Origin of the sequence: Streptomyces sp. NPDC002588 (assembly GCF_040295925.1) — a bacterium.
Lineage (GTDB): Bacteria > Actinomycetota > Actinomycetes > Streptomycetales > Streptomycetaceae > Streptomyces.
This window is the reverse complement of the sequence record NZ_JBEOWF010000011.1, coordinates 1-114495: the sequence shown is the minus strand read 5'-3', so window position 1 is coordinate 114495 and position 114495 is coordinate 1. Positions and strand designations below refer to the sequence as shown.

At 71.1% G+C, this 114495-nt stretch carries 102 protein-coding genes, 1 tRNA gene and 1 pseudogene (1 of these 104 only partly in view); 43 read left to right on the top strand and 61 right to left on the bottom strand.

All coding sequences use genetic code 11. The features are described 5' to 3' along the window. From ABT057_RS14985 to ABT057_RS14975, 3 genes are all read right to left on the bottom strand, one after another. Positions 1-515 carry the 5' end (the start) of a branched-chain amino acid ABC transporter substrate-binding protein gene (locus tag ABT057_RS14985; RefSeq protein WP_352343305.1) on the bottom strand. The gene continues 640 nt to the left of window position 1, outside the view, so 515 of the gene's 1155 nt are visible here — the first part of the coding sequence; its start codon is at positions 513-515; its stop codon lies off the left edge, out of view. Between the two features lie 496 nt (positions 516-1011). After that, positions 1012-1755, bottom strand: a complete 744-nt coding sequence (locus ABT057_RS14980; RefSeq protein ID WP_352343303.1) for an SDR family NAD(P)-dependent oxidoreductase — start codon at positions 1753-1755, stop codon at positions 1012-1014. Further along, positions 1733-2497 carry an SDR family NAD(P)-dependent oxidoreductase gene (locus ABT057_RS14975; RefSeq protein ID WP_352343301.1) on the bottom strand — a complete coding sequence of 255 codons (765 nt, stop codon included), beginning with the start codon at positions 2495-2497 and terminating at the stop codon, positions 1733-1735. Before ABT057_RS14975 ends, ABT057_RS14980 begins: the two co-directional genes overlap by 23 nt. A 324-nt stretch (positions 2498-2821) precedes the next feature. On the opposite strand from ABT057_RS14975, the gene ABT057_RS14970 reads away from it, so the two are divergent. Beyond that, positions 2822-3778, top strand: a complete 957-nt coding sequence (locus tag ABT057_RS14970; RefSeq protein WP_352343300.1) for a LysR family transcriptional regulator — start codon at positions 2822-2824, stop codon at positions 3776-3778. A gap of 245 nt (positions 3779-4023) precedes the next feature. Continuing rightward, on the top strand, positions 4024-5340 hold the full coding sequence (locus ABT057_RS14965) for a flavin-containing monooxygenase (RefSeq protein ID WP_352343299.1): 1317 nt from the start codon (positions 4024-4026) through the stop codon (positions 5338-5340). Between the two features lie 71 nt (positions 5341-5411). Here ABT057_RS14965 and amaB read toward each other — a convergent pair whose 3' ends face one another. From amaB to ABT057_RS14950, 3 genes are all read right to left on the bottom strand, one after another. Next, positions 5412-6941 carry an L-piperidine-6-carboxylate dehydrogenase gene (gene amaB, locus ABT057_RS14960; RefSeq protein WP_352343298.1) on the bottom strand — a complete coding sequence of 510 codons (1530 nt, stop codon included), beginning with the start codon at positions 6939-6941 and terminating at the stop codon, positions 5412-5414. Beyond that, complete coding sequence (hglS, locus tag ABT057_RS14955; protein WP_352343297.1) at positions 6938-8371, bottom strand: 2-oxoadipate dioxygenase/decarboxylase; 1434 nt, start codon at positions 8369-8371, stop codon at positions 6938-6940. The genes amaB and hglS overlap by 4 nt, the downstream gene beginning before the upstream one ends. 75 nt (positions 8372-8446) lie before the next feature. Next, positions 8447-9622 (bottom strand): NAD(P)/FAD-dependent oxidoreductase, encoded by a 1176-nt coding sequence (locus tag ABT057_RS14950; RefSeq protein ID WP_352343296.1) that lies wholly within the window; start codon positions 9620-9622, stop codon positions 8447-8449. A gap of 179 nt (positions 9623-9801) precedes the next feature. Here ABT057_RS14950 and ABT057_RS14945 point away from each other — a divergent pair, with 179 nt between their 5' ends. Beyond that, positions 9802-10725, top strand: coding sequence for a LysR family transcriptional regulator (locus ABT057_RS14945; protein ID WP_352343295.1), 924 nt, complete (start codon positions 9802-9804; stop codon positions 10723-10725). Here the strand turns inward: ABT057_RS14945 and ABT057_RS14940 are convergent. Continuing rightward, positions 10722-11627 carry a LysR family transcriptional regulator gene (locus ABT057_RS14940; RefSeq protein ID WP_352343293.1) on the bottom strand — a complete coding sequence of 302 codons (906 nt, stop codon included), beginning with the start codon at positions 11625-11627 and terminating at the stop codon, positions 10722-10724. The genes ABT057_RS14945 and ABT057_RS14940 overlap by 4 nt on opposite strands. A 159-nt stretch (positions 11628-11786) precedes the next feature. Here ABT057_RS14940 and ABT057_RS14935 point away from each other — a divergent pair, with 159 nt between their 5' ends. Together ABT057_RS14935 and ABT057_RS14930 are read left to right on the top strand one after the other, a co-directional pair. Next, on the top strand, positions 11787-14720 hold the full coding sequence (locus tag ABT057_RS14935; RefSeq protein WP_352343291.1) for an FAD-binding and (Fe-S)-binding domain-containing protein: 2934 nt from the start codon (positions 11787-11789) through the stop codon (positions 14718-14720). Positions 14721-14756: 36 nt separating this feature from the next. Further along, positions 14757-15905, top strand: a complete 1149-nt coding sequence (locus ABT057_RS14930; RefSeq protein ID WP_352343289.1) for a Glu/Leu/Phe/Val family dehydrogenase — start codon at positions 14757-14759, stop codon at positions 15903-15905. A gap of 321 nt (positions 15906-16226) precedes the next feature. Here ABT057_RS14930 and ABT057_RS14925 read toward each other — a convergent pair whose 3' ends face one another. Further along, entirely contained in the window at positions 16227-16817 is a 591-nt protein-coding gene (locus ABT057_RS14925; RefSeq protein WP_502973907.1) for a GNAT family N-acetyltransferase, read from the bottom strand. A 78-nt stretch (positions 16818-16895) separates the two neighbouring features. On the opposite strand from ABT057_RS14925, the gene ABT057_RS14920 reads away from it, so the two are divergent. Beyond that, positions 16896-17858, top strand: coding sequence for an RluA family pseudouridine synthase (locus ABT057_RS14920; protein WP_352343287.1), 963 nt, complete (start codon positions 16896-16898; stop codon positions 17856-17858). Here ABT057_RS14920 and ABT057_RS14915 read toward each other — a convergent pair. From ABT057_RS14915 to ABT057_RS14890, 6 genes are all read right to left on the bottom strand, one after another. Then, a complete protein-coding gene (locus ABT057_RS14915; protein WP_352343286.1) occupies positions 17852-19351 on the bottom strand; it encodes a cytochrome P450 in 1500 nt (499 codons plus the stop codon). The genes ABT057_RS14920 and ABT057_RS14915 overlap by 7 nt on opposite strands. An 89-nt stretch (positions 19352-19440) precedes the next feature. Further along, complete coding sequence (locus ABT057_RS14910) at positions 19441-20061, bottom strand: GTP-binding protein (protein WP_352343285.1); 621 nt, start codon at positions 20059-20061, stop codon at positions 19441-19443. Next, positions 20042-20461, bottom strand: a complete 420-nt coding sequence (locus tag ABT057_RS14905; RefSeq protein ID WP_352343284.1) for a DUF742 domain-containing protein — start codon at positions 20459-20461, stop codon at positions 20042-20044. Before ABT057_RS14905 ends, ABT057_RS14910 begins: the two co-directional genes overlap by 20 nt. Further along, positions 20458-20865: a roadblock/LC7 domain-containing protein gene (locus ABT057_RS14900; RefSeq protein ID WP_352343283.1), complete on the bottom strand. Its 408-nt coding sequence runs from the start codon at positions 20863-20865 to the stop codon at positions 20458-20460. The genes ABT057_RS14905 and ABT057_RS14900 overlap by 4 nt, the downstream gene beginning before the upstream one ends. Beyond that, positions 20862-22490 (bottom strand): ATP-binding protein, encoded by a 1629-nt coding sequence (locus tag ABT057_RS14895; protein ID WP_352343282.1) that lies wholly within the window; start codon positions 22488-22490, stop codon positions 20862-20864. The genes ABT057_RS14900 and ABT057_RS14895 overlap by 4 nt, the downstream gene beginning before the upstream one ends. Positions 22491-22763: 273 nt before the next feature. Next, positions 22764-23399 carry a TetR/AcrR family transcriptional regulator gene (locus tag ABT057_RS14890; RefSeq protein ID WP_352343281.1) on the bottom strand — a complete coding sequence of 212 codons (636 nt, stop codon included), beginning with the start codon at positions 23397-23399 and terminating at the stop codon, positions 22764-22766. Positions 23400-23638: 239 nt separating this feature from the next. On the opposite strand from ABT057_RS14890, the gene ABT057_RS14885 reads away from it, so the two are divergent. From ABT057_RS14885 to atzF, 4 genes are read left to right on the top strand one after another with little or no spacing between them, the layout of a single operon-like run. Continuing rightward, positions 23639-24466 (top strand): urea amidolyase associated protein UAAP1, encoded by an 828-nt coding sequence (locus ABT057_RS14885; RefSeq protein ID WP_352343279.1) that lies wholly within the window; start codon positions 23639-23641, stop codon positions 24464-24466. Continuing rightward, entirely contained in the window at positions 24463-25068 is a 606-nt protein-coding gene (locus tag ABT057_RS14880) for an urea amidolyase associated protein UAAP2 (protein ID WP_352343278.1), read from the top strand. The genes ABT057_RS14885 and ABT057_RS14880 overlap by 4 nt, the downstream gene beginning before the upstream one ends. Continuing rightward, complete coding sequence (locus ABT057_RS14875; protein ID WP_352343277.1) at positions 25065-28571, top strand: 5-oxoprolinase/urea amidolyase family protein; 3507 nt, start codon at positions 25065-25067, stop codon at positions 28569-28571. The genes ABT057_RS14880 and ABT057_RS14875 overlap by 4 nt, the downstream gene beginning before the upstream one ends. 15 nt (positions 28572-28586) lie before the next feature. Then, positions 28587-30239: an allophanate hydrolase gene (gene atzF / locus ABT057_RS14870; protein ID WP_352343276.1), complete on the top strand. Its 1653-nt coding sequence runs from the start codon at positions 28587-28589 to the stop codon at positions 30237-30239. 92 nt (positions 30240-30331) lie between these two features. Here the strand turns inward: atzF and ABT057_RS14865 are convergent, their stop codons facing one another. From ABT057_RS14865 to ABT057_RS14815, 11 genes are all read right to left on the bottom strand, one after another. Beyond that, positions 30332-33184, bottom strand: a complete 2853-nt coding sequence (locus ABT057_RS14865) for a DEAD/DEAH box helicase (RefSeq protein ID WP_352343275.1) — start codon at positions 33182-33184, stop codon at positions 30332-30334. Positions 33185-33316: 132 nt separating this feature from the next. Further along, a complete protein-coding gene (gene tatC / locus ABT057_RS14860) occupies positions 33317-34276 on the bottom strand; it encodes a twin-arginine translocase subunit TatC (RefSeq protein ID WP_352343274.1) in 960 nt (319 codons plus the stop codon). Between the two features lie 47 nt (positions 34277-34323). Then, complete coding sequence (gene tatA, locus ABT057_RS14855; protein ID WP_352343272.1) at positions 34324-34611, bottom strand: Sec-independent protein translocase subunit TatA; 288 nt, start codon at positions 34609-34611, stop codon at positions 34324-34326. A 283-nt stretch (positions 34612-34894) separates the two neighbouring features. Further along, the gene (locus ABT057_RS14850) at positions 34895-35089 is read right to left on the bottom strand and encodes a hypothetical protein (RefSeq protein WP_352343271.1); all 195 of its coding nucleotides are present in this window, start codon (positions 35087-35089) and stop codon (positions 34895-34897) included. A gap of 20 nt (positions 35090-35109) precedes the next feature. Beyond that, entirely contained in the window at positions 35110-35400 is a 291-nt protein-coding gene (locus ABT057_RS14845) for a hypothetical protein (protein ID WP_352343270.1), read from the bottom strand. After that, the gene (locus ABT057_RS14840; protein ID WP_352343269.1) at positions 35397-36524 is read right to left on the bottom strand and encodes a helix-turn-helix transcriptional regulator; all 1128 of its coding nucleotides are present in this window, start codon (positions 36522-36524) and stop codon (positions 35397-35399) included. Before ABT057_RS14840 ends, ABT057_RS14845 begins: the two co-directional genes overlap by 4 nt. 18 nt (positions 36525-36542) lie before the next feature. After that, complete coding sequence (locus ABT057_RS14835) at positions 36543-37520, bottom strand: helix-turn-helix transcriptional regulator (RefSeq protein WP_352343268.1); 978 nt, start codon at positions 37518-37520, stop codon at positions 36543-36545. A gap of 128 nt (positions 37521-37648) precedes the next feature. Then, entirely contained in the window at positions 37649-38020 is a 372-nt protein-coding gene (locus ABT057_RS14830) for an FKBP-type peptidyl-prolyl cis-trans isomerase (protein ID WP_352343266.1), read from the bottom strand. Between the two features lie 60 nt (positions 38021-38080). Continuing rightward, a complete protein-coding gene (locus ABT057_RS14825; protein ID WP_352343265.1) occupies positions 38081-39088 on the bottom strand; it encodes an FKBP-type peptidyl-prolyl cis-trans isomerase in 1008 nt (335 codons plus the stop codon). Positions 39089-39216: 128 nt separating this feature from the next. Beyond that, positions 39217-40578, bottom strand: a complete 1362-nt coding sequence (gene pafA, locus ABT057_RS14820) for a Pup--protein ligase (protein ID WP_007380857.1) — start codon at positions 40576-40578, stop codon at positions 39217-39219. Positions 40579-40587: 9 nt separating this feature from the next. After that, the gene (locus ABT057_RS14815; RefSeq protein ID WP_352343264.1) at positions 40588-41847 is read right to left on the bottom strand and encodes an MFS transporter; all 1260 of its coding nucleotides are present in this window, start codon (positions 41845-41847) and stop codon (positions 40588-40590) included. Between the two features lie 95 nt (positions 41848-41942). On the opposite strand from ABT057_RS14815, the gene ABT057_RS14810 reads away from it, so the two are divergent. After that, positions 41943-42959, top strand: coding sequence for a LacI family DNA-binding transcriptional regulator (locus ABT057_RS14810; protein ID WP_352343263.1), 1017 nt, complete (start codon positions 41943-41945; stop codon positions 42957-42959). A 60-nt stretch (positions 42960-43019) separates the two neighbouring features. On the opposite strand, the gene prcA is transcribed toward ABT057_RS14810, so the two are convergent. The 6 genes from prcA to arc form a co-directional block, all read right to left on the bottom strand. Next, positions 43020-43763 (bottom strand): proteasome subunit alpha, encoded by a 744-nt coding sequence (gene prcA / locus ABT057_RS14805; RefSeq protein WP_352343262.1) that lies wholly within the window; start codon positions 43761-43763, stop codon positions 43020-43022. A gap of 62 nt (positions 43764-43825) precedes the next feature. Then, positions 43826-44671 (bottom strand): proteasome subunit beta, encoded by an 846-nt coding sequence (prcB, locus tag ABT057_RS14800; protein WP_352343261.1) that lies wholly within the window; start codon positions 44669-44671, stop codon positions 43826-43828. Next, positions 44623-45234: an endonuclease VII domain-containing protein gene (locus ABT057_RS14795; RefSeq protein ID WP_352343259.1), complete on the bottom strand. Its 612-nt coding sequence runs from the start codon at positions 45232-45234 to the stop codon at positions 44623-44625. Before ABT057_RS14795 ends, prcB begins: the two co-directional genes overlap by 49 nt. A gap of 43 nt (positions 45235-45277) precedes the next feature. Further along, positions 45278-45496: a ubiquitin-like protein Pup gene (locus tag ABT057_RS14790; protein WP_188287069.1), complete on the bottom strand. Its 219-nt coding sequence runs from the start codon at positions 45494-45496 to the stop codon at positions 45278-45280. 189 nt (positions 45497-45685) lie between these two features. Then, positions 45686-47197 (bottom strand): depupylase/deamidase Dop, encoded by a 1512-nt coding sequence (gene dop / locus ABT057_RS14785; RefSeq protein WP_352343257.1) that lies wholly within the window; start codon positions 47195-47197, stop codon positions 45686-45688. A gap of 234 nt (positions 47198-47431) precedes the next feature. Next, positions 47432-49198, bottom strand: coding sequence for a proteasome ATPase (gene arc / locus ABT057_RS14780; protein WP_352343256.1), 1767 nt, complete (start codon positions 49196-49198; stop codon positions 47432-47434). A 243-nt stretch (positions 49199-49441) separates the two neighbouring features. Here arc and ABT057_RS14775 point away from each other — a divergent pair, with 243 nt between their 5' ends. After that, complete coding sequence (locus ABT057_RS14775; RefSeq protein ID WP_352343254.1) at positions 49442-49747, top strand: ferredoxin; 306 nt, start codon at positions 49442-49444, stop codon at positions 49745-49747. Between the two features lie 58 nt (positions 49748-49805). On the opposite strand, the gene ABT057_RS14770 is transcribed toward ABT057_RS14775, so the two are convergent. The 3 genes from ABT057_RS14770 to ABT057_RS14760 form a co-directional block, all read right to left on the bottom strand. Next, positions 49806-50384 carry a hypothetical protein gene (locus ABT057_RS14770; protein ID WP_352343253.1) on the bottom strand — a complete coding sequence of 193 codons (579 nt, stop codon included), beginning with the start codon at positions 50382-50384 and terminating at the stop codon, positions 49806-49808. A gap of 224 nt (positions 50385-50608) precedes the next feature. After that, complete coding sequence (locus ABT057_RS14765) at positions 50609-51511, bottom strand: tRNA (adenine-N1)-methyltransferase (RefSeq protein WP_352343252.1); 903 nt, start codon at positions 51509-51511, stop codon at positions 50609-50611. A 58-nt stretch (positions 51512-51569) separates the two neighbouring features. Beyond that, positions 51570-53198 (bottom strand): site-2 protease family protein, encoded by a 1629-nt coding sequence (locus ABT057_RS14760; protein WP_352343250.1) that lies wholly within the window; start codon positions 53196-53198, stop codon positions 51570-51572. Positions 53199-53353: 155 nt separating this feature from the next. Here ABT057_RS14760 and ABT057_RS14755 point away from each other — a divergent pair, with 155 nt between their 5' ends. Beyond that, positions 53354-54412, top strand: a complete 1059-nt coding sequence (locus ABT057_RS14755) for a RecB family exonuclease (protein WP_352343249.1) — start codon at positions 53354-53356, stop codon at positions 54410-54412. 14 nt (positions 54413-54426) lie between these two features. After that, entirely contained in the window at positions 54427-55098 is a 672-nt protein-coding gene (locus ABT057_RS14750; RefSeq protein ID WP_093774523.1) for a response regulator, read from the top strand. Positions 55099-55180: 82 nt separating this feature from the next. Here the strand turns inward: ABT057_RS14750 and ABT057_RS14745 are convergent, their stop codons facing one another. The 3 genes from ABT057_RS14745 to metH all read right to left on the bottom strand — a co-directional run bounded on the left by ABT057_RS14745 (position 55181) and on the right by metH (position 61588). Then, positions 55181-56788, bottom strand: a complete 1608-nt coding sequence (locus tag ABT057_RS14745; RefSeq protein ID WP_352343248.1) for an ABC transporter substrate-binding protein — start codon at positions 56786-56788, stop codon at positions 55181-55183. Positions 56789-57267: 479 nt separating this feature from the next. Beyond that, complete coding sequence (locus tag ABT057_RS14740) at positions 57268-57963, bottom strand: HAD family hydrolase (protein ID WP_352343247.1); 696 nt, start codon at positions 57961-57963, stop codon at positions 57268-57270. Between the two features lie 109 nt (positions 57964-58072). Beyond that, on the bottom strand, positions 58073-61588 hold the full coding sequence (gene metH, locus ABT057_RS14735) for a methionine synthase (RefSeq protein ID WP_352343246.1): 3516 nt from the start codon (positions 61586-61588) through the stop codon (positions 58073-58075). Between the two features lie 374 nt (positions 61589-61962). On the opposite strand from metH, the gene ABT057_RS14730 reads away from it, so the two are divergent. The 7 genes from ABT057_RS14730 (at position 61963) to ABT057_RS14700 (ending at position 70026) form a co-directional block, all read left to right on the top strand. Beyond that, positions 61963-62727 (top strand): IclR family transcriptional regulator, encoded by a 765-nt coding sequence (locus tag ABT057_RS14730; protein ID WP_352343244.1) that lies wholly within the window; start codon positions 61963-61965, stop codon positions 62725-62727. Positions 62728-63036: 309 nt separating this feature from the next. Next, positions 63037-63831, top strand: a complete 795-nt coding sequence (locus tag ABT057_RS14725) for an MIP/aquaporin family protein (protein ID WP_352343242.1) — start codon at positions 63037-63039, stop codon at positions 63829-63831. 90 nt (positions 63832-63921) lie between these two features. Then, positions 63922-65481 (top strand): glycerol kinase GlpK, encoded by a 1560-nt coding sequence (gene glpK / locus ABT057_RS14720; protein ID WP_352343241.1) that lies wholly within the window; start codon positions 63922-63924, stop codon positions 65479-65481. A 49-nt stretch (positions 65482-65530) separates the two neighbouring features. Next, the gene (locus ABT057_RS14715; RefSeq protein ID WP_352343240.1) at positions 65531-67147 is read left to right on the top strand and encodes a glycerol-3-phosphate dehydrogenase/oxidase; all 1617 of its coding nucleotides are present in this window, start codon (positions 65531-65533) and stop codon (positions 67145-67147) included. A 214-nt stretch (positions 67148-67361) separates the two neighbouring features. Next, on the top strand, positions 67362-68126 hold the full coding sequence (locus tag ABT057_RS14710) for a phosphorylase family protein (protein WP_352343238.1): 765 nt from the start codon (positions 67362-67364) through the stop codon (positions 68124-68126). 127 nt (positions 68127-68253) lie between these two features. After that, positions 68254-68925 (top strand): FadR/GntR family transcriptional regulator, encoded by a 672-nt coding sequence (locus ABT057_RS14705; protein WP_352343236.1) that lies wholly within the window; start codon positions 68254-68256, stop codon positions 68923-68925. 165 nt (positions 68926-69090) lie between these two features. Continuing rightward, positions 69091-70026: a PAC2 family protein gene (locus ABT057_RS14700; protein WP_352343235.1), complete on the top strand. Its 936-nt coding sequence runs from the start codon at positions 69091-69093 to the stop codon at positions 70024-70026. Positions 70027-70086: 60 nt separating this feature from the next. On the opposite strand, the gene ABT057_RS14695 is transcribed toward ABT057_RS14700, so the two are convergent. The 5 genes from ABT057_RS14695 to ABT057_RS14675 all read right to left on the bottom strand — a co-directional run bounded on the left by ABT057_RS14695 (position 70087) and on the right by ABT057_RS14675 (position 74731). Continuing rightward, entirely contained in the window at positions 70087-71049 is a 963-nt protein-coding gene (locus tag ABT057_RS14695; RefSeq protein ID WP_352343234.1) for an SMP-30/gluconolactonase/LRE family protein, read from the bottom strand. 175 nt (positions 71050-71224) lie between these two features. After that, positions 71225-72454: a cysteine--1-D-myo-inosityl 2-amino-2-deoxy-alpha-D-glucopyranoside ligase gene (gene mshC / locus ABT057_RS14690; protein ID WP_352343232.1), complete on the bottom strand. Its 1230-nt coding sequence runs from the start codon at positions 72452-72454 to the stop codon at positions 71225-71227. A gap of 115 nt (positions 72455-72569) precedes the next feature. Further along, entirely contained in the window at positions 72570-73403 is an 834-nt protein-coding gene (locus tag ABT057_RS14685; RefSeq protein WP_352343231.1) for an SCO1664 family protein, read from the bottom strand. Continuing rightward, positions 73367-73957: a DUF3090 domain-containing protein gene (locus tag ABT057_RS14680; RefSeq protein WP_352343230.1), complete on the bottom strand. Its 591-nt coding sequence runs from the start codon at positions 73955-73957 to the stop codon at positions 73367-73369. The genes ABT057_RS14685 and ABT057_RS14680 overlap by 37 nt, the downstream gene beginning before the upstream one ends. 87 nt (positions 73958-74044) lie before the next feature. After that, a complete protein-coding gene (locus ABT057_RS14675) occupies positions 74045-74731 on the bottom strand; it encodes a histidine phosphatase family protein (protein ID WP_352343228.1) in 687 nt (228 codons plus the stop codon). Between the two features lie 62 nt (positions 74732-74793). Between ABT057_RS14675 and corA the strand changes: the two genes are divergently transcribed. Then, entirely contained in the window at positions 74794-75789 is a 996-nt protein-coding gene (corA, locus tag ABT057_RS14670; RefSeq protein WP_352343441.1) for a magnesium/cobalt transporter CorA, read from the top strand. A gap of 7 nt (positions 75790-75796) precedes the next feature. Here corA and ABT057_RS14665 read toward each other — a convergent pair whose 3' ends face one another. Both ABT057_RS14665 and ABT057_RS14660 read right to left on the bottom strand, forming a co-directional pair. Further along, positions 75797-76585: a ferritin-like domain-containing protein gene (locus ABT057_RS14665; RefSeq protein ID WP_352343226.1), complete on the bottom strand. Its 789-nt coding sequence runs from the start codon at positions 76583-76585 to the stop codon at positions 75797-75799. A 185-nt stretch (positions 76586-76770) separates the two neighbouring features. Next, positions 76771-77826 carry an LLM class F420-dependent oxidoreductase gene (locus ABT057_RS14660; RefSeq protein WP_352343225.1) on the bottom strand — a complete coding sequence of 352 codons (1056 nt, stop codon included), beginning with the start codon at positions 77824-77826 and terminating at the stop codon, positions 76771-76773. Positions 77827-78021: 195 nt separating this feature from the next. Here ABT057_RS14660 and ABT057_RS14655 point away from each other — a divergent pair, with 195 nt between their 5' ends. Both ABT057_RS14655 and ABT057_RS14650 read left to right on the top strand, forming a co-directional pair. After that, the gene (locus ABT057_RS14655) at positions 78022-79008 is read left to right on the top strand and encodes an aldo/keto reductase (protein WP_352343224.1); all 987 of its coding nucleotides are present in this window, start codon (positions 78022-78024) and stop codon (positions 79006-79008) included. Next, entirely contained in the window at positions 79005-81179 is a 2175-nt protein-coding gene (locus ABT057_RS14650) for a helix-hairpin-helix domain-containing protein (RefSeq protein ID WP_352343222.1), read from the top strand. The genes ABT057_RS14655 and ABT057_RS14650 overlap by 4 nt, the downstream gene beginning before the upstream one ends. A 75-nt stretch (positions 81180-81254) precedes the next feature. Here ABT057_RS14650 and ABT057_RS14645 read toward each other — a convergent pair whose 3' ends face one another. Further along, positions 81255-81977 carry a hypothetical protein gene (locus tag ABT057_RS14645; protein ID WP_352343221.1) on the bottom strand — a complete coding sequence of 241 codons (723 nt, stop codon included), beginning with the start codon at positions 81975-81977 and terminating at the stop codon, positions 81255-81257. Between the two features lie 47 nt (positions 81978-82024). Here ABT057_RS14645 and ABT057_RS14640 point away from each other — a divergent pair, with 47 nt between their 5' ends. After that, a complete protein-coding gene (locus ABT057_RS14640) occupies positions 82025-82213 on the top strand; it encodes a DUF5703 family protein (RefSeq protein ID WP_046732800.1) in 189 nt (62 codons plus the stop codon). 80 nt (positions 82214-82293) lie between these two features. On the opposite strand, the gene ABT057_RS14635 is transcribed toward ABT057_RS14640, so the two are convergent. The 3 genes from ABT057_RS14635 to ABT057_RS14625 form a co-directional block, all read right to left on the bottom strand. Next, complete coding sequence (locus ABT057_RS14635) at positions 82294-83238, bottom strand: chaplin (protein ID WP_352343220.1); 945 nt, start codon at positions 83236-83238, stop codon at positions 82294-82296. A 189-nt stretch (positions 83239-83427) separates the two neighbouring features. Then, positions 83428-83661, bottom strand: a complete 234-nt coding sequence (gene chpH / locus ABT057_RS14630; protein ID WP_352343219.1) for a chaplin ChpH — start codon at positions 83659-83661, stop codon at positions 83428-83430. A gap of 179 nt (positions 83662-83840) precedes the next feature. Next, entirely contained in the window at positions 83841-85181 is a 1341-nt protein-coding gene (locus tag ABT057_RS14625) for a M20/M25/M40 family metallo-hydrolase (protein WP_502973901.1), read from the bottom strand. A 192-nt stretch (positions 85182-85373) separates the two neighbouring features. Here ABT057_RS14625 and ABT057_RS14620 point away from each other — a divergent pair. From ABT057_RS14620 to ABT057_RS14605, 4 genes are all read left to right on the top strand, one after another. Beyond that, positions 85374-85458, top strand: a tRNA-Leu gene (locus ABT057_RS14620). Between the two features lie 267 nt (positions 85459-85725). Beyond that, on the top strand, positions 85726-89586 hold the full coding sequence (locus tag ABT057_RS14615) for a Pls/PosA family non-ribosomal peptide synthetase (protein WP_352343217.1): 3861 nt from the start codon (positions 85726-85728) through the stop codon (positions 89584-89586). A gap of 77 nt (positions 89587-89663) precedes the next feature. Beyond that, a complete protein-coding gene (locus ABT057_RS14610) occupies positions 89664-91007 on the top strand; it encodes a M1 family metallopeptidase (protein WP_352343216.1) in 1344 nt (447 codons plus the stop codon). A gap of 65 nt (positions 91008-91072) precedes the next feature. Continuing rightward, positions 91073-91450, top strand: coding sequence for a YchJ family protein (locus tag ABT057_RS14605; RefSeq protein ID WP_352343215.1), 378 nt, complete (start codon positions 91073-91075; stop codon positions 91448-91450). A gap of 1 nt (position 91451) precedes the next feature. Here ABT057_RS14605 and ABT057_RS14600 read toward each other — a convergent pair whose 3' ends face one another. Beyond that, positions 91452-92153, bottom strand: coding sequence for a FadR/GntR family transcriptional regulator (locus tag ABT057_RS14600; protein WP_352343214.1), 702 nt, complete (start codon positions 92151-92153; stop codon positions 91452-91454). 159 nt (positions 92154-92312) lie between these two features. On the opposite strand from ABT057_RS14600, the gene ABT057_RS14595 reads away from it, so the two are divergent. Beyond that, positions 92313-92834, top strand: coding sequence for a gluconokinase (locus ABT057_RS14595; protein ID WP_352343213.1), 522 nt, complete (start codon positions 92313-92315; stop codon positions 92832-92834). Between the two features lie 30 nt (positions 92835-92864). Here ABT057_RS14595 and ABT057_RS14590 read toward each other — a convergent pair whose 3' ends face one another. The 3 genes from ABT057_RS14590 to ABT057_RS14580 form a co-directional block, all read right to left on the bottom strand. Beyond that, on the bottom strand, positions 92865-93491 hold the full coding sequence (locus ABT057_RS14590) for a cytochrome b/b6 domain-containing protein (RefSeq protein WP_352343212.1): 627 nt from the start codon (positions 93489-93491) through the stop codon (positions 92865-92867). Beyond that, on the bottom strand, positions 93475-94227 hold the full coding sequence (locus ABT057_RS14585) for a molybdopterin-dependent oxidoreductase (protein ID WP_352343210.1): 753 nt from the start codon (positions 94225-94227) through the stop codon (positions 93475-93477). The genes ABT057_RS14590 and ABT057_RS14585 overlap by 17 nt, the downstream gene beginning before the upstream one ends. 73 nt (positions 94228-94300) lie before the next feature. Next, positions 94301-95269: a hypothetical protein gene (locus tag ABT057_RS14580; RefSeq protein WP_352343208.1), complete on the bottom strand. Its 969-nt coding sequence runs from the start codon at positions 95267-95269 to the stop codon at positions 94301-94303. A gap of 428 nt (positions 95270-95697) precedes the next feature. Here ABT057_RS14580 and ABT057_RS14575 point away from each other — a divergent pair, with 428 nt between their 5' ends. From ABT057_RS14575 to ABT057_RS14560, 4 genes are read left to right on the top strand one after another with little or no spacing between them, the layout of a single operon-like run. Continuing rightward, positions 95698-96591 (top strand): DMT family transporter, encoded by an 894-nt coding sequence (locus ABT057_RS14575; protein WP_352343206.1) that lies wholly within the window; start codon positions 95698-95700, stop codon positions 96589-96591. Between the two features lie 36 nt (positions 96592-96627). Then, entirely contained in the window at positions 96628-97140 is a 513-nt protein-coding gene (locus ABT057_RS14570) for an NUDIX hydrolase (protein ID WP_352343205.1), read from the top strand. Between the two features lie 43 nt (positions 97141-97183). Continuing rightward, positions 97184-97576, top strand: a complete 393-nt coding sequence (locus ABT057_RS14565; protein WP_352343204.1) for a YidH family protein — start codon at positions 97184-97186, stop codon at positions 97574-97576. Then, a complete protein-coding gene (locus ABT057_RS14560) occupies positions 97573-97890 on the top strand; it encodes a DUF202 domain-containing protein (protein ID WP_352343202.1) in 318 nt (105 codons plus the stop codon). The genes ABT057_RS14565 and ABT057_RS14560 overlap by 4 nt, the downstream gene beginning before the upstream one ends. Here the strand turns inward: ABT057_RS14560 and ABT057_RS14555 are convergent. Continuing rightward, positions 97887-98861 (bottom strand): NADP-dependent oxidoreductase, encoded by a 975-nt coding sequence (locus ABT057_RS14555; RefSeq protein WP_352343201.1) that lies wholly within the window; start codon positions 98859-98861, stop codon positions 97887-97889. The genes ABT057_RS14560 and ABT057_RS14555 overlap by 4 nt on opposite strands. A gap of 200 nt (positions 98862-99061) precedes the next feature. Here ABT057_RS14555 and ABT057_RS14550 point away from each other — a divergent pair, with 200 nt between their 5' ends. Then, entirely contained in the window at positions 99062-100084 is a 1023-nt protein-coding gene (locus ABT057_RS14550; RefSeq protein WP_352343200.1) for a phosphotransferase family protein, read from the top strand. A 5-nt stretch (positions 100085-100089) separates the two neighbouring features. Then, a complete protein-coding gene (locus ABT057_RS14545) occupies positions 100090-101304 on the top strand; it encodes an acyl-CoA dehydrogenase family protein (protein ID WP_352343199.1) in 1215 nt (404 codons plus the stop codon). A gap of 6 nt (positions 101305-101310) precedes the next feature. Here ABT057_RS14545 and ABT057_RS14540 read toward each other — a convergent pair whose 3' ends face one another. The 3 genes from ABT057_RS14540 to ABT057_RS14530 all read right to left on the bottom strand — a co-directional run bounded on the left by ABT057_RS14540 (position 101311) and on the right by ABT057_RS14530 (position 103049). Beyond that, positions 101311-101904, bottom strand: coding sequence for a TetR/AcrR family transcriptional regulator (locus ABT057_RS14540; protein WP_352343197.1), 594 nt, complete (start codon positions 101902-101904; stop codon positions 101311-101313). A 252-nt stretch (positions 101905-102156) separates the two neighbouring features. Beyond that, entirely contained in the window at positions 102157-102288 is a 132-nt protein-coding gene (locus ABT057_RS14535; protein WP_352343195.1) for a hypothetical protein, read from the bottom strand. Further along, entirely contained in the window at positions 102285-103049 is a 765-nt protein-coding gene (locus ABT057_RS14530) for an SDR family oxidoreductase (RefSeq protein ID WP_352343194.1), read from the bottom strand. The genes ABT057_RS14535 and ABT057_RS14530 overlap by 4 nt, the downstream gene beginning before the upstream one ends. 180 nt (positions 103050-103229) lie before the next feature. Between ABT057_RS14530 and ABT057_RS14525 the strand changes: the two genes are divergently transcribed. Continuing rightward, positions 103230-104495 carry an alpha/beta hydrolase family protein gene (locus ABT057_RS14525; protein ID WP_352343193.1) on the top strand — a complete coding sequence of 422 codons (1266 nt, stop codon included), beginning with the start codon at positions 103230-103232 and terminating at the stop codon, positions 104493-104495. 25 nt (positions 104496-104520) lie between these two features. On the opposite strand, the gene ABT057_RS14520 is transcribed toward ABT057_RS14525, so the two are convergent. After that, positions 104521-107310 (bottom strand): penicillin acylase family protein, encoded by a 2790-nt coding sequence (locus ABT057_RS14520; protein ID WP_352343192.1) that lies wholly within the window; start codon positions 107308-107310, stop codon positions 104521-104523. Positions 107311-107522: 212 nt separating this feature from the next. On the opposite strand from ABT057_RS14520, the gene ABT057_RS14515 reads away from it, so the two are divergent. Together ABT057_RS14515 and ABT057_RS14510 are read left to right on the top strand one after the other, a co-directional pair. Beyond that, complete coding sequence (locus ABT057_RS14515; RefSeq protein WP_352343190.1) at positions 107523-108125, top strand: hypothetical protein; 603 nt, start codon at positions 107523-107525, stop codon at positions 108123-108125. A gap of 175 nt (positions 108126-108300) precedes the next feature. After that, a pseudogene (locus ABT057_RS14510) lies at positions 108301-108527 on the top strand (RNA ligase (ATP)); the annotation flags it as partial. A gap of 105 nt (positions 108528-108632) precedes the next feature. Here ABT057_RS14510 and soxR read toward each other — a convergent pair. Beyond that, positions 108633-109100: a redox-sensitive transcriptional activator SoxR gene (soxR, locus tag ABT057_RS14505; protein ID WP_352343188.1), complete on the bottom strand. Its 468-nt coding sequence runs from the start codon at positions 109098-109100 to the stop codon at positions 108633-108635. Between the two features lie 118 nt (positions 109101-109218). Between soxR and ABT057_RS14500 the strand changes: the two genes are divergently transcribed. Continuing rightward, the gene (locus tag ABT057_RS14500) at positions 109219-109680 is read left to right on the top strand and encodes a MaoC family dehydratase (RefSeq protein WP_352343186.1); all 462 of its coding nucleotides are present in this window, start codon (positions 109219-109221) and stop codon (positions 109678-109680) included. Between the two features lie 14 nt (positions 109681-109694). Here ABT057_RS14500 and ABT057_RS14495 read toward each other — a convergent pair whose 3' ends face one another. From ABT057_RS14495 to ABT057_RS14485, 3 genes are all read right to left on the bottom strand, one after another. Further along, positions 109695-110321 carry a TetR/AcrR family transcriptional regulator gene (locus ABT057_RS14495; RefSeq protein ID WP_352343184.1) on the bottom strand — a complete coding sequence of 209 codons (627 nt, stop codon included), beginning with the start codon at positions 110319-110321 and terminating at the stop codon, positions 109695-109697. Positions 110322-110426: 105 nt separating this feature from the next. Continuing rightward, complete coding sequence (locus tag ABT057_RS14490) at positions 110427-110669, bottom strand: YiaA/YiaB family inner membrane protein (RefSeq protein WP_352343182.1); 243 nt, start codon at positions 110667-110669, stop codon at positions 110427-110429. Positions 110670-110742: 73 nt separating this feature from the next. Further along, positions 110743-111894, bottom strand: a complete 1152-nt coding sequence (locus tag ABT057_RS14485) for an acyl-CoA dehydrogenase family protein (RefSeq protein WP_352343440.1) — start codon at positions 111892-111894, stop codon at positions 110743-110745. 105 nt (positions 111895-111999) lie between these two features. Between ABT057_RS14485 and ABT057_RS14480 the strand changes: the two genes are divergently transcribed. The 3 genes from ABT057_RS14480 to ABT057_RS14470 are packed head-to-tail and all read left to right on the top strand — an operon-like array spanning position 112000 to position 114405. Continuing rightward, positions 112000-112632: a TetR/AcrR family transcriptional regulator gene (locus ABT057_RS14480; RefSeq protein ID WP_352343181.1), complete on the top strand. Its 633-nt coding sequence runs from the start codon at positions 112000-112002 to the stop codon at positions 112630-112632. Between the two features lie 50 nt (positions 112633-112682). Then, positions 112683-113450 (top strand): ArsR/SmtB family transcription factor, encoded by a 768-nt coding sequence (locus ABT057_RS14475; protein WP_352343179.1) that lies wholly within the window; start codon positions 112683-112685, stop codon positions 113448-113450. A 13-nt stretch (positions 113451-113463) separates the two neighbouring features. Continuing rightward, complete coding sequence (locus ABT057_RS14470) at positions 113464-114405, top strand: DMT family transporter (protein WP_352343439.1); 942 nt, start codon at positions 113464-113466, stop codon at positions 114403-114405. Positions 114406-114495: the final 90 nt, after the last annotated feature.

Here is a 114495-nt window from a genome sequence, read left to right as displayed (position 1 = left end):
ACACCGATACCGTACGTCTGGTTGTCGTTGAGGATGTAGCAGCTCTTGACGCCGAGATCCTTGGCGGCGAACTGGGCTCCCGCCGCACCCTGGTAATCGTCGGTCGCGATGACACGGGCGTAATTTCGCTTACCGGACGGGTAGTATTTCGCGGGCTCTCCCGGGTCCCAGGACTTCGTCAGACCGGGGTTGGTGTTCGCGTGCGACACCATCAGCATGGGGCCCTTCGGGTCCTGGTTCAGGACCGGGACCTCGATCTTCGCACAGCCGGAGTTGTAGGTGCCCATGACCGCGACCTCGTCGGTGTTCGCCACGTGGTCCTGCGCGTTCTTGGCGCAGGTCGCGTCGTCCCAGGCCCCCTTGGCCGCGGTCGAGTCGTCGTAGACCTTGAGCTTCACCTTGTACTTGCCGGCCTTGCCGCCCACCTGGTCCAGGTAGAGCTTCATCGCGTTGATCGTCGACTCGGACGCGTCCTTGGACGCTCCCTGGAGCGGCAGGTCAATACCGATGACCATCGTGCCGCTGCTCGAGCCACCGTCCGAGCCGCCCGAAGCGCTGCCCCCGCAGGCACTTGCAGCGAGCCCGGCCACCGCGACCGTTGCGAAAATCTTGGCTGCTCTGAACATTCCACTCCTCAACGCCGAAGGTAATGGGAAAATCTGGGGCTTCCAGGTCACTTATAGGTCACGGCGAAGTTTTCATCAGGTTTCGGCATTGAATTGTTATTCATGCCGGGATCCGTCAAGAAGGCATGCGGAAACAGGGGCCGTCACGTGGGCCACCATCTCGCGAGGACTCGCGAGGAATTGACTCGCCGGAAACAAATCCTCTGTATTCAGTTGCCGAACCCGAAGGGTAACTTTCGGCGCCTTGGGCAACCTGCCGTTCCCGGCCGTGAGTCGATGGAGTCGGCCGCCACGCATTGCGCGACGAACGCGCGTATTCCTACGTCCGTCGGCGGCTGGACGGTCATGGCATGTCTCCGTTGCGTGGCGGGAGCTTCCAAAGGGGTCAGCGGACGGCGATGCCGCCGCTGACGACAAGCGTTTCGCCTGTCATGTACGTGCCGTGGCACAGCTTCCAGACCCAGTCGGCGATCTCCTCGGGCTGGGCGGCCCGGCCCAACGGGATGGTGGAGACGGCCTGTTCGATGCGGCCGCCGGCGCGGGTGCCCGGGGTGTCGACCCAGCCGGGGGCGACGGCGTTGACGGTAATGCCGTCGGCGGCCAGTTCCTGGGCGAGGGAGCGGGTCAGACAGACCACGGCCGCCTTCGAGGCGCTGTAGATCAGCTGGCCGGGCGAGACGGCGAAGGCGTCGATGGAGGCGAAGTTGACGACCGATCCGCCGCCCGCGCCGCGCAGTGCGGGGACGGCTTCGGCGGTGACGTTGAGGGTGCCGAGTACGTTCACGTCGAAGATGCGCCGGTAGGTCGGCTCGTCGAAGTCGGCCAGAAGGGTGGGGGGATAGATGCCGGCGGCGTTGACGACGGCGCGCAGCCCCTGCGGGGAGCCGAGCGCCGTGGCAACGGCGGCACGGTCGGTGATGTCCACCGCCACGGGCCGAAAGGCGGGCCCGAGCTCCCCGGCCACTTTGTCGAGGGCCGTGGTGTCGCGGTCCACGCCGAGGACGGACCAGCCCTCGGCGAGGAACCGCTCGGCGACGGCCCGGCCCATGCCGCTGGCCGCGCCTGTCACCAGGGCCGCGGAGCGCGGGGGCCCCGAGTGCGCGGGCTCAGTGGGCGAGGAAGCCGCCATCGATGATCATCTCCGTTCCGGTGGTGAAGCTGGAGTCGTCGGACGCGAGAAAGGCGACGGCGCCGGAGATCTCCCGGACGTGGGCGCGGCGGCCCATCGGGGTCTGCGGGATCACGCCGCCTTCCTTCTCCTGTTCGTTCATGGGGGTGCTGACTCCGCCGGGGCAGAGGGCGTTGACGCGGATGCCGTCGGCGGCCAGTTCCAGGGCGGCGGTCTTGGTGAGCGCGATCAGGGCGCCCTTGCTGGCGCAGTAGGCGACGTAGCCGGCGGCACCGACCACTCCGAAGATCGAGGCGACGTTGATGACCGAGCCACCTCCGTTCTCACGCATCAGGGGTGCGGCTGCCTGGATGCCCAGCAGCGGCCCGGTGACGTTGACGGAGAGGGTGGCGTTCCAGTCCTCGGCCCGTTCTTCGAGGAGCGGGTTGACGTGGATGATCCCGGCGTTGTTGACCAGTACGTCCAGACGTCCGGTGGCCGTACGGGCATGCTGGACGGCCCGGGCCCAGTCGTCGGGTGATGTGACGTCGAGGTGCAGGTACTCCACGTCGAGCCCTGCCTCCTGGAGGCGGGCGGCAGTGGCCTTGCCCGCGTCGTCGAGGACGTCGCAGGCCAGGACCCGCGCGCCTTCGGAGGCGAGCCGTTCGGCGTGCGAGGCTCCCTGACCGCGTGCACCGCCGGTGATCAGGACGGTCCTGCCGGACAGCCGTGCGCCGGGCGGCGTGCTGGGATGGGTACTCAATGCCGTCTCCTGGGTGGGATGTACTGATCGGTGCGGCGGGCCCGGGCGTCGCGGCTGGGTTCCAGGACCGCTTCGCGGACTTGCTCAGGGGAGTTCCGCACCGGGAGACCTCCTTCACCAGACGTGAGCGGGCTGGAGGGGGACGAGAAGGCTGGGGAGCTGTGAACTGGCTCAGTGAGCGGGCCGGAGGGGTGCGGGCCGGTCATGGTCCGGCGAGGTGATGTGCGTCCGCCCGTTGATTACCCCAGCGCTTGCGGAGAGTATGGAGACCTCCACGGAAATTGGTAAACCCTCGAAATTCCGAGGCTCCTCAAGGATCAGCCTTTGGCAAGCGCGATGACTCTGCAGCAGTTGACCTACTTCCTCGCCGCCGTCGAGCACGGCTCCTTCTCCGCGGCGGCGGAGGCGCTGTACATCGCGCAGCCGAGCCTGTCCGAGCAGATCCGGCGCCTGGAGCACTCGCTCGGCGTCCCGCTCTTCGTCCGCACCAACCGGAAGCTGGTGCTGACCGAGGCCGGACATCTGCTGCTGCCGCGCGCCCAGCACGTCCGCGTCGCCACGAAAGAGGCAGAGGAGTCGGTGCGCGGAGTGCGTACGCTCACCGGCGGCACCGTGGCCTTCGGCACCTTCAGCAGCGCGCAGCACCTGCTGCTCAGCGACCTGATCACCGATTTCCGCGCGCGGCACCCGAGGGTGAGAATCCGTGTCGTCGGGCTGAACTCCTGCGAGGTCGCCGACGCCGTCCGCGACGGCACACTGGAGGCGGGGCTTGTCGCCCTCCCGGTGGACGACCGCGGCCTGGACGTGAGCGGCGTCGTATGGACATGCGAGGTCGTCTACCTCAGCGCCGATCCGTCGCGCGTCACCGAGCCGCCCACAGCGCAGCGGCTGGCCGAAGCACCGCTCATCCTCCCCGAGGCGCGCTGGGGCAATATCGATCCCACCCGTCGCCAGCTGCTGGGGCGCGTCCAGAGGGCGGGCGTCTCCCTCAACCCCGTGGCCGAGGTCGAATCCCCCGCCCTGGCCCTCACCCTCGCTGCCGGCGGCGTCGGCGACACCGTCATCTCCCTGCCCCTCGCCCGCTCGCTGGGGTATCTGGAACGCTTGCACTCCGTCTCGCTGGACCCGCCCCTGCACGAGACGTTCGCGTTCATCACCCGGCGCGACGCCCACCTCTCCCCCGCCACGCGCGTGCTGATGGAACTGGTCACGAAGCACCTGGCGGCGCTGGAGTCCTGTGACCCGGTGATCAGCCGCACCGAGGGAGCCGGCGGCGAGTGAGGCCCGGCCGCCTCTGACGAGCGCGGGCCGCCCATAGGAAAGCCCTATGGGCACGGCGTAAATCTCGCATTCACCTAGAGCAGTTGTCCCGTCAATACTTTGGTCATCCTGACGGGCGGACCCACTCACCCCTGACCGCGTCTGGATGCAACGAAGCCCTCGCTCCGCACGCCGGCCCCGGCTCGGTCCAAGGCCGCCGGGCGACGGCTTCGGAAGCCACCGTCCCGGACCACGAAGGGAACCCCATGTCCCGCTACTGCGTCATCGGCGCCGGAGCCGCAGGCGTCTCCGCCCTCCAGCAACTGCGCCGACGCGGCCACAGCGTCGACTGCTTCGAGAAGACGGACCGGGTCGGCGGCCACTGGCACACCGACTACGACGCCCTTCACCTCATCACCTCGCGCGACATGACGGCGTTCGAGGACTTTCCGATGCCCGCCGACTACCCGCACTTCCCGCGCCGCGACCAGGTGCGCGCCTATATCGAGTCGTACGCACGCGAGCACGGCCTCTACGAGATCATCCGGTTCGGCACGGCCGTGACGAGCGTCGAGCCGGTCCCGGCCCCCGAAGGTGTCACGGACGCGCGGACGGGGTCGTACGGCTGGCGGGTGACCACCTCCGCCGGGGACGACGAGGTCTACGACGGCGTGCTCGTGGCCAACGGCCACCTGTGGGACCCCAGGATCCCGGACATCCCCGGCGAGTTCACCGGAAAGACGATCCATTCCGGCGTCTACAAGAACGTCTCGGAGCTGGAGGGCGACCGCATCCTTGTCGTCGGCGCCGGAAACTCCGGCTGCGACCTCGCCGTCGACGTCGCCCAGCACCGCCTGGACGCCGACATCGTCATCCGGCACGGCTCGTGGTTCCAGCCCAAGACCTACTTCGGCGTGCCACGCCAGGAAGTGCCGTTCCTGGCCGACTTCTCGCCGCCGGAGCAGGACCTGATCAGCCGGCTCATGGCCCGCCTGTCGATCGGGGAGTGGAACGCCTACCCCGGCCTGCCCGAGCCCGAGGGAGCCACCCTCGCCGAGGGCCGCGCGGTCGTCAACGACCTCCTCCTGTACTGGATCCACCACGGCCGCATCACCGTCCGCCCGGGCATCGAGCGGTTCGACGGCAACACCGTCCACTTCGGCGACGGCACCTCCCGCGACTACGACACCATCCTGTGGGCCACCGGCTTCAACGTCCGGCTCCCGTTCCTCGACAGCTCCCTCTTCCCCTCCGCCGCCGGGGCTCCGGTGCGCTACGCGGGCGGCATCGTGACGGAAACCGCCGAGAAGCTGTACTTCATCGGCCTCATCGCACCGCGCGGCCCGCAGATCCCGATCTACGGCATGCAGACCAAGCTCGTGGCCAGGATGATCGAACTGCACGAGCAGGCGGGCCCGGGGGGCGCCCCGCTCGCCGGGTACCTGGCGTCCCTGCAGGAGCCCGAGACGGGCATCGACGTCGTCCGCGACGGCTGGCTCCGGCAGATGGCCGACACCGAGCGCCTGCTCGCCGCCTACGCGAAGTCCTCGAGCAACGGGGCGCCCTCGCTCCAGCCGATGTAGCCGCAGTCCCGGGCGAGTGTCAGTCAGCCCCGCCCCCGGCACAGGTCCGGGGCGGGGCTGAGGGCGCGCGTTCAGAGGAAGCTGACGTTCTGGGCGAGGGCGAGCCGGCTGGAGTAGTTGATGGTGTTGGTGGCCGGGCGCATGTATGCGCGCCAGGCGTCGGAGCCGGACTCGCGGCCGCCGCCGGTCTCCTTCTCACCACCGAAGGCGCCGCCGATCTCCGCGCCGGAGGTGCCGATGTTGACGTTGGCGATGCCGCAGTCGGAGCCCTCGGAGGAGAGGAAGAGCTCGGCCTCCTGCTGGTCGCGGGTGAAGATGCTCGAGGACAGGCCCTGCGGAACATCGTTGTGCAGGGCGATGGCCTCCTCGAACGTGTCGTACGTCAGCACGTAGAGGACCGGGGCGAAGGTCTCCTCCCGGACGACGTCGGTCTGTTCGTCGACGCGGACGATGACCGGTTCGGCGTAGGCCGCCCCCGGGGCGGTGTCGGCCAGCCGGCGGCCGCCGCCCACGAGAACCTTGCCGCCCCGCACCTGTGCGCGGGTGAGGGCGTCCTGCATGCTTTCGAGCGCCTTGGTGGAGATGAGCGGTCCGACGAGGGTGTTCTCGTCGAACGGGTCGCCGATGGGGAGCTTGGCGTACGCGGCCGTCAGCCGTGCGATGAGGGTGTCGGCGATGTCGCGGTGGACGATGAGGCGGCGCAGGGTGGTGCAGCGCTGTCCCGCGGTACCGGCGGCGGCGAAGACGATGCCCTGGACGGCGAGGTCGAGGTCGGCGGAGGGCGCGACAACGGCGGCGTTGTTGCCGCCGAGCTCCAGCAGAGTGCGCCCGAAGCGGGCCGCGACGCGGGGGCCGACCTCACGGCCCATGCGGGTGGAGCCGGTGGCGCTGATGAGCGCGACGCGGGGGTCGTCCACGAGCTTCTCGCCGATGGTGCGGTCGCCGAGCAGCAGACGGTGTACGTCGAGGGGGGCGCCGACCTCTTCGGCTGCCTCGGCCAGCAGCCGGTCGCAGGCGAGCGAGATGAGCGGGGTGAGCTCGGAGGGCTTCCAGATCACGGTGTCGCCGCAGGCCAGAGCCACGGCGGTGTTCCACGACCACACGGCGGCGGGGAAGTTGAACGCGGAGATGACACCGACGACACCGAGGGGGTGCCAGGTCTCGGCGAGGCGGTGGCCCGGGCGTTCGGAGGCGATGGTGCGCCCGTAGAGCTGACGGGACAGGCCCACCGCGAACTCACAGATGTCGATCATCTCTTGGACCTCGCCCAGTGCCTCCGAGCGGATCTTGCCCGCTTCGATGGTGATGAGGTCGGCCAGGTCGCTCTTGTGATCACGGAGCAACTCGCCCAGGCGGCGGACGAGTTCGCCGCGACGGGGTGCGGGTGTGGTGCGCCAGCTGAGGAAGGCCGCGCGGGTGGCGCTGATGGCCTCCTCGGTGTCAGCGGCGGTGGCGGCCGTCAGGCCGAAAAGGTCCTCGCCGGTGATGGGCGTACGGGCTTGGAAGTCGGTGCCTTCCTGAACGGTGACGCCGATGCGCTCCAGGGCGGCACGGGCTCGGGCGCGCAGGTCCTCGGTGGTGGGCAGGGTGGTGCTGGTCATGATGCTCCCTTGGGAGTTGACGGGTGAGGAGGCCGGATCGGCGGGGTCGGCCGAGTGAGTCCCAGTTCCCTGGCGACCTGGGCGATGGAGCGGTTCTGCTGGTGCTCGTAGAGGGCGAAGGGGTCGAGGACTTCGCGGTCGATGGCGCCGGAGAGCCATTCGCTGTCGTAGGCGGCGCCTTCCTGGTCGTTGTTCCTGGAGCCCTCGCCGCTGAGGTTGGACTGGAAGATGCCGGCCGCGGAGCGGGGCAGGAAGTCCTCGTAGACAACGGGCTCGGCCCGGACCCAGCCCTGCACCAGCAAATCGCCGATGCCGGCCGGCGGGCGGCTTCCGTCCCGTGGCCGGTCGGTCGCGACCTGGTAGGTGAAGTACGCCAGCCCCTGGGTGGCGAGTTCTCGCTCGCGGGCGGGGACGTGCTCGGCCCACAGGGTGCGGGCGAGTTCGCTCCGGTCCGCCCGGGGGTGGACAGCGGCCTGCTCGTCGACGAGGGCGAGCAGGCGGTCGTAGAGGGCCCGGCCCTCGCGGGTGACGGCGATGCCGCGGGCTTCGACCTCGCCGAACCGCACGCGCAGGGCACTGGTGATCACGCTGCCGTCCGGGGTGCGCAGGGCGCGGGGCTCGGCCAGCGCCCGGAAGGACGTCTGACGCAGCAACAGATCGGGGCCCTTCCAGTCCGGGGGGCCCTGGATGGCGTCGATCATCTCGATGCCGCGCCGGGTCATGCGCCGGTAGAGCTCGTCGATGTCCAGGACGCGCGGGGTGAGGTGGTTGATATGGGTGCTGCGCACACCACCGATGTCCGCGGCGACGGCGGAGACCTTCTCCAGGGTCTCGTACCAGGCCTTGTCGACCGGCTCGGCCGACAGCTCGAAGGCCTGCACTGCGAGCCGGAGGAAGCGTTCGGCTGCGGCTTCCGGCAGCTCTTTCTGCGCCTCGGCCCGGTCGGCCAGGGCGAGCAGCTCCGGCGGGAACAGCTCGCGGCCGGCGAGGAACGTCTCCAGGCGGGAGCGCAGACCGGCGTCGAAGAACCGCGGGTCCGCCGGGGTGAGCATGGACGTGAAGACGCGGAAGGGGTTACGTGCCAGTTCCTCGCCGTCGATCGGACGGAACGCGGTCGATACGACGGGCACCGCGCTGGCGGCGGCCTCGCGCAGGTCGTAGAACCCCACCGGGTGCATGCCCAGGGCCCCGAAGATACGGGCGACCTGCCGCAGTTCGCCGGGGGTGCCGACGCGGATGGCGCCGTGCCGTTCCGCGGTCACCCGGCTGATGGATCCCAGGCGTTCGGCGTCGGCACCCTGCGCGCGCATTACGTCCTCGTTGACCTCGCGCGAGACGTCCACGAGCGTCGTGTAGGCGGGAACCTCCCGCCCGTACATGTCCGAGAGCCGCGAGGCGAAGGCGGCGCGCAGTTGCCACTGGCTGATCATCGACGGGTCTCTTTCCATCGGGCTTTGGACCGGGCGGACGGTCGGTCGGGCGGTCGGTCGGGCGGTCACGGGAATTCACACCACGTGGGCTTCGGGGCGGATCTCGGCCCCGGCCCGGAAGCGGTCGGCGCTGAGGGGGGAGATGTCGATGAACGGTTCGCGGTCCAGGCAGAGGTCGCGCACGATCTCGCCGACGGCAGGGGCCTGCAGGAAGCCATGACCGGAAAACCCGGTGGCATACAGGAAGTTGCCCAGTTCACCGGAGCGTCCGATCAGCGCGTTGTGGTCCGGGGTGACCTCGTACAGTCCGGCCCAGCCGTCGGCGATCTCCATGTCGGCCAGCGCGGGGGCCTGGCGCCGCGCTGCGGCACGGAACAGCTCGAGCCAGTCCGGGGTCCAGGTGGTGTCGAAGCCGTCAGGCTGGTCGGGATCGGCCAGGCCGAACAGCAGACCGTCGTCGCTGTTGTGGAAGTAGGCCGAGGTCGAGAAGTCGATGGTGAATGGAATGCGAGGTGCCGGGGGTGTCAGCGGCTTGGTGAAGGCCAGCTGGCGACGCACCGGCCGCACCGGCAGGTTGATGCCGGCCATGTCGCCGATCTGACCCGACCAGGCGCCCGCCGCGCAGATGGCGGTGGAGCAGGCGATCGGGCCGCGGTCGGTGTGAACGGTGGTGACACGGTCGCCGGCGGTGTCGATACCGGTCACGGCGGTGTGCGGAGCGAACCTGACGCCGGCCCGGGCCGCGGAGTCGGCATATCCATGGACGACCAGGGCGGGGCGGGCGTGGCCGTCGGTGGGTGAGTAGACGGCGGCCACCAGTCCGTCGGTGGTGATGTAGGGACACAGCCGGCGGGCCTCGTCCGGGCTGATCATGCGGCTGGGCACGTCCAGGCTGTTCTGGATCCGGACACTTACCTCGAAGTCCGCGGCCTGGCGGTCGCTGGTGAGCAGGAAGAGGTAGCCGACGCTGTCGAGACGGATGTCGGCACCCGGGCGGTGCGCGAAGTCCTGGAAGGCCCGCAGACTCCGGCTGCCCAGTTCGATGTTGAGCGGGTCGGAGAACTGGGCCCGCACTCCGCCGATGGGTTTGCCGGAACTGCCGCAGCCCAGGTCGCCGCGCTCGACCACGACGATGTCGTTCACTCCGGCCTCGGCCAGGTGGAAGGCAATGCTGGCACCCATCACGCCACCGCCGATGATCACGACATCGGCTGCCGGCGGCACGGTGCGGAAGGTGGATGAGGTGGGCAAGAGGCCGATCCCCTTTCCAAAGGCCGACGCCAGAGCCGAAGAGGCATCCGTTCGGGGCATGGCTTGGGCTGTCGGTTTTGTGGTGAGAAGCGCTGATCAGCTATCTGCCTGTCATCGTGACGCCCCCAACCGTTGACGTCCATGAACAGTTAGTACGTCTGATCTATTAGAATCCCTATATGGACTGGTCCAGCTCCCAGCTGCGCTCCCTGGTTGAGCTGCGCCGGCGCGGAACCATCACCGCGGTGGCACAGGCCCTGGGATACACCCCAGGCGGGGTTTCCCAGCAGATCGCCGCGCTGGAGAAGGCAACCGGCATGGAGCTGCTGCAGCGCGTGGGGCGACGGGTGGAGCTGACCGACGCCGGGATGACGCTGGCCGATCACGCCGAGCGGATCCTGTCCACGGAGGCCGAGGCGGTCCAGGCCCTGGAGCGCAGTCGCAACGAGATCTCAGGGGTGCTGCTGGTCGGCCTGTTCGCCACGGCCGCCGCCGAGATTCTGCCGCAGGCCCTGCGACGGGTGCGCGAAACCCATCCCGGGCTGGCCGTGCACAGCCGCGACATGGACGTGGACGAGGTGTACGACGCCGTCGCCTCCGGCGGCGTGGACCTGGCGCTCGGCCTGGACTACCCGGATCTGCCCATCCCTCGCGATCCGGCCCTGCGGGTGGTGCAGCTCTACCGGGAGCGGTTCTCACTCGCGGTGCCCGTCGGATCGATGGACGGCCGGGAAGAGGTCGCCCTGGCCGACACTCAGAACCTGGTATGGATCATGGCGTCGGCCGACAGCTACTACGGCCGCGCCGTGCGCACCGCCTGCAGGCGGGCAGGTTTCGAGCCGGATGTGCAGCACGAGGTGACGGATACCGCGGCCACCCTTGCGCTGGTCGAAGCGGGCATCGGGGTGAGCACCGTGACGGATCTGATGCTCAGACTGCGCGCCTCACGCTTCGACGTGGTGAGGCTGCGCGAAACGGTGGAGCGGCACATCGTCGTGGTGTTCCGTTCCTCCGCCGAGCGTCGTCCCACGGTGGCGGCGCTGGTCGACGTCCTGCGGGCGGTGGCCGGGACCCGGCGCGGCATCCCGGCCTCCCTGGCTTAGGCCGGGTGCAGATACGGCTCGCCGGCCGGCACAGCACGCCGCAGGGCATCGAGCATCGTGGCCAGCAGGGGATTGCTGTTGCCGGCGCGGTGCAACGCCATCACCTGGCGGTGCGCGGAGCGCTGCGTCAGGCGGGTGGCCTCGATGTCCTCACTGGGTACGTGACCGAGAGCCGGTACGACAGCCACTCCGAGGCCGGCGGAGACCAGCTCCCGCACCACGTCGTAGTTGTTGCTGCGGAAGGCCACCGCGGCATCGAATCCGGCGGCGGCGCACAGCCGGGTGAGCGACAGGGCCCCTGCCGTGCCTTCGCGGCTGGTGATCCACCGCGCCCTGGACAGGTGGGGAAGATGCGTGCCCAGGGCGCTGCCGTGTGGCCGCAGCAGGATGAGGTCCTCCCGCAACAGGTGATGGCAGGTCAGTCCGTCGGGCCACTGCCGCGGACTGAGCCCGTACTCGTACACCAGCGCGATGTCCAGGTCGCCGCTCCCGAGCGAGGCGATGAGCTCTTCGGGTTCGCCCTCGTCAAGGTGGATCTGGGCGCGCGGATGCGTTTCACCGAGCGCCCGGAGCGCGGCAGGCACCAGCCTGACGCTCGCCGTCGGGAAACTGCCCAGTCTCAGTCGGCCCGTGGCGCCGGTGGCGAGTTCCCGCACCTGGTAATCCAGATCGTCCATGGCGGCCAGCACCCGCGCACCGAGGTCGACCAGGCGGTGCGCCGCAGTGGTCGGACGGATCCCGTGCGCCTCCCGCTCGAACAGGACCAGCCCCGTCTCCTTTTCCAGGGCGGAGATCTGCTGCGAGATCGCGGAGGCCGTGTAGCCGAGGTCGCGGGCTGCGACGGCGAACGATCCGCTGCGGACGACGGCCTTCAACGTAAGCAGATGCAGAGGCTTCAGCAAGACGGGCTCCCGAGACGCACAGAGGCCCGAGCATAAGTAATCCTTGCTCTGGAGTGTCAATGCTTTCGGTCTGCTGGGCCTTGTGGCGTGGCCTGGTCGGCGGACATCGTGGGGTGGCCGGGTCGAACGCGACCGGTGAGCACGAAGGAGCGAGCACCAGTGGCCACGACAGTGCAAGGCCTCGGCAGCGTGGATGCGGCAGCAGTGACCGAAGCCCTCGGCCGGGGGAACTGCGGCGAGGTCGCCGGCGATGTCGGCCGCCGCGCACAGTACTCGGCCGACGCCTCCAACTACCGGCGGATTCCGCTGGCGGTGGTCTTCCCGCGCGAGCGCCTGCACGTCCTCAATGCACTTGCCGTGTGCCGCCGCCTCGGCGTGCCGGTCACATCCCGGGGCGCGGGCACCAGCACCTCCGGGCAGGCCGTCGGTTCAGGAGTCGTGCTGGATTTCTCCCGCTACTTCAATCGCCTCATCGCCCTGGACCCCCAGGCGCGTACCGCGACGGTGGAGCCGGGCATCGTTCTGGACGATCTCCAGAAGGCCGCCGCCGGGCACGGCCTGCTGTTCGGCGCCGATCCCTCCACCCACAGCCGCTGCACGCTCGGCGGCATGATCGGCAACAACGCGTGCGGAACCCACTCCCTGGCCTGGGGCCGCACCGCGGACAACGTCACGGAACTCGAAGTGGTCACCTACCGCGGCACGGTGGTCCGCCTCGGCGAGATGACCCAGGACGAGATCGACGAGGCCATGGCCGCCGGTGATGACCGCGCCCAGTTGATCGCCTCCCTGTACCGGCTCGCCCAGAGCAATCTGGCGGCGCTGCGCACCAAGCTGGGGCAGTTCCCCCGCCAGGTGTCGGGGTACGCGCTGGAGCACCTGCTGCCCGAGCGGCGCTTCAGCCTCGCCCGGGCCCTTGTCGGCAGCGAGGGCACGCTGGCCGTGATCCTCTCGGCGACCGTCCGCCTCATCTCCCCGCCGCCCGCCCGCGCCCTGGTCGTCCTCGGCTTCCAGGACGCCTGCGCCGCGGCCGATGCCGTGCCCGCCCTGCTCGAACACCGGCTGCTGGCGCTGGAGGGACTCGACCACGCGCTGACCGACATCGTCACCCGGCCGGAGACCCGCGCCGCGATCGACAACCTGCCCGCCGCCCAGGCGTGGCTGTTCGCCGAACTCGGCGGCCCAGCCGACGAACTGCCGCTGCGGGCCACGGAACTCGCCGAGACCGCCCGGCAGGCCACGGGCTTCACCGGCAGTGAGGTCGTCATCGATCCCGCGCGGGCCCGGCGACTGTGGCGGATCCGCGAGGACGGAGCGGGCCTGGCCACACGTCTGCCTGGGGGCACCTCCCGGCCGGAGGCTGGGGGAGGCTCCGAAGCCTGGCCCGGGTGGGAGGACGCGGCCGTCCCGCCCGGTCAACTGGGCTCCTACTTGCGCCGGTTCACCCAGCTGCTCGCGCAGCACGATCTTCGGGGCGCGGTCTACGGGCACTTCGGCGAGGGCTGTCTGCACGTCCGTATCAGCTTCGACTTCACCACCGAGCAGGGCACCGCCGTCTTCCGCACCTTCGTCACCGAGGCCGCCGAACTGATCGCCGCGCACGGCGGCTCGCTGTCGGGCGAACACGGCGACGGCCAGGCACGATCCCAGCTGCTGCCCCTGATGTACGGGCCCGAGGTCATCGCCCTGTTCGAGGAGTTCAAGAACATCTGGGACCCCGACAACGGCCTCAACCCCGGCATGATCGTGCACCCGCTGCCCGTCGACGGCAATCTGCGGGTCAGCCCCCGGCGCACCCCGCTGCCCCTGACCACCGTCTTCCCCTTCCACGCGGACGGCGGTGACTTCGCCAAGGCCACCCGCCGCTGCGTCGGCGTCGGCAAGTGCCGCTCCGCAAGCAACCGCGGCGACGTCATGTGCCCCAGCTACCGGGTAACCCTGGACGAGAAGGACTCCACCCGCGGCCGTGCACGCCTGCTGTACGAGATGACCCAGGGCGAGGTGATCACCGACGGATGGCGGTCCACGGAAGTCCGCGACGCCCTCGATCTGTGCCTGTCCTGCAAGGGGTGCAGCGCCGACTGCCCCGTCGGCGTGGATGTGGCCACCTACAAGTCCGAGTTCCTGCACCACCACTACAAGAGCCGGATCCGGCCCGCCTCCCACTACACGATGGGCTGGCTCCCCCTGCTGTCCCGGGCGGCCGCCCGTGTGCCACGACTGGTCAACGCCCTGACCTCCTCCCGTCTGGCCCCCGTCATCAAGCGGCTCGGAGGGATCGCCGCGCAGCGCGACATTCCCCGGTTCGCCGACCAGACCTTCCTGACCTGGTTCCGCGACCGCGCACCCCAGGGCGAAGGACACCGCGGCCCGGTCATGCTGTGGGTCGACTCCTTCAACAACCACTTCACCCCCGACGTCCTCAAGGCCGGAGTCGACGTGCTGGAGAGCGCCGGCTTCCGCGTCCAGGTCCCCGACGGCACCCAGTGCTGCGGACTGACCTGGATCACCACCGGACAGCTGGGCACAGCCCGCCGCATCGCCCGGCGCACCACCGCCGTCCTGGGCCCCGCCGCCGGCGCGGGCATCCCCGTCGTCGGCCTGGAGCCCAGCTGCACCGCCGCCCTCAGGAGTGACCTGCCCGAACTCCTCGGCGGAAACGCCGACGCCCGCGCCATCGCCCGGTCCACCGTCACCCTGGCCGAACTCCTCGTCCACCGGGCGCCCGACTGGCAGCCCCCACAAGTCGAAGCCACCTCGATCAGCCAGACCCACTGCCACCAGCACGCCACCTCCGGCTTCGGCGCCGACAGTGCGCTGCTGCGCCGCATGGGGGTCGACAACACGACGCTGGATTCGAGCTGTTGCGGCCTGGCCGGCAACTTCGGTTTCGAACGCGGCCACTACGACGTCTCCGTCGCCGCAGGCGAACAGGTCCTGCTCCCCGCCGTGCGCTCGGCCGCACCGGACACGCACATCCTTGCCGACGGCTTCAGCTGCCGCACCCAGATCGCACAGCAGACCGACCGTACGGGCACCCACTTCGCGCAGCTCATCGCCCGCGCGCTGCCCCCGGCCGGCACCTCCGCCTGATACCCGCCGCTCCTCCTCCACCGACAAGGAACACCCGTGACCGACGCGCTCTCCCTCGTCGACGACTGGGGCCCCGAGAAAATCGTCGTCGTCTCCCACCGACGCACCCGCATGAAGGGCGTCCTGGTCATCGACAACACCGCCCGGGGCATCGGCAAGGGCGGAACCCGCATGAGCCCCACCGTGACCGTCGACGAGGTGGCCCGCCTCGCCCGTGTCATGACCTGGAAGTGGGCCGGCGTCGACCTCTTCTACGGCGGCGCAAAGGCAGGCATCGTCGCCGACCCCGCCTCACGCGACAAGGAGGCGATCCTGCGGGCGTTCGCCCGGGCCCTGTCCAACGAGGTGCCCCGCGAGTACGTGATGGGGCTGGACATGGGGCTGACCGAGAGCGACGCCGCCATCATCCAGGACGAGCTGGGCGACCGCGGGGCCGCCGTCGGCACCCCCGAGCACCTCGGCGGCGTGGCGTACGACAAGCTCGGCGTCACCGGCTACGGGGTCGCAGAGGCAACCGATGCCGCGGCCCGGCGCCAGGGTCTCGCCCTGGCCGGCTCCCGCGTCACCATCCAGGGCTTCGGGGCCGTCGGCAGCGCCGCCGCCCGGCGTTTCGCGGAACTCGGTGCCACCGTCGTGGCGGTCTCCACGGCCCACGGCGCCCTGCACGACCCCAGTGGCCTCGATGTCGAGGACCTCCTGGTCTCCCGTCAGGAGCACGGCGACCATTTCGTCACCCGCCCGAGCCGGGGCACCACTCTCGCTCCCGGGACGGAACTCACCGTGGACTGCGACGTCCTGGTGCCCGCCGCACTGCAGGACGTCATCGACCACACCGCCGCTCACGAGATCAAGGCCAAGCTCGTCGTGGAAGGCGCCAATCTGCCCACGTCCGCGAAAGCCCAGGGCATCCTCGCTCAGCGCGGCATCACGGTGGTCCCCGACTTCGTCGCCAACGCCGGCGGCGTCGTCGCCGCCGCCTTCGCGATGGATGCCCGTTACTCCGGTTTCCGGCCGGACACCGCCACGATCTTCGAGACGATCTCGACCAGGCTGCGGGCCAATACGGTCACCGTCCTCGACGAAGCCGAGCGCCGAGAGGTGACCCCGCATGCCGCCGGCCGCGGCCTCGCCGAGGAACGCGTCCGTACCGCGATGCACAGCAAGGGGCGCATCCCACGCGACTGATCACGCCCTGGCACCAGGTCGCGGGCGAGGTGGGCCAAGGCGCAGACGACGTCCGCGGGCGTCTCGCGCAGACAGCCGCGGAATGGATGAAACGGATCGCTCAGTGAGCGCACACACCGGCGGCGGCCCGGTCAACCCGACACCGGTACTTCCAGTGGTTCACCGTGCTGTTCCTGACCATGACGGTCGCGGCGGGCGTCGCCTTCCGCGCGTACCGCGGGCGCACCTCGGTTCCGGCGGCCGCCGTACCGGAGACGGCAGCCGCGTAGGCCGTGCCGCGGCGCCACGCGCGCGTGGAGGGCGGTTGGCGGGCGGGTGCCGTCAGTCGCCCTGCACGCGCGCGTGAAGGTGCATGTCGTGCCAGCCGTCCTGGTGGAGCGAGGCGCTGCGCTTGGTGCCCTCCAGCGTGTAGCCGGCCTTGGCGGCGACGCGGCAGGAGGCCTCGTTGGCGGTGGCGTGCATCAGTTCCAGGCGGTGGAAGCCGATCTCGTCCAGGGCCCAGCGGGTCAGCGCGGTCGTGGCCCTGGGCGCGACGCCCCGGCCGCGGGCCGCCGCCGTGGTCCAGTAGGCGACCTCCGCCAGGCCCTCGACCAGCACGATGGCGCGCAGCGCCACCCGCCCCAGGAGCAGGCCGGTGTCCGCGTCGGCCACGGCCCACTGGGCGCTCTTCTCCGTGCCCCAGCTCTCCTGCCACTCGGTGATCCAGCCGGCGACCTCCTCCTCGGAGTCGGCGGCCCTGATGTGCCACTGGTGCATCAGCGGGTCCTGGAAGGCGGCGTGGACTGCGGGGGCGTCCGACGCTCGCCAGGGGCGCAGGTCCAGTCCATCGCCGGTGGTGAGCACGGGCTGCGGGATCTTGGACAGCGTTCCGGCAGGCAGGGCCAAGGGTGCGGTGAAGGGCATGTCCCGCATCCTGCCAAGGGGGCAGCAGCCGTCCAACAGCTTTTCCCGCCGCCGACGGGGGTGCCGGGCGCCGTAGTCTTGAGGGCGATGAGACGCCGTCCCCCTCCCCCGCCCTCGCCCCTCCCGCAGCGCGACGGGATCGACCCGGTGCGGGTGCGGCTGCCGGGCGTGGGCGGCTGGGCCACCGTGCGGGAGCATCTGGTGGAGCGGCTCGGCGGCGCTGGTGTCGGGGTCGTCGACGGGATGCTCGAGGCCGGGCTTGTCGTCGGGGCCGACGGAAGGGCGGTCGCGCCAGACGCGCCGTACGTGCCGGGGATGTTCGTGTGGTTCCACCGGGAGCTGCCCCCGGAGGTGCCGGTGCCCTTCCCGCTGGAGGTCGTGCACAGCGACGAGCACATCGTCGTCGTCGACAAGCCGCACTTCCTGGCCACCACTCCGCGCGGCAGCCATGTCACCGAGACCGCGCTGGCCCGGCTGCGCCGGGAGCTCGGCATTCCCACGCTCGGCGCCGCGCACCGCCTGGACCGGCTCACCGCCGGGCTCGTCCTGTTCACGGTGCGGCCCGAGGAGCGCGGCGCCTATCAGACGCTGTTCCGTGACCGGCGGGTGCGCAAGGTGTACGAGGCCGTCGCCCCGTACGAGGCGGCGCGCGCCTGGCCGGTGACCGTGCGCAGCCGGATCGTGAAGGAGCGCGGGGTGCTCGCCGCGTACGAGGTGCCGGGCGAACCGAACGCGGTCAGCCGGATCGAGCCCGTCGAGCACCGGGCGGACGGCCTCGCCCTGTACCGGCTGTTCCCCGAGACCGGGCAGACCCATCAACTGCGGGTCCACATGGCCGCGTTGGGCGTGCCGATCCTCGGCGATCCGCTCTACCCGGAGGTGACCGCCCCGGTGCCGGCCGGTGACTTCCGGCGCCCGCTGCAACTGCTGGCGCGGGAGCTGGAGTTCACCGATCCGGTGACGGGGGCGGAGCACCGTCTGCGCAGCGGCCGGACGCTCGAGGCCTGGACGTCGTACACCCGGTGGGCGGGCGGTCGGATCGGTCAGTAGCCGCGCCACCAGGCCAGGAAGCGCCGCCAGGCACTGGGCCGACGGACCGGATGCTCCGCGTCGGCGGGCCGTGGCGGCGCGTCGGACGGTACCTGTGGCCCGGGTCGGGGGGTGGCCGCGGGCTCCGCGGCGGCCGCGGCGGGCTGCGGGTCGATGTGCAGTGGCCGGGCGGTCCGCTGCGACGGGACGGGCGCGTGGGTCGGCCTGAGCTTGACGTCCTGCTGCGGCTTCGGCTCGAAGTACACCGGCAGCGCCACGAGTTGACGGGAGGCGATCGACGTCGTCCAGCGCAGGTCGTCCTCGTCGCAGTCGAGCTGGATGTCCGGCAGCCGGGAGAGCAGCGCGTCGACGCCGACGTCGGCGATGGCGCGGCCGATCTCCTGGCCGGGGCATTCGTGCGGGCCGCCGCCGAAGGCGAGGTGTGAGCGGTTGCCCCGCATATGGGCGGAGAGATCGGGCCGTACCCGCGGGTCGACGTTGCCGGGGGCGGGCGCGAACAGCAGGCCGTCGCCCTGGCGGATGCGCTGGCCGCCCAGTTCGGTGTCCTTGGTGGCGAAGTAGCCGAGGATGGTGCTGAACGGCGGTTCGTCCCACAGGGACTGCTCGACCGCCTCCGCCACCGTCATCTCGCCGCCGTTGAGCCGGGCGAGGAACCGCGGGTCGGTGAGGACCATGCGCAGCGCGTTGGACAGCAGGTTGGCGGTGGCCTCGTAGGCGGCGAAGAGGACCACCCGCAGGTGCTCGCGGACCTCGTCGTCGCTCAGTCCGGCCGGGTGGGCGATGAGATGGCTGGTGAAGTCGTCGGCCGGCTCGGCTCGGCGGCGCGTGGTGAGCCGGCTCAGCGCGTCCACCACATGTTCGTGGCTGGCCAGCGCGGTCTCGGTGCCCTTGAGCGCGTCGCGGGCGGCGGCCACCATCCGGTCGTCGTACTCCTCGGGCATGCCGAGGATCTGGCACATCACCGCCATCGGCAGGTGCTCGGCGAACTGGCCGACCAGGTCGGCCCGGCCCTCCTCGCAGAACCGGTTGACCAGGTACTGGCTGGCCCGGTGGATGTACCGGCGCACGCTGCGCTCCTCGAGCGTGGCCATGGCCGCGGTGACCGCGCCGCGCAGCCGTTTGTGTTCCTCGCCCTCGGCGTGGGAGCAGATGGGCTGCCAGGCGATGTGCGGCATGAGCGGGTGATCGGGCTTGACCATGCCCTCGCGCAGCGGGGTCCAGGTACGGCTGTCCCGGGTGAAGTTCGTGGACGCACGCACCATGTGCAGGTTCTCGGCGTGGCCGAGGACCACCCAGATCGGCACGTCGTCGTGGAGCAGGACCGGTGCCACGGGACCGTGCTGCTCGCGGAGTTGCTCGTACAGCTCGCCCAGATCCTCCGCGCCGGGGCCGTAGAGCCGTTGCAGTCCGCCGGGGACGTGGGCGGGGCAGCCGGGCGGCGGGTCCAGGGCGAGGTCGTGCGGTCCGGTCGTGGTGGGTTTTTCAGGCGTCACAGGTCTCGCTCCGAAACGGTGGGGGATCCGGTGGTGGCGGGTGGCGGGGTGTGCGGGTGCCCGGGGGTGTACGGCTGTCGGGGCATGGCTCAGGTGAGGCTGTCGGTCAGCGCGAGGGAGTGCAGGAAGCGCATCAGGGTCATCAGGACGTCGCGGCTGGAGGCCCGGCGGCGGGCGTCGCACTCCACGATCGGGATCTCCGGTGGCAGATCGAGGGCGGCACGCAGGTCGTCGAGGGGGTAACGGGGGCCGTCGGGGAAGGTGTTGACGGCGACCACGAAGGGCACGCCGCCCTCCTCCAGCCGTCCCATGACCTCGAAGCTGACTTCGAGGCGGCGGGTGTCGACCAGCACGACGGCACCGAGCGCGCCCTCGAAGAGGCCGTTCCACAGGAACCAGAAGCGCTCCTGGCCGGGGGTGCCGAAGAGGTACAGCACCACCTTGTCGGTGATGCGGATGCGGCCGAAGTCCATGGCGACGGTGGTGGCGGTCTTGGTGTCGGAGCCGTAGTCGTCGTCGACGCCGATGCCGGCCTGGGTCATGGTCTCCTCGGTGGTCAGCGGTTTGATCTCGCTGACGGAGCCGACCATGGTGGTCTTGCCGACGCCGAAGCCGCCCACGATGACGATCTTCGCCGCGGCCGTGACGGTCTGCGGAAGCCGGTCCTCGGCCCGGGGGCCGGGGAGTGTGTCAGAGACGTTGAAGTCCATGCATCACCGCTTCGAGGAGGGAACGGTCGGGAAGCTTCTGCCGGACGATCGGGGCGCGCGCCTGCACGAGGCCGGCCGCCAGCATCTCGGTGAGCAGCGCCGACACCACGCTGAACGGCAGGCCCAGATAGGCCGACAGCTCCGCCACCGAGAGCGGGGCGGCGCACATCCGCAGCACGGCCGTCTGTTCCGGGGAGGCCGACGAGGGCCGGTCGGCGCGCGCCACGACCAACGTCACCAGGTCGAGCAGCGCCCGCTCCCCGTCGGGCCCCGTGATGGTGTAGAACCGCTCGGGTTTCCTCTCCCCCTCTTCCTCCCGGGATTCTGCGGGGGGCGGGGGCGGCTCGGGGGCCGGGACCGCTACGGGTTGTCGCCGCCGGCGTTGCGGGGGCGTGGTCATACGGGCCGGCCGCCTCGGCGGGGCGGGCTGGTCAGATGGGCGCCGATCCGGACGACGAGGTCACGCATGGAGGCGCTCATCCGGCCCGGTTCGCAGCACACGTCGGAGAGGACCGCGAGATAGGCGTTGGCACCGGCGGACATCATGTAGAAGTAGCCGCCGTCCATCTCGATCATGATGAGGTTCATGTCGCCCTCGACGCACTCCATCTCCTGGGCGATGGCGGTGGCCAGGCTCTGCATGCCGGCGCAGGCGGCGGAGACGCGGTCCGCGGCGTCGGGTTCACCGGCGTAGCGGGCGATGCGCAGTCCGTCTGCCGAGAGCACGACGATCATCTCGATGCCCGGCACGCCGTCGTAGAGCTCCTTGAGCACCCAGTCGAAGTTCTGGCGCTGCTGGATCACGTGAGGTCCCCTTCGTCGTCGGCCTCGGGCTTGGGCTTGTCTTCGATCAGGTGCAGGTACGCGGTGGGATTGCGGGTGAAGTCGGTGGGGTGGACCCCGGGCGGCGCGATCTTCTTGAGGCCCTCCCAGAAGGCCTCGAAGGCCACTCCGGGCTCCTGCTTCTTCTTCTTTTTCACGGGCTCGGGCCGGGCCTGCTCGAACGGGTCCGGCTTGCCCTCGCGCTCGGCGCGTTCGGCGGCCTCCTGGGCGGCGTAGGCCTCCCGGTAGCGCACGGTGATCGGGATCGTCGCCTTGCTGCGGCGCTGCGGGAGACCCTTGTCGGTCCACTCGGTGACCACGGGCACGTCGTCTTCCAGCGAGACGCCCGCCGGGATCTTCGGGTTGGTGGGGCGGCGCTTCTTGGGCGGACGCTTGGGGCCCTCGAGCGCGCTGAGGTTGATCTGCGCGGCGGCGGCGCCGATGCCGTGCGCGTAGCCGGGGGCGGGGTCGGTGGTGAGCATCTCGCGGGGCACGATGAGCACGGCCCGGACCCCGCCGTACGCCGAAGTGCGCAGCGACACTTTCAGGTTGAACGACTTGCACAGCCGGCCGACGACCGCGAGGCCGAGACGTGGGGCGCCGCCGAGGTCCTGCATGGTGACGTCGCGCCGGGCGTCCTCCAGCATCTTCTCGGTCTTGGCGTGGGCCTCCTCGCTGAGGCTGACGCCGGCGTCCTCGATCTCGACGGCGATGCCGGTCTGCACCTCGAGGGCGTTGACGTGCACCTTGGACTGCGGCGGAGAGAAGCGGCAGGCGTTGTCCATGAGTTCGGCGAGCGCGTGGATGAGCGGCTCGACGGAGTTGCCGCTGATGTTGACCTGGGCGATGTTGTCGAGCTTGACGCGCGGATAGTCCAGGATCCGGGACATCGCGCCGCGCAGCACGCTGTACATGGCGACCGGCTTGGGCCAGCTGCGGCCGGGGCGGCCGCCGCCCAGCACGCTGATGGAGTCGGCGAGGCGGCCGATCATGGTGGTGCCGTGGTCGATGCGCAGCAGATCGTCGAAGACCTCGGGGTTGCGCCCGTGGTCCTCCTCCATCTCCCGCAGTTCCGCGGACTGCTGGTGGACGATCGCCTGGACGCGGCGGGCGACGCTGACGAAGGCGCGCTGGGCGGAGTCGCGCAGGGCCTGCTCGTAGTCGACGGCGTCCAGGAACCTCAGGTACATGGCGCGCTGCGACTCGTCGAAGTCGTTGAAGGTGGCGTCCACATCACCCATGTGGAGCATCACCTCGTCGGGGGAATTTCCGCCGCGCAGCCACTCCACGCCAAGGGGCATGAACTTGTCGGCGATACGGAAGTTCTCGTCCTGGTAGGTGGCGAGCCGCCGTTCGAGACGGGCGATGCGCCGGTCGTTCTCCGCGCGCAGTTCCGCCTGCCGGCGGGCGCGGCGCAGGGCACCGGACCCCATCGCGGTGACCACAAGGGTGGCGACGGCTCCACAGACGCCGACGGCGACCCGGGAGTGCGCCGCCACCAGCGCGGCAGCGGTTCCGGACGCCGCGGCCGTCAGTATCGCCGGCAGCAACAGCAGACGCGCGAAGGACACTTCTCGGCGACCGGGTGGGGACTGAACACTCACCATGTGGGCACCCTCTGTAGGGATCTGTCGGCATCTTCGGAACAATTGGGAACAGACGCACGAATACACCTCAACTCGGTGCGCCGCGGGCGAGCTTAGTCCGACCGGATCATCGCTGTGTCATATTCGGCAACCGTCTGAAACCGGCTGTGCGAGTGGAGTAACCTCAGCCCCATTTACACCCTTGGGCACCATTCGAACACACTGAGTAACGATGTGCGGGCGTGCGGGATCACGTTCACCTGAACAGGTGAGGCGGTCACTCCCAGGCGGGGTTCAGGCCCCCGTGATGCGCAGCGCCGCGTCGGCGGTGGCGCGCGCGAACTCCGAGACGGACCGGTCGGGATCGGAGCGGTGCACGAGGATCACACCCTCGATGAGCCCGAAGACGAGATCGGTGCGCAGGTCCAGCTCACTCTTGGCGAGCACGCCGCCCGCGGCCGTCGCGGCGATCAACTGCCGGTAGGCGTCCTTCAGTTCGGCCCGCACGGCATGGAATCCGGCGAACCGCTCGGCGCGCACCTCGGGCAGCAGGTACAGCCCGCCGAGGTTGTGCGACCCGCCGCACAGCAACTCCACGTCGGTGCGGCACAGCTCCCACAGCCGCTCCTCGGCCGCACGGGCGTCGTCGGCGAGCAGCGCGCGGGCGTACGTCAACGAGGGTGTGACCGTGGACTCCAACAGGTCGGCGAGGAGTTCCTCCTTGCCGGAGACGTAGTGGTACATGGAGGCCTGGCGCATCCCGGCGCGCTCGGCGACGGCCCGGGTGGTGGTGGCGGCGTAGCCGCGGATGGTGAACAACTCCGCTGCGGCGGCGAGCAGTTCGGCGCGCGGCTCGAGTCCGCTGTCCGGCCGCTGCGCCGCCCGGGGCCTGCCGACCCGCCGCCCGCCGCCCCCACCGCTGCTCTCCATGCGTTCGATCCTCGCACACGGCCGCACCCACCGGTCTCCGGGTGATCTCCAGGCGATCCCCGAGTGATCCCCGGGTGGCGCCGGGCGATCTCCGGGTGGTCCGCGGGCAAGTCCGGGTGAGGGGTCGGTAACCGAGCGGCAACACGCGGGCAATGCCCGCGACCCGGCCCGCCCCTAATTTCTGTCGGGCGACAGAAATTATCCACCAGCACGTCTCATCCGGCAGCCGGAGGTCCACGATGGCGGCGACAGCGACCACCTACGGAGCACGCGCCCACGCCCGCGCCCAGGAAGGCACCCGGGCCGAGGCCATGCCCGTCGTCCCGGCGGCCGACTGGCCGGCCCCGCCCTGCGAGGCGGGCCACCTGGTGTGGGCCGAGACGGTGGCGGGCGGCAACTACACCCACCGGGTCCTCGCCCGCGGCACCGAACTGCGCCTGACCGATCTGCGCGGCGACGCCTGCGCCCATCTGCTGCTCCACGTCGACGGCCGCCCCTGGGAGCGGCTGAACGTCGCGGACACGGTCAAGGTCCAGTGGAACGCCTACCTCGGTGAGGGCGTGCTGCTCCTGTCCGACCAGGGCCGCGTCCTCGCCTCCGTGATCGCCGACACCTCCGGCCGGCACGACGCCCTCTGCGGCACCTCCACGCTCGTCCGCAACACCGAACGCTACGGCGACGGCACCCCGCAGAGCCCCTCCCCCGCGGGCCGTGAGCTGTTCAAGCTGGCCGCCGCCAAGAACGGCCTCGAGCCCCGCGACCTGCCACCGTCCCTGGCGTTCTTCCAGGGCGTGGAGGTCCGCGAGGACGGCACTCTCGACTTCACCGGCTCGGCGGGACCGGGCGGCAGCGTCACCCTGCGCGCCGAACAGGATCTGACGGTCCTGATCGCCAACGTGCCGCACCCGGCCGACCCCCGCCCGGACTACGTCAGCACCCCGCTGGAGGTCCTCGCCTGGCGCGCGGCACCGACGGCACCGGGCGACCCGCTGTGGAACGCCACCCCCGAGGGCCGCCGCGCCTTCCTCAACACCGCCGAATTCCTCACCGCGAGGGGGCTCGCATGAGCACGAAGACCGTGGTCCCGGCCCGCGCCGCCTGGTCGTCCGTCGTCCGCGCCGGAGAGACGCTCACCATCACCGACCTGCACGGCAACCAGGCCGTCGACTTCCTCGTCTACGACGCCCACGACACGTCCGTGCGCTACAGCGCCCCCGACACCATCCACGCCCAGGGCGGCATCTTCCTCACCACCGGCAGCGTGCTGATGTCCAACGAGCACACCCCGCTGATGACGGTCACCGCGGACGCCGTGGGCCGCCACGACACCGTCGGCGGCGCCTGCTCCAAGGAGTCCAACACCCTGCGCTACGGCCACCACACCTACGCGCAGCACGCGTGCGTGGACAACTTCCTCGCCGAGGGCGCGAAGCACGGCCTCGGCAAGCGGGACCTGGTCTCCAACATCAACTGGTACATGAACGTCCCCGTCGAGAAGGACGGCACCCTCGGCATCGTCGACGGCCTCTCCGCCCCCGGCCTCGCCCTGACCCTGCGCGCCGAACGCGACGTCCTCGTGCTGGTCTCCAACTGCCCCCAGATCAACAACCCTTGCAACGGCTTCGAGCCGACGGCGGTGGAGATGACGATCACCGGGGCAGCCTCGTGAGCTTCGAGAAGGTACTGATCGCCAACCGCGGCGAGATAGCCGTCCGGATCATCCGCACCGCCCGCGAACTGGGCCTGCGCACGGTCGCCGTGTACTCCGACCCCGATCGCTCGGCACCCCACGTCCGGCTCGCCGACGAGGCGGTACGGCTCGGCCCGGCGCCCGCGAAGGAGTCGTACCTCGACGCCGATCTGGTCCTGAAGGCGGCCAAGGACACCGGTGCGGACGCGATCCACCCGGGCTACGGCTTCCTCTCGGAGGACGCGGTCTTCGCCCGCCGCTGCGCCGACGCGGGTGTCGTGTTCGTCGGTCCGACGCCCGGACAGCTGGAGCTGTTCGGCGCCAAGCACACCGCCCGGGCGGCCGCCGAGGCCGCCGGTGTGCCCCTGGCACCGGGCACCGGTCTGCTCTCCGATCTGCCCGAGGCACTGGAGAAGGCACGGGCCATCGGCTACCCGGTCATGCTCAAGGCGACGGGCGGGGGCGGCGGCATCGGCATGTCCGCCTGCCGCTCGGCGGACGAACTGACCGACGCCTGGGAACGCGTCCAGCGCGTCGCCGCCGCCTCCTTCTCCTCCGCCGGCGTCTTCCTGGAACGGCTCGTCGAGCACGCCCGCCACGTCGAGGTGCAGGTCTTCGGCGACGGCGAGGGCAAGGTCGTCACCTTCGGCGACCGCGACTGCTCCCTCCAGCGCCGCAACCAGAAGGTCCTGGAGGAGGCCCCGGCCCCCGGCCTCCCGGACCGGATACGCGATCAGCTCGCCGCATCCGCCCGCGACCTGTGCGCCTCCGTCGGCTACCGCTCCGCCGGCACGGTCGAGTTCGTGTACGACGCGGTCCGCGAGGAGGCCTACTTCCTCGAGGTCAACACCCGCCTGCAGGTGGAACATCCGGTCACCGAGGAGATCTACGGCGTCGACCTGGTCGCCTGGATGCTGCGCCTGGCGCGCGGCGAGCGGGACGTCGTGCACGATCCCGGACCGCCACGCGGCCACGCCGTCGAGGCCCGCCTGTACGCCGAGGACCCGAGCCGCGAACACCGGCCCGGCGCGGGCCTGCTGACGCGGGTCGAGTTCCCGGCGGGGGTGCGGGTCGACGGCTGGGTGGAGACGGGCACCGAGGTGACGACGTCGTACGACCCGATGCTCGCGAAGGTCATCGCCCACGGCGCGGACCGCGCCCACGCGCTCGCCCGCCTCGACGAGGCCCTGGCCCGCACGCGTATCGACGGCATCGAGACGAATCTCGGCCTGGTGCGGGCGGCGCTCGCGGATCCCCGGTTCGTGACGGCGTCCCACTCCACGGCGACCCTCGCCGATGTGCACGACCCGACGCCGCGCGTCGAGGTCGTCTCCGGCGGCACCCTCACCACCGTCCAGGACTGGCCCGGCCGCACCGGCCACTGGCAGGTCGGCGTCCCGCCGTCCGGCCCGATGGACGACCGCTCCTTCCGGCTCGGCAACCGTGCGCTGGGCAACCCCGAAGGCGCCCCCGGTCTCGAATGCACGCTCCAGGGGCCCTCGCTGAGGTTCAGCCACCCCACCACCGTGTGCGTGACCGGCGCCCCGGCCCCCGTCACCGTGGACGGCTCGGCGGTGACGCAGTGGAAGCCGGTGACCGTGCCGGCCGGGTCGCTGCTGGAGATCGGCGCGCCGAGCGAGCACGGGCTGCGCACCTACGTCCTGTTCGCGGGCGGCCTGGACGTCCCCGCCTTCCTGGGCAGCGCGAGCACCTTCACCCTCGGCCGGTTCGGCGGCCACGGCGGCCGGGCGCTGCGCACGGGAGACGTGCTGCACGGCGGGACGACCGCCGAGGGCACGGAGATCGAGGACCGTCCGTCCTTCACCTCCGTCTGGCACCTCGGCGCCGTCGAAGGCCCGCATGCCGCACCGGAGTTCTTCACCGAGGACGACATCCGCGACTTCTACGCCGCGGACTGGAAGGTCCACTTCAACTCGGCCCGCACCGGGGTGCGGCTGGTCGGGCCCAAGCCGCGCTGGGCGCGCACCGACGGCGGCGAGGCGGGCCTGCACCCGTCCAACATCCATGACACGCCGTATTCCGTGGGAGCCGTCGACTACACGGGCGACATGCCGGTGCTGCTGGGCCCGGACGGCCCCTCGCTCGGCGGGTTCGTGTGCCCGGCGACCGTGCTCAGCTCCGAGCGCTGGAAGCTGGGCCAGCTGCGCCCGGGCGACACGGTCCGCTTCAGGCCGGTGGACGTGTCCGGCGCGGCGCGCCCCGAGATCGTCGACGGCGGCGTCCTGGCCCGGGACGGGGACGTGACGTACCGGCGCAGCGGCGACGACAACCTGCTGGTCGAGTTCGGCCCGATGCAGCTCGACCTGGCGCTGCGGATGCGTGTGCACGCCCTGATGGAGGCGGTGTCGGCGGCCGCCCTGCCGGGGGTCACCGACCTGACCCCGGGCATCCGCTCCCTCCAGATCCAGACCGACCCGGCCCGCCTTCCGCAGCACGAACTCCTGGCGTCGGTACGGCGGTCGGTGACGTCGCTGCCTCCCAGCGACGAGCTGGTGGTCCCCTCCCGTACCGTGCACCTCCCCCTCTCCTGGGACGACCCGGCCACCCGCGAGGCCATCGCCCGCTACATGGCGGGGGTCCGCGACGACGCCCCCTGGTGCCCGTGGAACATCGAGTTCATCCGCCGCGTCAACGGGCTCGGCACCCCGGCGGACGTCTACGACACGGTCTTCGCCGCCGAATACCTGGTCCTGGGCCTCGGCGACGTCTACCTCGGCGCCCCGGTCGCCACCCCGCTCGACCCCCGGCACCGCCTGGTGACGACGAAGTACAACCCGGCGCGCACCTGGACGGCCGAGAACTCGGTCGGCATCGGCGGAGCGTACCTGTGCGTCTACGGCATGGAGGGCCCCGGCGGCTACCAGTTCGTGGGCCGGACGACCCAGGTGTGGTCGCCGTGGCAGCAGCGCGGTGCCTTCGAGACGGGCTCGCCCTGGCTGCTGCGCTTCTTCGACCGGATCCGCTGGTACCCGGTCGACGCGGACGAACTCCTCGACCTGCGCGCCGACATCATCTCCGGCCGCTTCGTCCCCCGCATCGAGGACGGCACGTTCTCCCTCGCCGACCACCAGTCCTTCCTGACCGAACACGCGGACTCCATAGCGGAGTTCCGCGGGCGGCAGCAGTCCGCGTTCGCGGCGGAGCGGGACGCGTGGGAGGCCGCGGGCGAGTTCGCCCGGGCCGATGCCGCCTCCGCCCCGGCCGCCGCGCCGGCCGAGGTGACGGTCCCGGCGGGCGGCCGCCTCGTGGAAGCCGAGTTCGCGGCGTCCGTATGGCAGTTGAACGTCTCGCCGGGCGACGAGGTGACGGCGGGACAGCCGCTGCTCGCGCTGGAGGCGATGAAGATGGAGTCCAGGGTGCACGCGCCGATGGCCGGTGTGGTGGCGGAGGTCCTGGCCAGGCCGGGCGACCAGGTGGAGGCGGGGACGGCACTGGTCGTCCTGGCCCCGGCCGCGAACTGAAAGAGGAACCGGAGCATGTCCAGCACTGTCACGCGTGTCCGCGCCGCCTACGCCCGCATCGAGGCCACCGACCGCCCCGAGATCTGGATCGACCTGCGCCCCCGGCAGGAGGTCGAGGCGGAGGCGCGTTCACTCGACGAGCGTGTGGCCCGGGGTGAACGCCTCCCTCTGGCCGGCCGGCTGTTCGCCGCCAAGGGCAACATCGACGTGGCCGGCCTGCCCACGACGGCGGGCTGCCCGGCATACGCCTACCGGCCGGCCGAGGACGCCCCGGTGGTCGCGGGTCTGCGCGCGGCGGGCGCGCTGCTGCTGGGCACGACGAACCTCGACCAGTTCGCGACGGGCCTGGTGGGAACCCGCTCCCCGCACGGCGCGGTCCGCAACGCCCACGACCCCGCACGCATCAGCGGCGGCTCGAGCTCGGGCTCGGCCGTCGCCGTGGCCCTCGGCATCGTCGACTTCGCGCTCGGCACGGACACGGCGGGCTCGGGTCGGGTCCCGGCCGCCTTCAACGGCATCGTCGGCCTGAAACCCACCCGCGGCCTCGTCCCGGCCGAGGGCGTCGTCCCCGCGTGCGCCTCGCTGGACTGCGTGACCGTGTTCGCCCGCACGCTGGCGGAGGCGGAGCGGGCTCTGGCCCACATGGCCACCGGCACGGTCCCGTCCGTCCCGGGCCGGGCCCCCGGTCCCTGGCGTGTCGCGGTCCCGCCGCTCACCCAGCTGGGGGAACTCGACGAAGGCTGGCAGGAGGCGTACGAGTCGGCGGTCGGGCAGCTCGCGGCGGCCGGCGCCGAGATCCGCACCCTCGACCTGACGCCCTTCACCGAGGCCGCGGCGATGCTGTACGAGGGCGCGTTCGTCGCCGAGCGCTACACGGCGGTGGGGAGCTTTGTCGACAAGTTGATCGAAGAGGGCGGGGAGGGCCTCGACCCGACGGTGGCCGGCATCATCACCCGTGCCCGTGACATCCCGGCGCACCGGCTCTTCGCCGACCAGGACCGCCTGGCCGCCCTGCGCACCCGGGCCCTGTCGGAACTCGCCGACGCCGACGCCCTGCTCCTCCCCACCGCCCCCGGGCACCCCACCCTCGCCGAGGTCGCCGCCGACCCGCTGGGTGCCAACGCCCGCCTGGGCCGCTTCACCAACTCCACGAACCTCTTCGACCTGGCCGCGGTGGCCGCCCCGGCCGGCGAGGTGAACGGCCTCCCGTTCGGCGTGATGCTGATCGGCCGGGCCTGCACGGACGAACGGCTGGCGAGGATCGCAGAGCTGCTCCGGCCGCAGACCCGGCTGGCGGTGGTGGGGGCACACCTGACGGGCCAGCCGCTGAACCCCCAGCTCCTGGCCCTGGGTGCGGTATTGGACCGTACGACGACGACGGCCGCCGCCTACCGGCTGCACGCCCTGCGCACGACACCCCCGAAGCCGGGCCTGGAACACGTGGGAGAGGGCGGCGCAGAGATCGAGACCGAGATCTGGCGTCTGCCGGCGGAGGGCCTGGGCCGCCTGCTGGCCTCCCTCCCCCGCCCGATGGCACTGGGCAGCGTCGAGCTGTCGGACGGCAGCAGGGTGCCGGGCTTCCTGTGCGAGCCGGGCGCGCTGAAGGAAGCGGAGGACATCACGCATCACGGCAGCTGGCGCTCATTTCTGGGCGAGCGCCGAGGATAGGGGCCTCGAAGGGCGCGGGGCCGGGTCGGTCTGCGGCTGGGCCGCATGAGCGCGGCCTGCCACGGCTTCCCCGTACCCGCCGTCGCCCCCCCTCACCCCACCGACGAGTAGGCCACGACCCCCCGCAGCAACTGATCAACCGCCTTGCGCGCAGCCTTCGCCACGGTCGAGCCCTCCGCGGCGGACGCCGCCGAGATCTGCCCGAGAACGTCGATCACCTGCTTGCACCACCGCACGAAGTCCCCCGCCGGCATCTCCGCCTCCCGCAGCACCTCGTCGAGCCCCTTCCCGGAAGCCCACATGTACGCGGCCCAGGCGAAGCCGAGATCGGGCTCACGCTGCCCGACGCCCTCCGTCTGGTTGATCCGGAAGTCCTCCTCGAGGGCGTCGAGCCGCCCCCAGATCCGGACCATCTCCCCCAGCGCGGCCTTCGCGTTGCCGGACGGCAGCTTCGGCGCCATCGCGTCGTCCCCGGCCCGCGCCTCGTACACCAACGCGGAGGCGCACGCGGCGAGTTCGGCGGGGCCGAGCCCCTCCCACACGCCGGCCCGCAGACATTCGCTGGCCAGCAGGTCCAACTCCCCGTACAGCCGGGCGAGCCGCTTGCCGTGCTCGGTGACCTCGTCGGCGCGGAGATAGTCCAGCTCGGTCAGCAGCGCCACGATCCGGTCGAAGGTGCGCGCGATGGTGTTGGTGCGCCCCTCGATGCGCCGCTCCAGCTGCGAGGTGTCCCGCAGCAGCCGGTGGTAGCGCTCGGCCCAGCGGGCGTGGTCCTCCCGCTCGGCGCACCCATGGCACGGGTGCGCGCGGATCGCCGTACGCAGCCGGGCGATCTCGCGGTCGTCGGCGGCCTGGGACCGCTTCTTGCGGGCCCGCTCCGGCGGGATGTGCCCGGCCTTGGTGCGCAGCGCGGAGGCGAGGTCCCGGCGGGACTGCGGGGAACGCGGATTGAACGACTTCGGGATCCGCATCCGCTCCAGCGCCTCGACCGGCACCGGGAAGTCCATCGAGGCCAGCCGCTTGACCTGCCGCTCGGCCGTCAGCACCAGCGGGCGCGGCCCGTCGTGCGCCTCGAAGCCGCGATGCCCGTTGGCCCGTCCGGCCGGAAGACCGGGGTCCAGCACCAGTGCCAGACCGGCGTACTTCCCCGCCGGCACATGGATGACGTCACCCGGTTTGAGCTTCTCCAGCGCCACGGCGGCCTCGGCACGCCGCTGGGCGGCGCCCTGCCGGACCAGCTCGGTCTCGCGGTCCTTGAGTTCGCGGCGCAGCCGCGCGTAGTCCTCGAAGTCGCCGAGGTGGCAGGTCATGGAGGCCTTGTAGCCCTCGAGTCCCTCCTCGTTGCGCTGCACCTGCCGGGAGATGCCGACGACCGAGCGGTCCGCCTGGAACTGCGCGAACGAGGTCTCCAGCAGTTCGCGGGAGCGGTGCCGCCCGAACTGCTCGACCAGGTTGACCGCCATGTTGTAGGACGGCTTGAAGCTGGAGCGCAGCGGGTACGTGCGCGTGCCGGCGAGGCCTGCGAGATGGTCGGGGTTCATGGCGCGCTGCCAGAGCACGACGGCGTGCCCCTCGACGTCGATGCCGCGCCTGCCCGCACGGCCGGTCAGCTGGGTGTACTCGCCGGGGGTGATGTCGGCGTGCTGCTCGCCGTTCCACTTGACGAGCTTCTCCAGGACCACGGACCGGGCGGGCATGTTGATGCCGAGCGCGAGGGTCTCCGTCGCGAAGACGGCCTTGACCAGCCCCCGTACGAACAGTTCCTCGACGACCTCCTTGAAGGTCGGCAGCATGCCCGCGTGGTGGGCGGCGATACCGCGCTCCAGGCCCTCCAGCCACTCGTAGTAGCCGAGGACGTGCAGGTCCTCGTGCGGGATCGCGGCGGTGCGCTCCTCGACGAGGGCGCGGACCTCGGCCCGTGCCTCCTCGTCGTTGAGCCTGAGGCCGGCGTACAGGCACTGCTGGACGGCGGCCTCGCAGGCGGCGCGGCTGAAGATGAAGGTGATGGCGGGCAGCAGTCCCTCGGCGTCGAGGCGCTCGATGACCTCCGGCCGCCCGGGTGTCCACACCCTGGACCGCTGCCGTCGCTCCCGCTCCCGGTCGGCCTCGCGCATCGCCCGGCCGCGTCTGCGGTCCTGGTACGACGGGCGGCTGGCCTCCATCCTGGCCAGCCGGGTGAGGTCGGGGTTGACGGCTCTGCGGTGGCCCTCGCCCTCCTCGAACAGGTCGTACATCCGCCGTCCGGCGAGCACGTGCTGGAACAGCGGCACGGGCCGGTGCTCGGAGACGATCACTTCGGTGTCGCCGCGGACGGTGTCCAGCCAGTCGCCGAACTCCTCGGCGTTGGACACGGTCGCGGAGAGGGAGACCAGGGTGACCGACTCGGGAAGATGGATGATCACCTCTTCCCATACGGCCCCCCGGAAGCGGTCGGAGAGGTAGTGCACCTCGTCCATCACCACGTATCCGAGGCCGAGGAGGGTCTGCGAACCGGCGTACAGCATGTTCCGCAGGACCTCGGTGGTCATCACGACCACCGGGGCGTCGGAGTTGACGCTGTTGTCGCCGGTGAGCAGGCCGACCTTGTCGGTGCCGTAACGGCGGCACAGGTCGGAGTACTTCTGGTTCGACAGCGCCTTGATGGGTGTCGTGTAGAAGCACTTCTTGCCCTGCTGGAGGGCGAGGTGGACGGCGAACTCGCCCACGATCGTCTTGCCGGAGCCGGTGGGTGCGGCGACCAGGACGCCCTTGCCCGCCTCGAGTGCCTGACATGCCTCGATCTGGAAGGGGTCGAGACCGAAGTCGTACATCTCGCGGAAGGACGCGAGCGCGGTGGCCTGCTCGGCGGCACGCATGCGCGCCGCCGCGTACCGCTCGGCCGGGGAGAGGTCCTCTGTCATCGTGCTTTCGAGCGTACCGGGCGCCACTGACAACAGGACGATCATTATCCGGATCTGACCTTGCGAAACCTGGGTTCACGCAGTTCAGGGGCGCCCGTCCGGCAGCGCCCGCACCATGCGGAAGCGGCCGGCTGCGCTCTGTGAGCGCGCCGGCCGCGGCCCGGTGGACAAGGTGGATCAGGTCACGTCGTCGTACCCGTTGACCCGCTCCGTGCTCGCCTGCTCCGGCAGTGCGCGGCTCGCGCTCACCGTCTCGACGTCGCCGATGTCCTCAGGCGTGAGGTCGAGTTCGGAGGCCTCGTCGTCGGCGGGGCCCAGGGCGTCGCGACGGCGCTTGCGGCGGTCGTTCATCAGGGAGAAGGCGCACGCGCCGAAGTACAGGACCCAGATCGGGCCGGCGAGCGCCATCATCGAGAGCGGGTCCGTGCTGGGCGTGGCCACGGCCGCGAAGACCGTGATACCGATGATCATGGCGCGCCACCAGCCGAGCATGCGCCTGCCCGTGATCATCCCGGTGAGATTGAGGAAGACCAGCAGCAGCGGCAGCTCGAAGGAGAGGCCGAACACGATGACCATGCGCGTGACCAGCTGGAGCAGGTCGTCCAGCGGCAGAAGGTTGCTGACGCCGCCGGGGGTGAAGTCCATCAGCACTTCGGCGGTCGTCGGCAGCACCGAGTACGCGAAGTAGCCGCCGCCCAGGAACAGCGGGACGCCCGTGCCGACGAACGCGTAGGCGTACTTGCGCTCGTGCTGGTGCAGACCCGGGGCCACGAAGGCCCACAGCTGGTAGAGCCAGACCGGCGAGGCGAACACGATTCCCGCCGTCATGGAGACCTGAAGGGCGAGCGTGAAGGGGGCGAGCAGACCGTTGATCGTGATGCTGGCGCACTTGTTGGTCGCGTCGCTGTTCTTCAGCTCGCTCGCGATCTGCTCGAATGTCTTCCCGCACCCGACCGAGTCGAGGATCGGCCTGGTGAGGAAGTTGATGATGTCGTTGTAGAAGAAGGCGGCGACGATCGTCACGATGACGATGGCCAGCAACGCCTTCGCGAGCCGGTTGCGCAGCTCACGGAGGTGATCCGCGAGGGGCATCCGCCCCTCGGGGTCCTTCTCCTCCTTGCGGGCAGACTTCAGCAACCCACGTTCCCATCTCGTGCGGCGGGCCGGAGGTCACCGGCCCTGCGTCAGCGCTTGGTCGTGTCCGTCGGCTCGCTGACCGGGCGGGAGCTGGTCACATCGCCGGGGGCGGCCTGGATGGTGCGCTGCGCGGGGGGCTCCTCGCCGGGGTTCGGCGGGCCCGCCGGAGTGGCGTTGCTGCTGCCCTCCTCCTTCATCGCCTTGGCCTCGCTCTTCAGAATGCGCGCGGACTTGCCGAGCGAGCGGGCCATGTCCGGAAGCTTCTTCGCGCCGAACAGCAAAATGATGACGACGAGGATGAGAATCATCTCGGGAGCACCGAGCTTTCCGAACATAAGTCTTTACCTTCTCACCGAGGCGGCTGGGTGGGGGTGCTGTGCGACCAGTCGGACAAATGTCCGAACGATCGTGTTGTCAGCGATCGTAACGCTCAGGGGTGAACGTGAGGCAATCCCCGTGCGTACTCCCGGTCCGCGGTCCGGGCCTCGTTCTCCGAGCCGCGATCAGCAGCGTACCCGCCCACCTGGCCGCTCCGGGAGGGCGAAGTGGCCCAAAACGCATTCGGCACCGGACTCACAGCACCACCACAGCGCTACGCCAGCGCCGGCACAGCGCTGCTCACAGGGTGTCCACAGCCCGGGCGACGCTGAGGGAGGCCCGCTCGAGGTCCTCGGCGGCCCGGTTGATACGGCGGGCGGATTCCGTGACCTGCCGCCCCAGCCGCCGCGCCTCCAGAAAGACCCGCACGGCGAACACCGCGAGGACGGCGAGACCCAGGAAACCCACGGCTACCGCGAACATCGGCCAGAACATGACGCCGAGCCTAGACCGTCCTACGGGGTGGTCAGGCGCAGGGTCCGCACGCCTCCGCCGAGGAGGAGTTCGACGATCCGCTCACCGGCCGGCTTGCGCACGGCCGCGCCGCAGTCGGGGCAGGTGAAGGAGTAGAACGTGGTGCGGCTCGTGGCGCCGATGGCCAGCCGCAGGGCGCCGGCGGCGAGCTCGAAGCAACCCCGGCAGTCGGGGCAGCCCGCCCTGAAGGTCACCGGGGTCACGCTCCGCATACCGGCGAACGCGGAGGCCACCGAGATGCCCTGCGCACCGGACGTCACCGACTCGCTCACAGCTGCTCCCGCCCGTCGAACTGCCTGTCGTCCTGCACGCCGCGCGGAGCGTGCGGCCCGTCGGCCACCCCACCCGCCTCAGCCCCACCGGTCCCGGCGGCCTCGGCACCCCCGCCGGCCCCGTAGGTCACGTCGGCCACCTCGATGCCGTCGTACGCCGCCAGTGCCTCCGCGGCGGCGCTTCGGGCGCTGTCGGCGAGGGCCGGCGGCGACACGATCCGGCCGTCGCGGCCGAGCCGCAGGGCCAGCCGCCGCAGCGAGGCCGGTTCGGGCGTGCGCAAGGTAATACGCAGCCCGCCGTCGGAAAGCTCATCCGCGCTGTCGTGCGGGTAGTACTCGGCGACCCAGCGACCGCCCGGCCCCACCTCGACGACGACCTCCGGGTCCTCGGCGGCCGGCTGCACCAGCGCCTCCGACAGATCCCGCAACTCGATCTCCGGCGGCGCGGCCGGCTCGTCGAGGATCCTGATCTCGGCGACCCGGTCCAGCCGGAAGGTACGCCGGGCCTCGGAGCGACGGCACCACGCCTCCACGTACGTGTGCCCGACGCTGACCAGGCGGATGGGGTCGATCTCGCGCTCGGTGAGCTCGTCACGCGCGGGCGAGTAGTAACGGATCCACAGCCGGCGGCGCTCGGAGATCGCCCGGTCGACGTCCGCGAACACCCCGCCCTCGGACTCGAAGGTCACCGACAGCCGGGAACTCGCACCCGCCGTCTCACCGGCGGCCGCCTCCACCTTCGCGGTCGCCCGCAGCAGCGCCTGCCGGTCGCCCTCCCGCAGACCGGGCAGCGTGGAAACCGCCCGCGCGGCCACCAGCAGCGCGGTCGCCTCGTCGGCGGCCAGCCGCAGCGGTTCGGCGGCCTCCGCGCCGAGCGCCGCCGGATTGTGCCACCAGATGCGCTCACCGTCGGTGTCGATGTCCAGAAGGTCGCCACCCCGGAAGCTGGTGCCGCACATGGGCAGCACATCGAGATCCGAGACCAGCTCGTCCTCCGTGATCCCGAAAGCGCGCGCCACGTCCTCGATCCGCGCGCCGGGACGCTCCCGGAGATACGTCACCAGGGAGAGCATCCGCCGGGTCTGGTCGATCGCGTTCGCCGGCCTGACCGGTTTGCCTGCCACTGTGTTGCTCGCTCCCCCTCAGCCCTTGGCCACGGCCCGCAGCCGGTCCACGACGTCCGCCCGCAGCTCGGCCGGCTCCAGGACCACCACGTCCGGCCCGAACTCCACCAGCCAGGCGTCCAGACCGTGCCCGTACGGAATCTCCAACTCGTCCCAGCCGTCACCGAGTTCCCGAACAGCGGCGGCCTTCGCCCGCAAGGGGTACCCGGCGCCCGACCGCAGCCGGATCAACGCGCTCCGGTCGGCGGTCTCCCCCGCCCAACTCGCCACGGTCTCCCGGACGGTGACCACATCGGGGACGGGCGCGGTGAAACTCCCGCCACGCGAACGCACCTTGCCGGTGATCCGGGACAGCCGGAACACCCGCTCCGCACCCCGGTCCCGGTCGAACCCCGCCAGATACCAGTGTCCGCGCCAGCACTCGAGAGCCCACGGCTCCACATGCCGGGTCTCGGGATGGGCCGCGGTCGCCTTGCGGTAGTCGAACACCACGGGCCGACGGTCACGGCACGCCAGCATCAACGGCTCGAACGCCGCCTCGTGCACGGGGATCCGCGGCTCCAGCGCACCGTGCGCCTCGTACGGGTCGACGTCCTCCGGCAGGCCGGCCGCCCGCAGCTTCTGCAGCGCCCCGCTGGCCGCACCCGCGAGACGGGCCTGCTGCCACACCTTCGCGGCCAGCCCGAGCGCGGCGGCCTCCTCCGCGTCGAGAGTGATGGGCGGCAGCCGGTTGCTGTCACGGCGGGCCAGATAGCCGATCTCGCCGTCCAGGCTCTCCACGGTCTCGATGACCAGACCGAGCTCGCGCAGATCGTCCTTGTCCCGCTCGAACATCCGGTTGAAGGAGTCGTCGTTGCCCGCCGCGCCCGTGCCCGGCCTGAAGGCCTCGACGTAGGCCTCGATGGAATCGCGCAGCTCACGCTTGCTCAGCGGCCTGCGCGTCCCGAGCAGGCACAGCGCCAGGTTCATCAACCGCTCGGCCTTGGCAATGGCCATCGACGCCCTTCGCCTTCCCTATGGTGCTTACGATCGACGACCGTACCGCCCCACGGTCCCCCGGCAAAAGCCGAGGGTCCATGCCGCGCGGGCATGGACCCCAGGTGACCGACTCGGGGCGGTCCCGCTCAGACCGCGATCAGGTCCACCACGAAGATCAGCGTCTCACCGGGCTTGATCGCCGGGGTGGGGCTCTGGTCGCCGTAGGCGAGGTGCGCCGGAATGGTCAGCCGACGGCGACCGCCGACCTTCATGCCCTGCACACCCTGGTCCCAGCCCTTGATGACACGGCCGGCGCCCAGCGGGAAACGGAACGGCGCACCGCGGTTCCAGCTGGCGTCGAACTCCTCACCGGTGCTGAAGGAGACACCCACGTAGTGGACGGTGACGGTCTGACCGGCCTGCGCAACCTCGCCGTCGCCCTCCCAGATGTCCTTGATCTCGAGGTCCGCCGGGGGCTCGCCTTCGGGAAAATCGATCTCGGGCCGCTCGATGCTCACGTCACTGCTCCTGCTTGTCTACGGAAAGGCAACATGCACAGTCTTACACCCTGAGCGGCCTCACATCTTGGCGAGGATGTCCACCGAGAACACCATCGTGGAGTCCTTCTCGATACCGCTGCCGCTCGGCGGACTGTCGCCGTACCCCAGGGACGGCGGAATCACGATGACGACCCGGCTGCCCACCTTCTTGCCGGTCAAACCCTGCGCCCAGCCCTTGACGACCTGCTGGAGCGAGAACGACGTGAGCGACTTGCGGCTGTACGTCGAGTCGAACTCCTTGCCGGTGTCCCACACCACGCCCTCGTACTGCACCAGCACACTGTCGTCCGCCGCCACCGCGTCGCCGTCGCCCTCGATGACGTAGTTCGACACCAGCTTGCTCGGCGGGTCCGCCTTCGGGATCTCGACCGAGGGCGCCTTGCCGTCGGTGTTGGTACCGACCTTCGGCAGCTTCGGGTCACTCTGCGCGACGTTCTTGCCCTTCGCGGAACTGCTCGCGTTGAACGTGGCCAGGATGTCGAACACGAACACCAGCGTGTCGGTGCCCTTGACCCCCAACTCGGTGCTGCCGGCCTTGCCGAAGCCCCAGGTCGGAGGCACGGAGAACAGCACGCGGCTGCCGGTCTTCCGCCCCGGCAGCGCATAGCGCCAGGCCTCGAGCGTGCCCTGGGCCAACTGGGTGACCAGCGGCGTCTTCTTGTCGTAGGAATTGTCGACGACCTTCGCGGTGTCCCAGATCTGGGCCAGGTAGTCCGCCTGGATGAAGTCGTTCTCCGCGACGACCTTGCCGCCGCCCGCGATCACCGTCTTCACCGCGAGCTGGTCCGACGGATCGCCACTGCCCTTGGCCACCGTCGGCTTCTCACCGAACTTCGTGCCCGCCGTGATCGCCGGCAGCGGACCGTCCACGATCTTCGGCGGCGGCGCGGCCGAAGAGGCCGACGCCGAAGGCGAAGGCGACGCGCTGTCGCTCGCCCCGTTCGAGTCGGACTTGTCGTCACTGCACGCGGAGAGCGTGACCAGTCCGGCAGGGACAGCGGCAAGAATGATGGAGCGTCGGCGCACGTCGAGGGCCTCGTAATCGGTCGATCTTGTGTAGGGCGTGCGCGCAACTCTACGGCGTGAGAAGGGCGCCGTACGGAAAACGTACGGCGCCCGTGTGGCGTTCCGGAGGTGCTTTCCGGACGCAATGCTCACATTCCGGCGATCAGCTTCTCCACCCGGTCGTCCACCGACCGGAACGGGTCCTTGCACAACACCGTGCGCTGCGCCTGGTCGTTGAGCTTCAGATGCACCCAGTCCACCGTGAAGTCCCGACGCTGCTCCTGCGCCCGCCGGATGAAGTCACCGCGCAGGCGCGCCCTCGTGGTCTGCGGCGGAACCGACTTGCCCTCGAAGATCTTCAAGTCGTTGCAGATCCGCGCCGCTTGCCCCTTCCGCTCCAGCAGGTAGTACAGCCCACGACGACGGTGGATGTCGTGATACGCGAGGTCTATCTGCGCCACCCGCGGATGCGACATCGTCATGTTGTGCTTGGCCCGGTACCGCTCGATGAGCTTGTACTTCATCACCCAGTCGATCTCGGTGCCGATCCGGTCCAGATCCTCCGCCTCGATCGCGTCCAGCGTGCGGCCCCACAGCTCCAGGACCTGGTCCACGGTGCCGGTGCGGATACCACGCCGCTCGACGAAGTCCACCGCCTTGTCGTAGTACTCGCGCTGCACCTCCAGCGCCGAGGCCTCCCGGCCACTCGCCAGCCGCACCTTGCGCCGGCCCGTGATGTCATGACTGACCTCACGGATCGCCCGGATCGGGTTCTCCAGCGTCAGGTCGCGCATCACCGTGCCCGCCTCGATCATGCGCAGCACCAGGTCGGTCGCTCCGACCTTCAGCAGCATGGTCGTCTCGGACATGTTCGAGTCACCGACGATGACGTGCAGCCGGCGGTAGCGCTCCGCGTCCGCGTGCGGCTCGTCGCGGGTGTTGATGATGGGCCGGGAACGCGTCGTCGCCGACGAGACGCCCTCCCAGATGTGCTCCGCCCGCTGGCTGACGCAGTAGACGGCCCCACGGGGCGTCTGCAGCACCTTCCCGGCGCCGCACAGCAGCTGCCGGGTCACCAGGAACGGAATCAGGATGTCCGCGAGCCGGGAGAACTCCCCGTGCCGGGCCACCAGGTAGTTCTCGTGGCAACCATATGAGTTGCCCGCCGAGTCGGTGTTGTTCTTGAAGAGGTAGACGTCGCCCGCGATTCCTTCCTCGTGCAGGCGTCGTTCCGCGTCCACCAGGAGTCCTTCGAGAATGCGCTCGCCGGCCTTGTCGTGGGTGACCAACTCGGTCACGTTGTCACATTCCGGTGTGGCGTATTCCGGATGTGATCCCACGTCGAGATACAGGCGGGCGCCGTTCCGCAGAAAGACATTGCTGCTACGGCCCCATGACACGACACGGCGGAAGAGGTACCGCGCCACCTCGTCAGGCGACAGGCGGCGCTGTCCCCTGAACGTGCACGTGACGCCGTACTCGTTCTCCAGCCCGAAAATGCGGCGGTCCATGACTGAACATTACGCCCGATCCCCTGAACTGAAACGGGGTTCGGCAGCACGGTTTGGATCATTTTCCGATGAAGCCGCAACAACCGCGCTTCCCCCGGGAGCCGCCAGTACCCGCCCCGTGACCAGCAAAACCACCAAGGACACGGCACCCGCGGCACCCGGAACCGCGTACCCCCACAGGGCACCACCCGCCTGGACCACAGGCCCCGCGAGACCGGTCCCGACCGACATGCCCACCGTGAACATCGTCACCAGCCAGGAGAACGCCTCGGTGACCGTGCCACGCGGCGCGTGCCGGTCGACGATGACGAACGCACACGCGAGAGCGGGCGCGAGGAACACCCCCGCAAGCGCCGTCAGCGCCACCATCGCGACCACACCCGGCATCAGCATCAGCGGCAGATAACAGACCGCCAGAAACGCCACCAGCACCCGCAGTCTCCGCTCCGGCACCCCCTCCCACCGCCGAGCGCCGTACACCGCACCACCGACCAGCGCCCCCAGCCCCAGAGCCGCGTTCAGCCAGCCGTACACCACGTCACCACCGTGATCGTCCGCGTACGGCACGGAGGCCACCGTGATGGACCCGAGCGCGACACCCACGAACAGGAAGGCACCGAGGAGCACCAGCAGACCGGGCGAGCGCAGCGCGCCGAGCCAGTGCGCCTCGCGCGGAGCGGAACGCCACCCGCGCGAGGGGGGCGACACGACCACCGAGAGCGCCCCGAGCACCCCGACCGCGTTCAGGACGAGCAGCGCGGCCTGCGCGGACCACAGCGACATGCACAGGGTCACCAGCAGCGGCCCCACCGTGAACATCACCTCCTGCGCGACGGCATCCATGGCGTACGCCGTGTGCACCTGGTCCTCGCGGCGCAGGACACTCGGCCACAGCGCACGCAGGCCGCCCTCCAGCGGCGGCGTGAAGAGCCCGGCGGCCGCCACGGCGGCATGGGCGACCGGGAGCGCGCCGGTGCCGGCGACGGCGAAGACGGCCATCGCGAGAGCCGAGGCGAGCGCGGCGGGCAACTGGACGCGCGGCTGGCCGTACAGGTCCACCAGCCGGCCCAGCAGGGGCTGACCCACCGCGTTGGCGATGCCGTACACGGCCGCCAGCGCCCCCGCGAGGCTGTAGGTGCCGCCCTCGGCCCGCACGAACAGCACGATCGCGATGGCGGCGGTCGCACACGGCAGCCGCCCCACGAGCGTGCCGGCCAGCAGCCTGGCGGCATGCCTCGCCCTGAGGATCTCCAGGTATCCCGCGGCCATCGCTCGCCCTTCCGGCTGAGGTTTTACGTATAACGTCGTTCGTCATACGTACCATGTGCGCTGTTCACGAGTCCAGACGAAGGAGCAGGCGGACGGTGGCACCAGACAGCACCCGCCCCACGAGCCGAGACGTCGCCCAGGCCGCCGGCGTCTCCCAGGCCGCCGTCTCCCTCGTCCTCGGCGACAAATGGCGCGGCCGCGTCTCGGAGACCACCGCCGAACGCGTACGCCAAGCCGCCCGCACCCTCGACTACCGGCCCAACCTCGCCGCCCGCAACCTCCGCCTCGGCCGCACCCGCACCGTCCTCCTCGTCGTCCCCGCCCTCACCACCGAATTCTTCGCAGGCGTCTACACCGGAGCGGCCCGCGTCGCCGCCGACCACGGCTTCGGCGTCGTCCTCTACCCCTCCCCCCAGGGCGTCGGCCCGGCCCGCGACCCCTTCGCCTCCGCCCAGGCCGCCCTCGACGGCGTCATCGCCTCCTCCATGGCCGCCGACGCCCTCACCGCCATCCGCGGCGACCAGCTCCCCCTCGTCATGCTCGACAGCGACCCCTCCGGCAGCCTCGGCGCCGCCACCGTCAACCTCGACATCACCGACGGCGTACGCCAGGTCGCCGACCATCTGCTCGGCCTCGGCCACCGCGACTTCCTCCACCTCGCGGCGGACGTACCGTCGTGGACCTTCGAGGTACGCGCGCGTGAACTGGCCACACGGCTCTCAGCGGCCCCCGGAACGTCCCTACGGACCACACGCGCCCCCATCTCCATCGAGGGCGCCCTGACCGCCGCGGAAGCCGCCCTCAGCGCCCCCCGCCCCCACCCCACAGCCATCGTCTGCGACGACGACAAACTCGCCGCCGGCGCCTACAAGGCCCTCCGCCGCCTCGGCCTGCGCATCCCCGACGACGTCTCCGTCACCGGCCTCGACGACCTCGCCCTCGCCACCGCCCTCGACCCCGAACTCACCACCGTCCGCCTCGACGCCGAGCTCTTCGGCGAACGCGGCATGCAAGCCCTCCTCGCCGTCCTGGAAGGCCGGACACCGGACGCCGGAGACATCCCCGTCCAACTCGTCACACGCGGCTCCACGGCCCCGCCGAACGCCTCCTGAGACGCCCTGTGCCCCGGCCGAGACACCGGCCGGGGCACAGAAAGGATCGGACAGACGGTTCTACTCGTCCTCGTCCTCGGAACTCTCCGCCTCCGTGGACGCACCATCGGCCTCGAGCAACCGCGCCAGCTGACGCCCCACGATCCGCTTGAACTTCCGCTGCTGCGGCCGCGTACGGTCCAGCACCGCGACCTCGAGCCGCTCCGCCGGAATCTCCCGCTGCGAACCGTTCGACTCACGCGACAACGCCTGCACGGCCAGACTGAGCGCCTCGGCCAACGTCATCCCGTCCTGATGCCGCTGATCCAGATAGTTGCTGATCAGCTCCGCATTGCCACCCACCGCGACCGAACCGTGCTCGTCCACGATCGACCCGTCGTGCGGCAGCCGATAGATCTGGTCACCGTCCGGAGTCGCACCGACCTCCGCCACCACCAATTCCACCTCGTACGGCTTCTCACCGGCCGAGGAGAAGATCGTGCCCAGCGTCTGGGCATACACGTTGGCCAGACCACGCGCGGTCACATCATCACGGTCATAGGTGTAACCACGCAGATCCGCGTACCGCACACCACCGATCCGCAGATTCTCGTACTCGTTGTACTTACCGGCGGCCGCGAAACCGATCCGGTCATAGATCTCGCTGAACTTGTGCAGCGCACGGGACGGATTCTCACCGACGAACACGATGCCGTCGGCATACTGCAGCACGACCAGGCTGCGGCCACGCGCGATGCCCTTGCGCGCGTACTCCGCACGGTCGGCCATCGCCTGCTGGGGTGAGACATAGAACGGCGTCGACACCGGTTATCCGTCCCTTTCTGTCGAAGTCACTGGATCACCTGGGATAAGACGGGGCCCGCCGGCTACAGCAGAGCGGCCCGCGGGCCGTCCGGCTGCTCGAGGCGGCGCTCGAGGATGGAGCGGGCGATCTCGGACGACTCCTCGTCCGTCAGCCTGCGGAAACCGTCCTCGGTGATCACCGTGACGATCGGATAGATCCGGCGCGCGACATCCGGACCACCCGTCGCCGAGTCGTCGTCAGCCGCGTCGTACAGGGCCTGCACCACGAGCGTCGTCGCCTCGTCCTCGGACAGGTCGTCACGGAACAGCTTCTTCATCGCCCCACGCGCGAAGATCGAGCCGGAGCCGGTCGCGGCGAAGTGGTGCTCCTCGGAACGGCCGCCGGTCACGTCGTACGAGAAGATCCGGCCCCTGTCACGGTCCACGTCGAACCCGGCGAAGAGCGGGACGACGGCCAGCCCCTGCATCGCCATGCCGAGGTTGCTGCGAATCATCGTCGACAGACGGTTCGCCTTGCCCTCCAGCGAGAGCTGCGCCCCCTCGACCTTCTCGAAGTGCTCCAGCTCCAGCTGGAACAGCTTCACCATCTCGACGGCGAGACCCGCGGTGCCGGCGATGCCGACGGCCGAGTACTCGTCCGCCGGGAACACCTTCTCGATGTCCCGCTGCGCGATGACGTTGCCCATCGTGGCCCGTCGGTCACCCGCGAGCACCACGCCTCCCGGGAACGTGACGGCCACGATCGTCGTCCCGTGCGGCGCCTCGATCACACCCTGCGTGGGCGGCAGCCGCCGCTTGCCGGGCAGCATCTCCGGCTGGTGCTCGGACAGGAAGTCCATGAAGGACGAGGACCCAGGCGTCAGGAAGGCAGCTGGTAGACGCCCGGTGCTACGAGTGTTGGCTTCCACGCGTTTCCTTCCACGTATGCAGCAGCCCGCCTTATGGCATCGGGCCGATCTTTGAACTGCCCCAGTGCAGCGTTGCAGCTGAAGCACAGTACGCCTCGGACCCTACCCGTCTTGTGGCAGTGATCCACATGTGCAGCCGGAGCTGACAAACATATGCAGCAGAGGCCGCGTTGGGAGGCGATCAACTCGTCGCGCTCGGCTTCGGTGATGCCGTATTGGCGCTTCGGATGGTCCTGCCGCCCGCGCTCGGCCCGGCATGCATTGCAGCGCGTCGACAGCCCGTCCGATGCGGTCGCGTTGCGATGCCATTCACCGTGAGGCTTGACCTCGCCGCACGCCCTGCAGAGCTTGTGGCCGACCGGCACATCCGCCTTCTCCCGGACCGGCTTGCCCAGGGCCTCCCGGCGGCGCCGGTAGTGCGCGGCACTGTACTCCGCCACGCACTTCCGGCAGTCCACCTGAAGGCCGTCACGCCGGTTCTTGTCCCGCGCGAAAGCGGCGACAGGCAGGTCTCGCTTGCATTTCCGGCACCGCTTCGCGTCCGGTTCGCCAGCCAGCTCCATCCCCCACCACCTTCAATTCAAAGGGGAAGGCGAGAGATCACCTTCACTGTCCGCCTTTTTGCACGAAGGAGCGCACGAAATCCTCGGCGTTCTCCTCGAGTACGTCATCGATCTCGTCCAGGACGGAGTCCACGTCGTCGCTCAGCTTCTCGTGGCGCTCCTTGAGGTCCTCGGAGCCCTGCGCCTCCGCGGTCTGCTCCTCGACTTCCTCCGTGGAGCGCGTCGCCTTCTGCTGGCCGCCGCCGGTGTCCTTGGTCGCCATTACCTTCACCCCGCTCAGTTCGCCCGACATGGTCGACAGGTCGGCATTCCTGCCGATCGGTGGTGATCAGACCCTACAAGGCGGGTCCGACATCGGCCCCGTAGTTGTTCCAACGTACGAGAGCCATCTCGATGATTCCCGGGCGGCGGGGTTTCCACCCTGCCCGCCCGGTGTGGTCCTCAGGGCGTTTCAGCCGCCCGACAGCACCCTGACCAGGTCTTCTGCCGTGCGGCAGCGGTCCAGGAGCTCCTTGACGTGATTTCGCGTTCCGCGAAGGGGTTCGAGGGTTGGGACGCGCTGGAGCGAGTCCCTGCCCGGGAGGTCGAAGATCACCGAGTCCCAGGAGGCGGCGGCGACGTCGTCGGCGTACTGCTCGAGGCAGCGGCCGCGGAAGTACGCGCGCGTGTCCTCCGGCGGCGTCGTCTTCGCCCGCTCCACCTCCGGCTCGTCCAGGAGCCGCTTGATGCGGCCGCGGGCCGCGAGGCGGTTGTAGAGGCCCTTCTCGGGCCGTACGTCGGCGTACTGGAGGTCGACGAGGTGCAGGCGCGCCGCGTCCCAGTCGAGGTCGTCACGGCGGCGGTAGCCCTCCATGAGTTCGCGCTTGGCGACCCAGTCGAGTTCGCCGGCGAGGCTCATGGGGTCGTTCTCGAGGCGGGTGAGGGTGTCCTCCCAGCGGCTGAGGACGTCCTTGGTCTGGTCGTCGGCGTCGGCGCCGAAGCGCTCCTCCACGTATTTGCGCGAGAGCTCGTAGTACTCCATCTGCAATTGGACCGCGGTGAGTGTGCGGCCGCTGCGGAGGGTGACGAGGCGCTGGAGGCTCGGGTCGTGGGAGACCTGGTGGAGGGTGCGTACGGGCTGGTCGACGGCGAGGTCGACGGCGATGAAACCGTCCTCGATCATGGACAGCACCAGCGCCGTGGTGCCCAGTTTCAGGTACGTCGAGATCTCGGAGAGGTTGGCGTCGCCGATGATCACGTGGAGGCGGCGGTATTTCTCCGCGTCGGCGTGGGGTTCGTCCCTGGTGTTGATGATGGGGCGTTTCAGCGTCGTCTCGAGGCCGACCTCGACTTCGAAGTAGTCGGCGCGCTGGCTGAGCTGGAAGCCGTGTTCGTGGCCGTCCTGGCCGATGCCGACGCGGCCGGCGCCGGCGAAGACCTGGCGGGAGACGAAGAAGGGGGTGAGGTGGCGCACGATGTCGGAGAAGGCGGTTTCCCGCTTCATGAGGTAGTTCTCGTGCGTGCCGTAGGAGGCGCCCTTGTTGTCGGTGTTGTTCTTGTAGAGGTGGATGGGCTGGGCGCCGGGGAGCTGGGCCGCGCGTTCGGCGGCTTCGGCCATGATCCGTTCGCCGGCCTTGTCCCAGAGGACGGCGTCCCGGGGGTTGGTGACCTCGGGGGCGCTGTATTCGGGGTGGGCGTGGTCGACGTAGAGGCGGGCTCCGTTGGTGAGGATCACGTTGGCGAGGCCGATGTCCTCGTCGGTGAGCTGGCTGGAGTCGGCGGCCTCGCGGGCGAGGTCGAAGCCTCGCGCGTCCCGCAGCGGGTTCTCCTCCTCGAAGTCCCAGCGGGCCCGGCGGGCCCGGTGCATCGCCGCCGCGTAGGCGTTGACGATCTGGGATGAGGTGAGCATGGCATTGGCGTTGGGGTGGCCGGGGACGGAGATGCCGTACTCCGTCTCGATGCCCATTACTCGCCGTACGGTCATGCGGCCCTCCTTGCCCGGCGGCGCCCTCGGTCGTGGGCGCCGCTCAGATACCGGTGGTGCTCCGGTGCGGGTGCGGTGCCCGTCCTCTCCGCACTGCGCAAGCCGGTACGGAAGAGCCTAGAACGCCTCTGCGCTGGTGGGGAGATCATTTGCGTCATTGCCTTGCTCCAGCCGTGGCCTGGAAAACAGTCGGCTGCGGGTACCCGGTGAGGGCACCCGCAGCCGCCCCTGTTTTTACAGGTACTGTCCGGTGTTCGCCACCGTGTCGATGGAGCGTCCGGTGTCCGCGCCCTGCTTTCCGGTGATGAGGGTGCGGATGTAGACGATCCGTTCGCCCTTCTTTCCGGAGATGCGGGCCCAGTCGTCCGGGTTGGTGGTGTTGGGCAGGTCCTCGTTCTCCTTGAATTCGTCCACGCAGGCCTGGAGGAGGTGGGAAACGCGGAGACCCTTCTGGTTCTTTTCGAGGAAGTCCTTGATCGCCATTTTCTTGGCGCGGCCCACGATGTTCTCGATCATGGCGCCGGAGTTGAAGTCCTTGAAGTAGAGGACTTCCTTGTCGCCGTTGGCGTAGGTGACTTCCAGGAAGCGGTTCTCCTCGGATTCGGCGTACATGTGTTCCACTGCCGTCTGGATCATGCTCTGGGCGGTGGAGACCTTGTCGCCGCCGTGTTCGCCGAGGTCGTCGGGGTGCAGCGGGAGGCGTTCGGTGAGGTACTTGCCGAAGATGTCCTTGGCGGCTTCGGCGTCCGGGCGCTCGATCTTGATCTTCACGTCGAGGCGGCCGGGGCGCAGGATGGCGGGGTCGATCATGTCCTCGCGGTTGGAGGCGCCGATGACGACCACGTTCTGCAGGCCTTCGACGCCGTCGATCTCGGCGAGGAGCTGCGGGACGATGGTGTTCTCCACGTCCGAGCTGACGCCGGAGCCGCGGGTGCGGAAGAGGGATTCCATCTCGTCGAAGAAGACGATGACGGGGGTGCCCTCGCTGGCCTTCTCCCGTGCACGCTGGAAGACGAGGCGGATCTGCCGCTCGGTCTCGCCGACGTACTTGTTCAGGAGCTCGGGACCCTTGATGTTGAGGAAGAAGCTCTTGCCGGCGGCCACTCCGGTCACTTCGGCGACCTTCTTGGCCAGCGAGTTCGCGACGGCCTTGGCGATGAGCGTCTTGCCGCATCCGGGGGGTCCGTAGAGCAGGACACCCTTGGGCGGGCGCAGTTCGTGCTCCTTGAACAGGTCGGGGTAGAGGTACGGGAGCTCCACGGCGTCCCGGATGGCCTCGATCTGTCCGCCGAGGCCGCCGATCTGCTCGTAGCCGATGTCGGGGACCTCTTCGAGGACGAGTTCCTCGACCTCGCTCTTGGGGACGATCTCGTAGACGTAGCCGGAGCGGGGTTCGAGCAGGAGGGCGTCGCCGGGGCGGATGGTGACGTCCAGCAGCGGCTCGGCGAGCCTGACCACCCGTTCCTCGTCGGTGTGCCCGATGACCAGGGCGCGCTCGCCGTCCTCGAGGATCTCCTTGAGGGTGACGATGTCCCCGACCCGCTCGTACTCCATGGCCTCGACCACGTTGAGCGCTTCGTTGAGCATTACTTCCTGGCCGCGCCGCAGGTCGTCGAGTTCGACGCTGGGGCTGACGTTGACCCTGAGCTTTCGGCCGCCGGTGAAGATGTCGGCGGTGCCGTCCTCGTTGGCCACGAGGAAGACTCCGAAGCCTGCCGGGGGCTGTGCGAGCCGGTCGACCTCTTCCTTGAGGGCCACGATCTGGTCGCGGGCCTCACGGAGTGTGTTCGCGAGTCGCTCGTTCTGGGCGGACACGCCGGCCAGGTTGGTCTGCAGCTCGACGATCCGCTCTTCGAGAATCCTCGTGTGTCGCGGAGAGTCGGCGAGCTTGCGTCGCAGGACGGCGATCTCCTGCTCAAGGTAGGCAATCTGCCCGGACGGGTCGTCGGACCCTCGTCCCGGGCGGATGCCGCGGTTCATGTCGTCGTCGTGGGCTGCCACGGTCCTCACCTCCTCCAAGGGGAGCTGGACGCTTCCAGACCCTACCTGGGCGGGTGTCGATTGAAACCCCTAGATCACAAAGACGGTAGGGGTGTGTCCGATCTTCACCCTTGCGCTCTCCCTCACGCCAGGGGAATACCCACCGAACATGATTGGAAAGCGGACGGGGGTAGGGTCGAAGTGTTCAACACCCGTCAGAGCCTGCATCGTTCCCGTGCGGCTCGACACTAAACGGCAGGAGTCATGGGCGTGCAGATGGAGGCCGGTGTCGGCGGCGAGGCGCTGGAGGTCTGGATCGACCAGGATCTCTGTACCGGCGACGGTATCTGCGCGCAGTACGCGCCTGAGGTCTTCGAGCTGGACATCGACGGTCTGGCGTATGTGAAGAGTGCGCGGGACGAGCTGCTGCAGGCCAAGGGGGCGACTGCTCCGGTGCCGTTGCCGCTGTTGACGGACGTGGTGGACTCCGCGCGGGAGTGTCCCGGGGAGTGCATTCATGTACGGCGGGTTTCGGACATGGTCGAGGTGTACGGGCCCGACGCGGAGTGACCGGTCGGGCGCGTGCGGTGACCTTTGTCTGATTTCTCACAGGCCGGGTTGGCTTGTTTCAGACGCTGTGGGCGCCGGCGGGTGTCGAGCGGATGAACGTGTTGTCCTTCCACTGCCACTTGGCGCTGTCCTTGATGTCGGGGCAGCAACTGGGCACGTCCGCCGACGAGTAGCCGAGCAGGCTGGCGAGGACGGCGCCGTCGGTGACGGAGATGCTGGTGACGGTGGTGCGGGCCTTGGGGTCGACGAGGGTGGCGACCACGCGCGCGTGGGGGCTGTCGGCGGCCTGGGTGAGGACGTAGACGCCGTCGGGCGGGGTGCCCATGGGGGCGTCGCAGTGGACGACGGCGACTGTTTCGGGTCGGCCGTCGCCGTCGAGGTCGCCGCTGGCCTTTTTCTGGACACGGGCTTTGACGGGGCCGCACTGGAGGGGGAAGTCGACGCCGGTGGTGGCGGGGGCGGTCGCGGTGGCGGGCGCGGGCTGTTGGTGTTCGCCGGCGGCCTGGGCGGCCGTGGCCGGTCCGGGCTGGAAGAGCGAGGAGAGGGCCACGACGGCGGTCACGGCGGTGGCGGTGGCGACCCAGTGGATCGGCCGGGTGTGGGTGTGTGCCAGTTCCGGGACGGCGGATTGCTGCACTAGGAGCGTCTCCTGGGGTGGCTGTGCCGGGGGATGGCCAGCATCGTGCCACACGTCACAGGGCGGGGGAACGGCGGGGTGCGGGATCTCGGACGGGCTGGGGGCGTGTGTCCGTGTTCGTGCTTCGGTGGGCGGGTCTCAACGTGAGGGCGCCGTGGCCGAGTTCCGGGGGTGTCTCGGGAACTCGGGCACGGCGCCCTGTCGTTGAGGGGGTGCGGGCCGGGTCAGCGGCCGGCGGCTCCGTCGGCGTTGGGGCCCGCGTAGTCCTCGCCATAGGCGCCCTTGGCGGGGCGGCGGCGGCGCATGGGGGGCTCGACGCCGTCGGCGAGGCGGCGGGCGGTGAGCAGGAAGCCGGTGTGCCCGATCATGCGGTGGTCGGGGCGGACGGCGAGGCCTTCGATGTGCCAGTTGCGGATCATCGTCTCCCAGGCGGTCGGCTCGTTGAAGCAGCCGATCTCGCGGATGGACTCGACGGTCCGGGCGAGCTGGGTGGTGGTGGCGACGTAGCAGCAGAGGATGCCGCCGGGGACGAGCGCCTTGGAGACGGCCTCGAGGCACTCCCAGGGGGCGAGCATGTCGAGGATGACGCGGTCGACGTCGGTGTCGGACAGGTTGTCCTGGAGGTCGCCGACGGTGAGCTGCCAGGCGGGGTGGGGGTCGCCGAAGTAGCGTTCGACGTTCTGCCGGGCGATCTCGGCGAAGTCCTCGCGGCGCTCGTAGGAGTGCAGCATGCCCTGGTCGCCGATGGCGCGCAGCAGGAAGCTGCTGAGCGAGCCGGAGCCGACTCCGGCCTCGACGACGCGTGCGCCGGGGAAGATGTCGGCGAAGGCGAGGATCTGCCCCGCGTCCTTGGGGTAGACCACGGCGGCGCCGCGGGGCATGGACAGGACGTAGTCGGGGAGCAGGGGGCGCAGCGCGAGGTAGGCGACGTTCCCGGTGGTGCGGACCACGCTGCCCTCGGGTGCGCCGATCAGTTCGTCGTGCGGGAAGGAACCCTTGTGGGTGTGGAAGTTCTTTCCGGCTTCGAGCGTGAACGTGTAGTGGCGGCCCTTGGGGTCGGTCAGCTGAACCTGGTCCCCGACCTTGAAGGGCCCGCGCCTGCGGGCGGCACCGGTCGGTTCGGACATGTGAACAGCCTACCGGCGTTTGCGGGGGCCGCCGACCACCGGTTCGGGAGGGTGGCGCTCAGTTGGGGCGGGCCATGGCCTTGACGAAGGCGCGTTCGACGTCGGCGGCGGAGAGGACGCCGTAGATCTCGCCGGTTTCCTCGACGACGAGGTATTCGGTGGCGGGGGTGGCGCGCAGGACGTCGAGGAGGTCTTCGCCGGCGAGTTCGGCGGAGACGCGCATGCCGTCGGTGAGGTCCTGGGCGAGGCCGCTGACCGCGACCCAGGGGCGGCGGTGTTCGGGGACGCCGACGATGGCGGCTTCGCGGACGAGGGAGAGGGGTTCGCCGTGGGCGTCGACGACGACGAGGGCGCGGGCCCCGGCGTCGTTGGCGCGGCGCAGGGCCTCGGAGAGGGGGGTGTCGGTCTCGACGGGGACGGCGCGGCGGGTGAGGGTGCGGGCGCGTAGTTCGGGGAGGTGTTCGCGCAGGCGGGCCATGCGCAGGCTGTTGCCGGCTCCGGTCCAGATGATCGCGGCGAGGATGGCGGCGAGCAGGGCGTCGGTGACGGTGTCCATGCCGACGCTGTCCTCGGCGCTGGAGCCGAGGGCGCCGGACTGGGTGAGGAGGGGGAGGCCGATGAGGACGGAGACGGCGAGGGCGCGGCCGACCCAGGCGGCGGCGACGGTGCCGCTCATGGGCCTGCCGGTGATCTTCCAGACGACGGCGCGGAGCATGCGGCCGCCGTCGAGGGGGAGGCCGGGGAGGAGGTTGAAGACCGCGACGATGAGGTTGGAGATCATCAGGCCGGCCAGCAGGACGCCGGGGACCGTGCCGGGCTCGACGGGCTGCATGGCGACGTAGAAGACGCCGGCGAGGGCGAGGGAGAGGAGGGGGCCGACGAAGGCCAGCCAGAATTCGCGGCCGGGGGTCTCGGCCTCCTTCTCGATCTCGGAGACGCCGCCGAAGAACTGGAGCTGGATGCGGCGGACCGGGAGTTTGAAGCGGAGGGCGGCGACGGTGTGGGCGAGTTCGTGGATGAGGACGGAGGCGTAGAAGGCGACGGCGAAGAAGAGGGAGACGAGGTAGCGGGCGGCGCCGAGTTCGGGCAGGACGCGGTCGAGTTGTCCGCCGAACACCCAGGTGATCAGCGCGGCGACGAGGAACCAGCTGGGAGCCACGTAGACGGGTACGCCGAAGGGGCGTCCCATGAGGAGTCCGCCCCGCGGCTGCTCCGGGGGCCGCTGCGGTGGGGGTCCCTTGGTGAGGGCGGGGGTGGGTGTGGTGCGCTCGGTGGCGCTCGGCTCGTCGGTGCGCTGGTGGGCGTGGGCGTGGGCGCGGGGGTGGTGGGGCGTCGGCGTGGACTCGGCGGGTGTGGCGGGTGCGGGGGGCCGGTCCTCGGCGGGGTCGGGGCGCGGCTCGTCCGTGGCGGGGGGCTCGTCGGAGGTGGTCGGCCCGGGGGCCGGTCCGCTTCGGGCGTCGTCGGCCGGGGTGGCTTCGGGCGTTGTGCCGGTGGGGGCCGATGGTCCCCGGTCGGTGTCGGTCGCCTCCGGTGAGCTGGGCCGGGGCGCGTCGCCGTCGGCCGGTTCGGCAGGTGTGGGCTCGGACGGGGGTGTGCCGGTGGGCCGGGGCGCAGGTGTGGCGGGGTGCTCGGCCGACTCTTCGTTGTCCGGCCGCGGCCGCCGGCCGCTCCCGCCGCTTTCCACCACGATGTCCCCTCGTTCGCGTCGTCTCTCCCGCTCCTGCCGGGCGGAAGGGTCTCGGACCGATGGTATGCGGCCGTCGTGGTGCGGCCCGCCCCGGCACCCCCTGTGTTTCACCGGCTGGTGGGTGACTGTCAGTGGCGGGTCGTATGGTCTGGGGCATGGAGAGCAGCAGCGAGGGTGTCGGCCCGGTGGGCGACGAGGGTGGGGCCGTTGCGGAATCGGCCGGTGTCGGGGCGGGAGGGGTGCCCTCGGCGGCGGCGGAGAGCGCGACCATGGTCCCGGCGGCTCCCTCGGATCCGGCAGCCGGCTCGGCTCCTGCGGTGCAGGCCGGGACTTCCCCGGTCCCGGATCGGGTTCCCCGGGCTCCTTCAGCTCCCTCCTCCCTGTCGCCCTCCCGGGCCGGTGACTTCATGCAGTGTCCGCTGCTGTACCGGTTCCGGGTGATCGACCGGCTGCCGGAGAAGCCGAGTGCGGCGGCGACGAAGGGCACGTTGGTGCACGCGGTGCTCGAGCGGTTGTTCGATGCGCCGGCGGCGGAGCGGACCGCGCCGCGGGCGAAGTCGCTGATTCCGGGGCAGTGGGACCGGTTGCGGGAGTCGCGCCCGGAGGTGGTGGAGCTGTTCGCGGACGATCCGGACGGGGAGCGGCTGGCGGGGTGGATGGCGGAGGCCGAGCTGCTGGTGGAGCGCTGGTTCTCGCTGGAGGATCCGACGCGTCTGGAGCCCGCCGAGCGTGAGTTGTTCGTGGAGGCGGAGCTCGCGTCGGGGCTGCGGCTGCGCGGGATCATCGACCGGGTGGACGTGGCGCCCACGGGTGAGGTGCGGATCGTCGACTACAAGACGGGCAAGGCGCCCCGGCCGGAGTACGCGGAGAGCGCGCTGTTCCAGATGAAGTTCTACGCCCTGGTGGTGTGGCGGCTGAAGCAGGTCGTTCCGCGGCGGCTGCAGCTGGTCTATCTCGGCAGTGGGGATGTGCTGACCTACGATCCCGTCCTGGCCGACCTGGAGCGGGTTGAGCGCAAGCTGCTCGCGCTGTGGGAGGCGATCCGGCTGGCGACCGAGACGGGCGAGTGGCGGCCGCGGCCGACGAAATTGTGCGGCTGGTGTGATCATCAGGCGCATTGTCCGGAGTTCGGCGGTACTCCCCCGCCCTATCCGCTGCCGGTGAGGGCGGTCGAGTCCGGGGGCGGTGCGCAGGGCAGAATGGGGCTGGACTAGCGAAGGAGATCTACGTGGCCATCCGCGTCCTACTGGTCGACGACCAGCCGCTGCTGCGTACCGGCTTCCGGATGATCCTGGAGGCCGAGCAGGACATCGCGGTCGTCGGTGAGGCCGGAGACGGTCTTCAGGCCATCGACCAGGTGCGGGCGCTGCAGCCCGATGTGGTGCTCATGGACATCCGTATGCCCCGGATGGACGGGGTGGAGGCGACCCGTCAGATCACCGGGCCCGGGCGGGACGGCCCGGCTAAGGTGCTGGTGCTGACGACGTTCGATCTCGACGAGTACGTGGTGGAGGCGCTGAGGGCCGGGGCGAGCGGGTTCCTGCTGAAGGACGCGCCCGCGAACGAGCTGGTGCAGGCGATCCGGGTGGTGGCCGCGGGTGAGGCCATGCTCGCGCCGAGCATCACGCGCCGGCTGCTCGACAAGTACGCCACGCATCTGCCCTCGGGTGACGAGCCGGTGCCGGACACGCTGCACACTCTCACCGACCGGGAGGTGGAGGTGCTGAAGCTGGTGGCGCGGGGGCTGTCGAACGCGGAGATCGCCGCGGATCTGTTCGTCAGCGAGACGACGGTGAAGACGCATGTGGGGCATGTGCTGACCAAGCTGGGTCTGCGTGACCGGGTGCAGGCGGCGGTGTACGCGTACGAGAGCGGTCTGGTGCGCCCCGGCGCGCAGTAGACCCGTACGGCACGAAGGGCGCCCCTCGCCGAAGAGGGGCGCCCTTTGTCGTGTCGGCGCTCGGAGCGGGTGCCCGCGTGGGTCAGTTGCTCACGCCGCGGCCGAGCTCCCACAGCTGCAGGGAGGCGGAGGAGTTGAGCACGTACGCCGTACCGGTGATGTCGGTGCTGGCGGCGACGTACTGCTTGCCCTGCCACAGCGGCAGGAGCGGGACGTCGTCGGCGACGATGTCCTGGATCTCCGTCAGGGTCTTGCCGGCGGTGAGCCGGTCGGCCTCCCGGCGGGACTGCGGGATCAGGCTGTCGATGATCTTGTTGTTGATGTACGGCGAGTTGAGGGTGTTGTCCTTGTCGAGGAACGGGGCGACGAAGTTGTCCCCGTCGGGGAAGTCGGGGAACCAGCCCATGCCGTAGACGTCGTACTTGCCCTTGCGCTCCGCCGGGACGAACGTGTCCCACGGGTCGCCCTTGATGGTGACGTCGAACAGGCCGGTGTCGTTGAGCTGCTTGCGCAGCACCTCGAACTCCTGCTTGGTGGCCGAACCGTAGTGGTCGGTCGTGTAGTTGAGCGTCAGCTTCACCGGCGTGGTGATGTTCGCCCCGGTCAGCAGGGCCCTGGCCTTGGCGGTGCTCGGGTCGCTGTAGCGGTTGAAGAACGAGTTGGAGTGGCCGGTGACGCCGGCCGGGACCAGCGAGTAGAGGGCTTCGGCCTGGGAGCCGTAGACCTGCGACACCAGCTCGTTGCGGTCGACGACCTGGGCCATCGCCTCGCGCACGGCCTTGTTCTTCACGGCGGGAGCGTCGGTGTTGAAGGCGAGGTAGCGGATCTCGAGGCCCGCGAGTTCGACCATGTCGATGTCGCTGGAGGCGGAGGAGTCCGAGAGCTTGTCGATCTGCTCGGGCGACATGGTGCGGGTCATGAGGTCGATGTCGCCCTTTTGGAGGGCCTTGCCCATTTTGTCGGCGTCATCGTAGGACACCATGTCGACCTCGTCGTTGTTCACCGTCAGCGACCCCTTGTAGTTGGGGTTCTTGGTGAACACGGCCTTGGTGACGGTGTCGCCGTCGGTCTCGGTCTTCAGGGTGTACGGGCCGGAGCCGTCCACGTCGAAGCCGTCGCGCAGCTTGTCCTTCGCGTAGTCGTCGGGGTTGACGATGCCGGCGACCGGGGTCGACAGCTTGTAGGGGAAGGTGGCGTCGGCGGTCTTGAGGTGGAAGATGACTTCGTTGTCACCCTGCGTTTCGACGGTGTCGATGGTCGACAGCAGGGCGAAGACGCCGGAGTCGCCCTTGAGCGCGCGGGCGCGGTCGATGGAGTACTTGACGTCCTTGGCGGTGATCGCGTCGCCGCTGGAGAACTTCAGGTCGCCGCGGAGCTTGCAGGCGTAGCGCTCGTTGCCGCTGTCGGTGAAGCCGCAGCTCTGGGCCGCCTCCGGGACGGGGTCGCCCTCACCCTTGGGCACGATCATCAGGGTCTGCACGGTCTGGCGCAGGATGTTCCAGGTGCCGACGTCGTAGGCGTAGGCGGGGTCGAGCGGCGCGGGGACGTCCTTGGTGGCGGTGAACCGGTCGGTGGTACCCACGACGATGGCGTCGCCGCCGCCGCTCCCGCTGTCGGACCCGCCACAGGCGGCGAGTACGGGCGCGAGCAGACCGGCCACGGCCGGCAGCACCAAAGTCTTGCGGTTCATGCTCGGGTTTCTCCACAGCTGTCGAGTCCGTGTATCCGACACGCAGGGGTGTGGTGAGGGATCACGGATAAGGGCGATGTTCTCGCGACGAGATTAGTCCGGACCGGCACGAGGGTTCGCGGCCACCGGAGTTGAAAGGCCATCACGCAGTGAAACCGGTCGTGGACGCTTTGAAGAATCGTCGGCGGAACGAGTCGTACAGCAGTCCATCAATCGGGACACAAAGACGTGTCCGAACGCCCGGAACGGGCCGTCGCGGCATACGAGGTTCCTTCTGTCGACCCCCCGTGAGGTGGGGAACGTCACACGTCAAGAAGGTTGGGCGGTACGTAATTCAACCGTTGCCGAAGATCGGAATTCCCCCGGCGCACACGCCCGCCGAATTGCCTTGTTATCGGCGGTGCACGCTGGGTGAACGCGTCTCCATTTCCGTCGCGCACCGCTCACCAATGATCACGAGGGTGATCACAGGAGCGGTGTCACAGGGGCATGAGACCGCGCAGGAATGCCACGTCGACCTGTTCCAGCGAGGGCACCACGGTCCGCCGGGCGGCCACCGGGATCGGGGCGACGGAGGGCACCGCCACCACATGGCAGCCCGCCGCCTGTGCCGAGGCGACCCCGGTCGCGGTGTCCTCGACCACGGCGCACCGGGCCGGGTCCACGCCGAGCCCCGCGGCCGCGAACAGATACGGGTCGGGGTGCGGCTTGGTCCGCGCGACCTCGTCGCCGGCCACCGTCAGCGTGAAGTGTTCGGCGCCGAGCGAGCTCAGGACACGGTCGATGATGCGGCGGTGGGAGGCGGATACGAGCGCCGTGGGCACCTCGTGCTCGGCGAGTTCGGCGAGCAGCCGGGCGGCTCCCGGCATCAGCGGCAGGGCGCGTGTGATGCGGTCCTCGAACCCGTCGTTGAGCAGGACGGACAGCTCGGTGAGGGTGATGTCGGCCCCGGTCGCCTCGATCAGGAACCCGGCGCTGCGGCTCATCGGGCCTCCGACCACGACATGGCGCCAGGAGTCGTCGAGGGCGTGTCCGAGACCGGCGAAGATCTCGACCTCGACGTCCCACCAGAAGCCCTCGGTGTCCACGAGGGTTCCGTCCATGTCGAGGAGCACCGCCTGCAGGGCCGAGCCCTCGGCCGTGCGGGTTACTGGCGCGGGTACCGTGCTGGTCATCCGCGTACCTCCTTGGAGGGACGAGCAGGCCGGTTCCCGCTGGGGAACCGGCCTGCAGTGGACCGACCAGTGTACGGCTTATCGGATCAGTGTGCTCGGTGGCGCGCCATCACCGGGCGTTGAAGTACTTCGCCTCGGGGTGGTGGATCACGATGGCGTCCGTGGACTGTTCGGGGTGGAGCTGGAACTCCTCGGACAGGTGGACGCCGATCCGCTCGGGCCGGAGCAGCTCGGCGATCTTGGCGCGGTCCTCCAGGTCGGGGCAGGCGCCGTAGCCGAGGGAGAACCGGGCGCCGCGGTACTTCAGGGCGAACATGTCCTCGACGTCGGCGGGGTCCTCGCCGGCGAAGCCGAGCTCGGAGCGCACGCGTGCGTGCCAGTACTCCGCGAGCGCCTCCGCGAGCTGCACCGACAGGCCGTGCAGTTCGAGGTAGTCGCGGTAGGAGTTCGACTCGAACAGCTTCGCGGTCTCCTCGCCGATCCGGGAGCCGACGGTGACGACCTGGAGGCCGACGACGTCGGTCTCGCCCGACTCCTGGGGGCGGAAGAAGTCCGCGAGGCACAGCCGGCGGCCCCGGCGCTGGCGGGGGAAGGTGAAGCGGGTGCGCTCGTTGCCGTGCTCGTCCAGGATGATCAGGTCGTCGTCCTTGGACACACAGGGGAAGTAGCCGTAGACCACGGCGGCCTCGAGGAGGTTCTCCGTCTGCAGCTTGTCCAGGAGGCCGCGCAGGCGCGGGCGGCCCTCGGTCTCGACGAGTTCCTCATAGGTCGGACCGTCGCCGGTGCGGGCCTGCTTCAGGCCCCACTGGCCCTTGAACAGCGCCCCCTCGTCCAGCCAGGACGCGTACTCCTTGAGCTGGATGCCCTTGATGACCCGGCTCTCCCAGAACGGCGGGGCGGGGACGGGGTTGTCGGTGGCGACGTCCGAGCGGATGCCGCCCTCCTCCGTGCGCTCCTCCGTCACGACGGCGGTGGACGCGCGGACCCGGCGCTGCTTCAGCTCGGGCAGGCTGGCGCCGGGCACACCCCGCTTGACGCCGATCAGGGCGTCCATCAGGCGCAGGCCCTCGAAGGCGTCCCGGGCGTAGCGGACCTCGCCCTGGTAGATCTCGTGCAGGTCCTGCTCGACGTACGAGCGCGTGAGGGCGGCGCCGCCCAGGATGACGGGGTAGTCGGCCGCCAGGCCGCGCTGGTTGAGCTCCTCCAGGTTCTCCTTCATGATCACCGTGGACTTGACCAGGAGCCCGGACATCCCGATGACGTCGGCGCGGTGTTCCGCGGCGGCCTCCAGGATCGCGGAGACCGGCTGCTTGATGCCGAGGTTGACGACGTTGTAGCCGTTGTTGGACAGGATGATGTCGACGAGGTTCTTGCCGATGTCGTGGACGTCGCCGCGGACGGTGGCCAGCACGATGGTGCCCTTGCCGTCGGCGTCCGTCTTCTCCATGTGCGGTTCGAGGTGGGCGACGGCCGCCTTCATGACCTCGGCGGACTGCAGCACGAACGGCAGCTGCATCTGACCTGAGCCGAACAGCTCGCCGACGACCTTCATGCCGTCGAGGAGGGTCTCGTTGACGATGTCGAGGGCGGGGCGCTCCTGGAGGGCCTCGTCGAGGTCGGCCTCCAGGCCGTTGCGTTCGCCGTCGATGATGCGGCGCTTGAGGCGCTCCTCCAGCGGGAGGGCGGCCAGCTCCTCGGCCCGGCCCGCCTTGAGCGACTTGGTGGTGGCGCCCTCGAAGAGCTGCATGAGCTTCTGGAGGGGGTCGTAGCCCTCGGCGCGCCGGTCGTGGATCAGGTCGAGGGCCGTCTGCACCTCCTCCTCGCTGAACCGGGCGATCGGCAGGATCTTCGAGGCGTGCACGATCGCCGAGTCCAGGCCCGCCTTGACGCACTCGTCCAGGAAGACGGAGTTGAGCAGGACGCGGGCGGCCGGGTTGAGACCGAAGGAGATGTTCGACAGACCCAGGGTGGTCTGGACGTCGGGGTGGCGGCGCTTGAGCTCGCGGATCGCCTCGATGGTGGCGATGCCGTCCCCCCGCGACTCCTCCTGGCCGGTGCAGATCGTGAAGGTCAGGGTGTCGATGAGGATGTCCGACTCGAGGATGCCCCAGTTCCCGGTGAGGTCGTCGATGAGCCGTTCGGCGATCTCGACCTTCTTCTCCGGGGTGCGGGCCTGGCCCTCCTCGTCGATGGTCAGCGCGATCAGCGCCGCGCCGTGCTCCCGGGCCAGCTGTGTGACCTTGGCGAAGCGGGACTCGGGGCCGTCGCCGTCCTCGTAGTTCACCGAGTTGATCACCGCGCGGCCGCCGAGCTTCTCCAGGCCCGCCCGGATCACGTCGACCTCGGTGGAGTCCAGGACGATCGGCAGGGTGGAGGCGGTGGCGAATCGGCCGGCCAGTTCCTCCATGTCCGCGACGCCGTCGCGGCCGACGTAGTCGACGCACAGGTCGAGCATGTGCGCGCCCTCGCGGATCTGCTCGCGGGCCATCTCCACACAGTCGTCCCAGCGGGCCTCGAGCATCGCCTCGCGGAACTTCTTGGAACCGTTGGCGTTGGTGCGCTCGCCGATCGCCAGGTACGAGGTGTCCTGGCGGAAGGGGACCGTCTGGTAGAGGGAGGCGGCGCCCGGCTCGGGGCGGGGGCTGCGCTCCACGGGGGCCAGGTCGCGCACGCGCTCGACGACCTGGCGCAGGTGCTCGGGGGTCGTGCCGCAGCAGCCGCCCACCAGGGACAGGCCGTAGTCGCGGACGAAGTTCTCCTGGGCGTCGGCGAGCTCTGGCGCGGTCAGCGGGTAGCTGGCGCCGTCCCTGCCCAGCACCGGCAGGCCGGCGTTGGGCATACAGGCCAGCGGGATACGGGCGTTGCGGGCCAGGTAGCGCAGGTGCTCGCTCATCTCGGCCGGGCCGGTGGCGCAGTTCATGCCGATCATGTCGATGCCCAGGGGCTCCAGCGCGGTCAGCGCGGCGCCGATCTCCGAGCCCAGCAGCATGGTGCCGGTCGTCTCGACGGTCACGGAGACGATCAGCGGTACGTCGAGACCGGCGGCCGCGCGGGCGCGGTGGGCGCCGAGTACCGCGGCCTTGGTCTGGAGCAGGTCCTGGGTGGTCTCCACGATGAGCGCGTCCGCGCCGCCGGCGATGAGGCCCTCGGCGTTCTGCTGGTAGGCGTCGCGGAGGGTGCCGTACCCGATGTGGCCGAGCGTAGGCAGCTTGGTGCCGGGGCCCATGGAGCCCAGGACCCAGCGCTGGCGGCCGTCACGGGCACCGTAGGAATCGGCTGTCTCGCGGGCGATTCGGGCACCCGCCTCGGACAGCTCGTACACGCGCTCGGGAATGTCGTACTCGGCCATGGCCGAGTGGTTTGCTCCGAACGTGTTGGTCTCGACGCAGTCCACCCCTGAATCGAAGTACGCCTCATGGACCGAACGGACGATGTCGGGGCGGGTGACGTTGAGGATCTCGTTGCAGCCCTCGAGGTTCTCGAAGTCCTCGAGGGTGGGCTCCTGGGCCTGGAGCATGGTGCCCATGGCCCCGTCGGCCACCACCACACGGGTGGCCAGGGCCTCTCGGAGCGCGGACACACGGGTCCGGCTGTCGGCGGAAGGGGTCGGCGGCACAGAGGCCATGGAAGGGCTCCCTCGTTGCGACGGCTGTCGGCTTTGCGTCCCTCCCAGGATTACGTGCCGGGCGGCTTCCCGTGGAGAGCGCACGCCGTCAGGGTAGCCGGGACGGGGGCCGTATGGTCGGGGCGTCCACGGGACGGACGAGGTTGCCGGGTCCGCCGGGGCACCCGTCGCGGGCGAGCGGGCGCGTGCGTCGCCCAGGGGGGCAGAGTGACGTGAACCGCGACGAGTGTCGTAACCGGCGGGGACGGACGTCGTAACAGGTATCGACGGACCATTAGCGGAGAGTCGACATGGACCGGTAGTGTTCGACATTGCCGAACGGTGGTACTGACGGCCGCGCGTTGACGGCCGAAGGGGACGGAGGCAGGACGGCGATGGCACGGAACATCCAGTCGGTCGAACGGGCGGCCGCGATGCTGCGGCTGCTCGCGGGCGGCGAGCGGCGGCTGGGCCTGTCGGACATCGCGTCGTCGCTGGGCCTCGCCAAAGGCACCGCGCACGGCATCCTGCGCACTCTCCAGCAGGAGGGCTTCGTCGAGCAGGACGAGCCCTCGGGGCGCTACCAGCTGGGCGCGGAGCTGCTGCGACTGGGGACCACCTATCTGGACGTGCACGAGCTGCGCGCGCGTGCCCTCGTGTGGACGGACGACCTGGCGCGCTCCAGCGGCGAGAGCGTCCATCTGGGCGTGCTGCACCAACAGGGCGTGCTCATCGTCCACCACGTCTTCCGGCCCGACGACAGCCGGCAGGTGCTGGAGATCGGTGCCATGCAGCCGCTGCACTCCACGGCCCTGGGGAAGGTGCTCTCCGCCTACGACCCGGTCGCGCACAGCGAGGCCCTGGAGGCCGACCGCAAGCCCTTCACGGACCGCACGGTGTGCGAGCTGGAGGGCTTCGAGCACATCCTCGACCTCACCCGCGCGCGCGGGTACGCGGCCGACGTGGAGGAGACCTGGGAGGGCGTGGCGTCCATCGCCGCGCCGATCCACAACCGGCGGCGCATGCCGGTCGGCGCGGTCGGCATCACCGGCGCGGTGGAGCGGCTGGCCAGGGACGGCGAGCTGCGGCCCGAGCTGATCGCCGCGGTGCGGGACTGCGCCCGCTCGGTGTCGCGCGACCTGGGCGCCGGGCGCTTCTGAGCAACCCGGGCGAACCGGGGCGCCGTACGGCGTCCCGGTGTTCGGCATGTCCGCGGGCCGGTCCGCAGGCTCCAGGGATCCCCCGGGGATCCGTAACGATCGCGTTTTCGCCAACCGAACTCTTGACGCACACGTAACCCCGGAGCAAGACTCCCGTCCATCGGTCGGCATTGTCGAACACCTACCGGCAATACACGTTAGAGTGTGACAACGCCAAGGACCGGCATCGCTCTCACCCCCGAGGGCGCCAGACCCCCGGAGGGACCCGGGGAGAACGGCTTCCCTGGACGAAGGACAAAGGAGTCGCGGGTGTCCAGCTCCGACATCTTCATCGGCGAGACCATCGGTACCGCCATACTCATCCTGCTCGGTGGCGGCGTCTGCGCCGCCGTCACGCTGAAGGCCTCCAAGGCTCGCAACGCCGGCTGGCTCGCCATCACCTTCGGGTGGGGCTTCGCCGTGCTCACGGCGGTCTACACCTCGGCGCCGCTGTCCGGCGCCCACCTGAACCCGGCCGTGACGCTCGCGCTCGCGATCAAGGACGGCGACTGGAGCAACGTTCCGGTCTACTGGGCGGGTCAGCTGCTCGGTGCCGCGATCGGCGCGACCCTGGTGTGGGTCGCCTACTACGGCCAGTTCCAGGCGCACCTCACCGACAAGGAGATCGTCGGCGGCCCGGGTGCGCAGGCCACGGCGGCCAAGGCCGTCGAGGCGCAGGAGAAGGGTGCCGGCCCGGTCCTCGGCATCTTCTCCACCGGCCCGGAGGTCCGCGTCGCCTGGCAGAACCTCGCCACGGAGATCATCGGCACCGTGGTGCTGGTGCTCGCCGTCCTCACCCAGGGTCTGAACGACAAGGGCAACGGCCTCGGCACCCTCGGCGCCCTGATCACCGCCCTCGTGGTGGTCTCCATCGGTCTGTCCCTCGGCGGTCCGACCGGCTACGCGATCAACCCGGCTCGTGACCTCGGTCCGCGCATCGTGCACGCCCTCCTGCCCCTGCCCAACAAGGGCGGCTCCGACTGGGCATACGCCTGGGTCCCGGTGGTCGGTCCGCTGATCGGCGGCGCCATCGCGGCAGGCATCTACCAGGTCGCTTTCGCTTAAGAGCACGCTTAAGAGCACCAGCCTCACCGCGCCTCGACAGCACCGCGCCGTACAGACAGCCCCCTACCCACGGAACCCCAGGAGCACTCAGTGAGCGACGCGCACACCGCCGGCATCGCATCCCACGGCGAAGGGCCGTTCATCGCCGCGATCGACCAGGGCACCACCTCTTCCCGCTGCATCGTCTTCGACCGCGACGGCCGGATCGTCTCCGTCGACCAGAAGGAGCACGAGCAGATCTTCCCCAAGCCGGGCTGGGTCGAGCACAACGCCAACGAGATCTGGACCAACGTCCAGGAGGTCGTCGCCGGCGCCATCGCCAAGGCCGGCATCACCCGCGACGACATCAAGGCCATCGGCATCACCAACCAGCGCGAGACCACGCTGCTCTGGGACAAGAACACCGGTGAGCCCGTCCACAACGCCATCGTGTGGCAGGACACCCGCACCGACTCCCTCTGCAAGGAGCTCGGCCGCAACGTCGGGCAGGACCGTTTCCGCCGCGAGACCGGCCTCCCGCTGGCCTCCTACTTCGCCGGCCCCAAGGCCCGCTGGCTGCTCGACAACGTCGAGGGCCTGCGCGAGCGCGCCGAGGCGGGCGACATCCTCTTCGGCACCATGGACACCTGGGTCATCTGGAACCTGACCGGCGGTGTCAACGGCGGCAAGCACTACACCGACGTCACCAACGCCTCCCGCACCCTCCTGATGAACCTGCACACCCTGGAGTGGGACGAGAAGATCGCCGAGTCCATCGGCGTCCCCCTGGCGATGCTCCCCGAGATCCGCTCCTCCGCCGAGGTCTACGGCGAGGTCACCGGCGGCAAGCTGGGCGACCTGCTCGGCGGCATCCCGGTCGCCTCCGCGCTCGGCGACCAGCAGGCGGCCCTGTTCGGCCAGACCTGTTTCTCGGAGGGTGAGGCCAAGTCGACGTACGGCACCGGCACGTTCATGCTGATGAACACCGGCGAGAAGATCATCAACTCCTACTCCGGTCTGCTGACCACCGTCGGCTACCGCATCGGCGACGACAAGCCGGTCTACGCCCTCGAGGGCTCGATCGCCGTCACCGGTTCGCTGGTGCAGTGGATGCGCGACCAGATGGGCCTGATCTCCACCGCCGCCGAGATCGAGACGCTCGCGCTCTCCGTCGAGGACAACGGCGGCGCCTACTTCGTGCCGGCCTTCTCCGGCCTGTTCGCCCCGTACTGGCGCTCCGACGCCCGCGGTGTGATCGCCGGCCTCACCCGGTACGTCACCAAGGCGCACCTCGCGCGCGCCGTCCTGGAGGCCACGGCCTGGCAGACCCGTGAGATCACCGACGCCATGACGAAGGACTCCGGCGTCGAGCTCTCGGCCCTCAAGGTCGACGGCGGCATGACCTCCAACAACCTGCTGATGCAGACCCTCTCGGACTTCCTGGACGCCCCCGTGGTGCGCCCGATGGTCGCCGAGACCACCTGCCTCGGCGCCGCCTACGCCGCCGGTCTCGCCGTCGGCTTCTGGACCAGCACCGACGATCTGCGCGCCAACTGGCGGCGGGCCGCCGAGTGGACCCCCCGCATGGACGCGGAGACCCGCGACCGTGAGTACAAGAGCTGGCTCAAGGCCGTCGAGCGGACCATGGGCTGGCTCGAGGACGAGAGCTGACGAGCGCCCCCGAAAAGCTCGCGGCTCTGATGAGGAGTAAGAACCCGACATGACCAGTCAGTCCACCCTGAGTTCCGTGCCTGCCCTGGGGACGCACCCGGCGTCCGGCTCCAACCCGAGCCGCGCCGAGACCCGGGAACAGCTCTCCAAGGCGTCGTACGACCTTCTCGTGATCGGCGGCGGCATCCTGGGCATCTCCACCGCCTGGCACGCCGCGCAGTCCGGCCTCAGGGTGGCCCTGGTCGACGCCGGCGACTTCGCCGGCGCCACCTCCTCCGCCTCCTCCAAGCTGCTCCACGGCGGTCTGCGCTACCTGCAGACCGGCGCGGTGAAGCTGGTGGCGGAGAACCACTTCGAGCGCCGTGCGGTCTCCCGCCAGGTGGCCCCCCACCTGGCGAACCCGCTCACCTTCTACCTCCCCGTGTACAAGGGCGGGCCGCACGGCGCGGCGAAGCTCGGGGCGGGCGTCTTCGCCTACTCCGCCCTGTCGGCCTTCGGTGACGGCGTCGGGCATCTGCTCTCGCCGGCCAAGGCCGCGCAGGACGTGCCCGAGCTGCGCACCGAGAACCTGAAGGCCGTGGCCGTGTACGGCGACGACCAGATGAACGACGCGCGCATGGCGCTGATGACGGTCCGCGCGGCCGTCGAGGCGGGCGCGGTCGTCCTCAACCACGCCGAGGTCAGCGGCCTGCGCTTCACCCGCAACCGGGTGACGGGCGCGGAGCTGCGCGACCGCCTCACCGGCGAGGAGTTCGGCGTGAACGCCCGGCTGGTGCTGAACGCGACCGGCCCGTGGGTCGACCACCTGCGCCGGATGGAGGACCCGAACGCGGCTCCCTCCATCCGGCTCTCCAAGGGCGCGCACCTGGTCCTGAAGCGGACCTCGCCCTGGAAGGCCGCGCTGGCGACCCCGATCGACAAGTACCGCATCACCTTCGCCCTCCCCTGGGAGGACATGCTGCTGCTCGGCACCACCGACGAGGAGTTCGAGGGCGACCCGGCGGACGTCTCGGTCACCGAGAAGGACGTGGCGCAGATCCTCGACGAGGCCGCGTTCTCGGTCCGCGACCAGCAGCTGAGCCGCGACCTGATCACCTACTCCTTCGCGGGTCTGCGGGTGCTGCCGGGCGGCCCCGGCGACACCGCCAAGGCCAAGCGGGAGACCGTGGTCACGGAAGGCCGCGGCGGCATGCTGTCCGTCGCCGGCGGCAAGTGGACGACCTTCCGCCACATCGGCCGTACGGTGATGCAGAAGCTGGAGGCACTGCCGGGCCACCCGCTCGGCGACGACTTCGAGCCGGTCTCCTCACTGCCGAAGAAGCTGCCGCTGCCCGGTGTCGCCAACCCGCGCGCGGTCGCCCACCGGCTTCTGGTGGACAACCCGGCCCCCGGCCCGCGCATGGCAGCCGACACCGCCAGGCACCTGGCCACCCACTACGGCTCGCTGGCCTTCGACATCGCCCGACTGGCGAACGACAACCCCGAGCTGCGCGAGCGCGTCCACCCCGACGCCCCCGAGATCTGGGCGCAGATCGTCTACGCCCGCGACCACGAGTGGGCCGAGACGGCGGACGACGTGCTGCGCCGCCGTACGACGCTGACGATCCGCGGCCTCGCCACGGACGACGTGCGTACCAGGGTGCAGGACCTGCTCGACAAGAAGTAGGCACCCGAAGGAAGACCCTCCGCCGGCCCACTCCCCCGACCGGGGCCGGCACCGGGGGACGGCCCCTCCGTACCGGGGCCGCCGCCACGAGAGGGGCGGCTCCGTGTGGAGCCGCCCCTCTCGCACACCCTGCCGTCGGTGCCGGACGGTGACGGCGGGCCGTGGTTGGATCGGCGCGTCGCCGTCGCCGTCCACGCCCCGCTGGAGCAAGTTCATGACACAGGACCTCCTGCCCGTCACCCGCATACCCCGCACCGGTCTGCCGGCGCACGCCGTCGTCGTCGGCGACCCGGCCCGCGCAGCCGCCGTCGCCGCGCTCCTCGACGGGGCCGAGGAGGTGTCGTACCACCGCGAGTACCGGGTGTTCAGAGGAAGCCGGCAGGGCCTGCCGGTCGTGGTCGCCTCGCACGGGGTGGGCGCGCCGGGCGCGATCCTGCTGTTCCAGGAGCTGGCGGACGCGGGCGTGCGCACCTTCCTCCGGTTGGGTACGGCGGGCGCGATGAAGCCGGGCATCGGCGACGGCGACCTGGTCGTCGCGGAGGCGGCGGTACGGGACGACGGGGTGACGCACCAGCTGCTGCCCCCGGAGTATCCGGCGGTCGCCGCGCCGGAGGCGGTCCTGGCGCTCCAGCGTGCGGCCCGTGCGGCGGGCGCCCCGCACCACCGGGGCGTCGTCTGGACACGGGCTGCCTTCCGGCCGGGGCTGCTCCCGCTCTTCTCCTACGACGGCGCCGGGCTCGCCGCGATCGAGATGGAGCTGTCGGCGCTGCTGGTCACGGCCTCGCTGCGTGGGCTGGTGGCCGGTGGAGTGCTCGTGATCGACGGGGCGAACGCCGACGAGCTGGTCGACGAGGGGTCGCCGCTCTCGACGGGTGGCTACGATCCGCACCGCGAGGTCGTCGCGGCCGGTGTCGAGCGGGGCGCGGTGGTGTCCCTGGAGGCGCTGCGACTGCTGGCGGAAGGGGAGGCAGTCGTCTGATCGCTCCCCACCCGGGCGGTCAGGTGCTCATAATGTCCCTGAGACATCCGATGTCTGAGCGGTCGGAAAGAGACCTCGAGGAAGAGACGTCGGAAAGCGACTTCGGAAAGAGACGGGGAGGCCGGTCATGGCAGTCACCGACGAGGCGATCGAGAAGATCAAGGGCATGATCGTCTCGGGTGCGCTGCGGCCCGGCGACCGGCTCCCCAAGGAGAGCGAACTGGCCGCCGAACTGGGCCTGTCCCGCAACTCCCTGCGGGAGGCGGTCCGGGCGCTGTCACTGATCCGGATCCTGGACGTACGCCAGGGCGACGGCACCTACGTCACCAGCCTTGATCCCCAACTGCTGCTCGAAGCGCTGAGTTTCGTCGTGGACTTCCACCGCGACGACACGGTCCTGGAGTTCCTGGCGGTGCGCCGCATCCTGGAGCCGGCCGCGACCGCGATGGCCGCGCTGCGCGTCAGCGAGCAGCAGCTCGACGCGCTGGACGCCCAGTTGGACAAGCTGGGCGACGCGCCGTCGGTGGAGGAACTGGTCGCCTGCGATCTGGAGTTCCACCGGGGCATCGTGCAGAGCGCCGGCAACTCGGTGCTGTGCTCGCTGCTCGACGGGCTCTCCGGGCCGACCACCCGGGCCCGGATCTGGCGCGGGCTGACGCAGGAGGACGCGGTCGCCGGCACCCTGCGCGAGCACCGGGCGATCCTGGCGGCGCTGCGCGACCGGGACGCGGAGGCGGCCAGGTCGTGGGCGACGGTGCACATCGCGAGCGTGGAGCAGTGGCTGCGCTCGACCCTGTGAGCGGCTTGTGCGGCAGTCTCGCAGTGGTCTCGCCAGGCGGGTGTTCGAGGGTGGTGAACGGGGCAGTGATCCGTTCACTCCCCCGTGCAAGGGGGCTGCGGGCGCCCCCGCAGAACGCCGTAAGGTTGGGTGGTCAGGCGAGGGCACGTCGGAAGGAGGCGCTGGGTGATCGAGCTCGAGGGGGTTCCCGAGCTGATCGACCCGGTCATGGTGGCCGCGTTCGAGGGCTGGAACGATGCCGGCGACGCCGCCTCCACCGCGGTCGCGCATCTGGAGCGGGAGTGGAAGGGCGAGGTGTTCGCGGCGCTGGACGCCGAGGACTACTACGACTTCCAGGTGAACCGCCCCACGGTGTTCATGGACGGCGGCGTGCGCAAGATCACGTGGCCCACGACGAGACTGTCCGTGGTGCGGGTCGGCGGCGAGAAGCCGCGGGACCTGGTGCTGGTCCGCGGTATCGAACCGTCCATGCGCTGGCGCTCGTTCTGCAACGAGCTGCTGGGCTTCGCGCACGAGCTGGGCGTGGAGCTGGTGGTCATCCTGGGCGCGCTGCTCGGTGACACCCCGCACACGCGACCGGTCCCGATCAGCGGGACGACGTCCGACACGGACCTGGCCCAGCGGATGGACCTGGAGGAGACCAAGTACGAGGGCCCGACGGGCATCGTCGGCGTCCTGCAGGAGGCGTGCACGCACGCGGGTGTGCCGGCGGTGTCGCTGTGGGCGGCGGTGCCGCACTACGTCTCGCAGCCGCCGAACCCGAAGGCGACGCTGGCGCTGCTGAACCGGCTCGAGGACCTGATCGACGTGCGCATCCCGCTGGGCGAGCTGCCCGAGGACGCGCGGGCGTGGCAGGTGGGGGTGGACCAGCTGGCGGCGGAGGACAGCGAGGTCGCCGAGTACGTGCAGACGCTCGAGGAGGCCCGGGACACCGCGGAGCTCCCGGAGGCGTCGGGCGAGGCGATCGCCCGTGAGTTCGAGCGTTATCTGCGGCGCCGGGACGGCGGCGGTCCGCCCGCGCCCGGCGAGCGGATGCGGCCGCCGAAACCGCCGAAGCCGAGCGGGGAGGCCACGGAGGACGAGGATTCGTCCGACGACTGAACAGACGGGGTGCGCTTTCCCGCATGGCACGCTTTCACGGGAAGCGCACCCCCGCTTGCGTCACGCAGGCACGGCGACCACGGCGAACGTCGTCTCGGGCGTCGGTGTCGTCGTGAAGCGGGCGTTGGGCAGGTAGAGCCGGCTGCCGTACGCGGCGACCGTGGTCGGCACGTCGAAGTCGGAGTCCGTGACGCGGCGCCGGAAGACCCCGCTGCGGCCGTCGGCGGCCAGCGTGAACACGTCGATCGCGTTCTGCCGGTTCTGTACGACGTACAGGGTCCGTCCGACGCGCAGCAGCCCGTCGCCGTTGGTGAGTGGGGCCGCGTCCCCGAGGTCGACCAGGGTGGTGACGCCGGTGCGCGGGTCGACGCGGTGCAGTGCGCCGATCCCGCTCTGCACGACCAGCAGCGCCGAGCCGTCCGGGGTGCGGGTGATGCCGTTGGCGTTCACCGATCCGTCGGCGGTCTGGTTCCACTCTCCGCTCAGGGTGAGGCGTACGACGTCCGCGGCGTCCGGGAGTTCGCCGTGCCGGCCCAGCCGGAGGGCGTACAGGGCGGGCTGGTAGGAGTCCGTGAACCAGGCCGTGCGCGGGGTGAGGAACACGTCGTTGACGAAGGTGGGGGTGGTGGCGGCGAGCTGGTAGGAGGCGAGGATCTCGCCGCTGCGCACGTCCACGACGCGGCCGCCGAAGTCGCGGCCGGCGACGAACAGCCGTCCCCGTGCGTCGAGCTTGAGGCCGACGGACGGGGTGCCGGGACCGGGGGAGACGATGCCGCCCTCGCCGGTGCGCAGGTCGGCGCGGTAGATCGAGCCGTCGCCGAGGGAGCCGAGGTAGGCGTACGGGCCGCGGCCGATGGCGATGCCCTCGGGCCGGAAGCCGTCGGGCAGGGGGATCAGGTCCGGCCAGGAGGCGGCGGCGTGGGCGGTCGTGCCGAGGGAGGCGGAGCCTAAGGTCGCGGCGCCGACGGCGAGCAGCCGGCGGCGGGAGAGGGGATGTGCGAAGGAACCGTGTGTGGGCGCCACGGAGCGTCCTTCCGCGTAGGGACCGGCAGTTGGCCGGTCCAACGGTCAACTACCGCCCCACCTCATCACACCGGCCCCGGTGGTCACAGCTCCTCGTGGCCGGTCCACAGCATTTCGACAGCGAGCGAGGAGCCCGCCCCGCGCCCGGCGGGAAGGGCCCCTCGCTCACCGGCGGTTACAGCGCGACGCCCAGCAGCGCGTCGACGGCCCGCGACACGACTCCGGGCGCGCCGATGTCGGTGCCGCCCTGTTCCTGCTGGAGCGCGGCCCAGCGGTCGACGGCGGCGAGGGCGGCCGGGGCGTCGAGGTCGTTCGCGAGGGCCTCGCGGATCTCCTCGACGAGGGCCTCGGCCGGCGGCCCGTCGGGCCGGGAGACGGCTGCGCGCCAGCGGCCGAGGCGGGCGACGGCATCCGCGAGCACCTGGTCGGTCCACTCCCAGTCGGCCCGGTAGTGGTGGGCGAGGAGGGAGAGCCGGATGGCGGCGGGATCGACGCCGTCGCCGCGGAGCCGGGAGACGAAGACGAGATTGCCCTTGGACTTGGACATCTTCTCGCCGTCCAGCGCGACCATGCCGGCGTGGACGTAGGCCTTGGCCATGGGGAACTCGCCGGTGAGCACCTGGGCGTGCGAGGCGCCCATCTCGTGGTGCGGGAAGGCGAGGTCGGAGCCGCCGCCCTGGACGTCGAAGCCCATGCCGAGGTGGTCCAGGGCGATGGCGACGCATTCGATGTGCCAGCCGGGCCGGCCGCGGCCCAGCGAGCCGCCGTCCCAGCTCGGCTCGCCCTCGCGGGCGGCCAGCCAGAGGATCGGGTCCAGCGGGTTCTTCTTGCCCGGGCGGTCCGGGTCGCCGCCGCGCTCGGCGGACAGCAGCCGCATGGCGTCCGCGTCGAGGTTCGAGACCTTGCCGAAGTCGGGGTCGGACTCGACGGAGAAGTAGGTGTCGCCCTCGAGTTCGTAGGCGGCGCCCGCGTCCCGCAGGCGCTCGACGAGCGGGACGATGCCGGGTATCGCCTCGACGGCGCCTATGTAGTGCTGCGGCGGGAGCATCCGCAGCGCGGTCATGTCCTCGCGGAAGAGGGCCGTCTCCTTCTCGGCGAGGGCGACCCAGTCGAGGCCGTCGCGGTCGGCGCGCTCCAGGAGCGGGTCGTCGACGTCGGTGACGTTCTGGACGTAGTGAACCTGCCGCTTGGTGTCGAGCCACACGCGCTGAACGAGGTCGAACGCGTTGTAGGTCGCCGCGTGACCCATGTGGGTCGCGTCGTACGGGGTGATGCCGCAGACGTAGAGACGGGCGACGGGACCGGGATCAAGGGTGACCAAGCCACCGGACGCGGTGTCGTGGATCCTCAGGTCGCGGCCCTGACCAGGCAGGGCGGGGACCTCGGAAGCGGGCCAGGCATGCATGTCATGAGCGTAACCCGGACGGATGTTGCGTATACGAACGGGAGCGACCGGATGGCCGGGAAGGCGCTCTTGCGGGATCCCGGCCGGCGTGCGTGCGGACGCCCGGACCGGTGGTTCAGACCGGTGGCCAGGGGATCGCCGGCCACTCGCCGCTCGGTTCCGGGTGTTTCCCGGACTCCAGCAGGGCGTCGACCCGCGCGCGCGTGGCGTCCACCTCGGCGGGGGTGACCAGGGCGGCAAGGGTGCCCGCGAGCGCCCCGGAGGGCTCCAGGGCGCCCTTGAGTCCCTGGAGAACCTCGACGGCCTCACCGGTAAGGGGCTCCCCCGCCCAGCCCCACAGGAGGGTGCGCAGCTTGTTCTCGGTGTTGAAGGTCACTCCGTGGTCGATGCCGTAGAGACGGCCGTCGGCGGTGGGCAGGAGGTGGCCGCCCTTGCGGTCGGCGTTGTTGATCACCGCGTCGAGGACGGCCAGGCGGCGCAGGCGTTCGTCGTCGGCGTGCACGAGGAGCGCGGTCCGGCCCTCCCCGACCTCGGCGAACCCGATCGCCTTCCAGCCCGGTTCCGGCTCCTCGCCGTCGACCAGGGCGAGCAGCTCGCTCTCGGGGGCCGTCTCGATCCACAGCTGGCACATGCCCTCGCCGTAGGGGCCCTCGCGCAGCACGGTCGGCGGGACGAGCCCCCAGCCGGTCGCCTCGGACACCTCGTAGGCGGCGACCTCGCGCCGGGCGAGGTTGCCGTCGGGGAAGTCCCACAGGGGTCTCTCCCCCGCGACGGGTTTGTAGACGCAGGCCGCCTCGCGGCCGTCACGGGCGACGGTGCAGTACAGCGCCGCGTTGGAGGCGTCTCGGATACGGCCCCGGACGGTCAGCTCGCCGTGCGCGAGCAGCTCGGCGGAGGCCTGGTCGGTGGTCGTCACGCCCCGCGGCGGTATCCGTTCTGGCGCGGACATACGTGTCCTTCCGGGTCGAGCGGCAGGCTGCACAGCGGGCACGGCGGGCGCCCGGCGTTGACGACGTCGAGGGCGCGCTTGGCGAAGGCCCTGGCCTGGGCGCCGGTGAGCCGGACCCGCAGCATCGGGGGCCCGTTCTCCTCGTCCTGGAGGAGCCGTTCCTCGGCCTCGGCGAGGTCCTCGTCGGAGTCCGCCTCCAGCTCCACCAGGGCCTGTGCCTCCACGATCATGCGCTGTTCCTCGCCGTCCCAGGCGAGGGCCATGGTGCCGACCCGGAACTCCTCCTCGACCGGGCTCTCGAGGGGGGCGGTGTCGGCGTTCTCCGCGGGCGCCACGGCCGGCACGGAGGCGCTTCCGCCGCTACGGCGTACGACTTCGTCCAGCAGCTCGTCCATGCGCTCGGCGAGCGCGGCGACCTGGGTCTTCTCCAGCGCCACACTGGTCACCCGGGGGCCGGCGGTGGCCTGGAGGAAGAAGGTACGGCGCCCGGGCAGTCCGACCGTACCGGCCACGAAGCGGTCCGGTGGGTCGTAGAGGAACACCTGACGGGACACGTCCTGTCTCCATGGGAGTCGTGGTTTCGGGAACGTCCATGCGTGTACGCGCGTGTGTGGACCGCTTCACCCTACTGCGGCCGACGATCACGGTGCGCCCGCGCCGCCCCCGACCGTCGCGTCACCGGCCGGCGGTTCCTCGCGCGGGGCGAGCGAGGCGAAGTCGCCGGTGTCGCCGAGGCGTACGAGAAAGGGGCGCAGCCGGGTGTAACGGATCGCGGTGATGGAACACGGTTCGACGGAGATCCGCTGGAAGAGGTCGAGATGAAGTCCGAGGGCGTCCGCGACGAGCGACTTGATGATGTCGCCGTGCGAGCACATCAGATAGACGGCGTCCGCGCCGTGGTCGCGCTCCACGCGCGCGTTCCACTCCCGTACCGCCTCGGCGGCGCGGGTCTGCATCGCGCGCATGGACTCGCCGCCGGGGAAGGCGGCCGCGCTGGGGTGCGCCTGCACGACCTCCATCAGGGGCTCGTCCTTGAGCTCGGCGAGCTTGCGTCCGGACCAGTCGCCGTAGTGGGCCTCCCCGATCCGCTCCTCGGTGTGGGCGGGCAGGCCGGGCCGGGCGTCGAGGAGGGGCCGGATCGTCTCCTGGCAGCGCTGCAGGGGGCTCGCGACGACCTCGGCGATCGGCAGGCCCTCCAGCCTTCCCGGGAGCGCGGCGGCCTGGGCGGCCCCGCGGTCGTCGAGGGCGACGCCGGGCGTCCAGCCGGCGAGCACTCCGGAGGTGTTGGCGGTCGAACGTCCGTGCCGGACGAGGATCAGCGTGGGCATGCGGCCCAGCGTAGGCGTACCCGTGCGTGCGCCGGACGGCGGCCGAAGGGAGAATGCGCTCCGTGATCGTGGACTGCGCCATCTATCGTGACGGGCGCCGTACGGAGGGTCCGCAGGACCTCTCCGACGCCTTGGACCAGGCGCGCGGCGCCGGGGATTTCGTGTGGATCGGTCTTCACGCGCCCGACGCGGCGGAGTTCGACCACGTCGCCCGTGAGTTCGGACTGCACCCGCTGGCCGTGGAGGACGCCCTCAACGCCCATCAGCGGCCCAAGCTGGAGGTGTACGACGACTCGCTGTTCCTGGTGTTCAAGCCGGTCGTGTACGAGGCCGAGAGCGACACCGTGTCCTCCGGCGAGGTCATGGTGTTCCTCGGCGACTCGTTCGTGGTGACGGTACGGCACGGTGAGGGCGCGCCGCTGGCCGCCGTCCGTCACCGTCTGGAGGACGCGCCGGAGATGCTCGCGAAGGGGCCCACGGCGGTGCTGTACGCGATCGCGGACGCCATCGTCGACCACTACCTGGACGTGGCGACCGAGCTGGGGACCGACCTGGAGGAGCTGGAGGCGGAGGTGTTCTCGCCGGACGGCGGCGGTTCGCGGCACACGGCGTCGCGGATCTACACCTTCAAGCGGCAGGTCCTGGAGTTCCGGCGGGCCACCGGTCCCCTGGCGCCGCCGATGACCCGGCTCGCGGACACCGGGGCGCCCGGCGCGGACGTGCCCTTCGTGAACGCCGACGCGCGGCCGTTCTTCGGGGACGTCAGCGACCACCTCACGCGCGTGAACGAGTCCGTGGAGGGCCTGGACCGGCTGGTCTCCGACATCCTTTCGGCGCATCTGGCGCAGATGAGCGTGCGGCAGAACGACGACATGCGGAAGATCTCGGCGTGGGCGGCCATGGCCGCGGTCCCCACGATGATCGCGGGGATCTACGGCATGAACTTCGACCACATGCCGGAGCTGCGCTGGGTGTGGTCCTATCCGGCGGTGATCGCGGCGATGGCCGGTCTGGAGGCGCTGCTGTACCGGTTGTTCAAGCGGCGCGGCTGGCTGTGAGCGTGGGTCAGGCGAATTCGGGGGCGGTGACCGCCGGGCCGCCGAGGGCGTCGCGGCGCTCGGGCATCTCCAGGACGACCATCCGCCGCCAGCCGGCGAACCGCTCCCAGGCGTACACGGCGTGGATTCCGGCGGCGAGGACGGCGGACTTGGTCTTCGGCCAGCCGAGGATGCGTCCCATGTGGGCCATGACGGCGAGGCTGACGTCGCGGTAGACGCGGATCTCGGTGAGCGCGCACTCGCGCAGGGTCCGCTGGATGGTGCGGCCGTGACCCGCGTACGCGAAGCGCAGCAGTTCCTCGTGGCAGTAGGCGAGGTGGTTGTCCTCGTCCTGGGAGATCATCTTCACCGCGCGGCCGATGTCCGGGTGGTCGGCGAAGTGCCGGCGCAGCAGGTCCATCTGCTCGGAGGCGCGCTGCTCGGTGACCCGGCTGTGGGCGAGGTAGGTGACGATGTCCGGCACGCTCAGCGGGCGGTCGGCCTTGAGCCTGTCGTGGGCGAGACCGATGCCGTGGCGCTCCAGGAGCATCGTGTAGTCGGTGTCGGACGGCACCGGAACGGGCCGGAGGCCGCGTTTCTTCATCAGGGCGTCGAAGATCCGCCCGTGCTTGTCCTCGTCGGCACCGTGCCGGGTGATCTTGGGAGCGAGGCCCCGCTGGTCCGGCGGGACGAGCGCGGCGATACGGGCGTTCTCCCAGCCGCCCTGGGACTCCCCGCTCGCGGCGATGGAACAGAAGAGCGCGAACGACTCGTCGTTGTCGAGGATCTCCTGGAACAGACTCTTGGCCGAAAGCATGCAAATGAGTCAAATGCGGCAAGGTGATTGTCGCAACAGGTATGTCCGACGACTCGGCCGAAAGGATGAGGGCCCGGGTCACGACGGAGGCGTAACCGTGCTCGTCCCGGCGCGTTGTTCCTCGTGACGGCCGTGGCGGGGAAGACCCCCGAGCCCCCACCACGGCCGCTGAAGATCTCCGCCCGTCACGCGAGCCCGGCGAGCTCCAGCGCCTCGGCACCGGCCCGCAGCGAGGCGAGGCGCTCGTCCAGGGTGAAGCCCGCGGGAGCGAGGGTGAGGGTGGTGACCCCGGCCGACGCGTAGGCCTTCATCCGGTCGGCGATCCGCTCCACCGAACCCAGCAGGGTGGTCCGGTCGATCAGCTCGTGCGGAATCGCCGCCGCGGCGCCCTGCTTGTCGCCCGCCAGGTACTTGTCCTGGATCTCGGCGGCCGCCGCCTCGTACCCCATGCGCTGCGCCAGCTGGTTGTAGAAGTTCTGCTTGCGGCTGCCCATGCCGCCGACGTAGAGGGCGGTATAGGGGCGGAAGGTGTCGCCGAGCTTCTCGACGTCCTTGTCGTCGCCGAGCGCGAGGGGCAGCGTCGGGCAGACGTCGAAGCCGTCCAGCGTCAGGCCGGCCTTCTCGCGCCCCGCCCGCAGATGCTTGATCGCGGTGTCCTCGAGATGGTCCGCGGACGGGAAGATGAGCAGCGCCCCGTCGGCGATCTCACCGGTCTGCTCGAGGTTCTTCGGACCGATGGCGGCGATGTACAGCGGGATGTGCTCGCGCTGCGGGTGCACGGTCAGCTTGATCGGCTTGCCCGGGCCGCCGGGCAGCGGCAGCGTCCAGTGCTCGCCGTCGTACGACAGCCGCTCCCGCGTCATCGCCTTCCGTACGATCGCGACGTACTCGCGGGTGCGCGACAGCGGCTTGTCGAACTTGACGCCGTACCAGCCCTCGGAGACCTGGGGGCCGGAGACGCCGAGGCCGAGCCGGAAGCGGCCGCCGGAGAGGGAGTCCAGGGTGGCGGCGGTCATCGCGGTCATGGCGGGCTGGCGGGCCGGGATCTGGAAGATGGCAGAGCCGACGTCGATCCGCTCGGTCTGGGCGGCCACCCAGGTGAGCACGGTGGCGGCGTCCGACCCGTAGGCCTCGGCGGCCCAGCACACGGCGTAGCCCAGCCGGTCGGCCTCCTGGGCGACGGCCAGGTTGTCCCCGTCCATTCCGGCACCCCAGTAGCCGAGGTTGATCCCGAGCTGCATGGCCGATCCCCTTACTGATCAGTAACGACGCTGTTCCGCAGACATTAGCGCGGGGGTGACCGCCGGGGCAGGCCGCGGCCCCGTTGTGCGGGACCCGTCACACCGGTGGGGCGCCGGGAAGTCGGCGGTACCTCGGGGAATTCGGTTGTCCACAGGCAACCCACGGCCCAGTTCTGGCCAGTAATCTCGGCGTTCATGGAGCAGAGGCATCTCGGCCGCACCGGCCTGCGTGTGTCCCGCATCGGGCTCGGCACCCTGACCTGGGGGCGCGACACCGACGAGCACGACGCAGCGGACCTCTTGAAGACGTTCTGGGAGGCGGGCGGCACCCTCGTCGACACGGCCGACGTGTACAGCGACGGAGAGGCCGAATACCTGCTGGGACGGCTCATGGAGGGCCTGGTGCCGCGGCGGGACCTGATCATCTCCACCAAGGCGGGCAGTGTGCCCGACCCGGACCGCCGCTTCGACGGCTCCCGGGGCCACCTGCTCGCCGCCCTCGACGCCTCCCTCAGCCGCCTCGGCACGGACTACGTCGACGTGTGGCACGTGCACGCCTTCGACCCGGACACCCCGCTGGAGGAGACCCTCCAGGCGCTCGACATCGCTGTCGCGAGCGGCCGCGCCCGCTATGCCGGCGTGTCCAACTTCTGCGGCTGGCAGCTCGCCAAGGCCGGGACCTGGCAGCTCGCCGCGCCGGGCACCCGCACCCGGCTGGCCAGTACGCAGATGGAGTACTCGCTGCTGCAGCGGGGCGTGGAGCGCGAGGTGCTGCCGGCCGCGCTGGACCTGGGCATCGGCCTGCTGCCCTCCTCCCCGCTCGGCCGGGGCGTGCTCACCGGCAAGTATCGGGGGGACGCGCTGCCGCCGGACTCGCGCGCCGCCTCCGACCACTTCGCGCCCTTCGTCGAGCCGTACCTCGACGACACCGCCGGCCACATCGTCGACGCCTTGACGACCGCGGCGGACGGCCTCGCCGTGACCCCGCTCCAGGTCGCCCTCGCCTGGGTCCGCGACCGGCCGGGCGTGGCCGCTCCGGTGGTCGGCGCGCGCAACGCGCAGCAGCTCACGGCCGCGTTGTCAGTGGAGGCCCTTAGTCTTCCTGACGAGATCTGCCGGGCCCTCGACGACGTGTCGGCGCCCGTGCACCGCTATCCCGATCACGACTGGAGCACGCTGTGAGCACGGAACCGGATCCCACGGAAGCGACCGAGGACACCGGGCCGGGGACACCTGACGACACCGGTGCGGCGGAGAGCGCCGACACCGGCGCGGCGGAGGGCGACGGCAGCGGGGAAGCCGCGGCGGAGGCCTCGGCCGACCTCTCCGAGGCCCAGGCCGAGCTGGCCGCGCAGAAGCTGGAGCGGGAGCGGATCGAGCGGCGCAGGGCCGAGAAGGCGGCGCCCATCGACAGCGGGACCAAACTCAGCGGCAAGGCCGCCGATCTGCTCGCCGCGGTACGGGCCGTGGAGGGCGGGGCCAAGCCCCCGGCCACCGTGTTCGGCGCCCCGGAGCCCGCGCCGCGCCGCCCCGCCCCGGAGCCCGTCCGGCACCCGCAGCCGGTGCCGGCCGAGACCGCCGCCGCCCCGGCGCCCGCGCCGGACACCGTCGACGCGGTGCGGCGCGTGCTGACCGACGGCGGCGCCCCCGAGACGCTCGCACCGCAGGTCGCCGGGGCGCTCGGCGAAGGTGCCGGGGACCTGCTGCGCGAGGACCCCTGGCAGCTGCTGCGCGTCACCGGCGTACGGCCCGAACAGGCCGACGGCTTCGCACGGGCGCTGCTCGGCGCCGACTGTGCCCCCGACGACGAGCGGCGGGGCCGCGCCGTGACGGTGTGGCTGCTCGAACAGGCCGCCGTGGCCGGTCACACCGCGCTGGAGCTGCCCACGCTGACGGCCGCGCTGGCCCAACGGGGCGTGCCCGACGCCGACGAGGCCGTGCAGAGCACACTCGCCGAGGGCGAGGCCCTGGTCTTCCAGGACGCCGTGGAGGAGCCGGGGGCCGCCCCCGCGAGGGCCGGGGCGGAGGGCGAGGAGGGCGAGGAGAGCGAGGAGGAGGCCCGTCCCGTCCGTGTCCTGGTCGGCCTCGAGCGGTACGCCCTCGCGGAGGAGAGCCTCGCCGACGGCCTGGCCCGGATCGTGAACTCCCTGGCCAAGGAGGCGTCCGCGGAGCCGGCCTGGGAGTCGGCCGCGGCCTCGGCGTCCCGCGGCGCCGCCGAGCTGATCCGCGCGGTCGCCGGGCACGGCCTGGTGCTGCACACGGGCGGGGAGGCCGCCCGCGCCGAACCGGCGGCGCTGCTCACCGCGGCCCGCGCCATGGGCCTGCGCGCGGTCGCGGCCTGCCACACCCCGGACAGCCGGCGCAGGTTCGCCGCGCTGCCGGGCTGCGAGGGTGACGACGCCGTCGTCACGGTCCCCGGCCTCCTCGCGGGCGCCGAAGGCCCCGGCCGGGAAGCGGACGGGACCCTCGCCCTGGACCTGCTGATCGTGCTGGACGCCCCGCAACTCGACGTGGAGAGCGCCGCGATGGTGGTGGAGTCGCTGCCCGACGGCGCCCGGCTGGTGCTCGGCGGGGACCCGGCGCAGCTGTGGTCGGCCGGCCCCGGCCGGGTCTTCGCCGACCTGCTCGCGGCGCGCGTCTGCCCGCACATCGTCTCGCGCACCCCCGACCCGGGACCGCTCGGCGAGCTGGTCTCCGGTATCGCCGTCGGCGAGCTCAACCAGGTCGAGGCACCCGGCAAGGAGCTGGTGATCGTGCCGGTGCGGGACGCGGCCGAGGCCGTGCACCGGACCCTGCAGCTCGTCCTCGACTCGGTGCCGCGGGCCTTCGGCGTCGAGCCGGGGCAGACGGCGGTGATCACTCCGGGGCACGGCGGCCCGGTCGGCACCCGCGCGCTCAACGCCGCGCTGAAGGAGCGCCTCAACCCGGGCCCGGGCCGGTTCGGCGGCTTCGACCCCGGCGATCTGGTCGCCCACTCCCCCGCACCGGGACGGATGGAGCCGGGCCGGGTCGAGAAGGCGGACGCCGACGGGCTGCACCTGTCCTGCTCGGGCACCCCCGTGGTCGTACCGAGGGAGCAGGTCGAGCGGTCCGTGCGGCACGGGTGGGCACTGACCGCGCATCAGGCGGTGGGCTGCCGATGGCCCGCGGCGGTCGTGGTTCTGCCCGGGGACGCGGCACAGGTCGTCTCCCGCCCCTGGGTGTACACGGCGTTCGGTCTGGCGGAGCGCCATCTGTCGGTGGTGCACGGCATCGATCAGGCCCTGCCGAGAGCGGTCGCCGAGGTCCCGGCGAAGCCGCGCACGACCCGGTTGCCGGTCCTGCTGCGCACCCAGGTCCCGGCGGCCGGTTAGGCCGGTCAGCCGCACCGGACATGCGACGGCGGCGGCCGCGCGGGTCTCCCCGCACGGCCGCCGCCGGATCGTGCACTACCGTCGATCGGCGTCCAGCGGCTCCAGATCGCCGTCCAGATCCTCGTCCTCGAGTTCGTCGTCGACGTCGTCGAGCTCTGCTTCGAGATCTTCGTCGCCGTCGTCGCCGTCGTCGCCGTCCTCGATGTCGTCGAAGACCGCGCTCACGTCGAAGCGGCAGACCACCCGCTGCGGGTCGGCCTGTTCGAACGGTGCCTCCAGCCACTCCCCCGGCTCGGCCTGTTCGTCGGCGGCCAGCACCCACAGCGTGGAGTCGCCCTCCTCCAGGCCGAACTCCTTGTGCCGGGAGGCGATCTCGTCCGCTTCGAACTCGCCGAACAGGATGCCGAGCGCCCCGTGCACCGTGCCGGCGACGTCGGCGGCGTCGTCGTCCGCCGCCTCGACCCGCTGGGCCTGCGCGAGCAGCCGCTGCGGCTCCGCGACCGCGTAGTCACGGCGGATCAGCACACTCAGCGCGTTCGGCTCCTCGGGACCCGCGTACGGCGGAAGCGAGTCCTCCGCGCCGGGGATCTCGAAGGGCGTGACCTCGTCGTACCGGTCGTAGAGCAGTTCGTCGTAGACCTCGGCGGCCGCGGCCAGCTCGTTGAACGCCTCGTAGACGGCCGGGTCGTCCTCCCCCGTCCTGCGTTCGACCGCGGCCAGGTGGCGGTCGAGCGCGGTCTTGACCGCCTCGGCGGCGGCGCGTACCTCGGCAGCGGTGGGCTGCGCAGCATCAGACATAGTGCAGACGCTATCCGTACGAGGCCCCAGCCCGCACAATAGATGCGATGCCGGAATACGAATTTGTCGACGTGTACGTACCGCGCGGGGTCTCCCGCAAGGAGGCGACACGTCTGCTGACCGACCATGCCGAGTACGGACACTGGGAGTTGGACCGCCTCAGCCTGATGCGTGACGGCAGCCGCAGGGTGCGGCTGCGTCGGCGGATCATCCGCCAGGTGCGTGCCACGTGGTGAGGTGAGGGACAAGAACGAAAGCGGGTCCCGCCGCGGCGGGACCCGCTTTCGTTTCCGTGCCGCGCGGCGCCCTGACGGGGTCACACGGAGGCGCGGGCCTTGCGGTAGATCAGCGCGCCCGCGAGCAGTGCGCCCGCTCCGGCGGGCAGGGCGAGGCCGATCGGCAGTTCGTTGCCGGTCTCCGCGAGCCGGCCGGGGCCGACGGGGGTGCCCAGGGCGGACTGGTGGGTGTTCACGGAGCCGGCCGGCGTCACGTGTCCCGGGCCGGACGGCACGTGGTCGGGGCCGGACGGGTTGGACTGGCCGGGGTGGGCAGGCTTGCCGGGGCCTTGATGGGACGGCTTGCCGGGGCCCTGGTGGCCCGGCGTGCCCGGCGTCTCGTGGCCGCGGCCCGGCGGCGTCACGTGGTCGTATCCGCCGGTGTTGTCGCAGTCGTTGCCGAACGACGGGTTGAGGATCCCGACGATGTCGACGCTGTTGCCGCACACGTTCAGCGGAACGTCGACCGGCGCCTGCACGTCGTTGCCGGAGCCGACACCGGGCGAGCCGCCGGTGTGACCGCCCGCGTGCGCGCCCCCGGGGCCGGTGTGCACGCCGGAGCCGCCGTAGCCGCCCCCGTTCCGGCCGCCGTGGTGACCGCCGAGGCCGCCGCCGTGGCCGGCCCCGCTGCCGCCGCCGTATCCCTGGTCGTCGCCGTATCCGCCCGGGGAGCCGTAACCGCCGGAGGAGCGGTGACCGCCCGGGGCGCGGTGGCCCTGTCCGTCCGGTGCGCGGTGTCCGGCGCCCTTGTCGGCGCAGGAGTTGCCGAACGCCGGGTTGAGGATCCCGACCACGTCGATGGTGTTGCCGCACACGTTGACCGGGATGTTCACCGGTGCCTGCACGGTGTTGCCGGAGGCGATGCCGGGCGAATCGGCCGCGGAGCCGATCGCGCCGGAGTCGGCGTGGGCGTAGCCGCCGGCGGCGGCGATCACCCCCGTGGCCGCCGCCACGGTCATGAGGCTTTTGCGGGTGACCTGTCGCATTGCTGTTCCCTGCTTTCGATCTCGTCCTGGATCCGAATTCCCCGCATCATTCCAGTTCTCGGGAGACATTCGGACCGTTGCACGTCCTCGGTGTTTTCGGCCATTCCTTCGGAAAAGACCGGTCGGCCCCGGAGCGCATGGCGTGCGCTCCGGGGCCGACAGCGTGGACGACCCCTCAGCGGGTCGACGTCACTTGTTGACGCAGACGTTGCCGAAGGCGGGGTTCAGCAGCCCGATCACCGAGATCGTGTTGCCGCAGACGTTCACCGGGACGTGTACCGGAACCTGGACCACGTTGCCGGACGCGACACCCGGGGAGTGCACCGCGGCACCCTGGGCACCAGCGTCGGCGACGGCCAGGCCCGCACCCGCGAGAACCAGGCCACCGGTGGCAGCCGCAGCGGCGACGACCTTCTTGATCATTATTCCTCCTTGTTGGCAAAGCCTTGTCGGCAAAGCGATCCCAAGCAGCGGATCGCATCACCAGTAACGAGGGGGAATTAATGAGGCTACGCGCTTATCGTCGCATTCACTCTTCCCAGTCAGGTCCGCACAGGCGCACGATTTTCACGGCCCAATGAAATCTCGCTTCACCGGGACTTTCAGGACGCGTCGATGAAGCGGTCGAGCACCCGCACGCCGAACTTCAGCCCGTCCACCGGGACCCGCTCGTCGACGCCGTGGAACATGCCGGCGAAGTCCAGCTCCGGGGGCAGCTTCAGCGGGGCGAAGCCGAAGCCGCGGATGCCGAGGTCGTCGAAGGACTTGGCGTCGGTGCCGCCGGAGAGCATGTAGGGGATCGCCTTGGCGGTCGGGTCCTCGGCGAGCAGCGCGGACTGCATGGCGTCGACCAGCGCCCCGTCGAAGGAGGTCTCCAGGGCCTTGTCGGAGTGCACGTCCTCGCGCCGCACCTTGGGGCCGAGGATCCGGTCGAGGTCGGCGAGGAACTCCTCCTCGTACCCCGGCAGGAAGCGGCCGTCGACGTGCGCGGTGGCCTCGCCCGGGATGACGTTGACCTTGTAGCCGGCGCCGAGCTGGGTGGGGTTGGCGGTGTTGCTCAGGGTCGCGCCGATCAGCTTGGCGATGCCGCCGAGCCGGGCGAGGGTGGACTGCATGTCCTCCGGGTCCAGCTCGGTGCCGAGCGCGTCGCCGAGCTCGTCGAGGAAGGCCCGGGTCGTCTTGGTGACCCGCACCGGGAAGGTGTGCCGGCCCAGCCGTGCGACGGCCTCGGACAGCTCGGTGATCGCGTTGTCCCGGTGGATCATCGAGCCGTGCCCGGCGGTGCCGGCGACGGTCAGCTTCATCCAGTGCATGCCCTTCTCCGCCGTCTGGATGAGATAGAGCCGCCGCTCCTCGCTCACGGTGAACGAGAAGCCGCCGACCTCGCTGATCGCCTCGGTGACACCCTCGAAGAGGTCCGGGTGGCGGTCGACGAGGTGGCGGGCGCCGTACAGGCCGCCGGCCTCCTCGTCCGCGAGGAACGCGAGCACGATGTCACGCGGGGGCCGGCGCCCGGAGCGCAGCCGGTCGCGGACGACGGCGAGTGTCATCGCGTCCATGTCCTTCATGTCGACGGCGCCGCGCCCCCAGACGCATCCGTCGGTCACCTCGCCCGAGAAGGGGTGGTGGGTCCAGTCGTCCGCGTTGGCCGGTACGACGTCCAGATGGCCGTGGATGAGCAGCGCGGGCCGGGACGGGTCCTCGCCCTCGATACGGGCCACCGTGGAGGCGCGCCCCGGGTGGGACTCGAAGATCTGCGGCTCGAGTCCGACCTCGGCGAGCTTCTCGGCGACCCACTCGGCCGCCTTGCGCTCCCCGGGGCCAGAGTGGTCGCCGTAGTTGCTGGTGTCGATCCGGATCAGATCGCGGCAGAGGTCCACGACCTCGTCCTCGCCGGTGACGCTCCTGGCCGTGTCGCTCACGCTGCTTCCTCCCGCTGTCACTGCCGGTGGTACCCCTGCTTCTCCCCCATCCTCCCCCTCCGTGTCGCCCCTGCCCAAGACCGGTCCCGGCCCGTCACACACCGTTCACGCCGGCCGCGGCCCGGCCGACCGGCCGTGATCGGGCACCCCGGAAAGCCTGGTAATGTTTACGTCGTCGCCGCGAGGGAGACCCCGCACAGCGACAGACACCTTGTCCGGGTGGCGGAATGGCAGACGCGCTAGCTTGAGGTGCTAGTGCCCTTTATCGGGCGTGGGGGTTCAAGTCCCCCCTCGGACACATGAAGCAAGGGCCGCGACCACTGGTCGCGGCCCTTTCGCGTGCATGTGGCAGATCTCTCCCCGTTCGAAGATCACGCAGGTCAGCGGAGGTCCTTGCCTTGCGGTGCGGCCCCCGAACGGCCCTCCCCGGTGGCCGACACAAGGGGATGACCCTAGCGTCGTACTAAAATTTCCGGCTTGTTACGGAGTCGGTCCGGACAACCCCAGGCAGACCTGCGGGCCCGCCGGCACCCCGGAGGCTTCCGGGAACGAGACGCGAGGACCGATGGCAGCCATACACGAGAGCAGTGCTCTCGGCCTGCTCGACGAAGAAATCGTGCGGCTCGGAGACCGGGCGCGCTTCTCCGGCGGGCCCGCCGCCTCCCCCCGCACCCTCGTCGACGTCTTCGACGCGTCCGTGCGGTCGTACCCGGACGAGCTCGCCCTCGACGACGGCATCACCCCCCTCACCTACCGCGCGCTCGCCGTGGAGGTGGAGCGGCTGCGGCGCCGGCTCGCCGGCTCCGGGGTGGGGCTCGGGGACCGGGTGGGGGTGCGGGTGCCGTCCGGGACCAACGACCTCTATGTGGCGATCCTGGCCGTCCTGGCCGCCGGTGCCGCCTACGTTCCCGTCGACGCCGAGGACCCCGACGAGCGGGCCGAGCTGGTGTTCGGCGAGGCCGGGGTGCGGGCCGTGATCGGCGCGGGGCACCACATCGACGTGCAGAGCGCGTCGGACGTGCCGGCCGGCCGGCCCGGCACCGGGCACGACGCGTGGATCATCTTCACCTCCGGCTCCACCGGGAAGCCCAAGGGCGTCGCCGTGAGCCACCGCAGCGCCGCCGCATTCGTGGACGCCGAGGCCGCGCTCTTCCTCACCGAGGAGCCCATCGGGCCCGGTGACCGGGTCATGGCCGGGCTGTCGGTGGCGTTCGACGCCTCCTGCGAGGAGATGTGGCTGGCCTGGCGGTACGGGGCCTGTCTGGTGCCCGTACCGCGGTCGCAGGTCAGGAGCGGTGCCGACCTCGGGCCCTGGCTGGTCGAGCAGGAGATCACCGTCGTCTCCACCGTGCCGACCCTGGCCGCGCTCTGGGAGCCCGAGACCCTCAACGACGTACGTCTGCTGATCTTCGGCGGGGAGGCCTGCCCGCCCGAACTGGTGCAGCGGCTGGTGACCGAGGGACGGGAGGTCTGGAACACCTACGGGCCGACCGAGGCGACCGTGGTGGCCTGCGCGTCCCTGATGTCGGGCGAGGAGCCGGTCCGGATCGGGCTGCCGCTGCGGGGCTGGGAGCTGGCCGTCGTCGACGAGGCCGGGGAGCCGGTGCCGATGGGCGACAGCGGACAGCTGGTCATCGGCGGGGTGGGGCTCGCGCGCTACCTCGACGCCGAGAAGGACGCGGAGAAGTACGCGCCGCTCGAGTCGCTGGGCTGGGAGCGGGCCTACCGCAGCGGTGACCTGGTCAAGGCCGAGCCCGAGGGGCTGGTCTTCCTCGGGCGCGCCGACGAGCAGATCAAGCTCGGCGGGCGGCGCATCGAGCTCGGCGAGGTGGATGCCGCGCTGCAGGCGCTGCCGGGCGTGGCGGGCGCCGCGGCCGCCGTACGGACCGCGCGCGGCGGCAACCAGCTGCTCGTCGGGTACATCGTGACCCAGGACGGCTGGGACCGGGCCGCGGCCGTGGAGAAGCTGCGGGCCGAGCTGCCCGCCGCACTGGTGCCGCTGCTCGCCCCGGTGGACGATCTACCGACCCGTACGTCGGGGAAGGTGGACCGGAACGCGCTGCCGTGGCCGCTGGAGAGCGTCGAGGTGCCGGCGGGCGAGGACCTGTACGGCACCGAGGCCTGGCTCGCCGAGCAGTGGACGGAGGTGCTGGGTGTCCCGGTGACCTCGGCCGCGGACGACTTCTTCGCGATCGGCGGCGGCAGCCTGGCCGCCGCCCAGCTCACCACCCGGCTGCGCACCCGCTACCCGAGCGCCGCCGTCCTCGACATCTACCAGCAGCCGGTGCTGCGCAAGCTGGCCCGGCGCCTCGAGGAGTCGGCGCAGGACGACGGTGGGAGCCGGACCATCGCGCCGGTGCCGAAGAAGGCGCAGTTCGTCCAGCTGCTGGTGCTGCTGCCGCTGTTCACGCTGCTCGGGCTGCGCTGGACGGTCGTCCTGGCCGCGGCGGGCAATCTGCTGCCCGGGTACGCCTGGCTGCCGACCGCCCCCTGGTGGCTGCTGGCCGCCCTGGCGCTGCTGCTGTTCAGCCCGCCCGGGCGGATCGCCCTCGCGGCGGGCGGGGCGCGGGTGCTGCTGCGGGGCGTGAAGCCCGGGCGGTATCCGCGCGGCGGGTCCGTGCACCTGAGACTCTGGGCGGCCGAACGGCTGGCCGAGTACAGCGGCGCCACCTCGCTCACCGGGGCCTGGCTGGAGCGGTACGCGCGTGCGCTGGGCGCCAAGGTCGGCCCGGACGTCGACCTGCACTCGCTGCCCCCGGTCACCGGTCTGCTCAAGCTGGGCCGGGGCGCGGCCGTGGAGTCCGAGGTGGACCTGTCCGGTCACTGGCTGGACGGCGACCGGCTGGAGATCGGCGCGGTCAAGGTGGGCGCGCACGCCGTCGTCGGTACGCGCAGCATGCTCTTCCCGGGTGCCCGCGTCGGCAAGCGGGCCGAGGTGGCGCCCGGCTCGGCGGTCACCGGGCAGATCCCGACCGGTCAGCGCTGGGCGGGCGCGCCCGCGGTCAAGCTGGGCAAGGCCAAGCGGAACTGGCCCGAGGAACGGCCGGCGCGGGGCACGTACTGGCGGGTGATGTACGGGGTGACGGGGGTCGCGCTGAACCTGTTGCCGGTGGCGGCGGGCCTGGCCGCGCTCCTGGTGGCCCGCGAGTTCGTCACCCCGGGTCTCGGCCTCGGCGGGGCGCTGCGCGGGGCCGTCCTCGCCCTGGTGCCGGCCACGCTGGCCTACGGTCTCGCCTACGCCCTGCTGCTCCTGGTCACCGTACGGCTGCTCAGTCTGGCCCTGCGGGAGGGCACGCACCCCACGCACAGCCGGGTCGGCTGGCAGGCGTGGACCGTCACTCAGCTGATGGACCGCTCCCGCGAGACCCTGTTCCCGCTGTACGCCGGGCTGGTCACGCCGGTGTGGCTGCGGCTGCTCGGGATGCGGATCGGGCGGGGCGCCGAGGTGTCCACCGTCCTCGCCCTGCCGAGCCTCACCACGGTCGGCGAGGGCGCGTTCCTGGCCGACGACACGCTGACCGCGCCGTACGAGCTGGGTGGCGGCTGGGTGCGGATCGGGCGCGCGGAGATCGGGCGGCGGGCGTTCCTCGGGAACTCGGGGATGACCGCGCCGGGCCGGAGCGTCCCGGACGGCGGTCTGGTCGGGGTGCTGTCGGCGACTCCGAAGAAGGCGAAGAAGGGCAGCTCCTACCTGGGTCTGCCGCCGGTGAAACTGCCGCGCACCAGCTCCGGCGGTGACCAGAGCCGGACGTACGAGCCGCCCGCGCGGCTGCTGTGGGCGCGGGGTGTGGTGGAGCTGTTCCGGATCGTGCCGGTGTTCTGCTCGGCGGCGCTGGCCGTGCTGACGGTGGCCGCGCTGAGTGCCCTGGGGGCCTGGGCGCCGCTGCTCGGCGGGCTGGTGCTGCTCGGCGCGGGCGCCGCGGCCTGTCTGCTGTCGGTGGTCGCGAAGTGGCTGCTGGTGGGACGGCATCGCACCGGTGAGCATCCGCTGTGGAGCTCGTACGTGTGGCGGGACGAGCTGGCGGACACGTTCGTCGAGGTGGTGGCCGTGCCATGGCTGGCGGGCGCGGTGCCCGGTACGCCGGTGATGAACGCGTGGCTGCGCGGGCTGGGGGCGCGGATCGGCCGGGGCGCCTGGGTGGAGAGCTACTGGCTGCCGGAGGCGGATCTGGTGACACTGGAGGAAGGGGTCACGGTGGGCCGTGGCTGTGTGCTCCAGACTCACCTCTTCCACGACCGGATCTTGCGGACGGATACTGTGGTCCTCCGTGAGGGCGCCACACTGGGCCCTGGCGGGATCGTGCTGCCCGGCAGCACGGTCGGGGCCCGTACGACCCTGGGCCCCGCGTCGCTCGTCATGGCCGCGGAGTCCGTCCCGGACGACACCCGCTGGCTCGGCAACCCGATCGAGGCATGGCGTCCCTGAGCGCGGGCCACTCGGTGACTGCGGGCGGCGCACCGACAGGTGGTTCTCTTGGTATGGCGCAGGGAGCGGACGCGGAAGTGGCAGTGCAGCAGACAGTGGGTCCGGACCCGTATTTCCCGGGCAACGGCGATCCCCGTTACCGGGTGCATCGCTACGAACTCACGCTGGACTACCGGCCCGGCCCGAACCGGCTGTCCGGCACGGCCCGGATCAACGCGATCGCGGGCCGGGCGCAGCTCCCCGAATTCCAGCTGAACCTGGCGGACTTCAAGCTCGGCCGGGTCCGGGTGGACGGGCGGCAGCCGCACTACACGCACCGGGGCGGCAAGCTGCGGGTGCGCCCCGCGAAGCCGCTGCGCCCGGGGGCCGCCTTCACGGTGGAGGTGCAGTGGTCGGGCAACCCGAAGCCGGTGTCGAGCCCGTGGGGCGGGATCGGCTGGGAGGAGCTGACGGACGGCGCGCTGGTGGCGAGCCAGCCGGTCGGGTCGCCCTCGTGGTACCCGTGCAACGACCGTCCGGCGGACAAGGCGTCGTATCTGATCTCGGTCACGACGCCGTCCGCGTACGCGGTGGTGGCCGGTGGCCGGCTGCTGACCCGGACCACGAAGGCGTCCACGACGACCTGGGTGTACGAGCAGTCGGCGCCGACGTCGAGCTATCTGGTGGGGCTGTCGATCGGCAAGTACCAGACGGTGCTGCTGGGCGACCCGGGGCTCGGCGGGGTGCCGATGCACGGGCACATACCGGCGCAGCTGCTCCCGCAGTTCTCCCGGGACTTCGCGCGCCAGCCCGGGATGATGGACCTGTTCCAACGGCTTTTCGGGCCTTATCCGTTCGACGAGTACGCGGTGGTCGTCACCGAAGAGGAACTCGATGTCCCCGTCGAGGCCCAGGGGTTGTCGCTGTTCGGCGCCAACCATGTGGACGGGGCGCGGGGTTCGGAGCGGCTGGTGGCGCACGAGCTGGCGCACCAGTGGTTCGGCAACAGCGTCTCCATCGCCGACTGGCGGCACATCTGGCTCAACGAGGGCTTCGCGAAGTACGCGGAGTGGCTGTGGTCGGAGCGGTCGGGTGGCCGCAGCGCCCAGCAACTCGCCGCCACCGCACACCGGTTGCTCGCCTCCCTGCCGCAGGACCTCCGGCTGGCCGACCCCGGCCGCAAGTCGATGTTCGACGACCGGCTCTACGAGCGCGGCGGGCTCACCGTGCACGCGGTGCGGTGTGCCCTCGGTGACGACGCGTTCTTCCGGATGCTGCGCGGCTGGCTCGGTCTGCACCGGGGCGGCGCGGTGACGACGGCCATGTTCACGGCCCATGCCGCGCGCTTCACATCCGAGCCGCTGGACGACCTGTTCGAGGCCTGGGTGCACGGAGCGGCGCTGCCGCCGCTGCCTCTGCCCGAGACACGGGCGACGGCGTAGGGCGTGTTTCGAAAGTCCCGGCCGCCTGGCGCCGCCTGCACGCACGCTCGAGGAGAATGCCCCGTATGACCACCGGTACCTGCCCGTGCGGGCTGCCTCGGGCGTACGACGCCTGCTGCGGCCGCTATCACCGTGGCCCCGCCGCCGCCCCGACCGCCGAGGCCCTGATGCGCTCGCGCTACGCCGCCTTCGTGAAGGGCGACGCGGCGTACCTGACGCGCACCTGGCACCCGCGGACCCGGCCGGCGCGGCTCGGCCTCGATCAGGGGACGCGGTGGACGGGCCTGGAGATCCTCGCGACGAAGGACGGCAGCGCGTTCCACACCACGGGGACCGTGGAGTTCCGGGCGTCCTTCCGGGGCGGCGCGCTGCACGAGGTCAGCCGCTTCGAGCGGGTGGACGGGGCGTGGGTGTACGTGGACGGGGAGTTCCCCGAGGGGTGATTCAGGGCGCGAGGACGTCGAGTTCCTGGAGTGCGCCGGCGGTGATCTCGCGGGTCAGTCGTTCGGCGCGGGCCGTGTCGCGGGCCCGGACGGCTTCCGCGACCTGGACGTGGAGGGTGACGGCGGCCGGGTCGGGGTCCTCGAACATGACCTCGTGCCGGGTCCGGCCCGTCAGGACCTCGGCCACGACGTCGCCGAGGCGGGCGAACATCTCGTTGCCGGAGGCCGTGAGGATCACCCGGTGGAAGGCGATGTCGTGGAAGAGGTAGCCCTCCAGTTCGTGGCCTCGTGAGTTGGCGACCATGCCGAGGGCGCACTCGGTGAGTTCGGCGCACTGTTCGGCGGTGGCGTTCCTCGCCGTAAGGCCCGCCGCGACGGGTTCGATCGCCGAGCGCAGGACGGTGAGCGAGCGCAGCTGGTGGGGGCGGTCGGCGCCGGCCAGCCGCCAGCGGATGACCTGGGGGTCGTAGACGTTCCACTCGGCCTTGGGCCGGACCGTGACGCCCACCCGGCGGCGGGACTCGACCAGGTGCATGGACTCCAGGACCCGGACCGCCTCGCGCATCACCGAGCGGGAGACGTCGAAGCGCTGGGCCAGTTGGTCGGTGCGCAGCACGCTGCCCGGCGGGTACTCCCCCGCGGTGATCGCGGGGCCGAGGGTGTCCAGTACACGGCCGTGCAGACCCCGGCCCGGAGTGGTCATGCGCTCAGCGTACGGCGTGGATCACCGGGTGGAGATCACCCAGCTCAAAAGTCAGACTTATTTGTCACAGCCTCTTGAATTCGTCGTACCTAATCGGTTTCAGTGTCGTCGGCATCAGATGTCGTCCGTGAGGGCGTCCGAGAAGACAGCGAGGCAGAGATGCGCATCCCCCACGTCGTCGCGGTGATGGGCGTCGCCGGCACGGGCAAGACCACGATCGGCACCCTGCTCGCCGCCCGCCTGGGCGTCCCGTACGCCGAGGGCGACGACTTCCACCCGCAGGCCAACATCGACAGGATGTCGTCCGGCACCCCGCTCGAGGACGCGGACCGATGGCCGTGGCTGGACGCCATCGGCGCCTGGGCGCACGAGCGGGCCGGGCTGGGCGGGGTGGTCAGCTGCTCGGCGCTGAAGCGGGCGTACCGGGACCGGCTGCGGGCGGCGGCTCCGGGACTCGTGTTCGTGCATCTCTCGGGCGACCGTGCGCTGGTCGAGGACCGGATGGCGCACCGGCAGGGGCACTTCATGCCGACCGCGCTGCTGGACTCCCAGTTCGCCACGCTGCAGCCGCTCGGGCCCGACGAGGCGGGCGTCGTCGTCGACGTGTCCGGCTCGCCGGAGGAGATCGGCGAGCGGGCCGCACAGGCGCTCGCCGGGCTTCCCGACGCCCGCCTCCGGTGACCCCCGACGAGACGCCGGCGGCGGACGCCGTCAGTCGGGGCGGCGCCAGAGCGGGTGCTCCCGCTCCGCCCACTCCCGGCTCACGGTGCCGGTGCGCATGCCGCGCCGTGCCTCCGGGTCGCCGAGGGCCATCCCGATGTGGCCGGCGAGGACGACGCCGATGGTCAGGGCCAGCCAGTCGTGGACGAAGGTCGCGCTGGTCCGCCACATGATCGGGGTGAGATGGGTGAACCACATCAGCAGTCCGGTGCCCAGCATCACCAGCGTCGCCCCGGCGATCCAGGCCGCGTAGACCTTCTGCCCCGCGTTGAACTTGGCCGCCGGGCGCGAGGAGCGCCGCTTGTCCCGGCGCAGGGCGGCCCGCAGCCAGCGGCGGTCGTGCGGACCGAAGCGGTTGAGGTGGCCGAGGTCGGCGCGGAACGCGCGGGAGGCCAGCCCCGCCAGGACGGGCAGGGGCAGGAGCACCCCGGCGATCTCGTGGACGCGGACCACCAGTTCGCGGCGGCCGACGAGCTGCGCGAACTCGGGGACGTACAGGAAGGAGGCCGTCACCACGCAGAGGCCCATCAGCAGGGCGGTGGTGCGGTGCACCCAGCGTTCGGCCCGGGTGAAGCGGGGGATCGCGGTCGCGGGCGGCACCTCAGCTCGTAGGATCATCGTCCCGCCCGTTCGACTTGCCGACCCAGGCGTCGACGTCGTAGCCGCGGTCCTCCCAGTAGCCGGGCTTCACGTCCTCCGTGACCGTGATCCCGGAGAGCCACTTCGCCGACTTGTAGAAGTACATGGGCGCCACGTAGAGGCGGACCGGGCCGCCGTGGTCGTGGCCGATGTCCTTGTCCTGCATGCGCAGGGCGACCAGGACGTCGGCGCGGCGGGCCTGGGCCAGGGTGAGGCTCTCGGTGTAGGTGCCGTCGAAGCAGGTGAAGCGGATCGCGCCGGCCTTGGCCCGGACACCGGCCGCGTCGAGGAGGACGGAGAGCCGTACGCCCTCGAAGGGGGTGTCCGGGACCCGCCAGCCGGTGACGCACTGGACGTCCTTGACCATGCGGGTCTGGGGCATGGCTCTGAGCTGGTCCAGGGTGTAGGTGGCCGGCTTGTCGACCAGGCCGTCGACGGTGAGGCGGTAGTCCGTGGCGTTCTTGTGCGGGACGGACGAGGCCACGGAGTAGTAGCGGAAACCGCCGCCGTTCGGGAGCAGTCCCGTGAGGCCGGTGGGGTCCTTGTCGGCGGCGTCGCCGAGGAAGGCCTCCAGGCCGCGCTGGAGCGGGGGCGCGGCGACGACCCCCAGGGCACCGAGAGCGAGGGTGCCGAGGAAGACACGGCGGCCGACGGGGGTGCCGCGTTCGTCGGGCGGGCCGGCGGTGCCGCGTTCCTCGGGTGGTTCGGGGTTCACGTGTCCATTCGAACACCCGGGGGCCGGACGCGGCCACGTTTCCCGGTGACCGCCGGACTTCCGGCCTGACTTCTTACCCGGCTCTCAGGCCCAGGGCGCCGGCGCGGGCAGCGCGGAAGGCGGCGCTCGGGTCGCGGTCCGGATAGCACCAGGGCTCGGGGGTGATGTGCTCGCCGATGCGCTGGAAGAGGGCGGCCGCCTCGGCGCCCCGGCCCTCGCAGACCTTGGCGTGGGCGAGGAAGTTCAGGTCGACCAGCCGGCGGGGGTGGCCGTCGTGCTCCCACTCCAGCCACCAGTCGAAGGCCGCCTTCAGCACGTCCGGGGCCCGGCCGTCCCGCCAGTGCCCGGAGGCGGCCGGGTCGGCGGGCGCGAAGCCGTGGCGGGCCAGCACGCGGTAGCGCTCGGCGTGCGCGACCACCGGGAGGATGGCGAGCGGGGAGTCGGCGGGTGCCTGTTCGGCGGCCCAGGCGGCGAAGTCGTACACCTCGTGGAGTGGATCGGGACCGGCGTCGCCGCGGCGCTCGGCGAGCCGGGCGATCATCAGGTGGTGCGCGTGGTGGTGGTCGCGGTGCCGGGCCCGGACCTCCTCGAAGATCCGCACGCCTTCCGCGGAGCCGTCGCTCCCGGGGGCCGGGTCCAGCATGAGGAGTCCGAGCCAGGGGGTGGGGTCCGCGGGAGCCAGCTCCGTGGCGGTGCGGCACTCCTCGCGGGCCACCTCCGGATCCTCCTTGCCGCGCTGGACCCGGCGGACCTGGGCCAGGGCGTGCAGGACGCGGGCGTCGGCGCAGCCGGGTTCCGCGAGCAGCCAGTCGTGGGCGAAGGCGGCGGCGTACGGTTCGAGGGCGAGGACCGTGACGCGGTGGGCTCGGCGGTCCCAGTCGTCGCCCGTGTGGGCGAGCAGGGAGCGGGCGGCCTGCCAGCGGCCCTGGGACAGCGCGGCCCGGGCGGCGGCGAGCTCGACGTCGTCGAGGGCCGGGTCGGGGACGCGGGCTGCCGCCGGGCGTCTGCCGCCGCGCCGGACGGAGCTTGGGGGTGGGGGCACCGCGGGACTTCCTCATCCTCCTCGGCGGCGGCTCTGGCATCGGCCCGCAATCGGCCGATCACGCACAGCAAATCCCTAGCCAGGTCCCGCGTCAAGGGCCGGGGGCATGTGACAGGTGTCAACTACCCTTTCGGAAAAGGAACTTGAGAAGGGAGTCCCGCTGGTGGGGCAGCCCCTGAAGGGGTGCGAGCGGGACGAGTGTGGCGTACGCCATGGCGCGGCCCGGCCGCAGCCCACACCATGGCTGTACGGTCGTCCGCCGCCACCGGCCCTGTCCGCCGGGCGCCGCGACCGAGTCAACGGCCCGGTTCCGGGTACTCCCGGAAGCAGAAATCCGGGCACTCCCAGGGCACACGGAGCGCCGGGAGGCTACAGTCGGCCACTACGCACCCCGTCCGTGGTCCGACCGGATGATCGAGGTACGCAGCGTGTCGGTTCTGGTTCTGGTTCTCGCCGTGAGCGCGGCCTGCTGTCTGGGCTTCGGGTTCGTGCTCCAGCAGAACGCGGCCCAGAAGGCGCCGCTCGGCGACTTCCTGTCCCCCCGGCTGCTGCTCGACCTCGTCCGGGTGCCCCGCTGGCTGGGCGGTATCGGCCTGATGGTGGCCGGCATGGTGCTGGGCGCGATCGCGCTGGGCGAGGGCGAGGTCTCCCTGGTCGAACCGCTGCTCGCGACCAATCTGCTCTTCGCCCTCGCCCTCTCCCGCCACCAGACGAAGCAGCCGCTGGGCCGCCAGGGCTGGGCGGGCCTCGCGCTGCTCGCGGGCGGAGTCACGGCGTTCATCGTGGCGGGCGAGCCACGCGGCGGCAGCGCGGTCACCGATCCGCTGCGCCACTGGCTGATCATCGGCGTGATGATCGGCCTGGCCCTGCTGCTGACCACCTACGCCAAGCGCTCCCGGCTCAGCGCCGGCCCGGTCCTGCTCGCCCTCGCCGCCGGTCTGCTCTACGGCGTCCAGGACGCCCTGACCAGGGTCAGCGGCCAGCGCTTCGCCGAGGGCGGCTTCGCCGAGCTGATGACCGGCTGGCAGCCGTACGCCGTGCTGGCCCTCGGCGTGACCGGTCTGGTGCTGGTGCAGAGCGCCTTCGAGACGGCGCCGCTGCGGATGTCGCTGCCCGCGCTGACCGCGGCCCAGCCGCTCGCCGGGATCATCTGCGGGGTGGGCTTCCTCGGCGACCGGTTGCGCACCGACACCGGGGCACTGGCCTGGGAGGCGGCGGGTCTCGCGGCGGTCGTGGCGGGCATCGTCCTGCTCGGCCTGCACCCGGCGATGCCCCGGGGCGTCGTACCGCAGGAGCGGGTCCCCAGCCTCCAGCCCCAGTGAGCCGTGGCCCCCGGGCGCGCCTGCTTGGATGGGTCCATGAGCGCTGCTGACGAAATCCTCGACATCGTCGACGAGAACGACCGGGTCATCGGGCAGCTCCCCCGCGGGCAGGCGTACGCCGAGGGGTTGCGCCACCGCTGTGTCTTCATCCGGGCCCGTGACGCCCAGGGCCGGATCTTCGTCCACCGCCGCACCCCGACCAAGCTGGTCTTCCCCTCCCTCTACGACATGTTCGTGGGCGGAGTGGTCGGCGCGGGCGAGACCTACGACGACGCGGCCCTGCGCGAGGCCGAGGAGGAGCTGGGCGTGAGCGGCCTCCCCCGCCCGGAGTTCGTCCTCAAGTTCCTCTACGACGACGGCGCCGGCCGGAGCTGGTGGTCGGCGGTGTACGAGGTCCGCTGCGAGCTGCCGGTCGACCCCCAGGTGGAGGAGGTGGCCTGGCACGACTTCCTGACCGACGACGAGGTCGAGCGGCGGCTGCCGGAGTGGGAGTGGGTGCCGGACGGTCTCGCGGCCCACGAGCGGCTCAGGGAATTCCGGGCGGGCTGAGACCGGTGCTGCGCCCCGGCCGGCGGCAGGTAGGGTCCTGCGGGTGAGGGACCTCGTACGAAACGTCCGGTTGTGGTTCGCGCCCCAGCAGGTGCGGGAGGAGGGGAACACTCCCGACTACCGGTTCTCGCTGGCGAACGAGCGCACGTTCCTGGCCTGGCTGCGCACCGCGCTCGCGCTGATCGGCGGGGGCTTCGCGGTGGATCAGTTCCTGCCGGATCTGCGCTGGGGCTGGCGGGTGGGGCTCGCGCTGGCGCTGCTCGCGGCGGGTGTGCTGTGCTCGCTGCGGGCCGTGAACCACTGGATCCGCTGCGAGCGGGCGATGCGCCGGGGCGAGGACCTGCCGGCGTCCCGTTTCCCTGCCCTGCTGAGCGTGGTGGTCGCGCTGGTGGCGGTGGCGATGGTCGCCGTCGTACTGCTCGGCTTCGCCGGATGAGCGGCGCGCCGGACCGGGACCCCGGGCTCCAGCCGGAGCGGACCCGGCTCGCCTGGCGGCGTACCACCCTGTCGAGCACCGTCGCCGCGGTGCTCGCGGTGAAGACCGCCCTGCACGGCGGCGCGTCGGCCGCCGGAATCGTCGCCTGCGCGCTGTGTGTGGTGCTGTGGCTGGCCTTCCTGCTGCTCGCCCACCGCAGGATCCGGGTGCTGGCCGCCGGGCCGGTTCCGGGAGCGCTGACCCCGCGGTACGCCACCGCCGCGGTCCTGTGCGCGGTGGCGACGGCGGTGTGCGCGGCCGCGCTGGTCGTCTAGACCTGCTCCCCCTCCTGCTCCCCCTCCTGTTCCCCCTCGTCGTCCCAGTCCACCGTCACCACGATCTTGCCGCGGGTGCGGCCCTCCTGGCTGCGGCGGTGCGCGTCCGCCGCGCGCTCCAGGGGGAACGTCTCCGAGACGTGCACGGAGACCACCCCCTGTTCGGCCAGTTCGCCCAGCCGGGTGAGGTCCTCGCTGTCGGGCCGTACGAAGTGGTAGCGCCCGCCGTAGCCGACGACGTCCCCGTCGGCGATCGACACCAGACGGCCCTCCGGGGCCAGCAACTGGGCGGAGACCTTCAGCGCGCCTCCGCCGACCGTGTCGAAGACCGCGTCCACGCCCTCGGGGGCAAGCCCGCGCACCCGCTCGGCGAGCCCGTCGCCGTAGGTCACCGGCTCGCCGCCCAGCGACCGCACGAAGTCGTGGTTGGCCTCGCTCGCCGTGCCGATCACCCGGGCGCCGACATGGCGGGCGAGCTGGACGGCGATCGAGCCGACGCCGCCCGCGGCCGCGTGCACGAGGACCGTCTCGCCTCGCCGGACCAGCAGGGCCTTCGTCAGCACCTGGTAGGCGGTGAGGCCCACCAGCGGCAGCCCGGCGGCCTGCTCCCAGGTGAGGTTGCGGGGTTTGCGGGCGAGGGTGCGCACGGGGGCGGCGACGTACTCGGCGAAGGTGCCACGGGAGAGGAAGTCCTCGCGGACGTAGCCGACGACCTCGTCGCCGACCGCGTACTCGGCGACGGCCGCCCCGGGCTGGACGACGACCCCCGAGACGTCCCAGCCGGGGATCACCGGGAACACGGCGTCGAGGATCGGTTCGAGGTATCCCTCCCGGGCCTTCCAGTCGACCGGGTTGACGGCCGCCGCCCGGACCTTGACCAGCACCGAGTCCGGGCCGACCTTCGGATCGCGCACCTCGCCGTACCCGAGGACGTCCGGGCCGCCGTACCGGTTGTAGCTGATGGCCTTCATGGCACCGACCCTCCGGGGTACCGACGCGCCACGCAACCGGGACACGACCGGAAATCGCCCGCCACGGCCCGTCGCGCTTCTGCCCGGGGAGAAGCCGCCCTAGGGTGGGCCCGATCACGTTGGGTGCGAGCACTGGACGGCATACCGACCGGTCGGCATGATGGACAGGTCTTCGTTCACCCGTCCGTAGGAGCGACTTCATGAGCCCCGACCACCCGCCCGGACTCGACCTCGACCGGTTGCGCGCCCTGCTGGAGCGCGAGCGTCCCGGACTGGTCAGCGGCCCCCTCACCGGCCGGCTGATCGAGGGCGGACGGTCGAACCTGACGTACGAGATCGGGGACGGCACGGCCAGATGGGTCGTGCGGCGGCCTCCGCTCGGCCATGTCCTGGCCACCGCGCACGACATGCGGCGCGAGCACCGGGTGATCAGCGCGCTGCACCCGACGAGCGTGCCGGTGCCGCGTGCGGTGCTGCTGTGCGAGGACGAGGACGTGCTCGGGTCGCCCTTCTACGTCATGGAGTTCGTCGAGGGCACCCCGTACCGCACGGCCGCCGAACTGGCCCCGATCGGCGCGGAGCGCACCCGGGGCGCGGTGCTGTCGCTGGTGGACACACTGGTCGAGCTGCAGGCGGTGGACCCGGCCGAGGTGGGTCTCGCCGACTTCGGGCGTCCCGAGGGCTTCCTCGACCGTCAGCTGCGGCGCTGGGGCAAGCAGCTGGACGCCTCCCGCAGCCGCGACCTGGCCGGCATCGACGAGCTGCACGCGGCGCTCGGCCGGGAGCTGCCCGACTCCCCCGCGCCCGCGGTCGTACACGGCGACTACCGGCTGGACAACGTCCTGATCGGCCCCGACGACTCGATCCGGGCGATCCTCGACTGGGAGATGTCGACGCTCGGCGACCCGCTGACCGACCTGGGCCTGCTGGTGATGTACAGCGTGCCGCTGGAGGTGCCGGACTCGCCGGTGTCCACGACCGCCGCGGCCCCCGGACACCCGTCGCCCGCCGAACTCGTCGAGCGGTACGCCGCCCGTTCGGGCCGCGACGTCTCGGCCGTCTCCTGGTACACGGCGTTCGCCTGGTTCAAGCTCGCCGTGATCCTCGAGGGCATCCACTACCGGTACACGCTGGGTCAGACGGTCGGGCGCGGCTTCGACCGGATCGGCGACCTCGTCCCCGTCTTCATCAGGCACGGACTGACCACTCTTCAGGAAGGCTGACCGCCATGGACTTCGCGTTCGACGCGCGCACCGAGGAACTGCGCGGCAGGCTGCTCGCCTTCATGGACGAGCACGTGTACCCGGCCGAGGCGGTGGCGGAGGAGCAGCGGGCCGCGCTGGCGTCCCCCTGGGAGACCCCGGCCGTGGTGGAGGAGCTGAAGGCCGAGGCGCGCAGGCAGGGCCTGTGGAACCTCTTCCTCCCGGACGCCGAGTACGGTGCCGGCCTCACCAACCTGCAGTACGCGCCGCTCGCCGAGATCACCGGCCGCTCCCCGCAGCTGGCGCCGACCGCGCTGAACTGCGCGGCGCCGGACACCGGGAACATGGAGGTGCTCGCGCAGTTCGGCGACGAAACGCAGAAGAAGCAGTGGCTCGAGCCGCTGCTGGCGGGGGAGATCCGCTCGGCGTTCGCGATGACCGAGCCGGAGGTGGCGTCCTCGGACGCCACCAACATCACCACGCTCATCGAGCGGGACGGCGACGACTATGTCGTCACGGGCCGCAAGTGGTACATCTCCGGGGCGATGAACCCGGACTGCAAGATCTTCATCGTGATGGGCAAGACGGACCCGGACGGCACGGACATCCGCCGCCAGCAGTCCATGGTGCTGGTGCCGCGCGACACCCCGGGCGTCACGGTGAAGCGCGCGATGAAGGTGTTCGGCTACGAGGACCACTACCACGGCGGGCACGCCGAGGTGGTCTTCGACCACGCGCGGGTGCCCGCGTCCAACCTGATCGGCGAGGAGGGCGGCGGCTTCGCCATCGCCCAGGCGCGCCTGGGTCCCGGCCGCATCCACCACTGCATGCGGCTGATCGGCATGGCGGAGCGGGCGATCGAGCTGATGTGCCGCCGGGCCGTCTCGCGCGACGCCTTCGGCAAGGCGCTGGCCCAGCAGGGCGTCGTGCACAACTGGATCGCGGACGCGCGCGTGACGGTGGAGCAGCTGCGGCTGCTGGTCCTGAAGACCGCCTGGAAGATGGACACCGTCGGCAACCGGGGCGCCCACACCGAGATCCAGGCCATCAAGATCTCCACGCCCCGCGCGGTCGTCGACATCATCGACCGGGCCATCCAGTTGCACGGCGCGGGCGGTGTGAGCCAGGACTTCCCGCTGGCGGAGCTGTACGCGGGCGCCCGCACCCTGATGATCGCGGACGGCCCGGACGAGGTGCACCAGCGCTCCCTGGCCCGCCGGGAGCTGAAGAAGTACCTGTAGCCGCCGTCAGGGCCTGAGCGCCCGCAGCAGCAGGTCGGCGAGGTGGTCGGCGACCTGCTGCGGGCTCATCGGGCCGTCCGGGCGGTACCACGTGGACAGGTGGTGGACGGAACCGAAGTGGTAGTCCACCACCAGGTCGGCCGGGGTCGCCGTGGAGAAGACGCCCGCCTCCTGGCCCTCCTCGACGAGCGCGCGGAAGCGCTCGTGGTAGCGGCGGCGCTCGGCGCGGACCTGCTTGTTCTTCTCGGGGCTCAGATGGTGCATCGAGCGGAAGAAGATCATCGCGTCGTCGAGGTTCTCGATCGTGGTGACGACGACGTCCGCCGCCGCGCCCCGCAGCCGCTTCTCGATCGGCTCGTCGGCGCCCGCGAACGCGTCGAGGCGCTCCTGCTGGACGCGCAGCACGCGCGCGTACACCTCGTGCAGCAGGTCGTCCTTGGAGCCGAAGTAGTGGTACAGCGCCCCCTTGGTGACGCCGGCCGCCTCGACGATCTCCTGCACCGAGGTGCGGTCGTAACCCTGCTCGGCGAAGAGCCGGGTGGCGGCGGCGAGGAGCCTTTGCGGAACAGGAGCCTCCTGGCCGTCCGTCGTCCTGGGCACTGCCGCCACCTGCCTTCTTCCTCGATGCGTTGCCGACTGACGCGGCTGCCTGCAGACCGCCAGTCTGTCCTTGCACTAGGGCGTGTTTCGAAAGTAGCGTCGTCTGCCCGAAGGGCAGGCCTGGCGGCGTCTGGTGCGTGCGATCGCAAGGCGGAGGGTCGCCCCGATACTGGATGTATCGGGGTGAGCCCGACAACGCGGCGAGCGTGCGTGCCAGACGCCGCCAGGCAGGCGGGACTTTCGAAACACGCCCTAGGCGGTGAGCGTATCGGCATCCGCGTCGGCGCCGGGACGCAGGCCGGGGTACGCCGTGGCGGTCTCCTCGCGGTGGGTGAGCCGTCCGTCGGAGATTCGGGCGAGGGCGGTGCGGTCGGGGGTGGTCATTCGGCGGCCTCCCACTTCTGCTGGAGGTGGTTCATGTTCGTCAGCCAGCGGTCGGGGTCGGTGGCGCGCACCTGGTAGTAGCCGGCGACCTCGGGGTGCGGCAGGATCAGGAAACGGTCCTCGGCGATGCCCTTGAACAGGGCGTCCGCCACGTCCTCCGGCTCGATGGCGGTCGGCTTCAGGACCAGGTCGCCCGCGCTGCCGGTGGCGTCCAGCATGTCGGTGCGCACCCCCTGGGGGCAGATCGCGTGGACCTTGATCCCCCGGTGGCGGTAGGTGAGGGACAGCCACTCCGCGAAGGCGTAGGCGCCGTGCTTGGTGACGCTGTAGGGGGCCGCGCCGATCATGGTGAGCAGTCCGGCCGCGGAGACGGTGGAGACGAACCGGCCGCGGCCACGCTCCAGCCAGTCCGGGAGAAGGGCGTGGGCCGCGCGGACGTGGGCCATGACGTTGACGTCCCAGGCCTGCGCCCAGACCGTCTCGTCGGCCGCCTCGGAACCGCCCGAGGCGACGCCGGCGTTGGCGCAGTAGACGTCGACGGTGCCGCCGAGCGCCTCCCGGGCGCGGTCGACGACGCCGGACGCGTCACCGGGGACCGCGATGCCGCCGATCTCCTCGGCGACGGCCCGCGCGCGGTCCGGATCCAGGTCGTTGACGACGACCCGGGCTCCCGCGGCGGCGAAGCGGCGGGCCAGCGCTGCCCCGATCCCGCCTCCCGCCCCGGTGACGACCACTCCGGCATCCTGCACGGCATCCACCATCGGTCTCCTTCGACGCGGCTCGGCTCGGCTCGAGGGACAGACTAACCGGTCGGTATGTTCGGGGAAAGGGGTGTCGGCCGGGCCTGGGCCCTCCGGTGCGCCGTGACGTATGGCCAAATCCACCGGTTAGCAGGACGATGCGCCCACATCGCGCACTGTCTCGGGGGACGGGAGCCTGTCATGGCACAGCCGACGATGAGCGTGGCACCGTACTGGGAGCTGACCTTCGACGCGGACGGCGACGTCGACGCCGGACAGCGGGACCGGCTGCTGGCCGGGGCGAGGAAGAGCGGGATCCGCGATCTGATCGTCTTCTCGCACGGCTGGAACAACGACCGCTCCGGCGCCACCCTGCTCTACAGCCGCTTCTTCCAGCCGATCCCCCGGCTCGCCCCGGCGACGGCCAGGATCGGATACGCGGGCGTGGTGTGGCCGTCGATGCGGTTCTGCGACGAACCGATCCCCGACTTCCCGCACGCCACCGCCGTACCCCCGGCCCCGGGGCTCGACGGCGGGACCCGGCACGCGCTGCTGGAGACGTTCCCGGGCCGGGCCATGGTCGTCGAGCGGATCGCGCGGCTGCTGGAGCAGCGGCCACCGGAGCAGAGCGAGCTGGAGGAGTTCGGCCGGCTGGTGCGGGAGCTGGTGGACGCGGTGCCGCCCGGGCCCCAGGCGCTGTTCGGCGCGGACACCCTGACGGAGGGCGTGCCGCAGGACGAGCCGGAGATGTTCAGCGGGCCGACGGCGGCGGCCTGTGAGGAGTTCGCGGCGGCCCTGTCCGCAGTCGAGGCAGAGGGATTCGCGCTGCCCAACCCGTGGGACGGGGCGAAGGAGCTGCTGCGGCAGGCGACGTACTACGCGATGAAGCGGCGCGCGGGGACGGTCGGCGAGCGGGGGCTCGGGCCGCTGATCGGGCGGCTGGCGCGGGCGGTGCCGACCGTGCGGGTGCATCTGGTGGGCCACAGCTTCGGCGGACGGCTGGTGGCGTTCGCGCTGCGAGGGCTGCCCGACGGGGTGCGCGCGGTGAAGTCGGTGACGCTGCTCCAGGGGGCGTTCTCGCACTACGCGTTCGCCGCGCAAGGCGTGCTCCAGGGACACCAGAACCGTATCGACGGTCCCCTGGTGTGCTGTTACTCGCGGTTCGACCAGGCGCTGGGCACGATGTACCCGCTTGCCTCCCGGATGGCGGGCGACGCTCAGGGGGTCGTCGGGGAGGTGCTGGGCGCCAAATGGGGTGCCATGGGGCACGACGGGGTGCAGGCGGTGCCGGGCACACGTGCGTGCGTGCTCGCCGAGGCGCTGTCCGGGCCGCTGCCGACGTCGGGGTGTGTGAACGTCGACGCGGCCGCGGTGGTCAGACGCGGCGGGGCGCCGGCCGGGGCGCACAGTGACATCGTGCACCCCGAACTGGCGCGAGTCGTACTGGCGGCGGGCCGCATCACGTAGGGCCCGCGGCCCGCCGCCGTGCGACTCACCGATGGGACGTGTACTCGACCACCTGCTGGAAGGTGGGGCGGTTCTGCCAGCTGATGTTGTAGTGCTTGATGCCGCCCAGGGTGCGCTGGACGATCGAGTCGGCGCACCACTGGTCGCCCGCCGAGCACAGGTCGTCGCCCGGGTAGACCTGGGCCGCGGTCAGGCCGGCCGCCGTCTTCAGGGTGTCGAGGAGGACGGTGCGGCAGCCGCTCACGGTGCCGTCGCCGCAGTACTTCTGGGGCAGTGCGCCCTGTACCGAGTCACCGAGCACGGACCGGATGTCCTTGTCGACATAGCTCCACCAGCCGTACTGGAAGGAGCTTCCGGCGTGCGACCCGGTCGGGCCGTGGGCGGCCGACGGAGACTCGTCGATCGGCAGGTTGGCGGTGACGGCGGTGTAGAGGTCGGTGCCGAGACCGGGTTCGAACTCGGCCTTGACCAGCAGCGGCCACCAGCCGTCGAGGATGCGGATCGCGTCGGCGTTGGCGTACGCCTTCGATCCCGCCGAGGTCTCCGTGCGCTTGCCGCCGGCCGTGAGCCAGGTCTGCAGCTTGGTCACCGCGGCCGCGGCCGTGGAGTCGGTGACCGTGGAGCTGTTGATCACCCGCAACAGGTCCGGCAGGACGTCCTCGGCACGCAGGTCCGCGAGCGCCGCGTCCGCCATCGCCTTCACCAGTGACGCGCGCGTCACTCCGCCGGCCGCGACCAGCTTCTTCACCCGGTCCTCGAGCAGGTTCCCGCGATGCACCGAGCCGTCGCCCCAGGAGGCCGTGGTGTAGTTGAGGGCCTGTTTGTTGTTCCAGGAGATGTAGTAGTCCTGGTCGATGGAGTTGGGGTGCTCCGAGGCCGGGGTGTAGGCGGCCGTGTTGGTGGCCGGCACCCAGTTCTTCCACTCGTACGCCGCCTGCGCCCACACCGGGAACTCGGCGTCGACGCCGGCCGCGCGCACCGGGTTGTCACCGCTGTTGTAGTACGCGGTGTGCGAGGAGTCGGCGTAGAACCAGTTGAAGGTGTAGTTGATGTGCTGCACCGCGCTCTGGAAGGTCTGCGGACTCTTGACGTAGTCCGGGTCGTTCAGCATCTGGAAGCCGATGATCGAGTCGGCCTCGTGCATGAAGGACGACCGCAACGTCGTGTAGGCGACCTTCTTGCCGCCGACGGTCGCCCGGTACGCGACAGGGCCGTACTTGGTGCGCCAGACCCGCATGGTGTACGAACCGGCGGCGGTGCCGTCGGCCGTGGTCGGCTTCCAGGAGTTCTTCTGCTCGACCTTGTCCATGGCCGTGCAGGTGCCGTGGAACAGGTAGTGGTAGTCGTCCTGGCACAGTTCGACCGCGTAGCTGTCGATGATGTCCTGGCCGGAGGTCGTGGCGCTCCACGAGTAGTCCTGGCCGCGGCCCAGTTCGACGTACATGCTCAGGCCCGCGAAGGACGCGCCGCGGGCGCTGATGCCCGGCCCCTGGATCTCCTGGAGCATGAGCAGCTGCGGGGCGAAGTAGCCGGTCTGCGGGCCGAAGACGGCGATCGGGTGGCCGCTGGCGGTGGCCTTGCCGCTGACGACGAGGGCGTTGGACATGCCGCGCTTCGCCGAGCTGAGGGCGGTCGCGGTGGCCGCCGCGGCGGTGGCGGAGGCGCTCTGGTCGCCGCCGGTGCCGGTGGCGTCGTAGATCAGCGGCTCGGTGCTGACGGTGCCGGCGTCGGGCAGCGCCTCGCCCTGCGGGGTGTCGGGCTTGGCGGCGTACGGGAAGCTCTCACCGTTGTGGACGGTGAGGACGGCCTCGGGGTCGTTGCGTTCGCGCAACGCCTCCCAGACCTTGGTGCCTTCCGTGACGCCGTACTTCTCCTGTGCGGCGAGCAGGGAGACGGCGTTGTTGACCTCGCCTCCGCCGCCGGAGCCGAAGAGGGCGCCGATGACCGAGGCCAGCGCCACCAGGTCGGTGATCTTGAAGTGGTCGATGGTTCCCGCGTTGGTGACTGAGTCCTTGTGGCCGGTCAGGACGTATTCACCGGGGAAGTAGCGGCCGCTGTCCGAGGCGTCGATATAGGAGTTGATGCCGTCGAGATAGGCGTTCGCGTCGGCGAGGGCCTGCTGGCCCCGGGTGCCGTTGTTCGCGACGGCGTTGTCGATCTGGGCCTGGAGGTCTGCCTCGGTGTACGGAGCGTTGCGCCAGAACTGCTGCTCAAGACCCTGGTTGGAGGCCACGCCGCCGGCGAAGGCCGTCAGCTGGCCGCGGCCGACGTGGCGGAACACGTCCATGAGCCACAGCCGGTCCTGGGCCGCGGCATATCCCGCACCGAACTCCGTGCCGTATCTGGTGGTACCGGTGATGTGCGGAACGCCCGTCTTCTTGTCGCGGACGATCGTCACATCGGTGCGGCCGGCGGGACTCAGGGTGGAGGCGACTTGATCGGAGGCGACACCGAACGACGCGTCGTTGAAGAACGTGTTGATCGTGGCGTTGGTGAGGGTCGAGTAGCCCTTCGCCAGGTTGGCGTAGGGGCCGAGCTGGTCCTCGGCGTGGTCGGGCTGGGTGCCGAAGGCCTGGTTGAGAAGGATCTGGGCGAGGGTGGCGTTGCCGTTCTCGCCCGGCGGCAGGATGTCGGAACACTGGCCGCCGCAGTAGTCGTTCGCCGCCGTGACGTCGGCCGCGGCGGCCGTCGTCTGGGCAAGGGGCGACAAAAGACCGGCAATGAGGGCGCATATGGATGCGGTCTTCAGGAACCCGGGGAATCTGCCGGGAGTTCTCAGTCTGTCGAGAGTGAAGCGGGGGGTTCGCCGTGGCATCGGCTGCTCCTAGCGACGCGGGGGAATCGGCGGAAGGTTACCGGCGGTATCCCCGGGATTGAAGATGAACATGCGTCAAGTTTTCGGCAGGTGGAGGTCACCGGAGATCGGAGGGAGCCGAATCGCATGTCGATACGTCTATTCGACGACGTCCGTACGACGACGCCGAAGTGACCGAAGTACAGGTGCAGATGTGACGGAGGTGCAAGGCGATGGCGGGTTTCCGGAGTCTGGCGAGACAGGTGCGAGATCCTCGGTGCGATCTGGCACTGCGGCGTTACTCGCTCCGCAAGTGCCTTGAGCGGTTCGCCCCCTACGGGCACAGGGCGACCTGGGACCATCTCTGCTCCCGGGCCGGGTTCGGACCCGAGGACCGCTCCCCCGATCCTGCGCGGCTCGTGGCCGCGTTGGACGAGCTGGAGGAGGCGCGCGCGGTGTGGCTGGCCTATGAGGTCGAGTTCGCCGAGCGGCGCAAGAAGGAGAAGTACGACGGGCTGCGCAGGCCGGGCAGTGTCGACGACTGGCACCGGCTGACCTGGGGCGGCTTCGGCGTGGCGTGGTGCGACGACCCGCGGGTCCACCCCCGTGAGCCGCTGGCCGAGGTACTGCGCAGACTGATCAGCGCGCTGGAGCGCGAACCGGGCTGTTCCTGCCCGGTCTGCGGCGGCGAGCGGCTGCACTGGCGGTACGACCTGGACCACGAGCCTTCGGCGGGTCCGGTCTGCTCGGACTGCGGGATCCTGGTGCCGCGGCCCGTGCTCACCCCCGAGGCGCTGGCGTACCTGCGGCGCGGACGGCTGCTGGTGTCGGCGTGATACCCCTCCCGCCGATGTCCCTCTCACCGATGCCCCACTGAGAGCACGGCGGGCACGGCCCACGCGTTCGGCGGGGGTGCGCCGGGGATGCCGCACCCCCTGTTTCCGCCGGTGGCACCATCGAGGCATGCCGCAGGTCTGTCCGAACGGCACACGCGGGGCCGCCGACGGCGCGGCGGAGCTGCTGGGCGGCGAACTGCCGCCGGCGCCAAGGCTGTTCGAGGGACCGTACGGCAGTGAGCGGGTGCTGGGGATCGCGACCGGGCGGGAGACGGTGTCTGCGGGAGGGAGTGGATCCGGCCCGTGGCGGAGCGGTACAGCGGGGTCACCGGAGGGAGGGCCATCGCCAAGGCGGTGAGCGGGGCGTATCCGACGCGGAAGGGCGGGACGGAGTACGAGTGAACGCGGACCGCCGGGGCGGCACACGTCCTAGTGCCCCGGGAGGTAACGTTTGCGCGAGAGTGCGTGCCGGGCGTCGCGACGGGGCGAACGTTGCCTGCCGGGGCACTAGGTACGCCTGCCCCGTTCCACCAGCAGCCGGGAACCGGTGAGCCGGTCTCCGAAGACGTCGTCCGGGTTGGACAGGACGCAGGTGTCGAGGGAGAGGCAGCCGCAGCCGATGCAGTCGGTGAGGTGGTCGCGGAGGCGGTTGAGCTGCTGGATGCGCTTGTCCAGCTCGGCGCGCCAGGCCTCGGAGAGGCGGGCCCAGTCCTCGCGGGTCGGGGTGCGTTCCTCGGGGAGTTCGGCCAGGGCCTCACGGATCGTCACCAGGGGGATGCCGACCCGTTGGGCGGCCCGGACGAAGGCGACCCTGCGGAGCGTGTCGCGGTGGTAGCGGCGCTGGTTGCCCGCGGTGCGACGGCTGCTGATCAGCCCCTTGGACTCGTAGAAGTGCAGGGCGGAGACGGCGGCGCCGCTGCGGGCGGCGAGCTGGCCGACAGTGAGCTCGTGGATCGTCTCGGGAATCTGGGGCACCCCTCGAACCCTACCCAGTCGCTCCTGGTGTCCTGCCCGGCTCCGTTGACAGGGAACCCGCACCCGACCATGCTAAGCAGTTGCTTAGCATGACGTCGCGCGAGAGGGCCACAGAGACATGGCAGAGCCGAGGATCTTCACGTCCGCCGAGGAACTCAGGTCGGCGGTGGGCGAGCAGCTGGGACACACGGACTGGCTGGAGGTCGACCAGAAGCGGATCGACCTGTTCGCGGAGGCCACCGGGGACCACCAGTGGATCCATGTCGACCCGGAGCGCGCCGCGTCGGGCCCGTTCGGGACGACCATCGCGCACGGGTATCTGACCCTCTCCCTGCTGCCGCTCTTCGGACCCCAGCTGATCAAGGTCGAGGGCGTGAAGATGGGCGTCAACTACGGGACGAACAAGGTGCGTTTCCCCTCCCCCGTCCCGGTCGGCTCCCGGCTGCGCGCGACCGCGACGATCACCGGCGTCGAGGACGTGACCGGCGGCGTCCAGGTCGCCGTCGCCTTCAGCGTGGAGCGCGAGGGCGGGGACAAGCCCGTGTGCGTGGCGGAGTCCGTGTCCCGCTACTACCTCTGACCACGCGGTGGGCGCTACTTCGACGCGCCCACCATCCGCAGCACGAGGTCGGCGTACAGTGCGCCGACCTCCTCCGGTGTGCGCGGGCCGTCGACGTTGAACCAGCGGGCCACGTCGATGCACAGGGAGAGCACGGCGAGGGTGGTGCCGCGCACGTCCAGGACCTGGAACTCGCCCGACTCCACGCCGTCCTCGATGATCCCGCGCACCTCCGCGTCGACCTGCCGGCGCAGCGCGAGGATCTCGGCGCGGGCGGCCGGGCCGAGGGCGTCGAGTTCGTACTGCACGACCCGCGCGGTGGTGCGCCGCCCGGCGTGCCAGCGGACGAAGGAGCTCACGGCCTCCGTGAGGCGCTCGGTGGCACTGCCGTCGGCGGCCGCCGCCGTGCGCAGGATGTCCAGCGCACGGTCGTGGCCGATCCGGCTGATGCGGTGGAGCAGCTCTTCCTTGGTCTTGTAGTGGATGTAGAGAGCGGCGGGGCTCATGCCCGCCCGGCCGGCGATGTCGCGGGTGGTCGTCGCGTGGTAGCCGCGCTCGGCGAAGGCCTCCACGGCGGCGACGAGCAGTCGCCGGGCCGCGTCAGGGGTGACCTCTTCCCACGGCTCGATCTCGCCGCCGGCCGTCTCCTGAGCCGTACTCATCGCTCGCTCGCCCCTCTCGGTACAGGAGCTACACCATACCGCCGAAGCTGAGCGGCCGCTTAGAGTGGCCGCTCAGCCAGGGAAAACCCTCGGCCGAAGCCGCCGTCAGAGCTTCTCGAACGGGTGGTACACGGGGGCGGCCGCGTCCTGCTTGTCCCTGATCACCTTGGCCAGGGTGAAGGCGGACGTGACGAGGTAGAGCACGGCGATGCCGAGGAAGGCCCGCACCCAGGCGTCGGCGTCCAGCTTGAAGATGCCGATGGCGGTGGCCGCCATGGCCACGGCGAAGGACGCGACCGCCTGGCCGTGGAAGGCGGCGGTGTTCTGCTTGACCGGAGTCTCACTCATGGGCAGAAGCATCGCCGGACGAGACCGCCGCCACATCCGTCGGGGTACTCAGACGGGTACTCAGACCCGGCTCTCAGAACGCCGAAACCCCCGTCAGCGCGCGCCCGATGACCAGTTTCTGGATCTGGCTCGTGCCCTCGTAGAGGGTCATCACACGGGCGTCGCGCAGCAGCTTGCCCACCGGGTACTCGTCGATGTAGCCGTAGCCGCCGAAGACCTGCAGGGCGTTGTTCGCGGCGCGGACGGCGGCCTCGGAGGCGAAGAGCTTGGCCTTGGAGGACTCCACCGCGAAGGGCAGGCCGCGGTCGATCAGATCGGCGACCCGCCAGGTCAGCAGCCGGGCCGCGTCCACGTCGACGGCGATGTCGCTGATCAGTTCCTGGACGAGCTGGTGGCGGGCGATGGGCTTGCCGAACTGCTCCCGCTCCCCCGCGTACCGCACCGCCGCGTCCAGTGCGGCCTGGGCTATGCCGACACAGCCCGCCGCGACCGACATCCGGCCCTTGGCCAGCGCGGACATGGCGACCGAGAAGCCCTTCCCTTCCTCCCCCAGCAGCGCAGAAGCGGGCACCCGGACGCCGTCGAGGACCAGTTCGGCGGTCGCCTGGCCGCGCAGACCGAGCTTGCCGTGGATGGTGCGGCGGGTGAGACCCGGGGTGTCGGCGGGGACCAGGAAGGCGGAGACGCCCTTGTGGCCGGGGGCGTCCGTGGAGCGGGCGAAGAGGAGGACGACGTCGGCCCAGGTGCCGTTCGTGATGAACATCTTGGTGCCGTCGAGGACGTAGTCGTCGCCGTCGCGGACCGCGCGGGTGGCGAGGTTGCCCGCGTCGGAGCCGGTACCGGGCTCGGTGAGGCCGAAGCAGCCGACGTATGCCCCGGAGGTGAGGCCGGGCAGCCACCGCCGCTTCTGCTCCTCGCTGCCCCAGGCCGCGATCGTCTTGGCGACCAGCCCCAGCGACACGGAGACGATCCCCCGCACGGACGAGTCGCCGCGCCCCAGCTCCTCCGTGACCAGGCAGTACGCGAGATGGTCGCCGCCCGAGCCGCCGTACTCCTCGTCGATCGTCAGCCCCAGGAAGCCGACCTCGCCGAGCTTCTTCACGATGCCGCGGTCGACCTCCTCGGCCCGGTCCCAGGCGACGACGTGCGGGGCGATCTCGTGTTCCACGAAGTCCCGGGCGAGCCGCCGGACGGCCTCCTGCTCCTCGCCGAGCCCCAGATTCACCACGACCTCACCCCTTCACGGCTCGCGCACGCCTTCAAGCTCTTGAAAGCCGGACCTTTAAATTAGCACTGCTAGTTTCTTCGGCGCAGCCCTACTATGTGCGCCATGGCCCGACCGCGCAAGCCCCTGCTGAGCACCGACCGGATCGTCGAGACCGCACGGACGCTCGTGGACGCGGAGGGGCTGGCGGCCCTCTCCACCCGCCGGCTCGCCGCCGAGCTGGGCGTCAGCGGGCCCTCGCTCTACAACCACTTCCGCACGAAGGGCGAGATCCTGGAGGCCGTCGCCGACTCGGTGAGCGCCCAGGTCGACCTGTCGATGTTCGAGGACGGCCGGGAGTGGCGGACCGCGCTGCACGACTGGGCGGTCTCCTACCGGGCCGCCCTGCGCGACCACCCGAACATCGTGCCCGTCCTCGCCCAGGGCCCCGGCCGCCGCCCGGCCGGACTGCGCGTCGCCGACGCCGTCTACGGCGCGATGGTCGCGGCGGGCTGGCCGCCCGCACAGGCCACCTCCATCGGCGCGCTGATGCGGTACTTCGTCATGGGCTCCGCGCTCGGCTCGTTCGCCGGCGGCTTCGTCGACGACGCCGGCGCCTACGACCCCGCCGACTACCCCCACCTCGGGCAGGCGCACCTCCTCGCCGAGCGGCAGGAGAAGATCGACGAGCGGGCGTTCGAGACGGGGCTCACGGCCCTGCTGGACGGACTGGCACAGCAGTACGCGCAGGTGCGATAGCCGGCACCTTTCGGCCGGCGCCGAAGTGTCCGGGGCGCATGCTGGGATCCATGACCACCAGGGACGCACGGACGCCGGGGCTGGCCGCGCTGGCCGGGCTGCTGGCCGACGAGACGCGGGCCGCGTGCCTGCTGGCGCTGCTCGACGGACGGGCCTGGACCGCCGGTGAGCTGGCCCGGCACGCGGGCGTGGCCGCATCGACGCTGAGCGAGCACCTCGGCAGGCTGGTGGCGGGCGGTCTCCTCGCCGAGGAACGGCAGGGGCGACACCGGTACGTCCGCCTCGCCGACGCCCGGGTCGCCCAGCTCGTGGAGGATCTCGCCGCCCAGGTCGCCCCCGGCCCGGCCGCCGGTCCGCGCACCCTGCGGGCCGCGAGCGCCGGTTCCGCGATGGCCCGCGGCCGCACCTGTTACGACCATCTCGCGGGCCGCCTGGGCATCGCCGTCACCGACGCGCTCACCGCGCACGGGCTGCTGCGCCAGGACACCGGGTTCGCGCTGACGGACCGGGGCCTCGGCTGGTTCGAGGACGCCGGCATCCCGCTCGACCGGTCGACCCGCCGTCCGCTGGCCCGGGCCTGCCTCGACTGGACCGAACGCCGTCCGCACCTCGCGGGCGTCGCGGGGGCGGCCCTGTGCCGGCACGCCCTGGACGCGCGGTGGTGCGTACGGATCGGCTCGGAGCGGGCGGTGCGGGTGACGGCGGCGGGCGAACGGGCGCTCGGCGAGCTGCTGGGCATCGAGGCGGCGACTCTCACTCAGGGCCCCGGCGGGACCCCGTCCGAAATCCGCGAGCCTCCGCCCCTCTCCCCTTCCTAGTCTCTGGAGCATGATGAACAGCCCCCGGACCTCTGTGCCCGCCGCCTGCGCCGCCGCCTTCACCGTCGTGGCCTGGGCGTCCGCCTTCGTCGCCATCCGCAGCGCCGGGGACGCGTACCATCCGGGCGCCCTGGCGCTCGGGCGGCTGCTGACCGGCGCGGCGATGCTGGGGATCATCTGCGTCATACGGCGGGAGGGGTGGCCGCCACAAGCCGCCTGGCCCGGGATCGCGGTGTCGGGGGTGCTGTGGTTCGGGTTCTACATGGTCGCCCTGAACTGGGGCGAGCAGCAGGTGGACGCCGGTACCGCGGCCCTGGTGGTGAACATCGGGCCACTGCTGATCGCCCTGCTGAGCGCGCGGCTGCTCGGGGACGGGCTGCCGCGCAGGCTGCTGGCGGGGATGGCGGTCTCGTTCGCGGGGGCGGTGGTCGTGGGCCTGTCGATGTCGGGCGGCGGCGGGTCCTCGCTGCTCGGGGTGGTGCTGTGCCTGTTGGCCGCCGTGGCGTACGCGGGCGGGGTGGTGGCGCAGAAGCCGGCGCTCGGGCACGGGAGTGCGCTGCAGGTGACGGCGTTCGGGTGTCTGATCGGGGCGGTGGGGTGCCTGCCGTTCGCCGGACAGCTCGTCTCCGACGCGGCCGACGCCCCGCTGTCGGCCACCCTCGACATGGTCTACCTGGGGGTCGTGCCGACCGCTCTCGCCTTCACCACCTGGGCGTACGCCCTGGCCCGGACCACCGCCGGGCGCATGGGCGCGACGACCTACGCCGTGCCCGCGCTGGTCGTGCTGATGTCCTGGCTGTTCCTGGACGAGGTGCCCGGGGCGCTCACCCTGGCGGGCGGGGCCCTGTGCCTGGCGGGGGTGGCGGTGTCACGTTCGAAGCCCCGCCGCGCCCCGGCACCGGAGCCCAGCCCCGAAGGGGAGCGAGCCCTGCGCCAGGAGGAAAACACACCCTAGGGCGTGTTTCGAAAGTCCCGCCTGCCTGGCGACGCCTGGCACGCACTCCCCCAGAGGGGGGACCCCCAGCCGCGTTGTCGGGCTCGCCCC

Coding starts and splice junctions, on each gene's coding strand:
- ABT057_RS14980 (WP_352343303.1), bottom strand. CDS start 1,755: ATGGCGGCTTCCTCGCCCACTGAGCCCGCGCACTCGGGGCCCCCGCGC.
- ABT057_RS14965 (WP_352343299.1), top strand. CDS start 4,024: ATGTCCCGCTACTGCGTCATCGGCGCCGGAGCCGCAGGCGTCTCCGCC.
- amaB (WP_352343298.1), bottom strand. CDS start 6,941: ATGACCAGCACCACCCTGCCCACCACCGAGGACCTGCGCGCCCGAGCC.
- hglS (WP_352343297.1), bottom strand. CDS start 8,371: ATGATCAGCCAGTGGCAACTGCGCGCCGCCTTCGCCTCGCGGCTCTCG.
- ABT057_RS14945 (WP_352343295.1), top strand. CDS start 9,802: ATGGACTGGTCCAGCTCCCAGCTGCGCTCCCTGGTTGAGCTGCGCCGG.
- ABT057_RS14925 (WP_502973907.1), bottom strand. CDS start 16,817: ATGCGGGACATGCCCTTCACCGCACCCTTGGCCCTGCCTGCCGGAACG.
- ABT057_RS14920 (WP_352343287.1), top strand. CDS start 16,896: ATGAGACGCCGTCCCCCTCCCCCGCCCTCGCCCCTCCCGCAGCGCGAC.
- ABT057_RS14910 (WP_352343285.1), bottom strand. CDS start 20,061: ATGGACTTCAACGTCTCTGACACACTCCCCGGCCCCCGGGCCGAGGAC.
- ABT057_RS14905 (WP_352343284.1), bottom strand. CDS start 20,461: ATGACCACGCCCCCGCAACGCCGGCGGCGACAACCCGTAGCGGTCCCG.
- ABT057_RS14895 (WP_352343282.1), bottom strand. CDS start 22,490: ATGGTGAGTGTTCAGTCCCCACCCGGTCGCCGAGAAGTGTCCTTCGCG.
- ABT057_RS14890 (WP_352343281.1), bottom strand. CDS start 23,399: ATGGAGAGCAGCGGTGGGGGCGGCGGGCGGCGGGTCGGCAGGCCCCGG.
- ABT057_RS14885 (WP_352343279.1), top strand. CDS start 23,639: ATGGCGGCGACAGCGACCACCTACGGAGCACGCGCCCACGCCCGCGCC.
- ABT057_RS14880 (WP_352343278.1), top strand. CDS start 24,463: ATGAGCACGAAGACCGTGGTCCCGGCCCGCGCCGCCTGGTCGTCCGTC.
- atzF (WP_352343276.1), top strand. CDS start 28,587: ATGTCCAGCACTGTCACGCGTGTCCGCGCCGCCTACGCCCGCATCGAG.
- ABT057_RS14865 (WP_352343275.1), bottom strand. CDS start 33,184: ATGATCGTCCTGTTGTCAGTGGCGCCCGGTACGCTCGAAAGCACGATG.
- tatA (WP_352343272.1), bottom strand. CDS start 34,611: ATGTTCGGAAAGCTCGGTGCTCCCGAGATGATTCTCATCCTCGTCGTC.
- ABT057_RS14850 (WP_352343271.1), bottom strand. CDS start 35,089: ATGTTCTGGCCGATGTTCGCGGTAGCCGTGGGTTTCCTGGGTCTCGCC.
- ABT057_RS14835 (WP_352343268.1), bottom strand. CDS start 37,520: ATGGCCATTGCCAAGGCCGAGCGGTTGATGAACCTGGCGCTGTGCCTG.
- pafA (WP_007380857.1), bottom strand. CDS start 40,578: ATGGACCGCCGCATTTTCGGGCTGGAGAACGAGTACGGCGTCACGTGC.
- ABT057_RS14815 (WP_352343264.1), bottom strand. CDS start 41,847: ATGGCCGCGGGATACCTGGAGATCCTCAGGGCGAGGCATGCCGCCAGG.
- ABT057_RS14795 (WP_352343259.1), bottom strand. CDS start 45,234: ATGGAGCTGGCTGGCGAACCGGACGCGAAGCGGTGCCGGAAATGCAAG.
- ABT057_RS14790 (WP_188287069.1), bottom strand. CDS start 45,496: ATGGCGACCAAGGACACCGGCGGCGGCCAGCAGAAGGCGACGCGCTCC.
- dop (WP_352343257.1), bottom strand. CDS start 47,197: ATGACCGTACGGCGAGTAATGGGCATCGAGACGGAGTACGGCATCTCC.
- ABT057_RS14775 (WP_352343254.1), top strand. CDS start 49,442: ATGGGCGTGCAGATGGAGGCCGGTGTCGGCGGCGAGGCGCTGGAGGTC.
- ABT057_RS14765 (WP_352343252.1), bottom strand. CDS start 51,511: ATGTCCGAACCGACCGGTGCCGCCCGCAGGCGCGGGCCCTTCAAGGTC.
- ABT057_RS14755 (WP_352343249.1), top strand. CDS start 53,354: ATGGAGAGCAGCAGCGAGGGTGTCGGCCCGGTGGGCGACGAGGGTGGG.
- ABT057_RS14745 (WP_352343248.1), bottom strand. CDS start 56,788: ATGAACCGCAAGACTTTGGTGCTGCCGGCCGTGGCCGGTCTGCTCGCG.
- ABT057_RS14740 (WP_352343247.1), bottom strand. CDS start 57,963: ATGACCAGCACGGTACCCGCGCCAGTAACCCGCACGGCCGAGGGCTCG.
- metH (WP_352343246.1), bottom strand. CDS start 61,588: ATGGCCTCTGTGCCGCCGACCCCTTCCGCCGACAGCCGGACCCGTGTG.
- ABT057_RS14730 (WP_352343244.1), top strand. CDS start 61,963: ATGGCACGGAACATCCAGTCGGTCGAACGGGCGGCCGCGATGCTGCGG.
- ABT057_RS14715 (WP_352343240.1), top strand. CDS start 65,531: ATGACCAGTCAGTCCACCCTGAGTTCCGTGCCTGCCCTGGGGACGCAC.
- ABT057_RS14710 (WP_352343238.1), top strand. CDS start 67,362: ATGACACAGGACCTCCTGCCCGTCACCCGCATACCCCGCACCGGTCTG.
- ABT057_RS14705 (WP_352343236.1), top strand. CDS start 68,254: ATGGCAGTCACCGACGAGGCGATCGAGAAGATCAAGGGCATGATCGTC.
- mshC (WP_352343232.1), bottom strand. CDS start 72,454: ATGCATGCCTGGCCCGCTTCCGAGGTCCCCGCCCTGCCTGGTCAGGGC.
- ABT057_RS14685 (WP_352343231.1), bottom strand. CDS start 73,403: ATGTCCGCGCCAGAACGGATACCGCCGCGGGGCGTGACGACCACCGAC.
- ABT057_RS14675 (WP_352343228.1), bottom strand. CDS start 74,731: ATGCCCACGCTGATCCTCGTCCGGCACGGACGTTCGACCGCCAACACC.
- ABT057_RS14665 (WP_352343226.1), bottom strand. CDS start 76,585: ATGCTTTCGGCCAAGAGTCTGTTCCAGGAGATCCTCGACAACGACGAG.
- ABT057_RS14660 (WP_352343225.1), bottom strand. CDS start 77,826: ATGCAGCTCGGGATCAACCTCGGCTACTGGGGTGCCGGAATGGACGGG.
- ABT057_RS14655 (WP_352343224.1), top strand. CDS start 78,022: ATGGAGCAGAGGCATCTCGGCCGCACCGGCCTGCGTGTGTCCCGCATC.
- ABT057_RS14645 (WP_352343221.1), bottom strand. CDS start 81,977: ATGTCTGATGCTGCGCAGCCCACCGCTGCCGAGGTACGCGCCGCCGCC.
- ABT057_RS14640 (WP_046732800.1), top strand. CDS start 82,025: ATGCCGGAATACGAATTTGTCGACGTGTACGTACCGCGCGGGGTCTCC.
- ABT057_RS14635 (WP_352343220.1), bottom strand. CDS start 83,238: ATGCGACAGGTCACCCGCAAAAGCCTCATGACCGTGGCGGCGGCCACG.
- chpH (WP_352343219.1), bottom strand. CDS start 83,661: ATGATCAAGAAGGTCGTCGCCGCTGCGGCTGCCACCGGTGGCCTGGTT.
- ABT057_RS14615 (WP_352343217.1), top strand. CDS start 85,726: ATGGCAGCCATACACGAGAGCAGTGCTCTCGGCCTGCTCGACGAAGAA.
- ABT057_RS14605 (WP_352343215.1), top strand. CDS start 91,073: ATGACCACCGGTACCTGCCCGTGCGGGCTGCCTCGGGCGTACGACGCC.
- ABT057_RS14600 (WP_352343214.1), bottom strand. CDS start 92,153: ATGACCACTCCGGGCCGGGGTCTGCACGGCCGTGTACTGGACACCCTC.
- ABT057_RS14595 (WP_352343213.1), top strand. CDS start 92,313: ATGCGCATCCCCCACGTCGTCGCGGTGATGGGCGTCGCCGGCACGGGC.
- ABT057_RS14590 (WP_352343212.1), bottom strand. CDS start 93,491: ATGATCCTACGAGCTGAGGTGCCGCCCGCGACCGCGATCCCCCGCTTC.
- ABT057_RS14570 (WP_352343205.1), top strand. CDS start 96,628: ATGAGCGCTGCTGACGAAATCCTCGACATCGTCGACGAGAACGACCGG.
- ABT057_RS14560 (WP_352343202.1), top strand. CDS start 97,573: ATGAGCGGCGCGCCGGACCGGGACCCCGGGCTCCAGCCGGAGCGGACC.
- ABT057_RS14555 (WP_352343201.1), bottom strand. CDS start 98,861: ATGAAGGCCATCAGCTACAACCGGTACGGCGGCCCGGACGTCCTCGGG.
- ABT057_RS14550 (WP_352343200.1), top strand. CDS start 99,062: ATGAGCCCCGACCACCCGCCCGGACTCGACCTCGACCGGTTGCGCGCC.
- ABT057_RS14545 (WP_352343199.1), top strand. CDS start 100,090: ATGGACTTCGCGTTCGACGCGCGCACCGAGGAACTGCGCGGCAGGCTG.
- ABT057_RS14535 (WP_352343195.1), bottom strand. CDS start 102,288: ATGACCACCCCCGACCGCACCGCCCTCGCCCGAATCTCCGACGGACGG.
- ABT057_RS14530 (WP_352343194.1), bottom strand. CDS start 103,049: ATGGTGGATGCCGTGCAGGATGCCGGAGTGGTCGTCACCGGGGCGGGA.
- ABT057_RS14525 (WP_352343193.1), top strand. CDS start 103,230: ATGGCACAGCCGACGATGAGCGTGGCACCGTACTGGGAGCTGACCTTC.
- ABT057_RS14520 (WP_352343192.1), bottom strand. CDS start 107,310: ATGCCACGGCGAACCCCCCGCTTCACTCTCGACAGACTGAGAACTCCC.
- ABT057_RS14515 (WP_352343190.1), top strand. CDS start 107,523: ATGGCGGGTTTCCGGAGTCTGGCGAGACAGGTGCGAGATCCTCGGTGC.
- ABT057_RS14500 (WP_352343186.1), top strand. CDS start 109,219: ATGGCAGAGCCGAGGATCTTCACGTCCGCCGAGGAACTCAGGTCGGCG.
- ABT057_RS14495 (WP_352343184.1), bottom strand. CDS start 110,321: ATGAGTACGGCTCAGGAGACGGCCGGCGGCGAGATCGAGCCGTGGGAA.
- ABT057_RS14490 (WP_352343182.1), bottom strand. CDS start 110,669: ATGAGTGAGACTCCGGTCAAGCAGAACACCGCCGCCTTCCACGGCCAG.
- ABT057_RS14480 (WP_352343181.1), top strand. CDS start 112,000: ATGGCCCGACCGCGCAAGCCCCTGCTGAGCACCGACCGGATCGTCGAG.
- ABT057_RS14475 (WP_352343179.1), top strand. CDS start 112,683: ATGACCACCAGGGACGCACGGACGCCGGGGCTGGCCGCGCTGGCCGGG.
- ABT057_RS14470 (WP_352343439.1), top strand. CDS start 113,464: ATGAACAGCCCCCGGACCTCTGTGCCCGCCGCCTGCGCCGCCGCCTTC.